General features: G+C 66.4%; 116 protein-coding genes (2 of these 116 cut by a window edge). 36 read left to right on the top strand and 80 right to left on the bottom strand.

Going from position 1 to position 113,603, the window contains the following annotated elements; genetic code table 11:
• The 5 genes in view from resB to hemL are tightly spaced (each overlapping or abutting the next) and all read right to left on the bottom strand, a layout consistent with a single transcriptional unit that may run on beyond the window.
• Nucleotides 1–501: the 5' portion of a cytochrome c biogenesis protein ResB gene (gene resB, locus BST42_RS08945; protein ID WP_083118215.1), read on the bottom strand. It extends 1,131 nt beyond the left edge of the window; the window shows 501 of its 1,632 coding nt (coding positions 1–501); the start codon lies at nt 499–501; its stop codon lies off the left edge, out of view.
• Nucleotides 498–1,268: a cytochrome c biogenesis CcdA family protein gene (locus BST42_RS08940; RefSeq protein WP_083118214.1), complete on the bottom strand. Its 771-nt coding sequence runs from the start codon at nt 1,266–1,268 to the stop codon at nt 498–500. Before BST42_RS08940 ends, resB begins: the two co-directional genes overlap by 4 nt.
• Nucleotides 1,265–1,861, bottom strand: a complete 597-nt coding sequence (locus BST42_RS08935) for a TlpA disulfide reductase family protein (RefSeq protein ID WP_083118213.1) — start codon at nt 1,859–1,861, stop codon at nt 1,265–1,267. Before BST42_RS08935 ends, BST42_RS08940 begins: the two co-directional genes overlap by 4 nt.
• Complete coding sequence (locus BST42_RS08930; RefSeq protein WP_083118212.1) at nt 1,858–2,466, bottom strand: histidine phosphatase family protein; 609 nt, start codon at nt 2,464–2,466, stop codon at nt 1,858–1,860. The genes BST42_RS08935 and BST42_RS08930 overlap by 4 nt, the downstream gene beginning before the upstream one ends.
• Complete coding sequence (gene hemL / locus BST42_RS08925) at nt 2,463–3,779, bottom strand: glutamate-1-semialdehyde 2,1-aminomutase (RefSeq protein WP_083118211.1); 1,317 nt, start codon at nt 3,777–3,779, stop codon at nt 2,463–2,465. The genes BST42_RS08930 and hemL overlap by 4 nt, the downstream gene beginning before the upstream one ends.
• Before the next feature lie 238 nt (nt 3,780–4,017).
• On the opposite strand from hemL, the gene BST42_RS08920 reads away from it, so the two are divergent.
• Both BST42_RS08920 and BST42_RS30430 read left to right on the top strand, forming a co-directional pair.
• Nucleotides 4,018–4,401: a nitroreductase family deazaflavin-dependent oxidoreductase gene (locus tag BST42_RS08920; RefSeq protein ID WP_083118210.1), complete on the top strand. Its 384-nt coding sequence runs from the start codon at nt 4,018–4,020 to the stop codon at nt 4,399–4,401.
• A gap of 3 nt (nt 4,402–4,404) precedes the next feature.
• Nucleotides 4,405–4,749, top strand: a complete 345-nt coding sequence (locus BST42_RS30430) for a DUF3024 domain-containing protein (RefSeq protein WP_083118209.1) — start codon at nt 4,405–4,407, stop codon at nt 4,747–4,749.
• Here BST42_RS30430 and BST42_RS08910 read toward each other — a convergent pair.
• Genes BST42_RS08910 through BST42_RS08900 form a run of 3 tightly spaced genes read right to left on the bottom strand, consistent with a single transcriptional unit; the run spans nt 4,665 to nt 6,465 of the window.
• On the bottom strand, nt 4,665–5,099 hold the full coding sequence (locus BST42_RS08910) for a hypothetical protein (protein ID WP_083118208.1): 435 nt from the start codon (nt 5,097–5,099) through the stop codon (nt 4,665–4,667). The two genes, BST42_RS30430 and BST42_RS08910, sit on opposite strands and share 85 nt — an antisense overlap.
• Nucleotides 5,096–6,019, bottom strand: coding sequence for a metallophosphoesterase family protein (locus BST42_RS08905; RefSeq protein WP_083118207.1), 924 nt, complete (start codon nt 6,017–6,019; stop codon nt 5,096–5,098). The genes BST42_RS08910 and BST42_RS08905 overlap by 4 nt, the downstream gene beginning before the upstream one ends.
• Nucleotides 6,016–6,465: a cupredoxin domain-containing protein gene (locus tag BST42_RS08900; protein ID WP_083118206.1), complete on the bottom strand. Its 450-nt coding sequence runs from the start codon at nt 6,463–6,465 to the stop codon at nt 6,016–6,018. Before BST42_RS08900 ends, BST42_RS08905 begins: the two co-directional genes overlap by 4 nt.
• 132 nt (nt 6,466–6,597) lie before the next feature.
• Here BST42_RS08900 and BST42_RS08895 point away from each other — a divergent pair, with 132 nt between their 5' ends.
• Genes BST42_RS08895 through BST42_RS08885 form a run of 3 tightly spaced genes read left to right on the top strand, consistent with a single transcriptional unit; the run spans nt 6,598 to nt 8,099 of the window.
• A complete protein-coding gene (locus BST42_RS08895; protein WP_083118386.1) occupies nt 6,598–7,137 on the top strand; it encodes an RNA polymerase sigma factor in 540 nt (179 codons plus the stop codon).
• On the top strand, nt 7,134–7,844 hold the full coding sequence (locus BST42_RS08890; protein ID WP_083118205.1) for a Rieske (2Fe-2S) protein: 711 nt from the start codon (nt 7,134–7,136) through the stop codon (nt 7,842–7,844). Before BST42_RS08895 ends, BST42_RS08890 begins: the two co-directional genes overlap by 4 nt.
• 30 nt (nt 7,845–7,874) lie before the next feature.
• The gene (locus tag BST42_RS08885) at nt 7,875–8,099 is read left to right on the top strand and encodes a hypothetical protein (RefSeq protein WP_083118204.1); all 225 of its coding nucleotides are present in this window, start codon (nt 7,875–7,877) and stop codon (nt 8,097–8,099) included.
• Here the strand turns inward: BST42_RS08885 and BST42_RS08880 are convergent.
• The 5 genes from BST42_RS08880 to BST42_RS08865 form a co-directional block, all read right to left on the bottom strand.
• Entirely contained in the window at nt 8,096–8,683 is a 588-nt protein-coding gene (locus tag BST42_RS08880) for a TetR/AcrR family transcriptional regulator (RefSeq protein WP_083118203.1), read from the bottom strand. The genes BST42_RS08885 and BST42_RS08880 overlap by 4 nt on opposite strands.
• Nucleotides 8,676–9,539 (bottom strand): oxygenase MpaB family protein, encoded by an 864-nt coding sequence (locus BST42_RS08875; protein ID WP_083118202.1) that lies wholly within the window; start codon nt 9,537–9,539, stop codon nt 8,676–8,678. The genes BST42_RS08880 and BST42_RS08875 overlap by 8 nt, the downstream gene beginning before the upstream one ends.
• Before the next feature lie 125 nt (nt 9,540–9,664).
• Nucleotides 9,665–11,785 (bottom strand): heavy metal translocating P-type ATPase, encoded by a 2,121-nt coding sequence (locus tag BST42_RS08870; protein WP_083118201.1) that lies wholly within the window; start codon nt 11,783–11,785, stop codon nt 9,665–9,667.
• A gap of 47 nt (nt 11,786–11,832) precedes the next feature.
• Complete coding sequence (locus BST42_RS30295) at nt 11,833–11,961, bottom strand: hypothetical protein (RefSeq protein WP_264046993.1); 129 nt, start codon at nt 11,959–11,961, stop codon at nt 11,833–11,835.
• The gene (locus tag BST42_RS08865; RefSeq protein ID WP_165760814.1) at nt 11,958–12,647 is read right to left on the bottom strand and encodes a GOLPH3/VPS74 family protein; all 690 of its coding nucleotides are present in this window, start codon (nt 12,645–12,647) and stop codon (nt 11,958–11,960) included. Before BST42_RS08865 ends, BST42_RS30295 begins: the two co-directional genes overlap by 4 nt.
• Nucleotides 12,648–12,786: 139 nt before the next feature.
• Between BST42_RS08865 and BST42_RS08860 the strand changes: the two genes are divergently transcribed.
• Nucleotides 12,787–13,932, top strand: a complete 1,146-nt coding sequence (locus tag BST42_RS08860) for an amidohydrolase family protein (protein WP_083118384.1) — start codon at nt 12,787–12,789, stop codon at nt 13,930–13,932.
• On the opposite strand, the gene BST42_RS08855 is transcribed toward BST42_RS08860, so the two are convergent.
• The 9 genes from BST42_RS08855 to BST42_RS08815 form a co-directional block, all read right to left on the bottom strand.
• Nucleotides 13,889–14,179, bottom strand: a complete 291-nt coding sequence (locus BST42_RS08855; RefSeq protein WP_083118200.1) for a hypothetical protein — start codon at nt 14,177–14,179, stop codon at nt 13,889–13,891. The genes BST42_RS08860 and BST42_RS08855 overlap by 44 nt on opposite strands.
• Nucleotides 14,176–14,682 carry a transport-regulating membrane protein Mce1N gene (mce1N, locus tag BST42_RS08850; protein WP_083118199.1) on the bottom strand — a complete coding sequence of 169 codons (507 nt, stop codon included), beginning with the start codon at nt 14,680–14,682 and terminating at the stop codon, nt 14,176–14,178. Before mce1N ends, BST42_RS08855 begins: the two co-directional genes overlap by 4 nt.
• Nucleotides 14,675–15,058, bottom strand: a complete 384-nt coding sequence (locus BST42_RS08845; protein WP_083118198.1) for a hypothetical protein — start codon at nt 15,056–15,058, stop codon at nt 14,675–14,677. The genes mce1N and BST42_RS08845 overlap by 8 nt, the downstream gene beginning before the upstream one ends.
• A 20-nt stretch (nt 15,059–15,078) precedes the next feature.
• Nucleotides 15,079–15,501, bottom strand: coding sequence for a hypothetical protein (locus BST42_RS08840; RefSeq protein WP_083118197.1), 423 nt, complete (start codon nt 15,499–15,501; stop codon nt 15,079–15,081).
• Nucleotides 15,498–16,487 carry a porphobilinogen synthase gene (gene hemB, locus BST42_RS08835; RefSeq protein ID WP_083118196.1) on the bottom strand — a complete coding sequence of 330 codons (990 nt, stop codon included), beginning with the start codon at nt 16,485–16,487 and terminating at the stop codon, nt 15,498–15,500. Before hemB ends, BST42_RS08840 begins: the two co-directional genes overlap by 4 nt.
• A gap of 13 nt (nt 16,488–16,500) precedes the next feature.
• Nucleotides 16,501–18,162: a bifunctional uroporphyrinogen-III C-methyltransferase/uroporphyrinogen-III synthase gene (locus BST42_RS08830; RefSeq protein WP_237159321.1), complete on the bottom strand. Its 1,662-nt coding sequence runs from the start codon at nt 18,160–18,162 to the stop codon at nt 16,501–16,503.
• Between the two features lie 14 nt (nt 18,163–18,176).
• A complete protein-coding gene (hemC, locus tag BST42_RS08825) occupies nt 18,177–19,139 on the bottom strand; it encodes a hydroxymethylbilane synthase (RefSeq protein ID WP_083118194.1) in 963 nt (320 codons plus the stop codon).
• A 5-nt stretch (nt 19,140–19,144) separates the two neighbouring features.
• Nucleotides 19,145–20,512 carry a glutamyl-tRNA reductase gene (locus BST42_RS08820; RefSeq protein WP_083118193.1) on the bottom strand — a complete coding sequence of 456 codons (1,368 nt, stop codon included), beginning with the start codon at nt 20,510–20,512 and terminating at the stop codon, nt 19,145–19,147.
• A gap of 106 nt (nt 20,513–20,618) precedes the next feature.
• Nucleotides 20,619–20,879 carry a glutaredoxin family protein gene (locus BST42_RS08815; RefSeq protein ID WP_083118192.1) on the bottom strand — a complete coding sequence of 87 codons (261 nt, stop codon included), beginning with the start codon at nt 20,877–20,879 and terminating at the stop codon, nt 20,619–20,621.
• 30 nt (nt 20,880–20,909) lie between these two features.
• On the opposite strand from BST42_RS08815, the gene BST42_RS08810 reads away from it, so the two are divergent.
• Together BST42_RS08810 and BST42_RS08805 are read left to right on the top strand one after the other, a co-directional pair.
• Nucleotides 20,910–21,839 (top strand): HAD family hydrolase, encoded by a 930-nt coding sequence (locus BST42_RS08810; RefSeq protein ID WP_083118191.1) that lies wholly within the window; start codon nt 20,910–20,912, stop codon nt 21,837–21,839.
• 38 nt (nt 21,840–21,877) lie between these two features.
• A complete protein-coding gene (locus BST42_RS08805; protein ID WP_083118190.1) occupies nt 21,878–22,384 on the top strand; it encodes an FAS1-like dehydratase domain-containing protein in 507 nt (168 codons plus the stop codon).
• Between the two features lie 16 nt (nt 22,385–22,400).
• Here the strand turns inward: BST42_RS08805 and BST42_RS08800 are convergent, their stop codons facing one another.
• The 9 genes from BST42_RS08800 to BST42_RS08760 all read right to left on the bottom strand — a co-directional run bounded on the left by BST42_RS08800 (nt 22,401) and on the right by BST42_RS08760 (nt 29,951).
• Nucleotides 22,401–23,465 (bottom strand): lysophospholipid acyltransferase family protein, encoded by a 1,065-nt coding sequence (locus tag BST42_RS08800; RefSeq protein ID WP_083118189.1) that lies wholly within the window; start codon nt 23,463–23,465, stop codon nt 22,401–22,403.
• A 29-nt stretch (nt 23,466–23,494) separates the two neighbouring features.
• Nucleotides 23,495–24,568 (bottom strand): SDR family oxidoreductase, encoded by a 1,074-nt coding sequence (locus tag BST42_RS08795; RefSeq protein ID WP_083118188.1) that lies wholly within the window; start codon nt 24,566–24,568, stop codon nt 23,495–23,497.
• A gap of 73 nt (nt 24,569–24,641) precedes the next feature.
• Entirely contained in the window at nt 24,642–24,743 is a 102-nt protein-coding gene (locus BST42_RS08790) for a 30S ribosomal protein bS22 (protein ID WP_003402602.1), read from the bottom strand.
• A 116-nt stretch (nt 24,744–24,859) separates the two neighbouring features.
• On the bottom strand, nt 24,860–25,120 hold the full coding sequence (locus BST42_RS08785; protein WP_036343205.1) for a helix-turn-helix domain-containing protein: 261 nt from the start codon (nt 25,118–25,120) through the stop codon (nt 24,860–24,862).
• Between the two features lie 139 nt (nt 25,121–25,259).
• On the bottom strand, nt 25,260–26,123 hold the full coding sequence (gene proC / locus BST42_RS08780; RefSeq protein ID WP_083118187.1) for a pyrroline-5-carboxylate reductase: 864 nt from the start codon (nt 26,121–26,123) through the stop codon (nt 25,260–25,262).
• Between the two features lie 140 nt (nt 26,124–26,263).
• A complete protein-coding gene (locus tag BST42_RS08775; RefSeq protein ID WP_083118186.1) occupies nt 26,264–27,061 on the bottom strand; it encodes a thioesterase family protein in 798 nt (265 codons plus the stop codon).
• Nucleotides 27,062–27,101: 40 nt separating this feature from the next.
• Nucleotides 27,102–27,947 carry a sugar phosphate isomerase/epimerase family protein gene (locus BST42_RS08770; protein WP_083118185.1) on the bottom strand — a complete coding sequence of 282 codons (846 nt, stop codon included), beginning with the start codon at nt 27,945–27,947 and terminating at the stop codon, nt 27,102–27,104.
• A 7-nt stretch (nt 27,948–27,954) separates the two neighbouring features.
• Entirely contained in the window at nt 27,955–28,941 is a 987-nt protein-coding gene (locus BST42_RS08765) for an Rv0497 family membrane protein (protein ID WP_083118184.1), read from the bottom strand.
• Nucleotides 28,938–29,951, bottom strand: a complete 1,014-nt coding sequence (locus tag BST42_RS08760) for a Ppx/GppA family phosphatase (RefSeq protein ID WP_083118183.1) — start codon at nt 29,949–29,951, stop codon at nt 28,938–28,940. The genes BST42_RS08765 and BST42_RS08760 overlap by 4 nt, the downstream gene beginning before the upstream one ends.
• Nucleotides 29,952–30,002: 51 nt before the next feature.
• Here BST42_RS08760 and BST42_RS08755 point away from each other — a divergent pair, with 51 nt between their 5' ends.
• Nucleotides 30,003–30,824 carry a DUF3109 family protein gene (locus BST42_RS08755; RefSeq protein WP_083118182.1) on the top strand — a complete coding sequence of 274 codons (822 nt, stop codon included), beginning with the start codon at nt 30,003–30,005 and terminating at the stop codon, nt 30,822–30,824.
• Nucleotides 30,825–31,180: 356 nt separating this feature from the next.
• On the top strand, nt 31,181–32,554 hold the full coding sequence (locus BST42_RS08750; protein WP_237159319.1) for a sugar transferase: 1,374 nt from the start codon (nt 31,181–31,183) through the stop codon (nt 32,552–32,554).
• 17 nt (nt 32,555–32,571) lie between these two features.
• Here BST42_RS08750 and BST42_RS08745 read toward each other — a convergent pair whose 3' ends face one another.
• The 6 genes from BST42_RS08745 to BST42_RS08720 all read right to left on the bottom strand — a co-directional run bounded on the left by BST42_RS08745 (nt 32,572) and on the right by BST42_RS08720 (nt 38,514).
• Nucleotides 32,572–33,258 carry a winged helix-turn-helix domain-containing protein gene (locus tag BST42_RS08745; RefSeq protein WP_083118180.1) on the bottom strand — a complete coding sequence of 229 codons (687 nt, stop codon included), beginning with the start codon at nt 33,256–33,258 and terminating at the stop codon, nt 32,572–32,574.
• Complete coding sequence (locus BST42_RS08740; RefSeq protein ID WP_083118179.1) at nt 33,255–34,460, bottom strand: sensor histidine kinase; 1,206 nt, start codon at nt 34,458–34,460, stop codon at nt 33,255–33,257. Before BST42_RS08740 ends, BST42_RS08745 begins: the two co-directional genes overlap by 4 nt.
• Nucleotides 34,461–34,593: 133 nt before the next feature.
• Complete coding sequence (locus tag BST42_RS08735) at nt 34,594–35,340, bottom strand: phosphoglyceromutase (RefSeq protein ID WP_083118178.1); 747 nt, start codon at nt 35,338–35,340, stop codon at nt 34,594–34,596.
• A gap of 12 nt (nt 35,341–35,352) precedes the next feature.
• A complete protein-coding gene (locus BST42_RS08730; protein WP_083118177.1) occupies nt 35,353–35,874 on the bottom strand; it encodes a type III secretion system chaperone family protein in 522 nt (173 codons plus the stop codon).
• Nucleotides 35,871–37,208 carry a D-inositol-3-phosphate glycosyltransferase gene (gene mshA, locus BST42_RS08725; RefSeq protein WP_308207487.1) on the bottom strand — a complete coding sequence of 446 codons (1,338 nt, stop codon included), beginning with the start codon at nt 37,206–37,208 and terminating at the stop codon, nt 35,871–35,873. Before mshA ends, BST42_RS08730 begins: the two co-directional genes overlap by 4 nt.
• A 10-nt stretch (nt 37,209–37,218) precedes the next feature.
• Nucleotides 37,219–38,514 (bottom strand): ROK family protein, encoded by a 1,296-nt coding sequence (locus tag BST42_RS08720; protein ID WP_083118176.1) that lies wholly within the window; start codon nt 38,512–38,514, stop codon nt 37,219–37,221.
• 195 nt (nt 38,515–38,709) lie between these two features.
• On the opposite strand from BST42_RS08720, the gene BST42_RS08715 reads away from it, so the two are divergent.
• A complete protein-coding gene (locus BST42_RS08715) occupies nt 38,710–39,459 on the top strand; it encodes an SDR family NAD(P)-dependent oxidoreductase (protein ID WP_083118175.1) in 750 nt (249 codons plus the stop codon).
• On the opposite strand, the gene BST42_RS08710 is transcribed toward BST42_RS08715, so the two are convergent.
• The 3 genes from BST42_RS08710 to BST42_RS08700 form a co-directional block, all read right to left on the bottom strand.
• Nucleotides 39,443–40,834 (bottom strand): L,D-transpeptidase, encoded by a 1,392-nt coding sequence (locus tag BST42_RS08710; RefSeq protein WP_083118174.1) that lies wholly within the window; start codon nt 40,832–40,834, stop codon nt 39,443–39,445. The two genes, BST42_RS08715 and BST42_RS08710, sit on opposite strands and share 17 nt — an antisense overlap.
• Nucleotides 40,835–40,909: 75 nt before the next feature.
• Entirely contained in the window at nt 40,910–41,872 is a 963-nt protein-coding gene (locus tag BST42_RS08705; RefSeq protein WP_083118173.1) for a hypothetical protein, read from the bottom strand.
• A gap of 118 nt (nt 41,873–41,990) precedes the next feature.
• A complete protein-coding gene (locus BST42_RS08700; RefSeq protein ID WP_110918519.1) occupies nt 41,991–43,058 on the bottom strand; it encodes a UDP-N-acetylmuramate dehydrogenase in 1,068 nt (355 codons plus the stop codon).
• Nucleotides 43,059–43,084: 26 nt separating this feature from the next.
• On the opposite strand from BST42_RS08700, the gene BST42_RS08695 reads away from it, so the two are divergent.
• Genes BST42_RS08695 through BST42_RS08675 form a run of 5 tightly spaced genes read left to right on the top strand, consistent with a single transcriptional unit; the run spans nt 43,085 to nt 46,671 of the window.
• Nucleotides 43,085–43,591 (top strand): DUF2505 domain-containing protein, encoded by a 507-nt coding sequence (locus BST42_RS08695; protein ID WP_083118171.1) that lies wholly within the window; start codon nt 43,085–43,087, stop codon nt 43,589–43,591.
• Between the two features lie 22 nt (nt 43,592–43,613).
• Nucleotides 43,614–44,126 carry a DUF2505 domain-containing protein gene (locus BST42_RS08690; protein WP_083118170.1) on the top strand — a complete coding sequence of 171 codons (513 nt, stop codon included), beginning with the start codon at nt 43,614–43,616 and terminating at the stop codon, nt 44,124–44,126.
• Nucleotides 44,119–44,904 (top strand): class I SAM-dependent methyltransferase, encoded by a 786-nt coding sequence (locus BST42_RS08685; RefSeq protein WP_083118169.1) that lies wholly within the window; start codon nt 44,119–44,121, stop codon nt 44,902–44,904. Before BST42_RS08690 ends, BST42_RS08685 begins: the two co-directional genes overlap by 8 nt.
• 4 nt (nt 44,905–44,908) lie before the next feature.
• On the top strand, nt 44,909–45,730 hold the full coding sequence (locus BST42_RS08680; protein WP_083118168.1) for a carbon-nitrogen hydrolase family protein: 822 nt from the start codon (nt 44,909–44,911) through the stop codon (nt 45,728–45,730).
• Nucleotides 45,727–46,671 (top strand): LmeA family phospholipid-binding protein, encoded by a 945-nt coding sequence (locus BST42_RS08675; RefSeq protein ID WP_083118167.1) that lies wholly within the window; start codon nt 45,727–45,729, stop codon nt 46,669–46,671. Before BST42_RS08680 ends, BST42_RS08675 begins: the two co-directional genes overlap by 4 nt.
• Here BST42_RS08675 and deoC read toward each other — a convergent pair.
• From deoC to BST42_RS08645, 6 genes are all read right to left on the bottom strand, one after another.
• Complete coding sequence (gene deoC / locus BST42_RS08670) at nt 46,668–47,348, bottom strand: deoxyribose-phosphate aldolase (protein ID WP_083118166.1); 681 nt, start codon at nt 47,346–47,348, stop codon at nt 46,668–46,670. The genes BST42_RS08675 and deoC overlap by 4 nt on opposite strands.
• Nucleotides 47,348–47,773 carry a DUF2599 domain-containing protein gene (locus BST42_RS08665; protein ID WP_110918518.1) on the bottom strand — a complete coding sequence of 142 codons (426 nt, stop codon included), beginning with the start codon at nt 47,771–47,773 and terminating at the stop codon, nt 47,348–47,350. Before BST42_RS08665 ends, deoC begins: the two co-directional genes overlap by 1 nt.
• Nucleotides 47,764–48,039, bottom strand: coding sequence for a DUF2516 family protein (locus BST42_RS08660; RefSeq protein ID WP_207569475.1), 276 nt, complete (start codon nt 48,037–48,039; stop codon nt 47,764–47,766). The genes BST42_RS08665 and BST42_RS08660 overlap by 10 nt, the downstream gene beginning before the upstream one ends.
• Before the next feature lie 53 nt (nt 48,040–48,092).
• On the bottom strand, nt 48,093–48,710 hold the full coding sequence (locus tag BST42_RS08655) for a heparin-binding hemagglutinin (protein ID WP_083118163.1): 618 nt from the start codon (nt 48,708–48,710) through the stop codon (nt 48,093–48,095).
• Nucleotides 48,711–48,774: 64 nt separating this feature from the next.
• Nucleotides 48,775–49,167: a helix-turn-helix domain-containing protein gene (locus BST42_RS08650; RefSeq protein WP_036343176.1), complete on the bottom strand. Its 393-nt coding sequence runs from the start codon at nt 49,165–49,167 to the stop codon at nt 48,775–48,777.
• 92 nt (nt 49,168–49,259) lie between these two features.
• A complete protein-coding gene (locus BST42_RS08645) occupies nt 49,260–50,594 on the bottom strand; it encodes a DUF445 domain-containing protein (RefSeq protein ID WP_083118162.1) in 1,335 nt (444 codons plus the stop codon).
• Between the two features lie 110 nt (nt 50,595–50,704).
• Between BST42_RS08645 and BST42_RS08640 the strand changes: the two genes are divergently transcribed.
• Nucleotides 50,705–51,403: a TetR/AcrR family transcriptional regulator gene (locus BST42_RS08640; protein WP_083118382.1), complete on the top strand. Its 699-nt coding sequence runs from the start codon at nt 50,705–50,707 to the stop codon at nt 51,401–51,403.
• On the opposite strand, the gene BST42_RS08635 is transcribed toward BST42_RS08640, so the two are convergent.
• The gene (locus BST42_RS08635; RefSeq protein ID WP_276009692.1) at nt 51,396–52,310 is read right to left on the bottom strand and encodes a DUF4344 domain-containing metallopeptidase; all 915 of its coding nucleotides are present in this window, start codon (nt 52,308–52,310) and stop codon (nt 51,396–51,398) included. The genes BST42_RS08640 and BST42_RS08635 overlap by 8 nt on opposite strands.
• 193 nt (nt 52,311–52,503) lie before the next feature.
• Here BST42_RS08635 and BST42_RS08630 point away from each other — a divergent pair, with 193 nt between their 5' ends.
• Entirely contained in the window at nt 52,504–53,865 is a 1,362-nt protein-coding gene (locus BST42_RS08630; protein ID WP_083118160.1) for an ICP22 family protein, read from the top strand.
• Between the two features lie 22 nt (nt 53,866–53,887).
• Complete coding sequence (locus BST42_RS08625) at nt 53,888–54,745, top strand: polyphosphate kinase 2 family protein (RefSeq protein ID WP_083118159.1); 858 nt, start codon at nt 53,888–53,890, stop codon at nt 54,743–54,745.
• Here the strand turns inward: BST42_RS08625 and BST42_RS08620 are convergent.
• The 4 genes from BST42_RS08620 to BST42_RS08605 form a co-directional block, all read right to left on the bottom strand.
• Nucleotides 54,742–55,617, bottom strand: coding sequence for a cyclopropane mycolic acid synthase family methyltransferase (locus BST42_RS08620; protein ID WP_083118158.1), 876 nt, complete (start codon nt 55,615–55,617; stop codon nt 54,742–54,744). The genes BST42_RS08625 and BST42_RS08620 overlap by 4 nt on opposite strands.
• 137 nt (nt 55,618–55,754) lie before the next feature.
• Nucleotides 55,755–56,621: a 3-hydroxybutyryl-CoA dehydrogenase gene (locus tag BST42_RS08615; protein ID WP_083118157.1), complete on the bottom strand. Its 867-nt coding sequence runs from the start codon at nt 56,619–56,621 to the stop codon at nt 55,755–55,757.
• Nucleotides 56,622–56,710: 89 nt separating this feature from the next.
• Nucleotides 56,711–57,997: an isocitrate lyase gene (gene aceA, locus BST42_RS08610; RefSeq protein WP_083118381.1), complete on the bottom strand. Its 1,287-nt coding sequence runs from the start codon at nt 57,995–57,997 to the stop codon at nt 56,711–56,713.
• A 272-nt stretch (nt 57,998–58,269) separates the two neighbouring features.
• Entirely contained in the window at nt 58,270–59,085 is an 816-nt protein-coding gene (locus tag BST42_RS08605) for an acyl-[acyl-carrier-protein] thioesterase (RefSeq protein WP_083118156.1), read from the bottom strand.
• A gap of 123 nt (nt 59,086–59,208) precedes the next feature.
• Here BST42_RS08605 and ramB point away from each other — a divergent pair, with 123 nt between their 5' ends.
• Together ramB and BST42_RS08595 are read left to right on the top strand one after the other, a co-directional pair.
• Nucleotides 59,209–60,633: an acetate metabolism transcriptional regulator RamB gene (gene ramB / locus BST42_RS08600; RefSeq protein WP_083118155.1), complete on the top strand. Its 1,425-nt coding sequence runs from the start codon at nt 59,209–59,211 to the stop codon at nt 60,631–60,633.
• Nucleotides 60,633–61,169, top strand: a complete 537-nt coding sequence (locus BST42_RS08595) for a carboxymuconolactone decarboxylase family protein (protein WP_083118154.1) — start codon at nt 60,633–60,635, stop codon at nt 61,167–61,169. The genes ramB and BST42_RS08595 overlap by 1 nt, the downstream gene beginning before the upstream one ends.
• Nucleotides 61,170–61,176: 7 nt before the next feature.
• Here BST42_RS08595 and BST42_RS08590 read toward each other — a convergent pair whose 3' ends face one another.
• The 10 genes from BST42_RS08590 to BST42_RS08545 all read right to left on the bottom strand — a co-directional run bounded on the left by BST42_RS08590 (nt 61,177) and on the right by BST42_RS08545 (nt 69,230).
• The gene (locus tag BST42_RS08590) at nt 61,177–61,428 is read right to left on the bottom strand and encodes a hypothetical protein (RefSeq protein ID WP_083118153.1); all 252 of its coding nucleotides are present in this window, start codon (nt 61,426–61,428) and stop codon (nt 61,177–61,179) included.
• Nucleotides 61,429–61,540: 112 nt separating this feature from the next.
• Nucleotides 61,541–61,810, bottom strand: coding sequence for a hypothetical protein (locus BST42_RS08585; RefSeq protein ID WP_083118152.1), 270 nt, complete (start codon nt 61,808–61,810; stop codon nt 61,541–61,543).
• Nucleotides 61,807–63,201 carry a dihydrolipoyl dehydrogenase gene (lpdA, locus tag BST42_RS08580; protein ID WP_083118151.1) on the bottom strand — a complete coding sequence of 465 codons (1,395 nt, stop codon included), beginning with the start codon at nt 63,199–63,201 and terminating at the stop codon, nt 61,807–61,809. The genes BST42_RS08585 and lpdA overlap by 4 nt, the downstream gene beginning before the upstream one ends.
• Before the next feature lie 4 nt (nt 63,202–63,205).
• Entirely contained in the window at nt 63,206–63,760 is a 555-nt protein-coding gene (locus tag BST42_RS08575; RefSeq protein ID WP_083118150.1) for a hypothetical protein, read from the bottom strand.
• Nucleotides 63,753–64,031: a putative holin gene (locus tag BST42_RS08570; RefSeq protein WP_083118149.1), complete on the bottom strand. Its 279-nt coding sequence runs from the start codon at nt 64,029–64,031 to the stop codon at nt 63,753–63,755. The genes BST42_RS08575 and BST42_RS08570 overlap by 8 nt, the downstream gene beginning before the upstream one ends.
• Before the next feature lie 29 nt (nt 64,032–64,060).
• Nucleotides 64,061–64,555 carry a DUF779 domain-containing protein gene (locus tag BST42_RS08565; protein WP_083118148.1) on the bottom strand — a complete coding sequence of 165 codons (495 nt, stop codon included), beginning with the start codon at nt 64,553–64,555 and terminating at the stop codon, nt 64,061–64,063.
• Nucleotides 64,555–66,078, bottom strand: a complete 1,524-nt coding sequence (adh, locus tag BST42_RS08560; protein WP_083118147.1) for an aldehyde dehydrogenase — start codon at nt 66,076–66,078, stop codon at nt 64,555–64,557. Before adh ends, BST42_RS08565 begins: the two co-directional genes overlap by 1 nt.
• Nucleotides 66,079–66,088: 10 nt before the next feature.
• Complete coding sequence (locus BST42_RS08555) at nt 66,089–67,378, bottom strand: GAF domain-containing protein (RefSeq protein ID WP_083118146.1); 1,290 nt, start codon at nt 67,376–67,378, stop codon at nt 66,089–66,091.
• A 23-nt stretch (nt 67,379–67,401) separates the two neighbouring features.
• Complete coding sequence (locus BST42_RS08550) at nt 67,402–68,181, bottom strand: acetoin reductase (protein ID WP_083118145.1); 780 nt, start codon at nt 68,179–68,181, stop codon at nt 67,402–67,404.
• On the bottom strand, nt 68,178–69,230 hold the full coding sequence (locus BST42_RS08545; protein ID WP_083118144.1) for a 2,3-butanediol dehydrogenase: 1,053 nt from the start codon (nt 69,228–69,230) through the stop codon (nt 68,178–68,180). The genes BST42_RS08550 and BST42_RS08545 overlap by 4 nt, the downstream gene beginning before the upstream one ends.
• 94 nt (nt 69,231–69,324) lie before the next feature.
• Here BST42_RS08545 and BST42_RS08540 point away from each other — a divergent pair, with 94 nt between their 5' ends.
• The 7 genes from BST42_RS08540 (at nt 69,325) to BST42_RS08510 (ending at nt 77,792) form a co-directional block, all read left to right on the top strand.
• Nucleotides 69,325–70,623 (top strand): NAD(P)/FAD-dependent oxidoreductase, encoded by a 1,299-nt coding sequence (locus tag BST42_RS08540; protein ID WP_165760813.1) that lies wholly within the window; start codon nt 69,325–69,327, stop codon nt 70,621–70,623.
• Nucleotides 70,624–70,679: 56 nt separating this feature from the next.
• Nucleotides 70,680–72,500 (top strand): flavin-containing monooxygenase, encoded by a 1,821-nt coding sequence (locus BST42_RS08535; protein WP_165760812.1) that lies wholly within the window; start codon nt 70,680–70,682, stop codon nt 72,498–72,500.
• Between the two features lie 24 nt (nt 72,501–72,524).
• Entirely contained in the window at nt 72,525–74,519 is a 1,995-nt protein-coding gene (locus BST42_RS08530; protein WP_083118141.1) for a prolyl oligopeptidase family serine peptidase, read from the top strand.
• Nucleotides 74,520–74,589: 70 nt separating this feature from the next.
• Nucleotides 74,590–74,907 carry a DUF2563 family protein gene (locus tag BST42_RS08525; protein ID WP_083118140.1) on the top strand — a complete coding sequence of 106 codons (318 nt, stop codon included), beginning with the start codon at nt 74,590–74,592 and terminating at the stop codon, nt 74,905–74,907.
• Entirely contained in the window at nt 74,886–76,388 is a 1,503-nt protein-coding gene (locus BST42_RS08520) for a putative alpha/beta hydrolase (RefSeq protein WP_083118139.1), read from the top strand. The genes BST42_RS08525 and BST42_RS08520 overlap by 22 nt, the downstream gene beginning before the upstream one ends.
• 28 nt (nt 76,389–76,416) lie before the next feature.
• Entirely contained in the window at nt 76,417–77,085 is a 669-nt protein-coding gene (locus BST42_RS08515; protein ID WP_133057434.1) for a hypothetical protein, read from the top strand.
• On the top strand, nt 77,082–77,792 hold the full coding sequence (locus BST42_RS08510; protein ID WP_083118137.1) for a hypothetical protein: 711 nt from the start codon (nt 77,082–77,084) through the stop codon (nt 77,790–77,792). Before BST42_RS08515 ends, BST42_RS08510 begins: the two co-directional genes overlap by 4 nt.
• Here BST42_RS08510 and BST42_RS08505 read toward each other — a convergent pair.
• Genes BST42_RS08505 through BST42_RS08485 form a run of 5 tightly spaced genes read right to left on the bottom strand, consistent with a single transcriptional unit; the run spans nt 77,789 to nt 81,042 of the window.
• Complete coding sequence (locus BST42_RS08505; RefSeq protein WP_083118136.1) at nt 77,789–78,628, bottom strand: hypothetical protein; 840 nt, start codon at nt 78,626–78,628, stop codon at nt 77,789–77,791. The two genes, BST42_RS08510 and BST42_RS08505, sit on opposite strands and share 4 nt — an antisense overlap.
• A gap of 28 nt (nt 78,629–78,656) precedes the next feature.
• A complete protein-coding gene (gene ppk2, locus BST42_RS08500) occupies nt 78,657–79,514 on the bottom strand; it encodes a polyphosphate kinase 2 (protein WP_083118135.1) in 858 nt (285 codons plus the stop codon).
• 9 nt (nt 79,515–79,523) lie between these two features.
• Nucleotides 79,524–80,051 carry a phosphatase PAP2 family protein gene (locus tag BST42_RS08495; RefSeq protein ID WP_083118134.1) on the bottom strand — a complete coding sequence of 176 codons (528 nt, stop codon included), beginning with the start codon at nt 80,049–80,051 and terminating at the stop codon, nt 79,524–79,526.
• A 44-nt stretch (nt 80,052–80,095) separates the two neighbouring features.
• A complete protein-coding gene (locus tag BST42_RS08490; RefSeq protein ID WP_083118133.1) occupies nt 80,096–80,620 on the bottom strand; it encodes a mycothiol transferase in 525 nt (174 codons plus the stop codon).
• 11 nt (nt 80,621–80,631) lie between these two features.
• Nucleotides 80,632–81,042: a VOC family protein gene (locus tag BST42_RS08485; RefSeq protein WP_083118132.1), complete on the bottom strand. Its 411-nt coding sequence runs from the start codon at nt 81,040–81,042 to the stop codon at nt 80,632–80,634.
• A 41-nt stretch (nt 81,043–81,083) separates the two neighbouring features.
• Between BST42_RS08485 and BST42_RS08480 the strand changes: the two genes are divergently transcribed.
• Nucleotides 81,084–82,808, top strand: coding sequence for an N-acyl-D-amino-acid deacylase family protein (locus tag BST42_RS08480; RefSeq protein ID WP_083118131.1), 1,725 nt, complete (start codon nt 81,084–81,086; stop codon nt 82,806–82,808).
• Complete coding sequence (locus BST42_RS08475) at nt 82,805–83,368, top strand: carboxymuconolactone decarboxylase family protein (protein ID WP_083118130.1); 564 nt, start codon at nt 82,805–82,807, stop codon at nt 83,366–83,368. The genes BST42_RS08480 and BST42_RS08475 overlap by 4 nt, the downstream gene beginning before the upstream one ends.
• Here the strand turns inward: BST42_RS08475 and BST42_RS08470 are convergent.
• Nucleotides 83,361–84,935 (bottom strand): hypothetical protein, encoded by a 1,575-nt coding sequence (locus BST42_RS08470; protein ID WP_133057433.1) that lies wholly within the window; start codon nt 84,933–84,935, stop codon nt 83,361–83,363. The genes BST42_RS08475 and BST42_RS08470 overlap by 8 nt on opposite strands.
• 463 nt (nt 84,936–85,398) lie before the next feature.
• Nucleotides 85,399–86,223, bottom strand: coding sequence for an SDR family NAD(P)-dependent oxidoreductase (locus BST42_RS08465; protein ID WP_083118128.1), 825 nt, complete (start codon nt 86,221–86,223; stop codon nt 85,399–85,401).
• Nucleotides 86,224–86,287: 64 nt separating this feature from the next.
• On the opposite strand from BST42_RS08465, the gene BST42_RS08460 reads away from it, so the two are divergent.
• Nucleotides 86,288–86,656: a hypothetical protein gene (locus BST42_RS08460; protein ID WP_083118127.1), complete on the top strand. Its 369-nt coding sequence runs from the start codon at nt 86,288–86,290 to the stop codon at nt 86,654–86,656.
• Nucleotides 86,657–86,726: 70 nt separating this feature from the next.
• Here BST42_RS08460 and BST42_RS08455 read toward each other — a convergent pair whose 3' ends face one another.
• From BST42_RS08455 to BST42_RS08440, 4 genes are all read right to left on the bottom strand, one after another.
• Nucleotides 86,727–87,560 (bottom strand): DUF559 domain-containing protein, encoded by an 834-nt coding sequence (locus BST42_RS08455; protein ID WP_083118126.1) that lies wholly within the window; start codon nt 87,558–87,560, stop codon nt 86,727–86,729.
• Between the two features lie 145 nt (nt 87,561–87,705).
• A complete protein-coding gene (gene groL / locus BST42_RS08450; protein ID WP_083118125.1) occupies nt 87,706–89,331 on the bottom strand; it encodes a chaperonin GroEL in 1,626 nt (541 codons plus the stop codon).
• A 224-nt stretch (nt 89,332–89,555) separates the two neighbouring features.
• A complete protein-coding gene (locus tag BST42_RS08445; protein WP_165760811.1) occupies nt 89,556–94,280 on the bottom strand; it encodes a cadherin-like domain-containing protein in 4,725 nt (1,574 codons plus the stop codon).
• A 146-nt stretch (nt 94,281–94,426) separates the two neighbouring features.
• On the bottom strand, nt 94,427–94,984 hold the full coding sequence (locus BST42_RS08440; protein WP_083118123.1) for an SbtR family transcriptional regulator: 558 nt from the start codon (nt 94,982–94,984) through the stop codon (nt 94,427–94,429).
• A 102-nt stretch (nt 94,985–95,086) separates the two neighbouring features.
• Here BST42_RS08440 and BST42_RS08435 point away from each other — a divergent pair, with 102 nt between their 5' ends.
• Together BST42_RS08435 and BST42_RS08430 are read left to right on the top strand one after the other, a co-directional pair.
• On the top strand, nt 95,087–95,983 hold the full coding sequence (locus BST42_RS08435; RefSeq protein WP_083118122.1) for an SDR family NAD(P)-dependent oxidoreductase: 897 nt from the start codon (nt 95,087–95,089) through the stop codon (nt 95,981–95,983).
• 16 nt (nt 95,984–95,999) lie between these two features.
• Nucleotides 96,000–96,488: a cupin domain-containing protein gene (locus tag BST42_RS08430; protein ID WP_083118121.1), complete on the top strand. Its 489-nt coding sequence runs from the start codon at nt 96,000–96,002 to the stop codon at nt 96,486–96,488.
• A 23-nt stretch (nt 96,489–96,511) separates the two neighbouring features.
• On the opposite strand, the gene BST42_RS08425 is transcribed toward BST42_RS08430, so the two are convergent.
• Nucleotides 96,512–99,304, bottom strand: coding sequence for an AAA family ATPase (locus BST42_RS08425; RefSeq protein ID WP_165760810.1), 2,793 nt, complete (start codon nt 99,302–99,304; stop codon nt 96,512–96,514).
• A gap of 127 nt (nt 99,305–99,431) precedes the next feature.
• Between BST42_RS08425 and BST42_RS08415 the strand changes: the two genes are divergently transcribed.
• The 3 genes from BST42_RS08415 to BST42_RS08405 all read left to right on the top strand — a co-directional run bounded on the left by BST42_RS08415 (nt 99,432) and on the right by BST42_RS08405 (nt 105,567).
• The gene (locus BST42_RS08415) at nt 99,432–102,212 is read left to right on the top strand and encodes an AAA family ATPase (protein ID WP_165760809.1); all 2,781 of its coding nucleotides are present in this window, start codon (nt 99,432–99,434) and stop codon (nt 102,210–102,212) included.
• A 304-nt stretch (nt 102,213–102,516) separates the two neighbouring features.
• Entirely contained in the window at nt 102,517–104,211 is a 1,695-nt protein-coding gene (locus BST42_RS08410) for a DEAD/DEAH box helicase (protein WP_083118119.1), read from the top strand.
• Nucleotides 104,212–104,229: 18 nt separating this feature from the next.
• A complete protein-coding gene (locus BST42_RS08405; protein WP_083118118.1) occupies nt 104,230–105,567 on the top strand; it encodes a cytochrome P450 in 1,338 nt (445 codons plus the stop codon).
• Here the strand turns inward: BST42_RS08405 and BST42_RS08400 are convergent.
• The 7 genes in view from BST42_RS08400 to BST42_RS08370 are tightly spaced (at most 14 nt apart) and all read right to left on the bottom strand, a layout consistent with a single transcriptional unit that may run on beyond the window.
• Nucleotides 105,564–106,847: a glycosyltransferase gene (locus BST42_RS08400; protein WP_083118117.1), complete on the bottom strand. Its 1,284-nt coding sequence runs from the start codon at nt 106,845–106,847 to the stop codon at nt 105,564–105,566. The genes BST42_RS08405 and BST42_RS08400 overlap by 4 nt on opposite strands.
• Nucleotides 106,848–106,861: 14 nt before the next feature.
• Entirely contained in the window at nt 106,862–107,773 is a 912-nt protein-coding gene (locus tag BST42_RS08395) for a UbiA family prenyltransferase (protein ID WP_083118116.1), read from the bottom strand.
• Nucleotides 107,770–108,687, bottom strand: a complete 918-nt coding sequence (locus tag BST42_RS08390; RefSeq protein ID WP_083118115.1) for an AfsA-related hotdog domain-containing protein — start codon at nt 108,685–108,687, stop codon at nt 107,770–107,772. Before BST42_RS08390 ends, BST42_RS08395 begins: the two co-directional genes overlap by 4 nt.
• Nucleotides 108,684–109,508 (bottom strand): nucleoside-diphosphate kinase, encoded by an 825-nt coding sequence (locus BST42_RS08385; RefSeq protein ID WP_083118114.1) that lies wholly within the window; start codon nt 109,506–109,508, stop codon nt 108,684–108,686. Before BST42_RS08385 ends, BST42_RS08390 begins: the two co-directional genes overlap by 4 nt.
• Nucleotides 109,505–110,554 carry an SDR family oxidoreductase gene (locus BST42_RS08380; protein ID WP_083118113.1) on the bottom strand — a complete coding sequence of 350 codons (1,050 nt, stop codon included), beginning with the start codon at nt 110,552–110,554 and terminating at the stop codon, nt 109,505–109,507. Before BST42_RS08380 ends, BST42_RS08385 begins: the two co-directional genes overlap by 4 nt.
• Nucleotides 110,551–110,796 carry an acyl carrier protein gene (locus tag BST42_RS08375; RefSeq protein ID WP_083118112.1) on the bottom strand — a complete coding sequence of 82 codons (246 nt, stop codon included), beginning with the start codon at nt 110,794–110,796 and terminating at the stop codon, nt 110,551–110,553. Before BST42_RS08375 ends, BST42_RS08380 begins: the two co-directional genes overlap by 4 nt.
• Nucleotides 110,793–113,603, bottom strand: partial view of an AMP-binding protein gene (locus tag BST42_RS08370; RefSeq protein ID WP_083118111.1) — the 3' portion only. The gene runs 513 nt beyond the window's last position; 2,811 of the gene's 3,324 nt are visible here — the last part of the coding sequence; its start codon lies beyond the right edge, outside the window; its stop codon occupies nt 110,793–110,795. Before BST42_RS08370 ends, BST42_RS08375 begins: the two co-directional genes overlap by 4 nt.

The following is a 113,603-nucleotide window of genomic DNA, read 5'->3' as shown; positions in this document are numbered from 1 at the left end:
GGTGACCCGTCGCCAGCCCTTGAGCCGCCGGGCTATGCCGGCAGCGACGGTCTGCTGCGTCCCCGTCACCTCGGCGGTGGCGTGCTTGGGCAGCCGGGACAGGTTGCGCGGGGCCGGAACCGGCACGGCGCGCATGCTCTTGACGTGTTCGACCATCCGTGGGGTCAGGCAACCCACCAGCGAGATGAACAGCAGCGCGTAGATCGCCGTGAACCAGAAACTGGAGAACACTTCGAAGAACTGCAGGCGGTTGAGCCATGGCCCGATGATGTTGTGCTCGGCGATGTACTGCTCGACCTTGGCGTCATTCAGGCTGCGCTGCGGCAGCAGCGCCCCGGGGACGGCGGCGAGCGCGAGCAGGAACAGCAGCACCAACGCGGTGCCCATGGAGGTCAGCGCCCGCCAGAGGGTGCGGGCTGACCTGCCGAGCAGACGCAAAATCGCCCCAAAACCCCCGGTTTTGGGCGATTTTGTGTCTGCTCGCGGCGGGGCGGTGGTCATATCGGCAGCCTCACGTCGGAGACGAAGGCGTCGCGCACCCAGGAGATGAAGTCGTTCCACGCCCCGGTGACCAGGGCCAACCCGACGGCGATCAGCAGCACACCGCCGACGATCTGGATGGTCCGGGTGTGCCTGCGCAGCCAGCCCAATCCGTTGGTCGCCCAACTCGATCCCAGCGCCAGCACCACGAACGGGATGCCCAGGCCCAGGCAGTAGGCGATCACCAGGGCGACGCCGCGAGCCACGCTGGCGCCATCGGTGGCCGAGGCGACGGTGATCACTCCGGTCAGCGTCGGACCGAGGCACGGAGTCCAGCCCAGCCCGAACACCGCACCCAGCAGCGGGGCACCTGCCACCCCGGCGAGCCGGCGCGGGGTGAAACGCGCCTGGCGCTGCAGGGCCGGGATGAAGCCGATGAACGCAAGACCCATGACGATGGTCAGCACGCCACCGACGCGTTGCAGCACAAGCTGATTGGTGATGAGCGTGGTGGTCATACCCAGCACAGCCACCGTGCCGAGCACGAAAACCACGGTGAACCCGGCGACGAACAGCAACGCCGACCCTGCCACCCGCAGGCGCTGCCTCCGCACGGCCACCGGACCGGACGTGTCGTCCACACCGACAACCGCCGCGAGGTAGGACAGGTAACCGGGAACCAGCGGAACCACACACGGCGAGGCGAACGACACCAAGCCGGCAAGCACGCAGACGCCCAAGGCCAGCAGCAGCGGGCCCGCGGCGGCGGTCTGCGCGAAACCGGTCATGGTGTGCCCGGTTTCGGCTCGGCAGCCAGCCGCTGCACCACCGGCAGCAGGTCCTCGGCCAGCAGTTCGCGAAGGAACACCGCGGCTACCCGGTGCTGCCGGTCGAGCACGACCGTCGACGGGATCACGGTGGCGGGGTACTTGCCGCCGAAGGCGATCATGGTGCGCATCGCCGGGTCGTAGATCGAGGGGTAGGTGACCTTGCGGTCGGTTACGAAGTCCTGCGGTGCGCTGATGTCGTTGTCACGCACGTCGATTCCGAGGAACGCCACCCCCTGATCACGGGTCTGGGCGTAGACCTGCTCCAACTGGGTGATCTCGGACCGGCACGGCCCGCACCATTGACCCCACACGTTGATCACGACGACTTTGCCCTCGAAGTCCTTCAGCGACACGGTCTTCGAGGTGTCCATCAGCTCAGGACCGGACAGCGGTCCGAGGGTGCCGCGACTGTTGGGCGGGTCGTAGAAGATGTCGGTCTTGCCGCCGGGAGCAACGAACTCGAAAGTGCCACCCTGGGCCACAGCGTCGTCACCGGTGGAGCAGCCGACCAACACCGCCGCCGCCACCAGGAAGACCAACAGCCACTTCACTGCCCGGCGAGCTCCGAGTATCCCCAGCCGACGTACTGATCCCCATCGAAGTAGAACGACGTCAACGATGCCAGGTTGCACAGCCGTCGCGTCGGAAAGTGGTGCAGCTGGGCACCGGTCATCGACCGGCGCAGCGTCTCGACCGGCAGCTGATGGCTGACGCACACCGCTTCGTGCCCGGCACCTTTGACCCGGGCCCGCTGCACCGCGCGCCGCATCCGTTCGGCGATCTCCCGGTAAGGCTCCCCCCAGGTCGGTGTGCGCGGATTGCGCAGATGCCACCAATTGCGCGGGTCGCGCAGCGCCCCGTCACCCGGGGAGACCTTCTCGCCCTGGAAGACGTTGTGGGACTCGATGAGTTCGTCGTCGGTGTCGATGGCCAAGCCGTGGTGCGCGGCGATCGGCGCGGCCGTCTCCTGAGCGCGCTCCAGGGGCGAGGCGACCACATAGACGACGTCCCGGGCAGCAAGCCAACTGGCCACCGCGGCGGCTTGCGCACGTCCACGGTCTGACAAGTGAAAATCAGGAAGCCGCCCGTAGAGGATGCCCTCGGGGTTGTGAACCTCGCCGTGGCGCATGACGTGCACGACGGTTCGTTCACTCATTGCTTGGCTCCCGCGGCCGCGCGGGCCGCCGCCGGGAGGGCGCCTGCGATTCGGTCGAAGGCGGCGTCATCGAGTGCGGCTGAGACGAACCAGGTTTCGAATGCGCTCGGTGGCGCGTACACCCCGGCGTCGAGCAGAGCGTGGAAGAACGCCGGGAAACGCCACGTCTCGCTGGCCTTCGCCTCGGCGAAGTTGGTGACCGGCGTGTCGGTGAAGAATACCGACAGGAAGTTGCCGGCCCGCGGAACCTGATGGGCCACACCAGCTTCGGTGAGAGCATCGGCGAGAAGGCTGGCCAGCCGGTCGGCGTTGGCGTCGAGGGCGGCGTAGACCGCGTCGTCGGCGTTGCGCAGGGTGGCCAGCCCGGCGGCCACCGCCACCGGATTCCCGGACAGCGTGCCGGCTTGGTACACCGGGCCGAGCGGGGCCAGGCGTTCCATCACGTCTTTGCGGCCGCCGAATGCCGCGGCAGGCAGCCCACCGCTCATCACCTTGCCGAAGGTGAACAGGTCCGCATCCACGGGATCGAGCCCGTACCAACCACTTCGGCTCATCCGGAACCCGGTCATCACCTCGTCGACGATCAGCAGTGCGCCGTGCTCGGCGGTGATGCGCCGCAGCGCAGCGTTGTAGCCGGGCAGCGGCGGCACCGCACCCATGTTGCCCGGACAGGCCTCGGTGATGACCGCCGCGATGGTGTCACCGAACTTGGCGAACGACTCCTCCACAGCTGCGACGTCGTTGTAAGGCAACACGATCGTGTCGGCGGCCGTGGCGCCGGTGACCCCGGGCGACGACGGCAGACCGAGCGTGGCGACACCCGAACCGGCGTCGGCAAGCAGCGCGTCGACGTGGCCGTGATAGCAGCCGGAGAACTTGATGACCTTGGAACGGCCGGTGAAGCCGCGGGCCAGGCGCACCGCGCTCATCGTGGCCTCGGTGCCGGAGTTGACCAGGCGCACCCGTTCGACCGGTTTCACCCGGGCGATGATCTCGGCGGCCAACTCGGTCTCACCGGGGGTGGGCGCCCCGAACGACAGGCCGTCGGCGGCGGCGCGCTGCACCGCCTCGACGACCGCCGGGTGCGCGTGCCCCAGGATCATCGGGCCCCACGAGCACACCAGGTCGATATAGCGGTTGCTGTCGGCGTCGGTCAGCCAGTAGCCCTTGGCGGAGGTGATGTAGCGAGGCGTGCCGCCGACGGAGTTGAAGGCCCGGACCGGCGAGTTCACTCCGCCGGGGATGACTGCGCAGGCGTCGGCGAACAGCTTGGCCGATGCCGCGGTCGAGGCGGCCTGATCCGTACTGCTCATGGCCACCAGTGTCCCAGACTGCGGGCATGCCCAACTACAGGGTGTAGGAGCGGGCTGGACCAGCGGAGAGTGCGCAGGACAGCGGTGAAATTGAACTCATGCAGCGAACGTGCGAGTGGACCTCTGCGTGGCGTCAATCTCGCGCGGACTTGTGTCCAAGATCACGACCCGCGGCGTTCGTCGCCCGCGATGGACACGGGGCCTTGAGGTACGCCATGGGTCGGAGTTTGATCGGGGGATGCAACTGCCGCAATGGCTGGCCAGGTTCAACCGGTACGTCACCAATCCGGTGCAGCGGATGTGGGCCGGCTTCGTTCCGACGATGGGGATCCTCGAACACGTCGGACGCCGCTCCGGCGCGCATTACCGCACCCCGTTGACCGTGTTCACGACCGACGACGGCATCGCGATCCTGCTGACCTACGGGCCCAACCGTGACTGGCTCAAGAACATCACCACAGCCGGCGGCGGACGGCTCAAACGCTACGGGCGGACCTTCGCGGTCAGCAATCCTCGGGTGATGCCCAAAGCCGAAGCCGCCCCTCACGTTTCGGCAGCGTGGCGTCCATTGTTCACGGTGCTGCCGTTCGAGAACGCGGTACTGCTGACTCGGGGCAGCTGATCCATGCCGATTCCGGACCCTGACCTCTTGCACATTGCCCGTTGGACCGACGGACTGAACTCGGACCTGCCCGCGCACGTGCTAACCCAGCTCCGGTACGAAACCGAGGTGTACCGAAATGCGGTCACCCTGGTCGAGTGCCGCCTTGTTGATCTCGATCGACCCGACGGGGAATGGTTCCGCATACCCTTTGCCCGGCTACGCTTCACCCGTTCCCGAGGGTGGGAGTTGTACTGGTCGGACCGCAACTCGCGATTTCACGCCTACGAGTCCCTAGACCCGACAGATGAGGTCGACGTGTTACTTCGTGAAATTTCCGAGGATCCAACCTGCATCTTCTTCGGCTGAATGACCAGCGACCACCCGCACAGTCCCACGGTGATCGCCTCGGCCAGCACGCTTATCACCGCATGCGGCGCCGGTTGCCAGCCGTGTTCGACGAACCCCTGCAGCCCGACCGTGCGCGACATCGCGAAGGCCCCCAGCGAACCGAGCGCGGCCACCAACGCCACCGCACGCAACCACGCCGGGCCGCCGAGCGCGATCAGGATCGCCAACGCGACGAAGACACTCGTCAGCACCAGGAACCCCGGCCCAATGGCCGGGATGTACGAATATCCGTGCAGGTAGAGATAGCCGTGACTGGCCGCACTGACCAGCAGGCTCGCGGCGATTGCCAGATTCACCAGACGGGTCATTGCAGGGTCTCCTCCTTCAGGGCGAGCACGCTCTGGCCGCGGGTGTAGCTGACCTCGCGGATGCCGAGGGCGTCACGCAGCTGACCGGCAGGCAGGGTGAGCGGCTTGGGGGCGGGCCCGTCGCCGGGATGCGGCAGCGGATAGGCCGTGGTGGTGCCGCTGTAGAACGTGACGTTGTCCTCGGTCTTGGAAAACAGTTGATGGACATGACCATTCAGACACGTCACCGACGAGAACCGACGGAGGTAGCCGAGCGCCTGGGTGGCGTCGTCGGTGCCCCAGCCCCAGTCGGGATACATCGCGAACAGCGGGATGTGACTGAACACGATGATGGGGGTGTCCGGCGACAGCGTCGCCACGTCCTTCTCGATGAACTCCAGCTGCTCGGTGCCGAGATGCCCGAGCTTCTTCAGGTTCAACGTGTTGACCAACCCGATGACGTGCACGCCCGCGATGTCGAAGCTGTACCAGCCGTCACCGCGGGTGCCCGCACCGAACACCGACCGGTACTTCTGCCCGGCGTCGTCCACCGAGTCGTGCTCACCCGGCACGGTGAAGACGTGCGGGGTATTGAGGGCGCCCAGCATCTGCTTGACCTGGTCGAACTGGGCGGGGGTGGCCAGGTGGGTCAGGTCACCGGTGTGAATGACGAAGTCAGGTGTGTACCCGAGACCGTTGACCTGCCGAATGGCCCGCTCGAAGGATCCCGTCACGTCGGTATTGGCGGCGCCGGTGAACCCGATGTGACTATCGCTGATCTGAGCGAACCGAAGAGTGGGCCGGGCGTCGATGGCGGCAGGCGCGCTCGCGACGTGGGACAGCACCTCGCCGCCGACCACGGCCAGTCCGACGGCCGCGCCGAACCAGGCTCCGTGCCTGATCAGTTGGCGCCTGCTCATCTGCTGCGGGTCGCCGCTCATGCGCTCACCACCACGGTGCCGCGCATGAACGGATGGATGCTGCAGATGTAGTCGAAGCTGCCTGCCTTGGTGAACGTGAAGCTGTAGGTGGCGTTGGCGTCCAGGCCCGGCGAGTGGAACGAGCCGTCGTTTGCGACGACGGTGTGCGGCTCCTCGTCCGTGTTCGTCCAGGTGACGGTGTCGCCGACGTTGACGCTCAGGGTCGCCGGTGCGAACGCGAAATTGGTGATGTTCACCGCCGTTCCGGCGACGGGCGGGGCGGGCGCGGCCGTCGTGGCCTGTGGCATCGGCATACCGGGCCTGCTCGACATCCCTGGCATGCCAACCGATGTGCCGCCGTTGGGCCCGAAGTCGACCGTCGGCGGCGGAGCCTTCGCCGGGGTGGAACACGCGGCGGCGCCGGCAACGACCGCCAGGCACGCCAGCGCGATACGGGTGTGGTGCATGAAACCTGCCTCCTCGGCTGAACCAAGTCCGCGGCGCGGACCGTCTCATCAAGAGGTAGGGCAGCGGTTACACGCGGACCATCGGGTAACCCCGCCGCCTATCTCTTATCGATGAGCGGAAGGCACACGATGATGGCGGCGGAGGACGATCCACGCCCGCGACCAGAGCTACGCCTGGTCGCCGAGGCGCGTTATCCCGATTGGGAAGCCGTCTACGACGACAACGTCACGTGGGTCTACCGGCTGATCTTCGGCAGGGTGGGAAACCGCGCCGACGCCGAGGACCTGACCTCGGAGGTGTTCCTGGCCGCGATGCGCCCGCTGCGGTTGACCGCCAGCATCGCCGAAGTGCGGGCCTACCTGCGGGCCACCGCCCGCACCGTGTTGGCCGCGCACTGGCGGGCCACCCTGGGCACCGAGATCACCACCATCGAGGACGTGCCGGCCACCGTGTTCGGGCCCGCCGCGCCGAGCACCGCCCCGCAGCGCGTCGCCACCCTGCTCGGCGCCTTACCCGACAACTATCGCCGGGTGTTGGAACTGCGTTTCCTGCAGGGCTGTTCGGTGCGGGAGGCGGCCAGTACGCTCGGCATCAGCGTCGCGAACGCGAAAGTGTTGCAGCATCGGGCGTTGCGGCTGGCCGCACAGATCAGCGAGGGGGCTCTGCCATGACCCGCCGCGATCTTCGCCACTACATCGACGACATGCTCGCAGGCCGGCAGCCAAAGGGCTTCACACCAGACGAGTTCGAGGCTGCCCAGCTGCGCACCGCCATCGACCTCACCGCCGCTCGCGAGGACGCCGGCGAACCCCGACCGGAATTCGTCGACGGACTCAAAGCCCGGCTGGCCGCCGAAATGTCCTCGGAGTCATCGCCTTTGACCAATGCTCCGCCGCCGAAGCGGGCGATGTCAGCCACCCGCCGACAGGTGATCGTCGGAACCTCCGCGGCAGCAACGGCCGCGGTGGCCGGGGTGTCGGTCGATCGGCTGGTGATTCGACCACACACCGACGAGCAGCAAGTCGCCGAAGCGGAATTGGTGCCCACCGACGGGGCGTGGCAGACCGTCTCGTCGAGCGCCGAACTCTCCGAAGGGGCGGTGCGCGCATTCGATCTGGGCGCGGTCAACGGATTCGTCCGCCGGGTCAACGGCCGGGTCGACGCCGTGTCCGGGGTGTGTACCCATCAGGGCTGCAAGCTGTGGTTCGACAAGGGCGACGACCAGCTGCACTGCCCGTGCCATTCGACGTCGTTCTCCCCGGCCGGCACCGTCGTCACGCATGCTCTGCCGATAGCCCCGAAACCGTTGCCGCACTTCGAGGTCCGCGAGCGCAACGGCGTCGTGGAGGTGCTCGCGCCACCACCGCAGACTACCTGAGAGCTGTAACCCGCCTACCTATCTACAGGTATGTACAGCAACCTCATTGCAGCAGCACTCGTCAGCGTCGCACATATCGTGTCCTCGTCGGGAACCGGTTCGGCACCCGACATCATCAGCCAACTACAGAGCCAAGGCTACGAGGTTCAACTCAACGGCCAGCCGACCGGCGGGCTGTCCCAGTGCACCGTCACCGGTGTGCATCAGGCGGCGCCAACGGCGTACGTCGACATCGACTGTCCAGCAGGTAACTAGACCGGTACGACGCGCAGCGCTTCGGGCAGGCTCGGCAGAAAGTGCTTGGTGGCGAAAGCCCGTATTTGGTCGGCGGTTTCGAGTGGAGCCGGGCTGGGCAACAGCATCGCCATCATCGCGTAACGCCAGATGTTGTCGGCCAGCTCATGCACGGCCTGCGGTCCGATCTTGTCGGCGAAGCCGGGCGGGAAGATCACCTGCAGCGCCGCCTCGACGCGTTCGACCGCGGCACCGTAGTGCAGTCGGGCCAGCTCCAGCGTCAGCGCCGGCTCGTCGACGATCATGCGGTTGAGTACCCGGTGCCGCCGGGTTCGCAGGATGGCCTGCGTGAACGCTTCGACGTAGTAATTCGACTGGGGGCGAGCGTTTTTCACGTCCTCGGCGATATCGTGGAACAACCGTAGGTTCTCCCGATCCATCACCGCGGCCACCAGGTCGTCCTTGTTGGCGAATCGCCGGTAGATCGTCGTCCGGCTCACCCCGGCCCGGCGGGCGACGTCATCGAGGGCAACCCGGCGGATGCCATGCTGATCGAACTCGACGAGCGCGGCGTCGAGGATCGCTTCGGTCGACTGGTCAGGCATGCCCTGCCTGCGCGAAACCCTGTGCAGCGTAGCGGTTGTAGCGGACATTCATCGGGAGATGGTCCCACACCCAGTTCACCGGACGCGAGCGCCAGAACGCCGCGAAGCGCTGGTAATTGCGCTCCTTGCGGTCACTCCACGGCAGGCCGAGAATCTCGCGGGTACGTGGCGGCATCCCACCGGTCGTCAGGAACGCCGCGACGGGATTGAAGACCGGCGCCACCAGCCGCCAGACGATCGGGTTGACGGCCTTGGGCTTCGGAAATCCCTTGGTGACGTAGCCAACTCCGTAGGCTGCGGTCCGATGCGCGACCAGAACCTCGTTGATCATCCGGTCCCAGTAGCGCTCGAATTCGGCGTAGTCGGCGGGCATCGGGCGGTCGCTGACCCCATAGCGGCGATACCAGGTCTTGGACTCCAGATACATCTGCTCCTTCTCCTCGCGCGAGAGCCGCTTGACGAAGGTGTCGGCGAAATACAGCGCCTGATCGAAGAAGGTGGCATGTGCCCAGAAGTAGGTGTCGGGATCCAGCGCGTGGTAGCGGCTCCCGTCGGGCATGTCGCCCTTGATGGTGTGGTGGAAGTCGCGGACCCGCGTGCCTGCGTTGTCGTCTTCGGTGCCGTAGACGGTCATGAAGATCGGCGGCAACGAGCGTTTGATCCGGGCCGCGGTATCGGCGAACCACACCGAGTGGTCGAGCACGCCTTGGCCGAGTTCGGCGAGCATGTTCTGCAGCACCGCCGGGCGCGGGCCGATGAGGAACATCCGGTTGTCGCCGAAGTAGCGCCAGACCAGTGACTGCGGGCCCAGCGGCAGGGCGTCGGTGGCCGAGCGTGATTCGGCAAGATCCGTCATGAGCAACAGTGTTACAGATTTCGCACTTTGTACCAACGCCTTCGTGACGAGCGTCACGGGCCGCCGAGATCGACGTTCTGCATGGATCTACTCGCACTTCTCCTGCGAGGTGTCTTTGGGCGCAGTTAGCTGAACCGCTTGAGGCGCAGGCTATTGGTCACCACCAGAACCGAGGAGAACGCCATGGCCGCGCCGGCGATCATCGGGTTCAGCAAGCCCAGCGCCGCCAGCGGGATGGCCGCCACGTTGTAGCCGAATGCCCAGAACAGGTTCTGCTTGATGATCCGCAGCGTGCGCGACGACAACCGCAGTGCGGTCGGGACGGTGCGCAGGTCCCCACGAACCAGCGTGACGTCGCCGGCCTCGATCGCGGCGTCGGTCCCGGTGCCCATGGCCATGCCCACGTCGGCGGTCGCCAACGCCACCGAGTCGTTCACTCCGTCTCCGACCATCGCGACCTTGTGCCCCTGCGCCTGCAGTCGGGTGATCGCGTCGGCCTTCTCCGAGGGCAGCACGCCCGCGATGACGTTCTCGGCGGCGATGCCGACCTCGGCGGCCACCCGGGCGGCAACCGCGGCGTTGTCGCCGGTCAGCAGGATCGGCGTGATGCCCATCGCCTTCAACTCGGCGATGGCCTCCGCGCTGGTCGGCTTGACCGCGTCGACCAACCGGATCACCCCTCGGCGGCTACCGTCGGCACGCACCTCGACGCTGGTGCGCCCATCGTCGACTAACTGCTCGGCGGCGCGGGACACCTGCACCCGCACGCCGTCGACGACGCCGCTGACGCCGGTCCCGGGGTCGTTGGCGAAGTCGCGCACCGCGGGCACGGTCAGGCCGCGCTCCCGGGCAGCGGCCACGATTGCGGCGGCCACCGGGTGCTCGGAGGCCGATTCGACCGCCGCCGCCTGCGCGAGCACCGCGTCGGCGTCGACGCCGGCTTCGCTCTCGACGGCCGCCACGGCCATCGAGCCGGTGGTCACCGTGCCGGTCTTGTCGAGCACGACGGCGTCGATGCCGGTGACCGTTTCGAGAACCTGCGGATCCTTGATCAACACCCCGAGCTGAGCGCCGCGACCGGTGCCGACCAGGATCGCCGTCGGTGTCGCAAGGCCGAGCGCACACGGGCAAGCGATGATCAGCACGGCGACCGCCGCGGTGAACGCCGCCGTGGCCGACCCGCCGGCCACCAGCCAGGCACCCAGGGTGACCGCCGCGATGGCCAACACCACCGGCACGAAGATCGCCGACACCCGATCGGCCAGCCGCTGAATGGACGCCTTCCCGCTTTGTGCGTCCGAGACCATCCGGGCCATCCGCGCGAGTTGGGTGTCACCTCCAACTCGCTTGGCGCTCACCAGAATCCGGCCAAAGGTGTTGACCGCACCGCCGAGTACCTCATCGCCAGGGCCGACGTCGGCGGGCACCGACTCCCCGGTCATCGCCGAGGTGTCCAGCGCCGACGCACCGTCGAGGATCACGCCGTCGGTGGCCACCCGCTCGCCGGGCCGCACGACGATGACGTCACCAACGTGCAAGTCCTGCACCGGGATTCGAACCTCAGCGGCGTCGCACAACACAGTGGCGTCCTTCGCGCCCAGCGACAGCAGCGCCTGCAACGCCGCGCCGGCCGACCGCTTGGCTTTGGCCTCGGCATACCGGCCGGCCAGCAGGAACACCGTCACCGCGGCCGCGACCTCGAAGTAGACGTGGCCGTGACCGTGCGCAGCGGCCCCGGTCACCACCGCGTACAGCGACCACAGGTAGGCGGCCAGCGTGCCCAGCGACACCAGGGTGTCCATCGTCGACGCCCCGTGCCGCGCACTGTTGAGCGCGGCCTTGTGGAATGGATAGCCACCCCAGAACACGATCGGGGTCGTCAGCGCCAGCACAACCCAGAGCCATCCCGAGAACTGCCAGGCCATCACCATCGACAGCGCCACCACCGGGACCGCCAACACCGCCGAGCCGATCAGCCGGGGGCGCAGCTGTTCGCTGGGGACGTCGTGGTTCATGTGGTCGTCGCCGTGGCCGGAGTGGTCCAGCACCGACGCGTGGTAGCCGGTGGATTCCACCGCGTGGATCAGATCGTGCTCCGACACCTGAGGGCCGTGCTCGACGTGTGCACGCTCGACGGCGAAGTTCACCGTGGCCTGCACGCCGTCCAGGTCGTTGAGGCCACGCTCGATACGGGCCGCGCAGGACGCGCAGCTCATGCCGGTCAATTGGAGGTCGGTCGTCGCCATAGTCGCGATGATACCCCTAGGGGGTATCTTGTCCAGTGCCTACCCGATCACCACAACAGCACACCGGTTTCGTCTTCGGGCGGTTCGGGATCTTCGTGGTTCGGCGGGTCGAGATCATCGTCCGGGTTGTCCGGAGCAGGCACCGACCACAGGTGCGGAGGCCGGCCGCCGGTCACGATGCCCCGCCCATAAGCCCCGGACGGCCGTACCCGCGACGGTCGCGGATCGCTTCGATCAGCCCCGAAACAGGCACCAGGCGGCCGGCCGCCACTGCGTCGAGGCGGCCCCAACCCTGGACGTCGGCGGAGAACTCGTCCATGACCGGCAGTTCGGCGGTCGCGGCGAGCAAACCGCACGCCACGGGCCAGGGCTCCGCGGGCAGCCCGACAAGCGCGTTCCGCAGCGCACCGCGCGCCACATCGGCCAAGGCGCGGACCCGGCTGGGGTCGAACGGCTCGAGACCCGCGTCGCACACCGGGAGGCCGGGCTGCCGCCGCGTGCGCAACCAACCCTCGGTGACCAACTGTTCCCGGACCGCGGTGATCGCTTCGTGCTGGTTGCCGGCGACCAACTGCGCCCAGGTCGACCGATTGTGGACGCCCACCTGGGCGAATTCGGCACGCAGAATCGGATCGTCGGGACTGGCCGCCCGGGCCGGGACCGGCTTGCCTGCACGTTCCACCAGGAAGCCGCGCAGATACAGATCCGTCAGCATCGCGGCCCGCAGCGCAAAGCCGAAGAGCCCAGGATCGTGGCCGTCGAACCGACCGCTCCGCGGGTCGAACGCGAGCAGGAAAAGCTGCCCGTGCAGGGTCGAGGGCACCTGCGAGAACTCAGACGACGGATCGCCGATGCGCCCCATGCCCCCTCCTCGCTCCCCGTTTCCAACTGTGGGCCACCGACCGCGCGAGGACATGCGTAGCGGACTACTCAATTTTCGTACCGATTTGGGTGGCCTGGAGTGGGACACTGGACACACCGACGACGAAGAGATGACCCGGATGACTCTGACCCACATCGCGGCGCGGTCAGCACCGACCGAACACATCGACGTGCGGTGCGTGGATTCCGACGTCCACCCGGTACCGCGCCGCGGGGTGTTGATCGACTACATCCCCGAGCCCTGGCGGACCAAGTACTTCCTCTCGCACCCCATCGGGGAGCAGATCTACTACGACGCCCCCGACTACGCGCATGCCTATGCGATGCGCACAGACACCTTCCCGCCTGACGGCGAGTTCGCCGGTACGGACCCTGATCTGGCATTTCGCCAACTCGTCATGGACGCAGGCGCCGACATCTGCATCCTGGAACCGCTGGCTCCCGGGGCGCGGCTCGCCGACGCGGCGCAGGCGTCGGCCATCGCGACCAACCGCTGGCTCGACGAACACTGGCTGGACAGCCGCAACAACTGGCACCAGCGCTGGCGCGGCTCGATCTCGGTGGCGATCGAAGATCCCGCCGGGGCGGCGCGCGAGATCGAGCAGTGGGCCGGCCACCCGTATATGTCGCAGATCCTGATCAAGGCCGAACCGCGGCCGTCGTGGGGCGACCCCAAATACGACCCGATCTGGGCGGCCGCCACTAAGCACGACATCACCGTCAGCTGCCACCTGGGCCGAGGCATGTTCGAAACCCTGCCGATCCCGCCGGTCGGCTTCCCCAGCTACAACCACGACTTCATGGTCAGCTACTCACTGCTGGCCGCCAACCAGGTGATGAGCCTGATCTTCGACGGCGTGTTCGACCGCTACCCCACGTTGCGGATCGTGTTCGTCGAGCACGCCTTCAACTGGATCCTGCCGCTGATGTGGCGGATGGACGCCATCTACGAAGCGCGCAAATCGTGGGTCGACATCACGCGCAAGCCGAGCGAATACGTCAAGGACCACATCAAATTCACCACCCAGCCACTGGACTATCCCGAGGACAAGACCGAACTGCTGCGGGCCTTCGAATGGATGGAATGCGAGAAGATCCTGCTGTTCTCCTCGGACTACCCGCACTGGACGTTCGACGATCCACGCTGGCTGGTCAAGCACCTGCCCGAGCATGCGCGCGACGCCGTGATGTGGCGCAACGGGGTGCAGACCTACAAGCTGCCTACGACGGTTCCAGTGCTGGAGGGACAGACTCGGGTGTTCTGAGCTGCACCGCAGTACGGGCCCGCCGGGCCCGGACCAGACCGGCCACACCCAGCACTGCGAGTACCCCGGCCAGGGTGACCAGCAACCAGGTCAGCATCATCAGCGGCGGGTCGAAGACCGCCGACGTCGTCGAGGGCTGCCCGTCGGTAACCGGCGCCACGACCGCCACGCTGCGCGCAGCCAAACCGGTCACCACGGCGCCGGACAGCGCCAGCGCAGCCAGAACGACCTGGACGACGTGCCTCACGAGGCGTCCACCGTCTCGCCCTCGACCAGTGCGGTCAGCGCGGCACGAAGGGCGCGATGGTTGCGGGCCCAGGCTTGCGCGGTGCGCTTGCCGGTGAGCTCGACGCCGATCGCGGTCCGGCCCCGGGGCACCCCGGACAACTCCCCGAGGGCCCGCGACGTCTGCCACTTCTCCAGGGGCTCACGCGATTTCACCGAATGCTCGGCCGGCGGGAACACCCGCACGATGTGGCTCAGCTTGGTGACCTCGGTGCCTTGGCGCAGTGCCTCACGGGTCAGTTCCACACTGGTGTGGATGCGCGCGGCCTTGACCTGGATGTAGAGGAAGCCGGTGACGAGTACCAGGAAAATCAGCGGTACGACCGGTTGGAAGCCCACCCCGCCCTTGAACTGGATCAGCAGCATCGCGATCGCCGACGCCGGGCCGGCGACCAGCCAGTACCAACTGGCACCGGTTTCGAAGAACAGCCGCTCCGGCCGCTCCTGCAGCTGACCGTCAGACATCGGACTCCGGGGTGTACCACTGCTGGGCACCGGGCCGCATGATCAGCACCGCGGGAACGATCACCAGCACCAGGGCGAACAGCCACACCAGGCCACCGGTCATCACCGAGAACAGCGCCAAGAGGATCGCGAGCGCGATCGAGAGCGCCACCGCGGCCCGCCGGAAGCGGGTGTCGCCGCCGCGGGTTCGGCCCGCGATGTAGCTCAACAGCGCGCCGGCCACAATCCAGAGCACACCGGCGCCCCGGAAGAACACCGGAACCGGGCCGTTGGAGAACACGAGCAGTAGGCCGCCCAACATCAGCACGATGGCCCCGGCCAGCCAGCACCAGAACGCGATCGAGACAAGGCGCGGTCGGGGTTGGGTTGCGGTCATGGTCGGGCCAGCCTATCGGGTCACTTGCTGAAGAACCCGTGCGCGTCCGGCCGGTGCAGCAGGTAGGCGCCGCCCATGATCAAGACCGAGCCGACGATGCCGGTGACCGCGAAGACCACCGCTTGCACGGTCTCCCGCTCGGTGCTGAACAGGCTGGCCGCGGTGTAGATGACGCTGGCCACGCCCCCACCGGTCAGCACCGTTCGGGTCCAGCGATAGCCGGATCGCATCAAGAACAGGAACGTGACGACCACCGCCGACACCGTCACCGCGAACAACACCGTGATCCCGATGACGAAGAACGACGAATGCTTGCTCGCGGTGAAGTACGCGTCGACGAGGTAGCCGATGACCATCAGCGGCAGGGCGATGAGCCACAGCCAGAAGCCGGTGTCGACGTCGGCGGGACGCGCGGGAGCCGTGGGCGGCGGTTGATGCGTCATGCCAGCCACCCCGCGACGTCGGCGGCCCAGTAGGTCAGCACGATGTCGGCGCCGGCGCGCCGGATGCTGGTCAGCGACTCCAGCGCGGCTGCCCGCCCGTCGATCCATCCGTTGGCCGCGGCCGCGCTGATCATCGCGTACTCCCCCGATACTTGATAGGCGGCGACCGGAACCCGCGAGACGTCGGCGGCCGCTCGCACCACGTCCAGGTAGGCCATCGCCGGCTTGACCATGATGATGTCGGCGCCCTCGTCGAGGTCGAGAACGATCTCGCGCAACGCTTCCCGCGCGTTGCCGCTCTCCTGCTGATAGGTGCGCCGATCGCCCTGCAGGCTGGAGGCCACCGCATCGCGGAACGGGCCGTAGAACGCGGAGGCGAACTTCGCGGCGTAGGCAAGGATCAGCACGTCGGTGAACCCGGCCGAATCGAGCCCGTCGCGGATGGCCGCCACCTGGCCGTCCATCATGCCGCTGGGCCCCACCACGTGGGCCCCTGATTCCGCTTGCGCCACAGCCAGTTTGACGTACTGCATGTTGGTGGCGTCGTTATCGACCCGGCCGCGGGCATCCAGCACACCGCAGTGCCCGTGGTCGGTGAACTCGTCGAGGCAGGTGTCGGCCATCAGCACTGTGTCGGTGCCCAGGTCCTTGGCGAGGTCGCGCAGCGCCACGTTGAGGATGCCGTCGGGATCCACCCCGCACGAACCCAGAGCGTCCTTGTCCGACTCACGCGGAACGCCGAACAGCATCACACCGCCGACGCCTGCCGCCACCGCCTGTTCGGCTGCGCGGCGCAGCGAGTCGCGGGTGTGTTGATGGACCCCCGGCATGGAGGCGATCTCCCGCGGCTCGTCGATCCCGTCGGCGACGAACATCGGGAGTACCAAATGCCGTGGCTCCACAGTGGTTTCGGCCACCAACCGGCGCAGCGCCGGAGTTGAGCGCAATCGGCGCGGGCGCTGCCTCGGATAGCCGGGCACAGACATGCCTTCTTCCCGTTTAGCGGCGTCGGCTCTTCTTGCGCGGCGGCGGCAACGCGCCCTCGGCACGAAGCCGGGCGGCATGCTCGGCCAGCGCGTCGACCAAGGGACCGACGGCGGCGGTCTCCGGCTGCACGTCGACGCGCAGACCGAACTCCGCGGCCGTCTCCGCGGTCTTCGGCCCGATGCACGCCACGATGGTGCGGGCGTGCGGCTTGCCGGCGATGCCGACCAGGTTGCGCACGGTCGAGCTCGAGGTGAAGCACACCGCGTCGAACCCGCCGGTCTTGATCATCTCCCGCGTCTCGGCCGGCGGCGGCGCCGCACGCACGGTGCGGTAGGCGGTGACGTCTTCGATCTCCCAGCCACGGTCGCGCAGGCCTTCGGCCAACGTTTCGGTGGCGATGTCGGCGCGCGGCAGCAGCACCCGGTTCACCGGATCGAAAATGCTGTCGTACTCCGGGAATTCGTCGAGCAGACCGAGCGAGGACTGCTCACCGGCGGGCACCAGCTCGGGGCTGACGCCGAAGGCGCGGACCCGGTCGGCGGTCGCCTCACCTACGCAGGCGATCTTCACGCCGGAGAAGGCGCGGGCATCCAGACCGAACTCGCCGAACTTCTCCCACACCGCACGCACCGCGTTGGTGGAGGTGAACACCACCCACTGGTAGCGGCCGTCCACCAAACCCTTGACGGCCCTTTCCATTTGGGCCGGGCTGCGCGGCGGCTCGACGGCGATCGTGGGTACCTCGATGGGCAGCGCGCCGTGGCCGACCAGCCGGTCGCTCATCTCGCCGGCCTGATCCTTGGTGCGCGGCACCAGCACGGTCCAGCCGTACAGCGCCCGGCTCTCCCACCAGTTCAACTTCGCGCGGTGCGCCACCGTCTTGCCGATGGTGACCACCAGCGTCCCGGTCAGCGGACCGGCCGGATCGCTGTTGCAGGCCAGGGTGGCGCGGTCGGTCAGGCCCTGCAGGGTGGTCTCGACCGAACGCTGGCCGCAGGTGGTGCCGTTGGAGGTCACCACGCACGGGGTGGCCTCGGCCAGGCCGTACTCGATCAGGGTGCGCGCGGCCTCGGGAAGGTGCGAGGCGCTCGCGGTGAGGATCAGCGGGCCGGGTGCGGCCGCCAGGGCCGCCCAGTCGACCTCGCCGCGCACGTCGGCGACGGTGTGCGCCGACCCCAGCGGCAGGCCTGCGTAGGTCGGGACCGCGCTGGTGGCGGGCAGGCCGGGAACGATCTCGAACTCGGCATGGGCCCGGGCGACGGCGTTGACCTCGGTGATGACCGAATCGATCGACAACGGATCCCCGGCGACCAGGCGCACCACGTCGAAACCGGCCTTGGCCTCGTGGACCAGCGTCTTGGCCACCTCGGCCGGGTCGCCGAGGGCGGGCCGGATGTCCGGGCCGACGGAGACCACGGGCGGCGCGGTCTCGTCATGGCCGTCGGCAGGGGGACCGTCCGGTGCCGGCGCGGGGCCGGACGCCGGTGGCAGGTCGGTGCCGACCACACTCAGGACGGCCGGTGGCACGTCGGGATCGGTGAACACCAGCGCGGCGTTGGCCAACACGGTGCGGGCTCGCGTCGTCAACAGGTTGGGGTCACCCGGACCCGAGCCGACGAACGTGATGTTTCCCGGCTTCGCCTTGCGTCCCCGACCGCTCACATGACCAGTCATCGCTTCACTCCCGCCTACCGCTCTACGTGCGGAGTCTGTACCGACATGACCTCACGCGCACCGAGCTCGAACAACTCCGCGGCGACCGAGAGCCCCAGCTCTGCGGACCGGCCGGGCGTGCCGATACCGGACGCACGAATCACGTCGGATCCGTCTGCTGCCGCCACGCATGCGCGCAGTGACAGCTCGTCGAAGACGCGGCCGTCGTCATCGATGGACTCGACCACTTCAGCGATCGCGCCCACCGGTGCGGAACAACCCGCCTCCAGTTCGGCCAGCAGGGTTCGCTCCGCGGTGACCGCGACGCGGGTGTCGGGATCATCGAGTGATCCCAACAGCGCCACCAGCTCGGTGTCGCCCGCGCGGCACTCGACCGCAAGCGCACCTTGGGCCGGCGCTGGCAACATCTGCACCGGCTCCAGCGTCTCGGTGACATCGCCGAGTCGTCCAAGACGGGCCAGGCCCGCCCGGGCAACCACGATGGCGTCGAGATCACCACTGCTTACCCTGTTCAACCTGGTATCTAGGTTGCCTCGTAGGGGGCGGATTTCCAAACCGAGACCCAGTGCTCTAAGCTGCGCGGCCCGTCGCACCGAGCTCGTGCCGATCACCGAGCCCGCCGGCAACTCCCCCAACACCATGCCGTCGCGGGCCACCAGGGCGTCGCGAGCGTCCTCCCGGGGCGGGATCGCGGCGATGGTGAACCGGTCGTCGGAGGCCGTCGGCAAATCCTTGTACGAGTGCACCGCCATGTCGACGCGGCCGTCGGCGATGGCTTCCCGAAGAGCGGCGGTGAACACCCCGACCCCGATTTCGGCGATCGGCGCATTCGATCGGTCGCCGGCAGTGCTGATGATGATCAGCTCGGCGCGGTGCCCGCGCTCGATCAGCTGGTCTCTGATGGTCCCCGCCTGCGTGGTCGCCAGCAGGCTGCCCCGGGTACCTATCCGGATCACCGCGTCGTTACTGCCGGCCAACCGCGCTACCCGGTGCCGTCGGTTCGGCCCTGATCGAATTCCGGTGCCAGCAGGGGCAATTCACCTGCGGCCACGGCATCGACGGCCTGCGGATCGAGTTCGAAGAGTTCTCGCAACGCCTCGGCGTAGCTGTCGCCACCGGGCGCGCTGGCCAGCTGCTTGACGCGCACCGTCGGGGCGTGCAGCAGCTTGTCGACCACCCGCCGCACGGTGCGGGCGACCTCGTCGCGCTGGGCGTCGTCCAGGCCCGGCAACCGGTTGTCCAGCCGCAGCAATTCCGATTCGACGACATCGGCGGCGCGTTGACGCAGCGCGGTGACCGTGGGCGTGACTTCCGACATCCGCTGACCGGTCAGGTAGCTGGCAACCTCGGCGGCGACGATCTGCCGGGCCGCTTCGGCGTCGGTGGCCGCGGCCCTGGCCGACGGCTCACGCTGCACCCGGTCCATGTCGATGACCGCCACCCCGGGCAGACCGGCGACGGCGGGGTCGACATCGCGGGGCATACCGAGGTCGCAGAGCACCAGCGGAGGGGCGGTTTCGTCGCGACGGACGCTGGCCAGCGCGTGGTGCACATCGGCCAGCGAGACCACCGGACGGACCGCGCCGGTACAGCTGACCACCACGTCGGCGGCGGCCAGCGCGACAGGAAGCTCCTCGAGGCTGAGCGCCTGTGCGGTGGCGCCCTGCTGGCGGATGCTCTCCGCGAGGCGCTTGGCGCGTGGCAACGACCGGTTGACGACGTCGATGTGGGTGATGCCGGCGCGCAGCAGATGCGCGACCGACAGCCCGCCCATCGATCCGGCGCCGACGACGGCAGCGGTGCGCCCGGCCAGCCCGTCCATGCGGGAGGCGGCGATATCGAGTGCGACCGACACCACACTGGCACCGGCGGTGTCGATCGCGGTTTCGGAGTGCACCCGCTTGCCCACCGACAGTGCGCGCTGGGACAGGTCGTGCAGGATCCGTCCCACGGTCTTGTTGGCTTCGGCGGTGGCGTAGGCACGCCGGACCTGGCCGAGCACCTGCTGCTCGCCGATCACGGCGCTGTCCAGGCCGCTGGCGACCGCGAACAGATGCTCGACGGCGGCCTCGGCGTAGCGGACGTAGGCGTATTTGGTCAGATCGCCCATCGGCATGCCGGAGTGCTCGGCGAGGACCTGGCCGATCGCCGACAGGCCGCCGTGGAAGGCGTCGACCACCGCGTAGACCTCGACGCGGTTGCAGGTGGACAGCACCATCGCCTCGGTCACCAGCGGCGACTGCAGGAGCTGATCGATGATTTTGAGCTGGTCCGACTCATCGGTGGACAGTTGCTCGAGAACGGAAACCGGAGCGCTGCGATGCGAAACTCCGAACAGCAGCACGCTCACGGCACGATCACCTGGCCCGCTCCCTCGCTGTGACGGAATGCTCCGTTAGTGAAACTTAGTTCCACGGTAAACGCTGCGCAGGCAGCTGGCCAAATTCCGCCGATGTTCACCGCAGCGACAGGTCGGCGCGCAGCCTCTCGACATCGACATCCCAGTAACTGTGCTCGCGCCCGTCGAGCAGCACGACCGGCAGCCGGTCGCCGAATTCGGCTCGTAAGGCGTTGTCCCCCGCGGCCGCAGCGGCGTCGACGTCTGTGACCGACAACTCGAAATCGAGTTCGTCGGACAGCTCGGTGAGGCGCCCGTAGACCTGCTGGCAGATGGTGCACCCGGCCCGGGTCAACAGCTCGACGTGTGCGCGGCTCACCTGACCCAGTGTCGCAGTTAGGGTTGACCCATGGGTTCTGGGGACCACGACCAGGAGCTTGCGGGTGAAGCCAGCGCCGAGCTGGCCGTCGACGAGTTGGTCGCCGAGCAAGCCAGCGCGGTGGCGCGCGACGCCAGCATCGCCGCGGTTCGCGAGCCGGGGCCGGCGGCCGCCGAGCCGGCCGTGCCGCCGCCTGCCGACCTCACCGCTGCCGCGTTCTTCGACGTGGACAACACCCTGGTGCAGGGCTCGTCGCTGGTGCACTTCGGCCGCGGGCTGGCCGCCCGCAAGTACTTCACCTACGGCGACATGGCCAAATTCATTTACGCGCAGGCCAAGTTTCAGCTCACCGGCCGGGAGAACAGCGACGACGTCGCCGAGGGCAGGCGCAAGGCGCTGGCGTTCATCGAGGGACGGTCGACGGCCGAGCTGATCGCGGTCGGCGAGGAGATCTACGACGAGATCATCGCCGACAAGATCTGGCCGGGTACCAGGGCGCTGGCGCAGATGCACCTCGACGCAGGCCAGCAGGTGTGGCTGGTCACCGCGACGCCGTACGAGCTGGCCGACACGATCGCCCGCCGGCTTGGCTTCACCGGCGCGCTGGGGACGGTCGCGGAGTCGGAGAACGGGGTCTTCACCGGCAGGCTGGTCGGCGACATCCTGCACGGCGTCGGCAAGGCACACGCAGTGCGGCAGCTGGCCGTTCGCGAAGGGCTGAACCTGCGGCGCTGCACCGCGTACTCCGACAGCTACAACGACGTGCCGATGCTTTCACTGGTGGGCACCGCCGTCGCCATCAACCCCGATGCCGACCTGCGCGAGCTGGCCCGCGAGCGGGGCTGGGAGATCCGCGACTTCCGCACCGCGCGCAAGGCCGCACGCATCGGGGTGCCGTCGGCGCTGGCGCTGGGCGCGGTCGGCGGCGCGCTCGCGGCAGCGGTGTCACGACGGCGCTGATTCACAGCGTCCGCAATACCCGCTGATAGGCTCCCCGGGTGTCAATCGCCAGCGACATCATCGGAACCCACTACCGCTATCCGGACTACTACCTCGTCGGTCGCGAGAAGATCCGCGAGTACGCCAAGGCGATCCAGTCCGACGATCCTCTGCACTACAGCGAGGAGGCGGCCAAGGCCGCCGGTTACCCCGACGTGGTGGCGCCGCTGACGTTCATCGCTATCCCGGGCCGCCAGGTGCAGCTCGACATCTTCCGCAACTTCGATGTCGGCATCAATATCGCCCGCGTCATTCATCGCGACCAGAAGATCAAATTCCACCGCCGGATCGTGGCGGGCGACAAATTGTTCTTCGATTCGTGGCTGGACTCGGTTGTCGAATCGCACGGCACGGTGATCAGTGAATTGCGCAGCGAAGTCACCGACGAAGAAGGCAAACCGGTGATGACGACCGTCGTGACAATGATCGGTGAAGCCGGCGGCGACGAGGAAACCAATGCTCAGGTCGCGGCCATCGCCGCGGCGGCAATGGGCAGGCAAACCTAGCGCGTAGCGACCGGGCTCAGCCCAGGAACATGTTGCGACGTTTCGTCAGCAACTGATACAGCGTCTGCTGGATGGTCTCGCGCACCTGGTCGGTGAGATCGAACGTGATCATCGGGTCGTCGGCGGCGGACTCGTCATAGCCGGCGGTTTCGATGGGTGTGCCGAAGGCGATGTGCCACTTCGACGGAAGCGGGATGAGTCCGGCCGGGCCGGCCAACGGAAAGAGCGGTGTGATCGGGAAGTAGGGCAGCCCGAGCACCCGCGCCAGGAGCTTGACGTCGGTGATCATCGGATAGATCTCCTCGGACCCGACGATCGAGCACGGAATGATCGGCGCCTTCGTGCGCAGCGCCGCCGAGACGAAGCCGCCGCGGCCGAATCGCTGCAACTTGTAGCGGTCCCGAAACGGTTTGCCCAAACCCTTGTAGCCCTCGGGGAAGACAGCGGTGAGTTCACCGCCCGCGAGCAGACGATGGGCGTCGGTGGTGCACGCCATGGTGTGGCCGGCCTTGCGGGCGATCGGGCCGAGCATCGGCATATCGAAGACCATGTCGGCCGCCAGCAACCGGACGTCCCGATTCGCCGGGTGATGATCGTGCACCGCCACCGACAACATCAGCCCATCCATCGGCAACGTTCCGGCATGGTTGGCGACCACCAGTCCGGCGCCCTCTTTCGGCAGATTCTCGATGCCGCTGACCTCGACCCGGAACCAATTCTGGAAAAGCGGCCGGAGCAAAGGCAATACGATCGCATTGTTGAACATCGGGTCGAACCCGAATTCGTCGACCGAATAGTCACCGGTGAGTCGTTTGGTGACATACTCCGCGACAGCCGAAATGCGTTGCGCCAGTTCGTTGGGCGCGTCTTCGGCGAGCCCGATTCCACTTGCACCGCGCCGCGCGTCTATTTCCCGGACGACGGCGGCGATCTCCTCCGCCGAGGCACGGGTGCCCGAGTCCGACAGCAGCGAGGGATGCCGGCGCGCGGCATCGGCGCGCTGCGCAGCACGACGGGCCGCCGCAACTCGACTCGTATTCGAGTGCAGCGGAATCACTTTCGCCTTTGACTCACCCGCCACTTCGGTACCTTCTCCCCGCCATCGGCCTGTCAGCCGCCCCACCGCTGCGCCACGGCGACCGCGCGACTCTCCACAGATCGTACCCATTTCGGATCGATGATCGGCGTCAAACCTCGGCCGCGCACATAGTCGTCGAACGCCTCCATCGTCGTCCATTTCGGCATGAAGCCCAACTCGGAGCGCATTCGGGTGGTGTCCATGACCCGGCCGTAATTCAGCCAATCCATCTGGTCACGGTTGAGGTCGGAAGCGCGGCCCGCCCTTCGCAACGAATACAGTGCCCAAACCGCGGAATTCGGCAACGGAATCGCAACGCGTCCTGACCGCCGGACCGCTTGCGACATCATGATCACGCCGTCCGCACCGATGTTGAAGGTGCCCGATTTGCCGGCCATCGTGGCCCGCTCCAGCGCCCCGAGAGCGTCCTGCTCGTGTAGCAGCTGCAGCCGGGCATCGTGGCCGAGCATCGTGGTCACCAGCGGGCCGGCCAGATACCGCGACAGCGCGGTGTCCATGCCCGGGCCGATCATGTTGGCCAGCCGAAGAATCGTGACCGCGATGTCGGGCCTGCGCCTGCCGAGTCCGCGGGCATAGCCCTCGATGTCGATGCTGTCGCGGGCGAACCCTTCCGCGGGCGGACGGCGGCTACTGCTGTCCTCGGTGAACGCCACCGGATCGTGCGGATGGGAGCCGTAGACCTCGGAGGTCGACTTGAGGATCACCCGCCGCACCGAGGGCGCCTTCTGGCACGCTGCGAACAACTGCATGGCGCCCATCACGTTGATTTCCTTCAACGTGGCGCGCCCACCCGAGCGCGGGGCGTAGGACGCCGCGGCGGCATGCACCACGGTGTCGACTTCGCCGTTGCGAATCACCTTGGCGATGAACGGGTTTCGAATGTCAGCGCGCACGAACTCGGCGCGGCCCATCCGGCGCAGCAAGTCCTTGCTTGGCGCGACGGCGTCCACAGCGATGACCTTGTTGATCAGCGGGTTCTGCGCCAGACGCGCGGTGAGGTATCCACCGAGGAAGCGGCACGCTCCGGTGACCAGCACGACCTTCGGGTAATGCGGGGTTTCGTTGTCGATACCGCCGGAAGACATCAGGACAGCCTATCGGCCTGCGCGAGACCCGGCACGGCTCGACAACGATGGCCGAGCCAGCCGGGTGCGACGACTACTTGCCGAGTTTTCTGCGCTGGACCCGGGTACGACGCAGCAGCTTGCGGTGCTTCTTCTTCGACATGCGCTTACGCCGCTTCTTGATGACTGAACCCATGAAAATCCGTTACCTAAATCCTCGCAGTGCCTGCACAAGAGCAAGCTTCTTATGTCCCGAACACCCTACCTAAGCAGGCATGCGGAACGGAAAACGACCTGTTGCCGACGAGCTGGCTAACCCGCGTCGAAGTACGACGTCTCCAGCAGATCGTGGACGGCCTTGGCGTGCACCCGGAACGACCGGCCCACCCGCACCGCGGGCAGCTCGCCGTTGTGCACAAGGCGGTAGACCGTCATCTTGCTGACGCGCATCAGCGCGGCGACCTCGGCGACGGTGAGAAATTGAGCTCGAGCGGCGGGCGGGTTGTCGGCGCCGGCATCACGCGCCGATTTTCCAGCCGAATCCCGCGCTGATGGCCCGTTCATAGACGTCATCGCAACCCAATCCGTCAGGCACGGGCAGTTCCAGCGGCTTCCCCACCGCTGGCACCCAGCCGTGCATACACGAGGAGAATAGCGTGGCGGATGGGGTTACTGCGACGGGTGTGGGTCAATCCATCAGAAATTCTTTGAACTACTCTGATGTAATTCCTAGCTGCTCAGAGCGGGTTTTTGCGGCATCGATGGCAGCTGCGAGGGCCGCCCGCAGCCCACCGTTCTCGAGTTCCCGCAGGCCAGCGGCCGTCGTCCCGCCGGGCGACGTCACCATCGCCCGCAGCCGAGCCGGCGACGTGTCCAGGCCGACGTCTTCGCCAGCAGCACGCTGGCTGTCGAGGCGTTCCAGCAGCATCGCCGCGGATCCGGCCATGGTCTGGACGGCAAGGTCCGTGGCGACGGCCCTCCCGAGCCCGTTGGCGACCGCCGCGTCGACCAATGCTTCGACGAACAGAAAGAAGTAGGCGGGCCCCGAACCGGAGACGGCCGTGACGGCGTCCAGCTGGCTCTCCGGGACCGTCAACACGTCGCCGACGCAGCGGAACACCGCCGCGACGTCAGCGAGCTGCTCAGCGGTGGCGAACCGCCCCGGCGCCATGGCGCTGACGCCCGCACCGACCAGAGCCGGTGCGTTGGGCATCACCCGGACCACCGGTGATCCCGCGGGCAGTCGCGATTCGTAGAAGCCGATCGTCACCCCTGCGGCGACGGTGACGAACACCTGCTCGACGGTGTCGCTCTCGGCCCGCGCTGCGGACTCCGCGATCTCGGCGACGACGGACTCGGCATCACCGGGCTTGACCGCCACGATGACGAATGTCGCGGTCTCCACTGCCTCCGACACCGACGCCAGCTGGATCGAATACTTCTCGCCCAGAAAGCGGGCACGCTCCGGCATGCGCTCGGAGACGACGATGTCCTTCACCTGCCGGCCCGCCCGAAGCAGCCCCGCAAGGATCGCCTCGCCCATACTGCCGCCGCCGATGATCGCGATTCTGGCCATGCCGGAGACCCTATCGGCCGACCGATGCGGGCCGCCTGCGGCACGAGGAGGAGGCCGATGATTTGGCCTGAGCGGCCGACCGAGATCCCCACGCTTTCGGCGCGCTCTCGTTCGCTTCAGCGGCGGTTAGCGCACCGCCATCACTGGGCGGGCACCAGTGCGAGCTGGCGAGTCTGCACGATGATGCGCCCGGCGCTGTCGACCACGGTGTGGTCCTCGTCGAACCAGTCCTGGCCGATCTGGGTCGTCGTGCACGCCACCCGCAGCCAACCCTGGTCGGGCAGGCCCCGCAGATACGCCGTCATCTGTACGGTCGGCGCCCAGCCGCGGCGGCCCACCGCATAGCAGGCAGGCACCGAGATGTCGCCGCACATCAGCGCGAACAACACGTCCACCGGCCCGTCCTTGGGCCGCACCCAGATCTTGAACACCGGCGCACCGGACTCGGTGCGGGTCTCGTCCAGGTCGGGGCGGATATCGCAACCGCGCGCCAGATTGTTGATCGCTGCCGCCGGATGGCCCGGACCGATCGGTTCGATGTGCTCCGGCGGCTCGACGCTCATCAGCGGTGTCACCGGATTGGCCGACAGCAGGGGCTCGACGTGATGTTCGGGATCGCCAAGGGTGACGACGCTGCGCACGCACGTGCGCCCACCCTGGGTGAGGGCCACATCGACCAAACCGATTCGGCGGCCACGCTTCTGCACACTTGTGACGAGCTGCACCGAACCGGGGTCCGGCGCCGACAGGAAGTCCGCCGATACGGCAACCGGTTCAAAGCCTTCCTGCTCGTAGGCCGCTCTAGCAGCATTGGCGCACAGGGCCAACATCACGCCGCCGTGGATCTTGGGTCCAATTGTCCAGTGCTCGTTGAGGTTTGCCTCAAAGCCATCCTCGGCAGGGGTCAACTTCATCGCGTCGGCGAACCGGGGGTGCATCAATGCCTTTCTCACACAACAATTCCGCGCGCCGCGGCACTCACCGCAGCAGGTGGGTGCGCGCGAACTGCAGCGATTCGACCAGCAGCGCTTCGCGCTCGGCCTTGGTACGCGCACCCGAGGTGGTGACCTCCAGGATCACATGCCCGGTGAAGTCGCTCGCGGCCAGCATCTGGCACACCTCGGCGGTCGGCTGAGTTCCCCGGCCGGGCACCAGGTGTTCGTCGGTGGAGGCACCGTTGCCGTCACAGAGATGCAGGTGCACCAGACCCTCACCCATCCGGTCGGCCATCTCCAGGGCGTCGGTGCCCGCTGTCGCGGTGTGGGACAGGTCCAGCGTGTAGTGGGCGTGATTGCCGTCCAGCGGGTCGTACGAGGGCGCGAACGCCGAAATGCCCACCCCGGGACGGCCGCCGCGCTTGCGCATGCGCTCGATCGACGGGTCGCCGGAACCGAAGAACCTGTCGGCACGGAACGGAAACATGTTCTCCACTGCAACGAGAACGTCACTGCGACTTTCCAACTCGGCGACCTGCTCGCTGAAACCCTCGGCGTAGCGACGCTGCCATCGGAACGGCGGATGGACCACGACGGTCTGCGCACCGAGTCGCTCGGCGGCCTGCACGCTGCGGGTCAGCTTCGGGATGGGATTGGCGCCCCACACCCGCTGGGAGATCAGCAGGCACGGCGCGTGCACCGACAACACCGGCACGTTGTACCGCCGGGACAGCGTGGCGATGGCGCCGATGTCTTGGCTCACGGTTTCGGCCCACACCATGAGTTCGACTCCGTCGTAACCCAATTCGGCCGCGTACTCGAATGCGGCCTCGGTCCTCAGCGGATAGACCGAGGCCGTCGACAGACCGACCTTGATGGCTGGGCGCACTGACGAATCAGGTCGATTGCAGCAGCGCCAGCGGGCCGAGCGTCACCAGCGCACCGACCGCCACGGCGATCAGCGTGCTGGCGATGTCCTCGGTTTTACGGACGATTCGGACGGCCACCACCAAGCCGAGGATGACCAACACCGAAAGCACCAGCGCGACGATGTTGTTCCACCGCCACAGCTGGTCGAACGCGATGAACAGCCCGGCCCCGAACGCGACGGCGAGGATCGACTGCCCGGCCACCAGCAGCCCACGCCAGAGTGCGGTGAGCTTGCCCTCGCGCGGGTGGTCCTCGGCGTGGTCCGCCTGGGCGTCGAGGTCTTCCGCCGCGTCGCCGTCGAGTTCGTCGACGGCCACACCGCGGCGGGCGAGGTCGTCGGCGACGGTCTGGCCGCTGAACAAAGCACCGGCGGAGGACCGCAGATAGGACTGCAGCTCGGCGGCCTCGTCGACCTGTTCCTCAGCGGTCAGGTCGAGGACGGGCGCCGCCTCATCGACCGGGTCGAACGCCATCTGCTCGGCGTCGGAGTCCGATTCGTCGGCCGGGGCCGGTTCGGGCCGGCGCAGCGGGCGCGGGTCATACGCGCGTTCCGGGCCCGGCTCGCGCCGCGGCAGTGGGCTGTCCGAGCGCGGTGGCGGTCCGTCGAACGGGCGCTCCGGCGCTTCGTCCTCGTGTTCCTCGTGGTGTTTGTCTGCCTCGTCGTCGACCACCTCGGTGGCGGCGGCCGCCCCGTTGGTGGCGGCGGTCCCCTGGGCGGGCGGCTCCTGCTCGGCCGGCTCCTCGGCGACCTCGTCCGCACGCACGACGGGCATCTCGCCGGTCCGAAAAATCGGGATCTCGCCGGTCAGTTCGGCGACAGTCACGGCGTCACTGTTGCCGCGGCGACGACGGCGGCGCCCCCCGACCGGCGGTGAGCCGATCGTTCCATTCTTGGCGAGCAGCTCGGCCACCGAGATGGGCCGGCTGTTCTCGCTGTCATCTGGTGCTGTCATCGTGTGCCTCTCGATCGGGCAGTCGACCGATCAAAATTCTTGCTTCCAGCATCCCCCACGGCGGTTTCCACCAGGGCAGTTCCGTCAGCTTCACTGTCGAGTCGGCGCAGGATGAGACCCTCGCGCAGCGCCCACGGGCAGATGTCCACGGATTCCAATGACAGTGCTCGCATGCTCGCCTCCGCCACCAGAGCACCGGCCACTATCTGTGGCGCCCGCTCGGCACTGACTCCCTCCAACTCGGCACGATCTGTCGTGGTCATCCTAGAGATGAAAGATATGAGCTGCCTCAGGCCGTTGAGGGTCAGCGTTCGTTTGACCCTCGGGCCGGCACCTGACGGGGCGGCGCCGGTGAGTCGCGCCAGCGACCGGAAGGTCTTCGACGTCGCGACCGCGAGGTCGGGGAGGCCGGCGTCCAGGACGAATGCACTGGCCTCGGCCAGCTCATTGTCGAGCCAATCGCGCAGCATCGCGACGCGGCGGCGGCCCGGCGGGTCGTCCGGGAGCCATTCGCGAGTGAGCCGGCCTGCGCCCAACGGCAGGGACAGCGCCACCTCGGGCGCCTCGTCGACGCCGTTGGACAGCTCCAGTGAGCCGCCGCCGATGTCGAGGTTGATGATGCGGCCCGCGCTCCAGCCGTACCAGCGGCGCACCGCCAGGAACGTCAGGCGCGACTCGTTCGAACCGGACAGGACCTGCAGGTTCACCCCGGTCTCGGCGAGCACGCGCGCCAGGACGTCCTCGGAGTTCTTGGCGTCCCGCACCGCCGAGGTGGCGAAGGCCATCAAGTCGGCGCAGCCCGAGCTGGCCGCGATCTTGGCGAATTCGTCGATCGTCTCGATCAGCTTGTCGGCGCCCCGGCGGGTCAGCTTGCCCGAGTCGTCGATCGCCTCCGCGAGCCGCAGCGCGGCTTTGGTCGAGCTCATCGGAGTCGGATGGCCGCCGCGGTGGGCATCGACCACCAGTAGATGAACTGTGTTGCTGCCCACGTCGAGCACGCCTAATCGCACGTGAACAAAACTAGCCTGCGTTCCCTGCGCGGCACCTGCGACATGGGGCAAATGCCAGCGCGAAGGTGGCGCGCACTTGGACTACGGTTGGGCGCTGTGACAGATGCGCACGTGCACGAAGTCGACCTGGACTTCCCCCGCGAGTGGGTGGAGTTCTACGACCCGGACAATCCGGAACATCTGATCGCCGCGGATTTGACTTGGCTGCTGTCGAATTGGACGTGCGTGTTCGGCACGCCGGCCTGCAAGGGCACCGTCGAGGGCCGCCCGGACGACGGTTGCTGTTCGCACGGGGCTTTCCTGTCCGACGACGACGACCGCGCCAACCTCGACGACGCCGTCAAGCACCTGACCGACGAGGATTGGCAGTTCCGGGACAAGGGACTGGGCCGCAAGGGCTACCTCGAGATGGACGAGTTCGACGACAAACCGAGCCTGCGCACCCGCAAATACAAGGGCGCCTGCATCTTCCTCAACCGGCCGGGTTTCCCGACTGGCATCGGCTGCGCGCTGCACACCAAGGCGCTCAAGCTCGGGGTCGAGCCGCTGACCATGAAGCCTGAGGTGTGTTGGCAGCTCCCCATCCGGCGCGTCCAGGAGTGGATCACCCGGCCGGACGGTTCGGAGATCCTGAAATCCACGATCACCGAATACGACCGCCGCGGCTGGGGTGAAGGTGGGGCCGACCTGCACTGGTACTGCACCGGTGACCCGGGCGCCCACGTCGGCGCCAAGCAGGTGTGGCAGTCCTACGCCCCGGAATTGACCGAGTTGCTCGGCGCGAAGGCGTACTCGGAGTTGGCGGCGATGTGCCGGCGCCGTAGCGGCTTCCCCCTGATCGCCATCCATCCGGCCACTCGCGCCGCGCAGTAGCGCAGATCTACAGCCCCGGCGTTCCGACCACGCCGTGTAGTAGAAGCGTTATTTGCTAGTTCTGCACCACTCTGCACAAAACTCGTGATCTTCGTCATGGGTCTCCAAGGTTGCCTTGCGCCCTAAGTAGAGTTACGGTGCAGTTAATAGCAGTTCGGTGACTATGGGAGCGGATCTTCGCTGTGTTGGCTGAACAGTCTGATAATCAGATATCAGTCGGTAACAACTGCCCAAATAATCTTCGCCAAATCTCTACCTCAGCGTTATTTGACGAGAGCAGCATCCCGCCGCTCTGGCAGCAGGCGCAGGCCTCGCGGCGCGAGACCCGGCGCTTCCGCCACTCCAAGCGACTGATCTTGACTGACGCCATCGTCATTTGCCTGGCTTCGGCCGTCGCGACCGTGACGGTGTTCGCCGGCGATCCCACGGCCCTGCTGACCTACGCCGTCGGCTCAGCCGCCCTGGCCGCGTTGTGGATGGCCGCGCTGGGCCTCACCGGATACCGCGCCCGCCGGGTGGTGGGCCGCGACGTCGGCGAGTACATGAGCGTCATCCTCGCCACACTCCAGCTTTTCGGACTGATCGCGATCGGTGCCCTGCTCCTTGACGTCGACGTGTCGCGAACCTATCTCGGGATCGCCTTCGTGGTCGGCCTGCTCGGCCTCCTGACCGGACGGATGTGCTGGCGCCGGGTGGCAGCCGCCGAACTACGCCGCGCCGAGCACCAGATCTCCGTGCTCGTCGTGGGCAGCGCGCGGACCGCTACCGACGTTGCCACCAACTTCGTGCGAGATCCCGGCGCCGGTTACCGCGTCGTGGGCATCTGCACACCCACCGGACCAATCCGGCAAGACGACGGCATCGAGGTCGACGGACACCACATCCCGATCGTGGGCATCGACCAGGCCATTGCCGACGCCGTCCGCCGCACGGATGCCCACACCGTCGCACTGGCCGCCACCGATCATCTGCATCCGACCGAGATCCGCCGGCTGATCTGGGAACTCGACTCGCTGGGTGTAGACCTGATGATCGCCCCCGGACTGGTGGATATCGCCGAAGATCGGCTGCACAGCCGACCCGTCGCCGGCATGGCGATGTTCGAAGTGACCAAGCCGCAGTACGACGGCGCCAACTCTGCGGCCAAGCGGTTGTTCGACGTCGTGTTCACCCTGGCCGCGATGGCGGTCATGGCGCCGGTGTTCTTACTCGCCGCGCTGGCGGTGCGACTGTCCGGACCCGGGCCGGTGTTCTACGCCTCCGAGCGAATCGGATTCAAGGGCACCACATTCAAGATGCTGAAGTTCCGCAGCATGGTCGACGGCGCAGACACAGAAGCGCCGGCGATGATCGCCGCCGCCGGTGGCGACCCGGTGTTCTGGAAAGACAAGAACGACCCGCGGATCACCCAGGTGGGCAAGGTCATTCGCAAATACAGCATCGATGAACTTCCGCAGTTCATCAACGTGCTGCGCGGCGATATGAGCGTGGTGGGGCCGCGCCCGCAGGTGCGCCGCGAGGTCGACTCATACGACGACCTGGTCCGTAGGCGCCTGACGGTGAAGCCCGGCCTGACCGGGCTCTGGCAGGTCAGCGGACGGTCGGACCTTCCGCTCGAGGATGCCGTCCGCCTCGATCTCAGTTACATCGAAAACTGGTCGCCCATCCGCGATCTGGTAATCATCGCCAAGACCATCAAGACCGTCCTGAGCGGCGAAGGGGCCTACTAGGCCCACCCGCCCGGCAACTAGCCTTCCAGCTTGTAGCCCAAACCGCGCACGGTGACCAGATGCACCGGGTTGGCGGGGTCGCCTTCGATCTTCGAGCGCAGACGCTTGACGTGGACGTCGAGGGTCTTGGTATCCCCCACGTAGTCCGCACCCCAGACCCGGTCGATCAGCTGACCGCGGGTGAGGACCCGTCCGCTGTTACGCATCAGGTACTCGAGAAGGTCGAATTCCTTGAGCGGCAAGGTGATCGGTTCGCCGGCGACGGTCACGACGTGGCGTTCGACATCCATCCGGACCGGGCCGGCCTCCAGGATCGCATCGCCGATGCCGGAATCCTCGGTGTCGCTGCCGCGGCGCAGCACCGCCCGGATGCGGGCGATCAGTTCGCGGGCCGAGTACGGCTTGGTCACGTAATCGTCGGCGCCAAGTTCCAGGCCGACGACCTTGTCGATCTCGCTGTCGCGCGCGGTCACCATGATCACCGGCACGCTGGAGCGGGCCCGCAGCTGCTTACACACATCGGTGCCGGTCATGCCCGGCAGCATCAGATCGAGCAGCACGATGTCGGCCCCCGACCGGTCGAATTCGGCCAGCGCGGACGGGCCGTCGCCGACCACGGTGGCCTCGAACCCTTCCTTGCGCAGCAGGAAAGCCAGCGGGTCGGCCAGCGATTCTTCGTCCTCCACGATCAACACGTTGGTCATTGGCGTAGTGCCTCCTCGTCAATGGCCGACAGGTCGGCCGGTTCGTCGTCATCGGTATGTGGATAGGCGGGAATGGACAGGGTGAACGTCGAGCCGGTGCCCGGCTGGCTCCACAGCCGGATGCTGCCGTTGTGATTGGCCGCCACGTGTTTGACGATGGCCAGCCCGAGGCCGGTTCCGCCGGTGGCCCGCGAGCGGGCCTTATCGACCCGGAAGAAGCGTTCGAACACCCGCTCCTGATCGGCGCGGGCGATCCCGATACCCCGGTCGGTGACGGCGATCTCGATGTTGTCGCCGCGACGGCGGCGACTGATCGACACCTTCGATCCGTCCGGTGAGTAGGCGATCGCATTGGAGATCAGGTTGGCCAGTGCGGTGACCAACAGCGACTGGTCGCCCAACACCCGGAACCCACTCGGCGCGTCGGTTGTCACCGAGATGTCGGCATTGTCAGCGGCTACCTTGTGCCGCGAAATCGCTTCGCTGACAACCGAATCCACGTCAACGCTGTCAAGGTCGGGAAGCGGCTCGGCACCCTGCAGTCGGGACAGTTCGATCAGCTCGCGGACCATGTTGGCCAGCCGCTGAGACTCGGTGAGGATCTTCTGGCCGAAATGGCGCACGGTCTCGGCGTCGTCGCCCGACTCCAGCAGCGCCTCGGCCAGCACACCCATCGCGGCCACCGGGGTCTTGAGTTCGTGGCTGACGTTGGCCACGAAGTCACGCCGACTGGCCTCCATGCGGGCCTGCTCGGACTGGTCGTCGACGTAGACCACGACGAAGCGGGGATCCTGCTTGCTCAACAGCCGAACGTGCCCGCGTACCGACAGCCCCGAGCGGCCGGCTGACGCACGCTGCGGCTGGGACAGGTCGACCTCGACGCCCTCACCGGTCGCCAACACGCTTTGGGCGGCCGTCCAGGCCCGCTCGTCGAGCTGGCGGTCCCGCACGATGCCGAGTTCGGTGGCGCGGTCGTTGATGAACACCACGTCGCGATGGGAGTCGACGACCACCATCCCGATCGGCGCCAGCGATACGACGTGCTGCAGCATCTGCGACACCGTGATGCCGGCCTCGGTGATCGCGCGGCGCTGCCGGCGCTCCATGATCCGTGGGGTGAGTGCGGCCCCGATCCCGAGTCCGCAAGCAAGCGCTACCAGCGCCGCGGCGGTGGCCAGTACTACCACCGAGCCAACACTCACAGGAAAATCGTACGCATCCGGTGAACGTCATCCCAGCAGCGTGCAGCCAAATCGGTGCACGTCACACTCTCAGCGCGCATGTATTCCGCCCCCGTTTACCCGGCGTTTGCCAAACCCGGGGTGAACACCGGAGTTACTTGGCGCCCTGGCTGGCGACCGCGGCTGCACCGGCGGCGGCCGCGTCGGGATCCAGGTAGGTGCCGCCCGGCACCCGCGGCTTCAGATCGGCGTCCAGGTCGTAGCGCAGCGGAATGCCGGTCGGGATGTTCAGGCCAACGACGTCGGCGTCGGACATGTTGTCCAGGTACTTCACCAGGGCCCGCAGCGAGTTGCCGTGCGCCACCATCAGCACCGTCTTGCCTGCTTGCAGATCCGGAACGATCGTCTCGGTGAAGTACGGGACGAAGCGGGCCACGACGTCGGCAAGGCATTCGGTCAGCGGGCCGCCGTCGATGTCGGCGTAGCGCGGGTCGGCGTCCTGGCTGTACTTGCTGCCCTTCTCGATGGGCGGCGGCGGGGTGTCGTAGCTGCGCCGCCACAGCATGAACTGTTCCTCGCCGTATTTTTCCTTGGTCTCGGCCTTGTCGAGCCCTTGCAGCGCCCCGTAATGCCGCTCGTTGAGCCGCCAGTTGCGGGTCACCGGGATCCACAACCGGTCGGCGGCATCCAGCGCCAGGTGGGCGGTGGTGATCGCGCGGCGCAGCAGCGAGGTGTACAGCACGTCGGGCAACAGCCCCTGCTCGGCCATCAACTTGCCGCCGCGCACCGCCTCAGCGCGGCCCTTGTCGGTGAGATCGACGTCCACCCAGCCGGTGAACAGGTTCAGCGCGTTCCATTCGCTTTCGCCGTGCCGCAGCAGGATCAGTGTGGAGTCAGCCATGCCGGAATCCTCTCATGACGCCGATGAGTCGTCCTCGTCGATGAGGTGCTCGAAGGCCGCGAGATTCTTCAGCGATTCGCCGCGCGACACCCGCCACGCCCACTCCTTCTGGATCGACGACTTGAAGCCCAGTTCCAGCAACGTGTTGAAGTCGGTGTCGACGGCTTCGAGCACCTGGCCGAGCACCCGGTCCAGCTCGTCGGCGGTCACCGACTCCAGCGCCATCCGCCCGATCAGATAGATGTCGCCGGTGTTGTCCAGTGTGTAGGCCACCCCGTAGAGCCGGCGGTTGCGCTTCAGCAGGAACCGGTAGACGCCCTGGTGGTTTTCATCGGGCTGACGGCAGACGAACGCCTCGACGCGCACCGAATGCTCACCGACGCTCAGCAGGGTGTTGGTCTTGAGCTTGCGCTCCCCCGGCAGTTCGACGATCAGTCCCGGCAGCCCGCCGTGGGCACCTTCGTGGCGGGTGTAGACCAGCCCGTGCTCATCCAGCGCCTTTTCGATGATCTGATGGACGTCGGCTTGACTCATAACCGCACACCGCGCCGCATCGACCAGCGCCGCCCGTTGCGCTTGGCCAGCGCGTCACCGGCCGCACGGCGGTGCCGGGCGCTGGCGTAGTCGTCGATCGCATGGCCGTAGCTGGTCAGCAGCCCGTCGACGGTGTGCGCCCAGGAGAACCCCTGCGCATGCGCGACGGCCGCTCGGCTCAGGTCGTCGGAGTCGCGGGCCAGCAGCGCGGCGATGGCGTCGGCCCACTGGCCGGGCTCGTGGCCGTTGACCAGCGCGCCGCTGACTCCGTCCGCCACCGCCACCGGCAACCCGCCGACCGCGGCGGCGACCACCGGAGTACCGCACGCCTGCGCCTCCACGGCGACCAGGCCGAAGGACTCGGAATAGCTCGGCACGGCGACCAGATCGGCGGCGCGGTAGACGTTCACCAGTTGCTCGCGCGACTGGGGCGGAAGGAAGGTCACCCGGTCTGCGATACCCAGTTCGGCGGCAAGACCCACCAACACATCGGGTGCGGCCAGGCCGCTGCCGGACGGGCCGCCGGCCACCAGCACCCGCACGCCGGGGAGTCGGGCGGCGGCCCGCAGCAGCACATCGGGTGCCTTGAGCGGCTGGATGCGCCCGACGAAGGCGACCACGCGCTCGCCGTCGGGCAGGCCGAGCGCTGCCCGCGCGGTGCGCCGGTCCCCGGGAGTGAAGGTGTCCAGGTCGACGCCCGGGTACACCACATCGATCCGCCGGGGATCGGCATTGTGCAGCGAAATGAGTTGGTGCGCTTCATCTTCGGTGTTGACGACCAGCCGGTCGGCCTCGTCGACCACTTGTTGTTCACCCACCGCGCGCAGCGGTGGCTCGGGCGCGTCACCGTCGGCCAATGCGGCGTTCTTCACCGCGGCCAGCGTGTGGGCGGTATGTACCAGCGGCACCGCCCACCGGTCGCGGGCCAGCCAGCCGACCTGGCCGGAGAGCCAGTAATGCGAATGCACGATGTCGTAGTAGCCGGGCTCGTGGTTGGCTTCGGCGCGCAGCACTCCGGCGGTGAACGCACACAGCTGAGTGGGCAGGTCGTACTTGTCGAGCCCCTCGAAGGGCCCCGCCACGACATTGCGCACCAGAACCCCGGGCGCCACCCGGACCAGCGGCTGATCCGACGACGAGGTCGCCCGGGTGAAGATCTCCACCTCCACCCCACGCCGGGCCATCTGCAGCGCGGTCTGCAGCACGTAGACGTTCATCCCGCCGGCGTCCCCGGTCCCAGGCTGTGCCAGTGGGGAGGTGTGCACCGACAACACCGCGACGCGCCGCGGCAACGAATCGGTCGAACTGTCGCTCAGTTCCCGGGCGTGCCGCACGCCTCCATCTTTACACCGCTGCTTCGCGACGGTTCTGCGCCCGTCTCAGCGCACCGATCGGGTCGGCGTACAGCCCGCCCAGTGAGACGATCCCGGCGCCGGCGTCCTGCACCCGGTTGCCGAACGCGGTCACCCGGATACCGCGGCCCGGCAGCACCGACCGCTCGGCGAACGCGGCCTCGACCAGCGCCATGCCCTCGGGGTATTCGGTGAAGGCCTGGCCGCCGACCACCAGGTCGTCGGGGTTGAGCATGTCGCGCAGCAACGCCACCGCCCCGCCCAGAACGCGGGCCCGCTCGGCCAGCAGTTCCCGGGCGCCGATCGCGGCCGGTGTGTCGCCCTGGCGGGCGGTGCGCAACAGCGTGGTCATCGACGCGACCGGTCCGGAGCCCGGCAGGATGCCACGCTTACGGGCCGCGGCCAGCACCGCCTCGTCGCTGACCGTTGATTCCAATTGTCCACTGCCGCCAAGCGATTCGGAGGTCACCGGCAGGGCGGCAATGGTGCCTGGACCGCTGATCGGGCTGTGCACCCGGCCGCCGATCACCAGCGCGAAGCCGACCGTCTCACGGGCGTAGACGTACAGGCTGCTCGACGCCGGAGCAGGCTGACGACGCAGCCCGAGCAGGAGTTCGGCACCTGCCATCGCATCCACATGGGATGCCACCGACACCGGCAGACCCAATGCCTCGGCCAGCACCGGTCCGACGGGGGCTTGTGTCCAACCCAGTCGGCCGTGGTCGACGTGGCCCGTTCCGCTGTCGACCACACCACCGATCGCCACGCCGATCCACAGCGGACGCCGGCGATGCCAGCGGCTCAGATAGCGACGGGCGCTGCCGGCCAACGACGCCAGCGCGGCGGCCTGACCGCCGCGCGGCGTCGGTGTCTCAACCGCGTCGAGGGTGCGGCCGAGCAAGTCGGTCGCGACGATGTTCGTGGTTCGCGCGCCGATGTGGATGCCGAGGGTCAGGAACGGCTCGTGGTGGACCTCGACCGGAACCCGCGGGCGGCCGATCGCGCCCGACACGGCCAAATCGGCCCGCTCACGCAGGATCCCGGCATCCAGCAGGGCGGTGACCTGGCGGTTCACCGTGGCGATCGACAGGTTGGTGACCTGGGCGATCACATCGCGGCCGACGGCGCCACGCTGGCGGACGGCCGCGAAGACCGACGCGGCAGCCCCGTCGGGGATCCGCAGCGACGGGGCCACGATGTGGTGGCGGGTCCGTAGCGGATGCAGGCGGGCCGCGTCATGCGCAGAAGTGCGGAGCGGATCGCGGGACGAAAGGGCGACGGTACGCATCGGGGTGTCCTTCTCGAGTCGGAGGCGGGGGCCTATGCCACACCTGGCGACGTGAGCGGGACGAGAGAAGAAAGTCCGGTCGAGTCAGGCGCAGCGGGTCGCGTGACAACAACACGCGGTGTGCGCGACCAGACAACTGGTCAGACCGATCCGGATCACGTTGGGGAACCTAGCACAGTTACTAGAGTTGGTTCGATGATCACTCCAGACGCCCATTCCCGTGTAGCGGTAGTGACCGGCGCGAGCTCCGGCATCGGCGAGGCGACCTCCAAAACTCTTGCCGCCCTTGGCTTTCACGTGGTCGCGGTAGCGCGCCGGGCCGATCGCATCGAACGGCTGGCCGACGAGATCGGCGGCACGGCGATTGTGGCCGACGTCACAGACGATGCCGCCGTCGCCGCGTTGGCCGACAGCGTGCCGCGGGTGGATGTCCTGGTCAACAATGCCGGCGGCGCCAAAGGCTTGGAACCGATCGCCGAGGCGAATTTGGACAACTGGCGCTGGATGTGGGAGACCAACGTCCTCGGGACACTGCGGGTGACGCGGGCGCTACTGCCCAAGCTCGTCGACTCCGGCGACGGACTGATCGTCACCGTCACCTCGATCGCCGCACTCGAGGTCTACGACAACGGCGGCGGATACACCGCCGCCAAGCACGCCCAAGGCGCTCTGCACCGGACTCTGCGCGGCGAACTTCTCGGAAAACCGGTGCGGCTCACCGAGATTGCACCCGGGGCGGTGGAGACGGAGTTCTCGCTGGTGCGCTTCGGCGGCGACGAACAGCGCGCCGACGCGGTCTATTCGGGAATCACCCCGCTGGTCGCCGCCGACGTCGCCGAGGTGATCGGCTTCGTCGCGTCGCGGCCGTCGCACGTCAACCTGGACCAGATCGTGCTGCGGCCCCGCGATCAGGCCAGCGCCAGCCGGTTCAACCGCCGGACGTAGCCGAACCGGTCGTCGTCGCCGTCGCCGTCGACGTGGAACTCGTCGTCGAGGTGGTCGAACTCGTCGAGGACGAACTCGTCGTTGTCGGCGTCGTCGTCGTGGGCGTGCCCGACAGGGTCGGGGCGTCGGACGGGGTGGCCGGTGCGCTGCTCGGGATGCTGGTCTCGGGCTGCGTATCGGACAGCGCCGACATGGACTTCCATTCGTTCCAGTCCACGGCCCAGTCCCAGATGTCGCCGTCGGCGTAGGACAACTGGATCGACGTGCCGGTCACCTCGACCGGGTCGCCGTACACGGCGGTACCGAAGTACTGCTCGGCGTCGCCGGTGGACAGGTTGATGCAGCCGTTGGTGACGTTGGTGTTGCCCTGCGCCCCGGAGCTGGCCGGGTTGGCGTGGATGAACTCGCCGTTGTTGGAGATCCGAACCGCCCATCGCTCATGGACATTCGAATATCCAGCTGCCAGGTTGGTCATGTAGAAGTCGGCGTATTTCTCGCTGACGACGTGGATGCCGCTGCGGGTCACGTTGCGGGGCTGGTCGGCTTCGCCGTAGCTGCACGGGAAGTCCATGATCACGCCCTCGTCGGTGATGACCTGGATGCGGTGCGAGGTGGCGTCGGCCTTGACCACCTGACGACGGCCGATCTCGAAGTCCAGCGTGGAGTCCGTCGCGCCGAAGGAGTCGTCGCCGAACTTCACCCCGTAGAGCCGCGCGTCGACGTGGACCTTGGTGCCCGGTTGGTAGTACTCCTTGGTGCGCCAGTGCACCCGCGAGCCACCCACCTCGTCGGGCAGCCAGGCCCAACTGCCCTCATTGGGAGGCGTGGTGGTGACGGTCAGCGCTTTCTCGACATCCGGTTTGTGTTCGTCGTCGATCGCGGCGTCGAACTGCAGGATGATCGGCGCGGCAACGCCGACGGTCTGCCCGTCGGACAGCTGGAACTGCCCGTTGACCTGCTTGGTGGGGTTGATCGTGGTGAACGCGGCAGCGATCGGCACAGCCTGCCCATCGCGTCCGACCGCCGAACCGGTCCAGGTGTAGGACGCGCCGTAACCCAGCGGTTCGGTGACGGTGAAGGCGGTGCGGTCGCGGTTGAGCGTGCCGGCCACGGGCTTGCCGTCGACGTTGGTCAGCGCGACGTGCTGCAGCCAGCCGTCTTTGACCTCGAGGCTCACCGGAGTCGTGGGCAGCACATCCTTGGCAGCATCGGCCGGAGTGAAGTTCAGCGACGCCTTGGGCGGGGGTCCCTGCTTCGCAGCCTGTTTGCCAGGCGTGCTCATGCAGGCCGCGAGCGCGCTGGGCGCGGCAACGCCGACCGCCAGCGCTGTCAAAGCGCGTCGCCGGTTGATCGGCGGTCGGTCGGCTGGGCTCACGTCAATCCAAGATACGGAACCCAGCCGCCCGGCTGCCAATCGGCGCAGTGTGGGCTTCGCCCCACCCCGCCGAGATCAGAGCCCGAAGATCGCCAGGAACGCCGGTGCGGCGCCGCCGAACTTCGATCCCGCAAACACGATGTCACCGGCGGCCAGCGTGATCGTCACGCCGGACTGGTCGGTGCTGAACTCGTCCCACGTCACCGACAGCGACCGAGCCGGCGAGAAGAACCCGCCGACGGGGATGTGCGCCACGATGGCCGGACCGGTTCCACCGGTCGGGATCGGCAGGTCGAGGGTGCTGGTGCCGAACAGCAGCGCGTTCGTGAACTTCGGCGCGGCTGCCGCCCAGGCGACGAACGCCCCCACGATGTTCCCGCTGCGTGCCGCGTTGACGAAGGTGTTCAGGCTGTCGGCCGCGCTGAGCCCGGCGCCGACGAACGCCCCGGCCGCGCTGGCGGCGAACGCCACCGCGGGCGGCAGTTGGAGGGTCCCGTCGGTCAACGCCGTCGTGCTGGTCGGCGTGGGCGTTGCCGTGAACGTCGACGTTCCGCCGATCGAGAACTTGGCGCCGCCGAGCGGAGTCTTCGCGGTCACGTCGATCGCCACCGCCCCGCTGTCGGGCGGGGTTGGGGCGGTTACGTTCGCGACGAACGAGATCGGACCGAACGGAGTGTCGATGGTCTGGTTGATCGGCGGCAGGCTCGCATTGGCGGTGGCGGTCTTGCTTCTGGCGGCCGGCTTGGCGCTGGCGGCCGGCTTCGAGACCGCCGCGCTCGACGGAGCCGTCGTCACCTTGGCGACCGTGCGGGCCGAGGCGGCCACGGTGCGCTTGGGCCCCGCGTCAGATTTGGTGGACGAGCTCGAGGAGGCCGAACTCGAGGCCGAATGGCCGCCGGTGTCGGCCGAAGCGACAGCAGTCGCGCCGGCCAGCGCGGCGCCGACGCCGAGGGTCAGTGCCCCGGCGCCCAACCACGTTTTGACGCCCAGTGTGCGATTGCGTCCGCGATTGACAGTTTTGGTGCTGGCAGTGGCCATTTCACATCCCCCGTAGATGATCTAAGCAAACCCGTTGACGGGCTGACACCCACCATTCTCCGCATTTTTCGTCGCGCGGGTTAATTATCGAAATATTGGCGGCCGGCGGCGGGCGTGGCTACAGCGAACAGCCGACCAGCACCGGTTCCGGCACCAGGGTGATGCCGAAGCTGTCACGCACACCGTCTCGGACGGTTCGCGCCAGCGCCAGCACGTCGGCGGTCGTCGCACCGCCGCGGTTGGTCAACGCCAGCGCGTGCTTGGTCGACAGCCGGCACGGCGCGTCGTCGCGGCCGGGGTAGCCCTTGCCGAAACCGGCGTTTTCGACCAGCCAGGCGGCCGCCAGCTTCACCCCGTCGTCGGCCGGGTAGTGCGGAACCGGACCGTCCCAACGGCCCTGCAGTTCCTCGAATTGCTCGGCGGAGACAACGGGATTGGTGAAGAACGATCCGACACTCCAGGTGTCGTGGTCGTCGGCGTCGAGCACCATGCCTTTGCGCGCGCGCAACGCCAGCACGGCCCGGCGCACGTCGGCTGGTGCGGCCCGCTCCCCCGCGGAAACGCCGAGCGCCGCCGTGAGCTCGGCATACCGCAGCGGCGCCGAACGACCGTCCGTGTTCAGGCCGAACTCCACCTCCAGCACCACCGCGTCGGAGGAGTTCTTCAGATCGCTGTGCCGGTAGCCGAGACCGAGGTCCGCGGCGGCCACCCACCGGACCAGCGAGCTTCTCCGGTCCAGCAGCCGAACACGGGTCAGATAGTCGGCCACCTCCACGCCGTAGGCACCGACGTTCTGCACCGGGGTGGCTCCGGCCGACCCGGGGATCCCCGACAGGCACTCCAGTCCGCCCAGGCCGGCCGCGACGGCGGCAATGACCACGTCGTCCCAGACCGCGCCGGCGTCGGCGCGAAGCAGCCCGCCCTCGACGCTGATGGTGCGGCTGGCCAGCAGCACGACGGTCACATCGGTGAGGTCGTCGGCGATCACCACGTTGGAACCGCCGGCCAGCACCAGAACCTGCCCGTCGGAGTCGGCATCGAGGCTGCGCAACGCCGCCACGATCTGCTCGCTGGTGGTGCAGGTGATGAGGCGACGAGCGACCGGACCGACCCGCAGGGTGGTCAGCGGAGCCAGCGACACGTTCTCGGCAACCGCCGCGCCACCGTATGAGTTCCCAGCTGCCACGGCCCGTAACGGTAGCCTCACCAGCTATGCCGCGCTCATTCGACATGGCCACCGCCTACGAGGGCAGCGTCGAACAAGTGCACCAGGCTTTGCGCGACGAGCGGTACTGGTTGGCGCGCTTGGCCGATTCCGGCGCCGACCACGCGTCGCTCGACTCAATCCGCTTGACGGCCAACGGGGGCGTGGACGTGGCAACCACCCAGGTGCTGAGAGTTGACCGGCTGCCTGCCGTGGTCACCCAGTTCCACCACGGCGATCTGGAAATTCGCCGGGTGGAGAGCTGGACCGGACTGGTCGACGGCACCGCCGAAGCCAGCGTCAGCGGCTCCATCCCGGGAGCGCCGGTGTCGTTGACCGGAAGCGCTCAGCTGACACCGGCAGAGTTGCAGGCGCACTTGGCTTTTCGCGCGACCGTCGAGGTTCGCATCCCCCTGGTCGGCGGCAAGGTGGAGAACTTCATCGGCCACCAACTCGTCGACCTGTTGATTGCCGAGCAGCAGTTCACCACCAGGTGGATCGCCGAGAACAGCTGACGTCACAGGTACCGTTGGGCACATGTCCCGCCGCATGGACTACGTCATCGGGCTCGACAAGCCCGTCGCTGAGCTCTACCAGAGCTTCACCAGCCGCGAGTACTGGGAAGACCTGGTCGCCGAACATCAGCAGCACACGGATTCAGAGATGACGCATTTCCACTCGGACGCGGGCGGCACCGACATCGTGTTCACCCACACCGTGTCGCGCCGCGATATGCCGTCGATGATCGCCGCCGTGGTTCCGTTGCGGCTCACCATCACCCGCGAACAACATTTCGCCCCCTTCGACCCCGCGAAGAACTCCGCCGACGGGCACTACCGGGCATTGGTACCCGCAGCCCCGATGAACTTCGACGGCACCTACGTGCTGCAACAGACCGCCGCGGGAAGCGAACTGCGATTGAGCAGTCTCTGCAAGGTCAACGTGCCACTCGTGGGCGGCAAGATCGAGAAATGGGTGCTGGACGGTCTGCGCGGATTGTTCGACAACGAACGCGATTTCACCCGCGACTGGATCGCCAGCCATCACTAGACCACCACGGCCGGTGGGCGTTCCCACCCGCGGCACCACCAACGCCAACCGGTTGCGGCGCGCCGATCGCTGGATGGTCAACTCCCCCCGGGTGCGCGCGGCGCTGGAGTCGGCCATCGCCCCGGTGATCGTCGACCTGGGGTACGGCCGATTGCCGGTCACCACACTGGAATTGGCCGCACGGCTTCGTGCGGTCCGTCCCGATGTGCGGGTCGTCGGGTTGGAGATCGACCCGCAACGGGTGGTGCCCGACGTCGACGGGGTCGAGTTCAAGGTGGGCGGATTCGAACTCGCGGGCCTGCATCCGGTTCTGGTGCGGGCGTTCAACGTGCTGCGGCAATACCCCGAAGATGCGGTGGACCAGGCGTGGGCGCAGATGCGAGCCCAACTCGCGCCGGGCGGACTGATCCTCGACGGCACCTGCGACGAGCTCGGGCGGCGCTGTTGCTGGGTGCTGCTGGACCGCGACGGTCCGGTGAGCCTGACCCTGGCGTGCGACCCCCGGCATATCGACCGCCCGTCAGACTTGGCCGAGCGATTGCCGAAAGTGCTTATCCACCACAATGTTCCGGGACAACCGATCCACGATCTGCTGTCGTCGGCGGACCGCGCGTGGGCGAGCGCAGCCGGGCATTCGGTGTTCGGTCCGCGTGATCGCTGGCGTGCGATGCTCGCGGAGCTTCGGGCGGCCGGTGCCCCCATCGAGGCGCAACGGCGCAGCGTCCGCGATGCGGTGCTCACCGTCGGATGGTCGACGGTCGCACCGGACGTAGGCTGACCGCATGCGGATTGCGCTGGCCCAGCTGCTGTCGGACACCGACCCGGCCGTGAACCTGAAACTGGTCGAGGACTACACCCGTCGCGCCGCCGACGCCGGTGCCCGGCTGGTGGCCTTTCCCGAAGGCACGATGTGCCGCTTCGGTGTGCCGCTTGCTCCGGTGGCCGAACCGCTCGACGGCCCCTGGGCCGACGAGGTACGCCGCATCGCGCACAGCGCGGGCATCACCGTGCTGGTCGGCATGTTCACTCCCGCTCCCGACGGCCGGGTCACCAACACGATCCTGGCGACGGGACCAGACGTCGACGCGCACTATCACAAGATCCACATGTACGACGCGTTCGGATTTGCTGAATCCGACGCGGTGGCCCCCGGCCGGGAGCCGGTGGTCATCTCCGTCGACGGTGTCGGCGTCGGACTCACCCTCTGTTACGACGTCCGGTTCCCCGCGCTCTACACCGAGCTCGCCGATCGTGGCGCGCAGCTGATCACCGTGCACGCCTCGTGGGGCGCCGGTCCTGGCAAATTGGACCAATGGACCCTGCTGGCCCGCGCTCGCGCGCTGGACTCGCAGTCTTTTGTCGCCGCCGTCGACCAGGGTTACCCGGGCGACGAACTGGCGACGTCGACGAAGGCGCCGACCGGCGTCGGGGGCAGTGTGGTGGCCTCTCCGCTCGGTGAGGTGGTCGCCGCGGCAGGCGACGATCCGCAGCTCCTGGTGACCGACATCGACATCGATCGGGTCGCGCCGACCCGGGAAACACTCGCGGTGCTGCGTAACCGCTCAGAGTTCGCTCAGATTGATAAGGCAGAATCGCCCAGGTGACGAATCCGCCACAGGGCCCCAATCATCCCGTCGGCCCCGGCGACCCGACCACGCCGGCATGGGCCGCCGCCCCGGGTCAAGGCACACCCACTGAGTACATCCCCCGACCAGGCGGCCCCGCTGACGCGCCGACTCAGCACATCCCGCATGTGCCCCCGCCGTCGCAGACACCGCCGCCGCCGCCCGGCGAGGAGCCGGACGAGGGTAAGCGGGGCTTCCTGCGCGACCCGCTGTCGATCGTGCTGGTGCTGGTCATCGTCGTGGCCGTGGTGATCGCCGGCCTGCTGGGCACCGAACTCTACGTGCGCCACGAGGCCGACACCGTGGTGTCGCGGGCCGTCTCCTGTGTGGTGCAGGACCAGGCCGATGTCTCGTTCGGGGCCCGGCCCTTCCTGCTCCAGCACCTGTCGAAGCACTACAGCGACATCCACGTGCAAACCGCGGGCAATCAGATTCGCGGGGCCAAGGGCATGAAGCTCGATCTGTGGCTCGATGACATCCGGATCAACCAGACCGCGAACTCGGCCGGCACGATGGGTTCGCTGGACGCCACGATCGCCTGGACCAAGGACGGCATCAAGGAGACCGTGCAGAACGCCATCCCGTTCTTCGGCAGCCTGGTCAGCGGCGTGAGCACCAGCCCGTCGAACGGCACGATCGAGCTGCAGAGCGCGATGGGCTCCATCACCACCAAACCCGCGATCGCCAACGGCGGCCTCACCCTTCAGGTGGTGAATCTGACCGGCCTGGGCTTCACGCTGCCGCGGGAAACCGTGCAGCCGGCGTTGGACGCCTTCATGTCGACGCTGACGAAGAACCTGCCGATGGGCATTCACGCGGACAGCGTCGCGGTCACCGACGAGGGTGTCACGGCCAAGTTCGTCACCCAGAACGCGACCATCCCCAACGGCCAGCAGGATCCCTGCTTCGCCGGGGTCTAGCCCGCCAACCCGTCGAGCACGGCACGCGTCCCGGACAAGCCCAGCCTGGTCGCGCCCGCATCGAGCATCGCGATCGCATGCTCGGCCGTGCGGATACCACCGCTGGCTTTGACGCCGAGCCGACCTTCGACGGTCGCCGCCATGATCTCGATCGCGACCACGGATGCACCGCCGGCGGGATGAAAGCCCGTCGAGGTCTTGACGAAGTCGGCTCCGGACTCTTCGGCGGCCCGGCACACCGCGACAAGCGTGTTCTCGTCCCCGAGGCTCAGCAGCGCGGCCGATTCGACGATGACCTTCAGGACGGCACCGGGCACCGCGGAGCGGACGGTCGCGATGTCGGCCGCCACCTGCGCGATGTCACCGGCCAGGGCAGCCCCGACGTCGATGACCATGTCGATCTCGGTGGCGCCGTCGTCGACGGCCACGCGAGCCTCCTGCGCCTTGATCGCAGGCAGGTGCTTGCCTGATGGGAACCCGGCGACAGCGGCGATGACAAGGCTCTCCGGGTGCGTGCTCGCGGCCTTTGCGGCGTCGGACACCATCGACGGGGACACACAGACCGCCAGCACGCCCAGGTCCACGGCCTCGTCGACCAGCGCAATCACATCGGCGTCGGTGGCCTCGGGCTTGAGCAGTGTGTGGTCGACCAGTGCGGCGACCTGCGATCGCCGCATCAGAACGGCTCCTCCAGGCCGCCCGGATTGCAGCCGGCTTCGGTCATCGTCTGGTCGTCGACCACCGGCCGCCATGGCTCCAGATTCCAGCTGCTCTTGCCGGGCTGACCGAGCTCCGCGAACCGGAAGTGGCAGACGAACTGGGCCCGCATCCCGGGTAGGTCGGCCTCGGGTGCCAGGGCCAGCACCTCGCCCCAGGCTTCGTCGATATCGGTCTGCGGCTTGAGCAACATACCGGCCACCGAACGGCCGGCCGGGGTGGGATACACCCGAAGGCTCTTCAGATCGCCCCAGTCAACCCAGGTGACATGGTCGATGTACGGCGGAGCGGGGATGGGGGTGGCAGCGGCCGGAGCGGCGAGGCTCAGCCCCGCCGGGACGGCCAGCAGTACGGCGGCCAGGCAGCGTCGAGCGCTCAGCGCGATTTCCCCTGGACCTCGAGCAGCTTGGGCCGTACGTCCACCAGGTAGACACCGGTGGCCACGGCGGCGATCGCCACGCCCATGACTCCCAGGAACAGCGACAGCAGACCCGCGACACCGAGGATCACCAGCCAGACCGGCTTGGTGAGCTTCTCGGCTGCGGTGTAGGCATCAGGTCGCTGCATCGCGGCATTGACGAACGCATAGATGGTCACCGCGGTGACCGCCCAGAAGACGACCTGAAGAACAAGACCCGCCACACCTTGCAGCATCACGGCTACAAGCGTAGGCGGGTCTTGTCCCTACAGCGAATTACTTCTGCTTACTTCTGGGTGACCTTCTTGGCCGGCGCCTTCTTGGCGGGAGCCTTCTTGGCCGCAGCCTTGGCCGGAGCGGCCTTCTTGGCGGGGGCGGCCTTCTTGGCAGGAGCAGCCTTCTTGGCCGGGGCGGCCTTGGCGGGCAGTTCGACGCCGACCAGCTTGGCGGCGCGCTCACCGACTGCGCGGGTCTGCGACGACACGTTGCCCAGGGCCTCCTGGGTCAGCTCGACGGCCTGGTCGACGTAGCCCTCGGCGCGAGCGGCGACGTCCTTGAGGTCGGACTGGCTGCGCAGGCGCTCCAGGGCGGCCTCGCCGCGCTCGACGAGGCTGTTGTAGGTCGCGGTGGCGGACTCGACGTAGCCCTCCGCAGCCTTGCGCAGCTCCTCGCTGGACAGCCGGCCGCGCAGCTCCTCGGCGCGCTGCGGCAGGTCTTCCTGCAGCTTGGTCAGCGCGGCGCGGCGCTCTTCGACGCGGGTGCTGGCCTCGCTGCGGGCCTCTTCGGCACGATCGCGCAGGGTCGCGAGGATTTCGTTGACGGTGGCCAGGGCCAGATCGGCAGCGCCGACCGCAGCGAGCAGCGGGGCCTTCAGGTCTTCGACATTGGGGTTGTTCTCAGCCATCGTAGTGGCTCCTTTCGAATTGAATGTTGTTGTCAGTTAAGAGTTTTCGTCAGTTGCTGGTCTGTTACTCAGGGATGAGCTCCTCACGGGCAGCTTCGTTCTGCTGACAGAACGAGGTGTAGATATCGAGCAGTACCTGCTTCTGACGCTCGGTGATCACGGTGTCGCCGATGATCGCGTCGTGCACCATGCTCGCCTCCCCGGGCTCGAGAATTCCCGCCCGGATATAGAGCACCTCGGCCGATAGCCGCAGCGCCTTGGCGATCTGGCTCAGCACCTCCGCAGACGGCTTCCGCAGTCCCCGTTCGATCTGACTGAGGTACGGGTTGCTGACACCGGCCTTCTCGGCCAACTGCCGCACCGAGACCTGAGCGGCTTCACGCTGCGCCCTGATGAAGCCACCGATGTCATGCGCGGCATTGGACACCACGGCCTGAAGATCGCCGTCTTGCGCCATGAGTTCCCTCCCGTCGCGATGGGTGTCCGGTGCGTACGAACGCCACCCTACGCGGGGGTGCTAACTTTTGCAAGCACTCCTGCTAGCGCAGGTCAGAAGAGTATTTGCGCCACGGTGTAGATGATCAAGCCGGCAAGCGAGCCGACCACGGTGCCGTTGATCCGGATGAATTGCAGGTCGCGTCCGACATGCAATTCGATGCGGCGGCTGGCCTCGTCGGCATCCCAGCGCTCGATGGTGTCGGTGATGATCGTGGTGATCTCCGCCCCGTACTGGGCGACCAGGTGCTGCGCCCCGCGCACGATCCAGTTGTCCACCTTGTCGCGCAGCTCGGCATCGTCGCGCAGCGACTCCCCGATCCGCATCACCGACTCGGTGACCCGGGTTCGCAGGGTGCTCGACGGGTCATCCACACCCTCAAGTACCAAGCGTTTCAACGTCTTCCACGCTGTCTCAGCCGCACGCGCGACCTCGTCGCGTTCCATCAGCTGTTCTTTGACCGCCTCGGCGCGCGCGATGGTCGCGTCGTCGTTCTGCAGATCGCTGGCGAACTCGAACAGGAATCGGTTGGCCGATTGGCGCAGTTCGTGATTCGGGTCCCGCCGTACTTTGTCGGTGAAATCCATGAGTTCGCGGTGGATCCGGTCCCCCACCAGCTGGTCGACGAATTTCGGTGACCAACTCGGTGAGTCACGGGTGACCACCCGCTCGATCGTGTCGCCGGCATTGAGTGCCCACTGAAAAGCACGGTCGCACAGCAGCTGGATCAGGGCCTCCTGGCGGTTCTCCGCCAGGAGTTGCCCCAGCACCCGGCCCACCGGCGGCCCCCATTGGGGTTCGGCGAGACGACGGACAATGGTTCGGTCGATGACCTGCTGGATGTCGTCGTCGTTGAGCAGTTCCACCACGACACGCAACACGGTGCCGGCCTCGGTGGCGACCCGCTCGGCGTGTGACGGCTCGGACAGCCACTTACCAAGGCGCCCAGCCACTTCGGCGTCGCGCAACTTGGTCTCCACAACGGCGGGCGACAGGAAGTTCTCCCGCACGAAGGTCCCAAGGCCCTCGCCCAGCTGATCCTTCTTGCGCTTGATGATCGCGGTGTGCGGGATCTTGAGCCCCAGCGGGTGACGGAACAGCGCGGTAACCGCGAACCAATCGGCCAGCGCACCGACCATCCCGGCCTCGGCGGCGGCACCGACATACCCGATCCAGGCCGGGCCGCCCTGCGACTGGCCCCAGCGGCAGGCCAAGAAGATCACCGTGGCACCGATCAGGAAGCTCAGCGCCACCGCCTTCATCCGGCGCAGGGCACGTGCCCGTTGCGCGTCGGCCTCCGGGTCGGCTCCGGCGAATGTTTCCGCGAGCGAGGTACCTGTGCGGACTGCCTCCGCCGGCAACCCCGGGAGGCGATGTTTGGCTGCCACTCCACCATCATCCGCTATCCCGCCACCCAGTTAATGTGACCCTGCCCTCTGATCAGACCGTAGAATCGTTGCGAACGAGGGGAACGGACTCCGCGATAGTGGCACAGAATATGAGCCATGGCCTGGACAGCACCCGGGCCAAGACCGATGGTCGCAAGCGACGCTGGCATCAGCACAAGGTCGAGCGCCGCACTGAATTGGTGGACGGCGCACTCGAGGCCGTCCGCCAGCGCGGCCGCGACGTGAGCATGGATGAGATAGCTGCGGAAATCGGCGTGTCGAAGACCGTGCTGTACCGCTATTTCGTCGACAAGAACGACCTCACCACCGCGGTCATGATGCGCTTCGCGCAAACCACGCTGATCCCCAACATGGCCGCCGCACTGTCGTCGAACATGGACGGTTTCGATCTCACCCGCGAGATCATCCGGGTGTACGTGGACACCGTCGCAGCTGAGCCCGCAACCTATCAATTCGTGATGGCAAACAGTTCCGCCAGCAAAACCAAAGTCATCGCCGACTCGGAGCAGATCATCGCCAGGATGCTCGCGGTGGTGCTGCGCAGGCGCATGCAGCGAGCCGGGATGGACACCGGCGGTGTCGAGCCCTGGGCCTATCTGATCGTCGGCGGCGTGCAGTTGGCGACGCACTCGTGGATGTCGAGCCCGCGGATGAGCAGCGACGAGTTGATCGACTACCTGACGATGCTGTGCTGGAACGCCCTGTGCGGCATCGTCGAGGCGGGCGGATCGCTGAACCGGTTCAACTCCGGTCCGCATCCGTCACCGTCGCTGCCACCGCTCACTTGAGATACGGGCCGAGCAGGGTGTCCCACGAGCTGCTCAGCTTGGTGTACTCGTCCTCGCAGCCGTCGGCGCGGTCCTGAGGCAGCGCGCCACTGCTCACCAGATCGGCGTTGCCCGTGGGATCGGCGCCGTAGACCCAACATTCGAGGTTGTACATCCGGGCCAGATCCAGCGTATGGACGTCGGCGAGCTGACCTTCGTCGATCTCGCCGCCCCGCTGGTCGCTGTATCCCTTGAACTCCCGGGCGAAGTCCTTGACCGCCTGGACCGATTCGGGGTCGATCTTTCCGTCGGGGCCGGGTGCCAGCAGGATGTAGGCGGCCAGCTGATCGGCGACGTCCTCTTCGCGCCCGGTCGCCGGCAGGTCGTAGATGTCGATGACCATGTGCCCGGTCTCGTGATAGAACGTCGCGATCTCGGAGTTGATCGCCGAGGCCTTCGGGTCGGGGTCACCGGCCTTGGTGTAGATGCTCAACGCGTCGGCGGCGTCTTCGTAGCAGATGGTGACCGACTTGGCGTCGGGGCTCCAGTACGCGTTGGCCGTGCCGCACTGCTTGCCGATCAGTGGGATGTCGAACGGCAGCTTCAGCGACTCGGTGATTCCGTCGGCCAGGTCCTCCAGCAGGTGGTCGTTTTTGATGAGGTCGCGGCCGGTGACGGCCTCCGGCGAGGTGGCGTCCTCGTAGGTCACCGTCATCTTGCCCGGCCAATCCTTGTCGTCACCCGAGTTGTCCGGCACGCCGTTGTCGTTGACATCCGGTTGCCCTGAGGGCTGGGGTGACGCCTGGGCCGTCGCGGGCGTAGCCGCCGACTCCGACGGCGGTGTGGCCGACTTGTCGTGTCCACAACCGGCAGCGGTGATCGCGAACGTGAGCGCCGCGACGCTGATTGCAGTTCGTGCCCGCACCAATCCCCCCGAGGTTCATCCGCACGTAAGCGAGATGATGTTAACTGCCCCGGCGCGAAAATGGACGCGCACGAGGCCACGAGCCTCAACCTCCCATGAAAGCGCCGCGGATCATGTAAAACAATCCCTCGGGGCTGCCTGTGAGATTTGCCCTCGGGCGGAATGATTTCGCGTCATATGGGTCTAGGAGGCCGGGGTGGACAACGACAACGCCGCAAAGTTTCGTAAGCCGGTGGGAGTGATCGCCGCCGTCGCGATTTCGACGTCGGCGCTGTTTGCTGGCACCGCGGTCAGCGCGGCGGACCCGTTCGGCGACGACGATGGTGGTGGCAGCAGCTACAGCGGTGGCGACGACGGCGGCAGCGCGCCCGAGGCCCCGTCCGGCGGCGGCATGGAGGAGCCCTCGGACGGCGGCATGCATCAGGACCCTGCCGCCCCCGAACCGCCCGCCGGAGCTCCTCACGACGAGCCGGGCGGCATCGACATGCCGGGCGGTGGAATGCACGACGAGCCCGGCGGAGCCGAACCGCCGGCCGGTGCCACGCATGACGAACCCGGCGGCACCCACGAAGAACCGGGCGGCGCCGAAGCCCCCGGCGGCAGCGGGACGAACGAGGCGCCCGGCACCCAGGCACCTGCGCCCAGCGGCGGAACGCAGGAACCCACGAACGCCGGCGGACTCGCCGAACCGGCAGAGCCGCAGGTATCCCAGGAGGACGTCGCCACGGCGCTGGCCTCCGAGGTGGAGACCACCACGTCCACCGAGGTGACGTCCGAGGAGGTCACCACCTACCAGGAGTCGGTTTCGTCCACGGTGAGCACCTCGACCATGACCACCGGTATGACCCTGACTAGCCCGGTGACACTGTGGAATTCGAGCTGGATCAGCTATGACCGCTTCTACCGTCCGGTGTTCACCAATCCGTACCGCACGCCACTGAGCGTGCTGTACGACTACGGCGGCCGCACCCAGGTCTTCACGGTGCCTCCGCTGCAGCGGGCCGCGCTGAACGTGCCCAATACCGGCACCTACAACTTCACCGCGATGACGCGTCCGGCGTCCGGGCCTGCCACCAACCTGTCCGTGGGCAGCTTCTCGGGCGGCGGCTATCAGCCGGCTCCGGGCCAGCCGCCGCCGCAGAAGCCGGCGCCGGTGAACACCCAGAAGAACGTGCTGGTTCAGGTCAAGTTCGACCGGGGACAGTCCGAACCCTTCCGGGTGACGTCGCTGACCGACCTGGGCAAGGATCCGGCCGTCAACAACACCACCAAGGTGCTGCTCGACGAGGAGGTCCCGGCCTGGGGCGAATGGTCGAAGACCGACAAGGGCGAAGCGTTGTTCGTCATCAATCAGACGCAGCTGCTGCCCGGCATCCAGCGTCCTGCCCAGGAACCCCTGCCCGGGTACAACGTGAAGCTGGCCGCCGTCTCGCACTCCACGTCGTGGATCGACAAGAACCGGACCGTCCTTATCAGCGTGGCCGTCGCGGCCGGCGTACTGGCCCTGGCCGTGGTCGGGTTCATGGTGGTTTCGCGGCGCCGCGGCGCAGGCGGGTGATCGAGGGTTAGTCTCGTCGGCTATGAGTGATCTGCCGGCGCAATGGACCCATGAGCCCCGCAAGGTCCTGCGATTCAATCCGGGTGACAAGGTGGCCGACATCGACACCGATTCGAGCCCGGGTTACTCCGACGGCAAGGACGGGTCGGAGGAACTGCAGGACGAACGCAACGAGCGGTTCGCCGGCCTGCAGGAGATGCTCTACGCCAACGGCCGCGCCGGCGACCGCCGCTCACTGCTGCTCGTCCTGCAGGGCATGGACACCGCAGGCAAGGGCGGCACCGTCAAACACGTTGTCGGAGCCGGCAATCCGCAGGGCATCCACTACACGAGCTTCGGCGTGCCGACCGAGGAGGAACGCGCCCACCACTACCTGTGGCGCATTCGCAAAGCGCTGCCCGCGGCAGGCGACATCGGGGTATTCGACCGGTCCCACTACGAAGACGTCCTGGTCGTGCGGGTGCACGAGCTGGTTCCGCGCGACGTCTGGGAGCCGCGCTACGACGAGATCAACGCGTTCGAAAAGGAACTCGTCGACTCCGGGACCACCATCGTCAAATGTGCGATGTTCGTCTCCCTAGACGAGCAGAAGAGACGGCTCTCCGAACGCCTCGAACGTCCGGACAAGTATTGGAAGTACAACCCGGGCGATGTTGCCGAGCGCAAGCTGTGGCCGGCGTATCAAGAGGCCTATCAGGCGATGCTGGATCGGACCTCGACCGACTACGCCCCGTGGTTCGTCATCCCCTGCGACAAGAAGTGGTACTCGCGGCTGGCCATCAACGAGCTGCTGATCGAGGCGCTCAAAGGTATGAAGCTGGAGTGGCCACCGGCCGACTTCGACGTCGAGGCGGAGAAGAAGAAACTGGCGGAGGCTTAACCCTTCACGAGGGTGAACTGACCGATGTTCGTGATGCCGCGGCGGAAGAAGTCCGCGCAGCCGGTCAGATATTTCATGTAGCGGTCGTAGATTTCCGTCGACGTGATCGCGATGGCCTCGTCACGGTTGGCGACCAGCTTGGCCGCCCACATGTCCAGCGTGCGGGCATAGTGATGCTGCAACAGGTGAATGCGCTCGAGGGCGAAGCCCGAGTCGACGGCAAGCTGCTCGATGTCCTCCACAGCGGGCAGCCGTCCACCCGGGAAGATCTCCTGCTCGATGAACTTCATGAACTTCAGGTCGCTGATGGTGACCTTGATCCCGTTGTCCCGGAAGAACTTCTGGGTGTGCGCCAGAATCGTGTGCAGCAACATGCGGCCGTCGTCGGGAAGCAGTTCGTAGGCCTTCTCGAAGAACAGCGGGTAGCGCTCCACCTTGAACGCCTCGAAGGCGCCGATGCTCACGATGCGGTCGACCGGCTCGTCGAACTCTTCCCAGCCCTGCAGCCGCACCTCGATTGAGCGGTTGGTGTCGAGTTTGGCCAGGCGCTTACGGGCGAACTCCGACTGGTTTTTGCTCAGCGTTATCCCGATGACGTTCACGTCGTACTTCTGCACGGCCATCTCGAGCGCCCCGCCCCAACCGCAACCGACATCGAGCAGTGTCATGCCGGGCTCCAGGTTGAGCTTGCCCAACGCCAGGTCGAACTTCGCGGCCTGGGACTCGTCGAGCGTCATGTCTTCGCGCTCGTAATAGCCGCAGGTGTAGCCCATGGTCGGGCCCAGGAACAGAGCGAAGAAGTCGTCGGAGACGTCGTAGATGGACTGTGATTCCTCGTAGTAGGGAGTCAGATCCGTGTCTACATCGACCATCGACAGCTACCTCCAACGCAATTGTGTGCACGGTCGGATGCCGCGAAATGCGATGTTGCTGCGCGGCCCCCCGACCAAACCCCAGGAGCCTAGCCAATCGGCGAAGGAAATGCACAAGCGGCGGCGCGGCGGCGCGCTCAGTAGCTGTAAAACCCCTGGCCGGATTTCTTGCCCAGCTGTCCCGCTTCGACCATACGCAGCAGCAACGGCGGCGGTGCGTAGTGCGCATCCTTGAGTTCGTCGTACATCGAGTCAGCGATGAGCTTCATCGTGTCCAGGCCGATCAAGTCCGAAAGACGCAGCGGACCCATCGGGTGCGACAGGCCCGCGACGATTGCCGTGTCGACGTCCTCGATGCTCGCCACACCGGCCTCGACCATGCGGATGGCGGACAGCAGGTAAGGCACCAGCAGGGCGTTGACGACGAACCCGGAGCGATCGCCGCAGCGCACCACCTTCTTGCCGAGCACCTCACCGGCGAACTGCTCCACCCTGGCGATGGCGTCCTCGGAGGTGACCAATGTGTTGACCAATTCGACCAGCGGCAGAACCGGGACCGGGTTGAAGAAGTGCAGGCCCAGCACCCGGCTCGGATTCTTGGTCGCCGCAGCGATTTTCATGATCGGGATGCTCGAGGTGTTCGATGCGAGGACGGCGTCGGGGTCGGTGATGAGCTCGTCCAGTTGGGCGAAGATCTTGCCCTTGACGGCCTCGTCTTCGACGACGGCCTCGATCACCAGCTGGCGATCGGACAGATCCGCGAGATCGGTGGTGAACGTCAGTCGGGCGACCGTCGCGTCGCGATCGGCTTCCGAGAGCTTGCCCTTGCTCGTCGCGCGTTCGAGCGAGGAGGTGACGCGGTCCCGTCCGGAGTTGATCAATGCGTCGGTGGGCTCGTAGACGACGACGTTCGCGCCCGCCTTGGCGCACACCTCGACGATGCCCGAGCCCATCTGCCCGGCTCCGACCACACCTACTCGTTCAATGCTTTTCTGGCTGCTCACGAAGTCACTTTCTACTAGACACGCCGGCAGACGCAAAAGTCCCCAACACACCGCGGTGAAGGGGACCTTTGCGTCTGCTCGGTAGGGATTTAGTGGAACTGACCCTCTTCGGTCGAACCCGCGAGCGCGGTGGTCGAGCTGGTCGGGTCGACGGTGGTGGCGATCCGGTCGAAGTAGCCGGCGCCGACCTCGCGCTGGTGCTTGGTGGCGGTGTAGCCGCGCTCCTCGGCGTCGAACTCGCGCTCCTGCAGCTCGACGTAGGCGCTCATCTGGTTGCGGGCGTAGCCGTACGCCAGATCGAACATCGAGTAGTTCAGGGCGTGGAAGCCGGCCAGCGTGATGAACTGGAACTTGAACCCCATCGCGCCGAGTTCCTTCTGGAACTTCGCGATAGTGGCGTCATCCAGGTGCTTGCGCCAGTTGAACGACGGCGAGCAGTTGTAGGCCAGCATCTGGTCCGGGAACTCGCTCTTGACGCCCTCGGCGAACTTGGCTGCCAGCTCCAGGTCCGGGGTGCCGGTCTCCATCCAGATCAGGTCGGAGTACGGCGCGTAAGCCTTGGCGCGCGCGATGCACGGCTCCAGGCCGTTCTTCACCCGGTAGAAGCCCTCAGCGGTGCGCTCACCGGTGATGAACGGCTGGTCGCGCTCGTCCACATCGGAGGTGATCAGCGTGGCGGCCTCGGCATCGGTGCGGGCGATGACGACCGTGGGGACGTCGGCGACGTCGGCCGCGAGACGGGCCGAGGTCAGGGTGCGGATGTGCTGCTGGGTCGGGATCAGCACCTTGCCACCGAGGTGGCCGCACTTCTTCTCCGAGGCAAGCTGGTCTTCCCAGTGCGAACCGGCGACACCGGCGGCGATCATCGCCTTCTGCAGCTCGTAGACGTTCAGCGCGCCACCGAAGCCGGCCTCGCCGTCGGCGACGATCGGAGCGAGCCAGTTCTCGATAGAGGTGTCACCCTCGACCTTGGCGATCTCGTCGGCACGCATGAGCGCGTTGTTGATGCGACGCACGACCTGCGGCACCGAGTTGGCCGGGTAGAGGCTCTGGTCGGGGTAGGTGTGGCCGGACAGGTTCGCGTCGCCGGCGACCTGCCAACCCGACAGGTAGATGGCCTTCAGGCCCGCGCGGACCTGCTGAACGGCCATGTTGCCGGTCAGGGCGCCCAGGGCGTTGACGAACTCCATGTCGTGGAGCTGGTTCCACAGCACCTCGGCGCCGCGACGGGCCAGGGTGGCCTCCTCGACGACGCTGCCCTGCAGCGCGACGACGTCGGCCGGGGTGTAGGTACGGGTGATTCCCTTCCAGCGGGGGTTGGTGTCCCAGTCCTTCTGGATTTCTTCCGGGCTCTTCGGCTGGCCAACGTTGGACAGTGTCATGGGCGCCTGCGCTCCTTCTTTGCATCGGTGGGCCACCTTGACAGGGAGTGAACTGTTAACGTCAACGCGGCTTGGCTGGTGTGCTGACACGAGCATGCCTCGCACCATTAGCGCAGTTCAAGCCATTAAGAGTGCCAATTTTCGCCAAGCGGGTCGGTAACTCTGCGAAGGTTGCGAAGACAGCCAACACCTGAACCGGTTCAGAAGTTACCGTCCAGTAGCAGATAAGCGCTGGTCAGTACGCCCGTACTGTTAAACCGCGACGCTCAGAGCGCGAAGATCGACGCGACGGCTTTGACCTCATCGCCGACGACGTATGTGAGCGTTCTAACAGTCCGATCCGTCAGCTCGGAACCGAACTTGTCGGTCGTTCCGGGCGGATACACGTGCAGAAGTATTTCGAGCTTGTCGCCGAATGCCACCGGCGCATCGTGCTCGATGGCGACCCGTAGCGGCGATTCGAAGAGCTCCGGCAGCGCCGCGAGAAACTCTTCGACGACTTTCCAATAGACGGAGTTGTTGACGTGGTCGAAGAGGTCGATATCGCTGACGCGGATCGGAAAGTCGCGGATCTCGTTGGCGTCGTGCCGGGAACCGGCAGTCAGATAGGCCTTCCAGCGAAGCCGATTCACATCGGTGGTGCGCTGCAAGCCCTCCAGAAAGTCGTCGGCGATGCGGGCCGGGCCCTGTGTCTCGCGGTTGATGTTGATCCAGAAGGCCTCGGATTCGATGAGACCGCCCTTGCGGCCGTCGATTCGGACCCGCATCTCACACCAACGGTTCGAGGTACCCGAGCACCAGCGCCGCAGCCGCAACATCTCCGGGTATTCGATCGGGCAGATCAAGTCGACCATGGTGCGCCGGACGATCCACAGCGGATGCGTTTCCTCGTGGCCCATCTCGCGGAGCTGGTCTTGGCCGATGTCCTGGATGTGACGGCAGGCGGCGTCCAGGCGCAGCCGGCCGACACGGTCGATGTCGCCGACGCGCAGCGGCCATTCGCGGTCGAAAACATCGGGATGCGGATCGGGAACCGGCATCAACACCTTCGCCAAGCCGGTATTGGTGGTGTTGGTGGTCATGTGGTCTGTCGTCCTCTCCCATCCCGTCCCAGCGCGATCATGCCAAAGGCCTTCCGGGATGCCAACCAGCCTCGGTTGCCAACGCTGCGAAGCCTCCTTCGCAGCCGTGAGTAGGCTGGGCGCGTGGCCAAGACGTTCGTCGGCTCCCGGATACGACAACTCCGCAGCGAACGCGGATTCAGTCAGGCCGCACTGGCCCAGATGCTGGAGATCTCGCCGAGCTATCTCAACCAGATCGAGCACGATGTCCGGCCGCTGACCGTTGCGGTGCTGCTGCGCATCACCGAGGTCTTCGGGGTCGATGCCACGTTCTTCTCGTCGGAGGACGACACCCGACTGGTGGCCGAACTGCGTGAAGTGACGATGGATCGCGACCTAGACCTTGATGTCGACATGACCGAGGTCGCCGACATCGTCGGCACTCACCCGGCGATCGCCCGCGCGATCGTGAACCTGCATCGCCGCTACCGGATCACCACCGCCCAGCTGGCGGCGGCCACCGAGGATCGGTTCAACCTCAACACCGGCGGCAGTGGCTCGGCATCGATATCCATGCCGCACGAGGAAGTCCGCGACTACTTCTATCAACGACAGAACTATCTGCACGAACTCGATACCGCCGCTGAGGATCTCACCATCCGAATGCGGATGCACCGTGCCGAGCTGTCGCGGGAGTTGGCCGACCGCCTCACCATGGTGCACGGTGTACACATCATCCGGCGTATCGACATGGGCGATACGGTGCTGCACCGTTACGACCCGGTCGCGCGCACCCTCGAGATCAGCAACCACCTGTCGTCGGGCCAGCAGGTGTTCAAGATGGCCACCGAGTTGGCGTACCTCGAGTGTGGTGACCTGATCGACAAGTTGGTCGACGAGGGCAAATTCACCAGCGATGAGTCGCGAAAACTCGCCCGCCTGGGCTTGGCCAGTTACTTCGCTGCCGCAACGGTGTTGCCGTACGGGCAGTTTCACAATATGGCCGAGAACTTCCGCTACGACATCGAACGCCTCTCGGCCTTCTACCAGGTCAGCTACGAGACGATCTGCCATCGGCTCTCGACGTTACAGCGGCCGTCGATGCGCGGCGTCCCATTCTCGTTCGTCCGGGTGGATAAGGCCGGCAATATGTCGAAACGCCAGTCCGCCACGGGTTTTCATTTCTCCTCAGCCGGCGGTACCTGCCCGCTGTGGAACGTCTACGAGACGTTCTCGAACCCGGGCAAGATCCTGGTGCAGATCGCCCAGATGCCCGATGGACAGAACTACATGTGGGTGGCGCGCACGGTTGAACGGCGGGCGTCACGCTACGGCCAGCCGGTCAAGACCTTCGCGATCGGACTGGGCTGCGAGATGCGGCATGCCAGTCGGTTGGTTTACTCGAAGGGTCTTGATCTGTCGTCAGACAGCGCGACACCGATCGGCGCGGGCTGCCGGGTGTGCGAACGGGACAATTGCCCGCAGCGGGCCTTCCCGGCATTGGGCCGGGCGCTGGATCTCGATGAGCACCGCAGCACGGTGTCGCCTTATCTGGTCAAGGAGTCTTGATGGGTCAACGTATTCCGCCCGGTGGCCGACGTGAGCTCGGCTTGCTCAACTGGGGCATCTCTCGGTTGGGCGCACGATCGATTCGCGCTCCGCACATGCACCTGTTCGAAGTCCTGGGGCAGCACAAGCTGCTGTTCCTGTCGTTTCTGCCGTATTCGGGCGTGCTGCTGAACTGGGGCAAGCTACCCAAGCGGGACAAGGAACTGGTGATCCTGCGCGTCGGTCACCTGCGCGGGTCGGAGTACGAGCTGCAGCAGCATCGCAGGCTGGCCCGCAGCCGTGGCGTCGATGCGGCCTTGCAGGACAAGATCTTTGCCGGCCCGACGGCCGAGGGATTGACTGACCGTCAGCGCGCGCTGCTGACGGCGGTGGACGAGTTCATTCTGCATCGCGATCTGTCCGATGACACGTTCGCAACCCTGTCGACGCACTTGAGCCGCGAGCAGGTGATCGAATTCTGCGCCCTGGCAGGGCATTACGACGCGATCGCAGGAATTCTGGCCACGCTGCGGGTGCCGATGGACTTCCCCGACTAGGGCCGAACTATCCCTTGTAGGGCTGGGCCTTGTGCGTGACGACGGCCTTCTCCGTGTCCAAAACTGTCGGCGGAATCGTGGTGGTCACCGTCTCGCCCTGCGTCATCGGGCCCGGCAGGATCGGTGCCGCCACAGGCGACGAATCCCCGGGGACGCCATCGTCGAACGCAACAGTCACTGCCCCCATCGCGACCACGGCGCTCCCGCCGATCATTGCCATCAGCACTTTGGTGCTCACAGCACCCCGCCACTCCGCCATGACACAACCCCCCGTTCACAGCCGGATTCTGTCGGAACCGGCTGTTAGGCAGTTGACACCGCGATGCTTGCAGCAGCCTGGAACGGACCTGCCGAAGAGCTGACAGAAGGCGCTACAGGTAAGTGACGCCGAGGACGATCAGCGTGAAGATCACCGGCGAGACCGGCATGCAGCCCAGGAACGCCGCCCACACCATGCGCTTGCGCTGATACTCCCGCCACGCCAGATAGCCGACCGCCGCGGCGAGCACGAGGATGACCGCCGAGAGGATCAGCACCCAGAAGCTGACATCCTGCCCGCTGGTCGCCAACGAGATACCGATCAGCCACAGGATGTGGCCCAGCACGATTCCGCCGATACCGGCGATCAGCGTCGGTCTCAAAAGTTGATCATGTGGCCGGCGAGACCGTGGAAGCATTCCTGGAGTGCCTCCGACAGCGTCGGATGGGTGTGCACGTTACGGGTCAGCTCGTTGACGGTCAGATCCCACTTCTGCGCAAGGGTCAGCTCCGGCAGGAGTTCCGAAACGTCCGGACCGATCAGGTGGCCGCCGAGGAGTTCGCCGTATTTGGCGTCGGCGATCACCTTGACGAACCCGGTCGGGTCAGCCAGCCCGTGCGCCTTGCCGTTGGCGGTGAACGGGAACTTGGCCACCTTCACGTCGTAGCCCTCATCGCGGGCCTGCTGCTCGGTGAGGCCGAAGCTGGCGACCTGCGGCTGGCAGAACGTCGCGCGCGGCAGCATCCGATAGTCACCGAGCGCCAGCGTCTCGGCGCCGGCGATGGTTTCGGCGGCCACCACGCCCATTGCCTCGGCGACGTGGGCAAGCTGCAGCTTGGCCGTGACGTCGCCGATGGCGTAGATGTGCGGCACGCTGGTGCGCATGTAGTCGTCGATGCCGATCGCCTTGCGGTCGGTCAGCTCCACACCGGTCGACTCCAGCCCGAAGCCTTCGACGTTCGGGGCGAAACCGATGGCCTGCAACACCTTGTCGGCCTTGAGCTCCTCGGTCTTGCCGTCCTTGCTGACCACGACGGTCACAGTCGACCCGTCGTCGTCAATGGACTCCACCTTGGTGCCGGTGAGGATCTTCACGCCGAGCTTCTTGTACTGCTTCTCGATCTCCTTGGAGACCTCGGCGTCTTCGTTGGGCAGCGCGCGCGGCAGGAACTCGACGATGGTGACGTCGACGCCGTAGTTCTTCATGACGTAGGCGAACTCCATGCCGATCGCGCCGGCGCCGGCGATGACGATCGACTTGGGCAGCTCCCGGGACAGGATCTGCTCCTCGTAGGTGACGACGTTCTTCGACAGCGAGGTCCCCGGAACCAGACGGGTACTCGAACCGGTCGCGATGATCGCGTTGTCGAACTCGACCTTCTCGGTTCCACCCTCGTTGAGGTCGACCTCGATGCTGTTCGGGCCGGTGAACTTCCCGTACCCGTGGATCTCGGTGATCTTGTTCTTCTTCATCAGGAAGTGCACGCCGGCGACGCGCCCCTCAGCTACCTTCCGGCTGCGGTCGAAGGCGACTCCGTAATCGAAGGTGGCCTCTCCGCTGATGCCGAATGTCTTGGCGTCCTTGGAGAAGATGTGGGCCAACTCGGCGTTGCGCAGCAACGCTTTCGACGGGATGCAGCCCACATTGAGGCAGACTCCGCCCCAATACTTGGGTTCGATGATGGCGGTGTTCAGTCCGAGCTGTGCCGCGCGGATCGCCGCGACGTATCCGCCGGGACCGGCTCCGACAACGACGACGTCATAGTGAGTCACGACCTCAGCCTATCGTCGGACGGGCGATCCATTCGAAGTAGTAGGCGCCATGCAGCAGCGCGGCGGTGGTCACCGAGGCCAACGGCGCCGACATCAGCGCGATGGCCAGCGCTGTTACCGGTGGCCGGTTCTGCACCATCGAGACCAGCATGCTGGCGACCGAGCAGACGATCAGGTAGATCAGCACGCAGAACACCGCGGGGGTTTTCTGCAGCGAGGTGTACCACCAGAAGTAGAAGCCCAGGCCGGCGGCTGCGGCCAGGACCCAGACCGCGGCGACGATGAACACGAACTGCCACCGCTTCACGTACTGGTAGGTGCCTGCGGCGGCCGTCGACGCGGGCGGCACGACCACCGGTTCCGCGTGGAGCGAACCCTCGACCCGGTGCAGGAACGCATCGGTGTCGAAGTTCTCCAACTCGCTGAAGGCGATGGATTCCTCGGAGACTTCCGCCTCGGGTTCGTCGGTCAGTGAGCGGAGCGCGTGGGGATGCGGGCCGGTGTCGAAGATCGGCGCGTGGTGGGGCTCGGTCGACGGGAGGGACGTTTTTTCAGCCATGAGACACCACCTGAACCAGAACCAATGCCCCCAGCCAACCTGGCGCCATCGCCAGAATGAACGCCCCCGCTGTCGTCATCCAGCGGCGCCTCGAGAACAGGATCAGGAGCATGCCGATGACGCTCGGAACAGCAACCACCAAGCCCACCACCAGGTCGGGGCGAACGGGTGTCTTGACCAGCAGGGTGGCCACGACCGCCGCAATGAGTCCGGTCACGGTGCCCACCAGCAATGCACTTGTGAGCAGCCATGCCCGAGGCAGGGGTATCACGCTTACGAGGGTACGTGCAGTGACGCGGTCTATTGCTGAACGACTCCGGCGCGCCGACCAGGGATTGCACATGCGTCTGCCGCTTCGGCAACCACCAGATCGGTCCGTTCGGCCGGACGCTCGCCGCGCTCGTAATCGGCTCCGCTCAGCGGAGAATCGCTGGCCAGCAACCGGTTTTCGGCATCGCTGAACGCCCGTCCGCGACTCAGGAAGCGCATCCCTTCCGGGGCCTCGAGGCTGAAGCCGCCGCCTCGACCGGGGACGACGTCGATGATGAGTTGGGTGTGTTTCCACGTCTCGAACTGCGGGCCGGAAATCCAGACCGGGGTGCCTTCGAGCACCCCGAGCAGCACGTCACGGTCGCCGACGATGAAGTCGCCGTCGGGGTAACACATCGGCGACGACCCGTCGCAGCAGCCGCCGGACTGGTGGAACATCAGCGGCCCGTGCCGCTGCTGCAAGCGGTGCAGAAGTTCGGCGGCTGCTGCGGTGATCAGTGCCCGCGGCGGCGCCTGCTCCGTCACTAGAAGAACCCCTGCGCCTTGTTGGAGTACGAGACGAGCAGATTCTTGGTCTGCTGATAGTGGTCGAGCATCATCTTGTGGTTTTCCCGGCCGATGCCGGACTGCTTGTAGCCACCGAACGCCGCGTGCGCGGGATAAGCGTGGTAGCAGTTCGTCCACACCCGCCCGGCCTTGATGTCGCGCCCGGCGCGGTAGGCAGTGTTGCCATCACGGCTCCACACCCCGGCCCCCAACCCGTAGAGGGTGTCGTTCGCGATCCGGATGGCGTCGTCGTAATCGGTGAACGACGTCACCGACACCACGGGTCCGAAGATCTCCTCCTGGAAAATCCGCATCGCGTTGTCGCCGGTGAAAATGGTGGGCTGCACGTAGTAGCCGCCGTTGAGGTCACCACCCAACTCGGCACGCTCACCGCCGGTCAGGATTTGAGCGCCTTCACTCTTGCCGATCTCGATGTAGGACAAGATCTTTTCGAGCTGGTCGTTGGACGCCTGCGCGCCGATCATGGTTTCGGTGTCGAGGGGATCCCCTTGCCGGACCGCTTTGGTGCGGATCGCCGCCATGGCAAGGAAGTCGTCGTAGATATCGGACTGAATCAGCGACCGCGACGGACACGTGCACACCTCACCCTGGTTGAGGGCGAACATGGTGAACCCTTCCAACGCCTTGTCCTGATAGTCGTCGTTGGCGGCCATCACATCGGAGAAGAAGATATTCGGGCTCTTCCCGCCCAGCTCCAGCGTGACCGGGATCAGGTTCTGGGAGGCGTACTGCATGATCAGCCGACCGGTGGTGGTCTCCCCGGTGAACGCGATCTTGGCGATCCGATTGCTCGACGCCAGCGGTTTGCCGGCCTCCACACCAAATCCGTTGACCACGTTGAGGACTCCGGCGGGCAGCAGGTCGGCGATCAACGAGATCAGATACAGCACCGACGCCGGGGTCTGCTCGGCAGGCTTCAGCACGATCGCGTTACCGGCGGCCAACGCCGGCGCCAGCTTCCACACCGCCATCAGGATCGGGAAGTTCCACGGAATGATCTGCCCCACCACCCCCAACGGCTCGTGGAAGTGATAGGCCACGGTGTCCTCATCGATCTGCGACAGCGCGCCTTCCTGAGCGCGTATCGCGGCGGCGAAATAGCGAAAATGGTCCACCGCCAACGGAATATCGGCGTTCAGCGTTTCCCGGATCGGCTTGCCGTTATCCCACGACTCGGCCAGCGCGATCGACTCCAGATTCGCCTCAATCCGGTCAGCGATCTTGTTCAAGATCACCGCCCGCTCCCCCGCCGACGTCTTACCCCATGCCGGCGCCGCGGCGTGCGCGGCATCCAACGCCTTCTCGATATCGGCATCGGTCGAGCGTGCGACTTCGCAGAACACCTCACCGGTCACCGGCGTCGGATTCTCGAAATACTGACCGCCCACCGGCGCAGTCCACTCACCACCGATGAAGTTCTCGTAGCGGGACTGAAAAGACATGGCAGATCCCGACGTTCCGGGGCGGGCGAACACTGGCATAGGTACTCCTCTACGAGACACTTGCATTGATACGAACGGCGCGAACCGCGGGTGCGGTCGACGCGGGCAACACCATCGAGAGGTCCGCGGGATAGCGCACCGTCACCTCGATTCCGCCGGCGAAGCGATAGGGCTGGGCGGCAAGCAGACCGGCGAACTGCTTGCGCAGCCGGGACAATTCGGCGCGGACCGTGACGACCCGGGAACGATCACCATAGAGGTCGGCTGCCAACTCGGGCGCCGATCGGCCGCGCGGGTCCCGCGCCAGGATCAGCAGGATCTCGGCGTGGCGCAGCGAGACGTCATGGCGCCAACGCCCGAACTGTCCCGTCATGTCCAACGCCGGTGCGCCTGCGACGGTCAAGTCCAACGAGGCCTGCGCCAACGCGGGCGCATCGTCGTCGTCAGCCGGCCGAACCAGCCAACCGCCGGGCAACACGTCGATATCGCAGATACCGAAGCTGGGGATCCACGAGCGGCCTGCCGCGACGTCCTCGGGCAACAGGATGCGATGGTGCAACGGCAGCGAATCGACGGCCGCCACCCAACCCTCGGCGTCGACCGCCAACGCGGGCTTGCCGATCCGGGCCAAAATCGGGGCCGCGACCATGCGCAGCCGGTTCAGGGTGCGGTCGTGTTGTTCGCGCAGGTGTGACTCGGCGAGCCGGGCGACAGCGTCGACCAGAGCCACGGTCGTCGGGTGCACGGTCGCGGCGGGGCCGGAAACGTCGACCACACCGATCACCTGCCCGGTTCGCGGATCGCGGATGGGTGCGCCCGCACACGTCCACGAGTGGTGGGTCCGTAGAAAGTGCTCGGCGGAGAACACCTGCACGGCGCGATTGGACACCAGCGCGGTGCCGATGGCATTGGTACCGACCTCTCCTTCGCCCCAGTGCGCACCTTCGATGAAGCCCAACCGGTCGGCGTTGGTGAGAACCGCGGACGATCCCGACCGCCACAGCACCCGGCCCTGCGCGTCGGCGACGACCAGGATGTTGGTGCCATCAGCGACCAGCGATTCCAGCCCGCGGGAAACGTCGTCGAGGACCGCCATCAAGCCCGAGGCTCGACGGAGCGCCTCCAGGCCGCCGGCTTCCACGACGGGCTGGGCGCGGCGGTCAGGGTCCACACCGGCCGACATCAGCCGCTGCCACGATTCGCCGATGACGTCTCGCGGGCGGGCCGGGGCGCGATGGCCCGCCATCGTCGCGTCGTAGACAGCCGACATCAGCCGCGCATAGTTGCGCGGATCCTCGCCGAGCGCGACTGCGGGCTCAGGCACGTAGACCCCTTGCATTACTGCCGATTGTGCTCCGCATCTCAGCGGTAAACCAGGCCGCCGTCGATCAGGCCCGACTGACCGGTCATGTAGTCGGCGTCCGGGCCGGCCAGATACGAGACGAAGCCCGCCACGTCGTCGGGGGTTTCTGCGCGACCCAGGGCGATACCACCGACGAACTTCTTGTAGGTCTCGCCTTCGGCGGCGCCGGTCAGTTCGGCGAACCGTTTGTCGATCTCCACCCACATGTCGGTGCCGACCACACCCGGGCAGTAGGCGTTCACCGTGATCCCATCGGCGGCGTGTTCCTTGGCGGCGGCCTGAGTGAGTGCACGCACGGCGAACTTGGAGGCGCTGTAGGGGCCGAGCATGGCGAAGCCGTCGTGGCCGGCAATCGACGACGCATTGATGATCTTTCCCTTGGTGCCGTTCTCCCTGAACTTGGCAACAGCGGCTTGAGTGCCCCACAGCACGCCGTTGACGTTGATCGCCCAGAGCTTCTCGATCTGTTGGGGCGTGACGCCGACGATCGGACCGACGAGGGCGATTCCGGCGTTGTTGACCATGATGTCGAAGCCGCCGAGCGACGAGGCGGCATGGTCGACAGCGGCGAAGACCTGTTCGCGTTCGCTGACGTCAGCGACGAAAGTGGTTGCGTTGCAACCGATCTCTTTGATCTCTTCGGCGACGGCGTCAATGCCGTCTGGTCGCACATCCACGAGAGCGAGATCGGCCCCGTCACGGGCGAGTCGCAGCGCGATGCCGCGTCCGATACCTCGCGCCGCTCCGGTGACCAGTGCGACCTTGCCATGCAACCTCATGATTCTCCGTTCGGGTCGACCAGAACCTTCATCTTGGTGCCGGCGTGCAGCGCCTCGAATCCTTCGTCGACCACATCGTCGATCGGAATCCGGGTCACCCAACCGGTGGTGTCGTACCTGCCGTCGGCCATCAGCGCGATGACCGCGTCGAAATCGGCGCCGGTATAACACAGCGATCCCTGGATGCGGGACTCGTTCATCACCAAGTTGAGAAGTGGTGTTTCCAAGGGCTTTTCGTAGATCGCGACACTGACCATGGGTTTGCGCGAACCCACGCAGGCCAGCGCCGTCGCCACCGCGGGGGTGACGCCGGCGGCATCGAACACCGCATCGGCCCCGCGTCCTCCGGTGTGCTCTGCGATGAAGCCCGCGACGTCGAGGGCGGTTGGATCCAGCGTCGTCGCGCCGAGTGCTTCGATGGCGGCGCGCCGGGTCGGAGAAGGTTCGACCACGAGGACGTCGTCAAGGCCCTTGCCGCGCAACGCAAACCACAGTCCTATCCCGATCGGGCCGGCACCGAACACCATCGCGGTGTCGCCGGGGTGTGCGTCGCCCAGGGTGGCGGCGTGGTACGCCACCGACATCGGCTCGACGAGCGCCCCGAGTTCCAGCGAGACGTTGCCGGGGAGCTTGTGCAGCATGCCGGTCGGCACCACGGTGTACTCGGCCATCCCACCGTCGGACATCAGCCCGTGGAAGCCGATCTGCTGGCAGACGTTGTAGTTGCCCGCCCGGCACGGTGCGCAGTGGTCGCATCTGTAGATGGGTTCGACGGCGACGCGGTCGCCTTCCGCCCAGCCCGTGACCCCGTCCCCGACCGCGGTGATGGTGCCCGAGAATTCATGCCCGATGGTGAGCGGCAGTTCGGCGCCGGTCAGCGGATGCGGCTGGGTCGGGATGAAGATCGGCCCAGCGTAGTACTCGTGCAGGTCGGTGCCGCAGATCCCGTTGAAGCCGACTTTGAGTTTGACGGTGCCCGGCCGCGGCTCGGGTTCGGCGACGTCATCGATCTCGATCTTGTTCGGTCCGTAGTACACAGCTGCCTTCATGCCGCAGTTCTATGTGACGACGACCACATCGGAAAGAGTTGCAGGGGGTTGCAGCCGACGTTGGTACGTTGCGTACGGGGGAGGACGGTTCTGCATGAAGGTGTTCGACGTCGTCATCGTTGGGGCTCGATGCGCCGGATCGCCGCTGGCCGCAAGGCTGGCGCGGCGCGGGCTGGACGTCTGCCTGCTGGACAAGGCGCAGTTCCCGTCCGAGACGCCATCGACCCACATCATCCAGCCGCGCGGCGCGCAGGCCCTCGAGCGGATCGGAGCGCTCGACGCAGTCCTGTCGGCCGGAGCCGCGACCATCAACAGCTTCACGATGGTCAACGACGACGTGCGCATCGAAGGCGAGTTCGACGAGTCGACGTTTCCCCTACCGGGGTTGTGCGTACGGCGCGTCACGCTCGACGCGGTCCTGGTCGACACCGCCGCGAACGCCGGCGCGGACGTGCGCACCGGCGTCAAGGCCACCGGCCTCATCACCGTCGGCGAGCGGGTCGCAGGCGTCGAGACCGATCACGGACCGATTCGCGCGCGGTTGGTGGTCGGGGCCGATGGTCGGCATTCGCAGGTGGCCAAAGATGTTGGTGCGAAGGAGTATTCGATCACCCCCATGGGAAGGGTTCCGGTGTGGGGGTACTTCGAGGGCGTCGCCGATCGCGAAGGGCGCCTGCGGCTCGCACGTCTTGGAGAGAACGCCTACCTGGCCAGCCCCACCGATGACGGTCTGTACATGGTTTGTGTTGCGGCGGGCACCGACAGCGGCGCCCACCGGGAGGAGGCGTTCGCTGCCGCGCTGGAAGGTTGGCCTGAGCTCGCCGATACCCTCTCCGGCGGCCGCCGGATCGGACCGCTGAGGGTCATGGCCAAGTGGCACGGCTATCTCCGCCAGGCGGCCGGACCAGGCTGGGTGCTGATCGGTGACGCCGGTCATTTCAAGGACTTCACACCGGGCCAAGGCATCGCAGATGCGCTGTGCCAGGTGGAGCTGCTCGACCAGACCCTGCCCGCCGACTTCGGCAACGCGTCCAACCTCGACGCCGCGAACCAGCGGTGGTGGCGGTGGCGTGACCGCGACGCCTACGCGATGCATTGGTTCGCCTCCGACCTGGGCGCGCCCGGTGCGCCGACCCCCGTGATCACCGAGGTGCTCCGCGACATCTCCGGCGACCCGGAGGCGCGCAGAACCCTGATGCGTGTCCTCAACCACGAGGTCGCACCGAGAGAACTTCTCGCGCCACGCCGTCTCGCCGTCGCCGTGGGACGCGCCGTCCGCACCCGACCTCGTGAGATCCGTACGACCGGGCGGGAGGTCGCGGTGGCAATCCGCAACGAGGTCCGTCGTGCCCGAATGACCCGAACGGTCCCACCCGGATTGCACGCGCCCTAGTTGCAACGGCTCGCAACTCTTGCCAGGTCTTGCGCATCGGGTGTGGTGTGGCTCACATGACTTCAACTCTCGAACCCCAGACCACCAGCGCCGTGACGCCGCAGCAGCGCGTCGATGCCTGGCTCGCCGACTTCGAAGCTGCCTTGCGCAGCCGCGACGTCGCGCGCGTCGTCGGCATGTTCGCCGTCGACAGCTTTTGGCGTGACCTGGTGTCGTTCACCTGGAACATCAAGACGATGGAGGGCCGTGATCGGATCGCCGAGATGCTCGGCGCGCGGCTGTCCGACACCGACCCGTCCGGCTTCCGCACTCGTGAGGAACCCACCGTCGACGGCGATGTCACGTCCGCCTTCATCGAGTTCGAGACCGGCGCGGGACGCGGCACCGGACACCTGCGTCTCAAGGGGAATGAGGCGTGGACGCTGCTGACCGCGCTGCAGGAACTCAAGGGACACGAGGAGCGCAAGGGCGCCTCCCGGGTGCTGGGTGCGGTTCACGGCGACGACCCCGATACCCGGTCGTGGGCGGAGAAGCGCGCCGAGGAAGAAGCCCAGCTGGGTCGCACGGTGCAGCCCTACACACTGGTCATCGGAGGCGGTCAGGGTGGAATCGCCCTGGGTGCGCGGCTGCGCCAGCTCGGGGTGCCCGCCATCGTGGTCGACCGTCACGAGCGGCCCGGGGACCAGTGGCGCAAGCGGTACAAGTCGCTCTGCCTGCACGACCCCGTCTGGTACGACCACCTGCCGTACCTGCCGTTCCCGCAGAACTGGCCGGTGTTCGCGCCCAAGGACAAGATCGGCGACTGGCTGGAGTTCTACACCCGGGTGATGGAGGTGCCGTACTGGTCGAAGACCACCTGCCTGTCGGCGACTTTCGACGAGGCCGCCCAGCAGTGGACCGTCGAGGTCGACCGCGACGGTGAGCGGCTGACCCTGCATCCCACTCACTTGGTGCTCGCGACGGGCATGTCAGGCAAGCCGCACGTGCCGGCGCTGCCGGGTCAGGACATCTTCCGCGGCGATCAGCATCACTCCAGTGCCCACCCCGGCCCCGACCCGTACGTGGGCAAGAAGGCGGTGGTGATCGGCTCGAACAACTCCGCCCACGACATCTGCAAGGCGCTCTACGAAAACGGTGTCGACGTGACCATGGTGCAGCGATCGTCGACGCACATCGTCAAGTCGGACACCCTGATGGACATCGGTTTGGGTGACCTGTATTCCGAACGCGCGCTGGCGGCGGGAATGACCACCGAAAAGGCCGACCTCACGTTCGCGTCGCTGCCGTACCGGATCATGCACGAGTTCCAGATTCCGCTCTACGACCAGATGCGGGAGCGCGACAAGGAGTTCTACGCCCGGCTCGAAGCAGCGGGGTTCGAATTGGACTGGGGTGCAGACGGATCCGGGTTGTTCATGAAGTACCTCCGTCGCGGTTCCGGCTACTACATCGACGTCGGCGCCTGCGACCTGGTGGCCGACGGCAGGATCAAGCTGGCTCACGGCCAGGTCGATCGGCTCACCGAGGATTCGGTGGTCCTCGCCGACGGCACCGAACTACCTGCCGACGTGGTGGTCTACGCCACCGGGTACGGGTCGATGAACGGCTGGGCGGCCGACCTGATCGGCCAGGAGGTGGCCGACAAGGTCGGCAAGGTGTGGGGGTTGGGCTCGGACACCCCGAAGGACCCCGGCCCCTGGGAGGGCGAGCAGCGCAACATGTGGAAGCCCACCCAGCAGCAGAACCTCTGGTTCCACGGGGGCAATCTGCACCAGTCGCGGCATTATTCGCTGTATTTGGCGTTGCAGCTCAAGGCTCGCTACGAAGGAATTCCCACACCGGTGTACGGGCTGCAGGAGGTGCATCACCTGAGCTGAGGCCCCGCCCGCAGAATAGAGGGCATGGCCGAAGACGACCCTTACCTCTGGCTCGAAGAAGTTGCTGGTGACGAGCAGCTCGCCTGGGTGCGTAAGCACAACGATCCGACTGTCGCCGAATTCAGCGACGAAAGGTTCGAGCAGATGCGCGCCGAGGCGCTGGAGGTTCTCGACACCGACGCGCGGATTCCGTATGTGCGCCGGCGCGGCGAGTATCTCTACAACTTCTGGCGCGACGCGGCCAACCCGAGGGGGTTGTGGCAGCGAACCACGCTGGAGAGCTACCTCACCGAGGACCCCGACTGGGATGTGGTCATCGACGTCGACGCTCTCGCCGCCGCCGACGGCGAGAAGTGGGTGTGGGCGGGCGCCGATGTCATCGAGCCGGACTACACACGGGCGCTGGTCAGCCTGTCACCAGGCGGCTCGGATGCGGCGATCGTGCGCGAATTCGACATGATCACACGAGAATTCGTCGCTGACGGGTTCGAACTCCCGGAAGCGAAGTCGCAGGTGTCGTGGGAAGACCACGACACGGTCTTGGTGGGAACCGACTTCGGACCCGACTCGATGACGGAGTCCGGTTATCCGCGGGTGGTCAAGCGGTGGCGACGCGGGCAGCCGCTGACCGAGGCGGAGACAGTCTTCACCGGACCGGTCACCGACGTGATCGTCGGAGCATCGGTGGACCGCACACCCGGCTACGAGCGCACGATGCTGCACCGCGCGATCGACTTCTTCAACGACGAGGTTTACGAGCTGCGCGCCGGCGAGCTGATCCGCATCGACGCCCCGACCGATGCCAGCGTGTCGGTGCACCGCGACTGGCTACTGATCGAACTGCGCAGCGACTGGGAGACCGGCACCGCGTCATATCGCGCCGGGTCGCTCCTGGCTGCCGACTACGACGAATTTCTCTCGGGGACAGCCGAATTAGCGGTGGTCTTCGAACCTGACGAGCATTCCAGTCTGCACCAATACTCGTGGACGCTCGATCGCCTGCTGCTGGTGAGTCTGGTCGACGTCGCCAGTCGGGTCGAGATCGTGACACCGGGTTCCTGGACCCGTGAACCCGTCGCGGGCGTCGGGGACAACACCATCATCGTTGCCACCGATCCAGACGGTGACGAAATCTTCTTGGATAGCAGCGATTTCATCACGCCGTCACGACTGCTGCATGGAAGGGCGGGCGGCGAGCTCACGGAGATCAAGCGGGCGCCATCGTTCTTCGACGCCGCCGACCTGGAGGTGTCCCAGCACTTCGCCACCTCCGACGACGGCACGGCCATCCCCTACTTCGTCGTCGGTCACAAGCACGATGGGGCGCCGGGCCCGACGCTGCTGGGTGGTTACGGCGGATTCGAGGTGTCACGGACTCCGGGGTACGACGGGGTGCTGGGCCGGCTGTGGCTATCGCGGGGCGGGACCTACGTGTTGGCGAATATCCGCGGCGGCGGAGAGTACGGACCGGGCTGGCACACCCAGGCCATGCGGGATGGTCGGCACAAGGTGGCGGAGGACTTCGCCGCGGTCGCAGGCGATCTCGTCAACCGAGGTATCACCACCGTCGAGCAGTTGGGCGCACAGGGCGGCAGCAACGGCGGCCTGCTGATGGGCATCATGCTGACCAAGTACCCGCATCTTTTCGGCGCGCTGGTGTGCCAGGTGCCGCTGCTGGACATGAAACGGTTCCATCTGCTTCTGGCCGGCGCGTCGTGGGTGGCCGAGTACGGCGACCCGGACGAGCCCGAGGACTGGGCGTTCATCTCGGAGTACTCGCCCTACCAGAACATTTCGCCCGACAAACGGTATCCCCCGGTGCTGATCACCACGTCGACGCGTGACGATCGGGTGCACCCCGGCCATGCCCGCAAGATGACGGCGGCGCTGGAGGCGGCCGGGCATCCGGTCTGGTACTACGAGAACATCGAGGGCGGTCACGCCGGGGCGGCCGACAACGCGCAGACGGCGTTCAAGTCTGCCCTGAGCTACTCGTTCCTGCACCGGATGCTGGGCTGATCGGGTGAGTTGACCAGGGCGGACGACGTAGTACCCTCTAGCTAACAGCTAACTCGCTTGGGGGTGTTTCATGCAGGTCGACCTCGGTGAAATGCGGTCGGGCGCAAACCGCTCGTACAACGCCGCTGATCGAGCTCAAGAAGGTGCCAGTGCGCTTTCTCGCACGGCAGTCGCGCCAGGGATTTTTGGCGCATTCGAGACCGCGGAAGCGTTTCACTCTTCACTGAGCCAGAAGCACACCCACCATGTGACTCGCATGGCGGACCACTCTGTTGGGCTCGGAGCGCTCGGCGATAAGGCCCACCGCGCTGCCTCTGGGTTCAGCGATATGGAGGAGCTCAACACCGAAGCAGTGCGTGAGGTGCTGTGGCCGAGTACCCAAGCCTGAGATACATCAGCATTGCGGAACTCATCGCTGGCGCAGGTGGGGATCCCTGGCGCACTGACGCGACGCTTGCAAGCGGCGAGCCGAAGCAGATAGCAGATCTCGCGACCGCCTTCTACAAAGCGGGTGTGTGCATGACCGAGACATCAGAAGCATTCACAGATGCGCGCATCAGGTTCGAATCGTCTTGGAACCGAGAGAACGGCAACCACCCGATAAACGACTCCGCAGAGGTCCAGCAGAGGACGTTGGCACTTCATCTCGACAAGCAACAGCTCACCAAAATCGGAGTCGATTTGGAGAAAGTCGCCGCTTCGCTCGCAGAGGCACAACGTTCGTCACGAAACGCGATTGCGGCACTGGATTCCAGCCTCAAAGAGATCGATGACGCCATCGACAGGGCACTTAAACAAGGCGCCAAGCTGACTGAGGCCGACCTCGAGCCGTTGGAAAACATTGCCGTCCTAGACACCAGGGAAGCGCTCGCGCAGATCGAGACAAGCCGCGATTCGTACAGCGGCGAACTGACCCGCGCGATGGCAGAGATGGAGTCTGAGGGATACACACCTGATGTCATTGATGGAGTTGATGGTGACGGGGCGAACGCCGCAGGAGACGCCCAGTCGACGGCCAACACGTACGGCGAAGGCCAACGAGCTCAGGATGAAGCTCTACTGGACTCTGCTGGCCCGATGACGCCTGAGAAAGCAGAAGCAGCTGCACGCCTACGTGACTACGCCACAATCACCGAACCTGGAGCTAGTCCCGATGCTGTGCGGCTGGCTGGTGAACGGCTTGATGACTACGTTAAGAGCACCCGTTCGGGGCCTTGGGCGCCCGACCCGATCTTGGGAGTTCCACCATCGCGACGTGCTCTTGTGCGAAGGGAATGGCAAAAGCAGCTCGAACAGGGACAACCTTGGATGCCCCCCATGACACCCGACGAGGCAACGCGGTGGATGGACCAGCAAGAGGCCGAGGCGCGGCTGGCCACCATGAATTCGACGCAGAAGGCTCTTGAAGATTCCGGAATGCCCACGGAGAGAGCAAAATCCGTCGTCTCCGCCCTGGCCTCTGGGCTAACTTGGCAGGATCTGCAGCAATACGCCAATGTGACCGGCGATGCCGCGACAGACATCGACGGTCGGGCTCCGGTCGGGCGCCACGCTCTCGATGGTTTCAACCCTGACACGATCCGAGCGATCGGCAACGTTGGCAAGGGCCTCAAAGGAGCAGGCTCGCTGCTGGAAATCGGTTTGGCGATTGACGCTTGGCGGCACGGTGCACCCGCCGACGAGACGTTTGCAGGACTTGGAGGAAGCTTGCTCGGTGGCGCTGGCGGAGGTGCAGCACTCGGCTTCCTCGGCGGGTGGGCCCTCGGTCCTGGCGGCGCCTTCGTCGGCACAATGGTGGGGGGCTTGGCGGGGGGAACTTGGGGAGAACAAACGAGCCGTTGGGTCGTCCGGGAGATGAAGCATGGTTGAGTCGGGTCAGGGACTCTACCCGTCAGCGATGTCGGCTCTGGCACTATCACATTGGAGCCAGGCCTTCTTTGTGTCTGGTCTCGCCGTGGGTTTCTTGGCGGTTGCCAGTGCTGCTTTGCCGATCAGCATCAAGCGGAAGCGCTGGACATTCTGGACGTGCTGGATCGCAGCGGCCATCTTGCTGGCGCTAAGCGGCGTAGGACGCGGCATCGCGGAAGCTGGGATTGCCGCTCTAGTAGCTGTCGTGGGCGGCGGTTTGTTTGCCTTTTACTTCACACCTTTTATTAAAATCGGCGGTCGAGTTCGCACGTTCTGGATCAGCGACGCTCGCGAGGACCCGGACACCCCGCCTTCTCCGCCAGACAGTTACTTAGAGCGCGTCACAGCTCCCAGCATGTGGTGGAACTTAGCCCTAGTTGGCGTCATCACAGGCGGGTTCGCTTTGTCGATGGGATGGCTTGCCCCAGTTGGCATCATGGGCGGTGCGCTCCTCGCTGCTCCGCTCGCCTTAATCGGTTACCTAGACAGAAAGGACCGGTATCCAGTAGCTCGAGGGCGCTATGTCCCATTTGCCATCGTGGTCCTGTCATCAATACCGACGCTGCTGTGGCCGACGCTGGTGTACTTCGTCGCCTACTACATGACCACGCCGACGCCGCGTGAGGAACTCACGCACGAACCCTTCCGCCGACCATGACTCTTGAAACCTGGTCGCACTGGCTGTTTATCGGCGGCGCAGCACTGCTCATCTGCGCCTGGCTCGGCACCGCGTTCGTCAAAGACCGTCAATACGAGCGTTGGCTGTACTGGTTCGGCTCATTGCTCGGCGGCGCCTTCATCTCCCTGAGCTTGGCAGGCCGGGGATGGAAGGTTGTGGTGGCCGCGGCAGTCTGCATCGCTTTTGTCGCTGTGCTGCAGGCCTATTTCAAGACCCCCTACATCAGGATTCGAGGACGCAACCATGCCTTCTCGATGCAGGACAGCGCGCCTGATCCAACCGACGCCATCGACGATGATCAGCCATCGATGCCACCACGCGACAGCTACCCCGGTCGCGTCACCGCGTCCAAGACGTGGTGGTTGTTCGTCGCATGCGTCGGGTTGTTCGGCTTCGGTGGCGCCCTGACGGAGTGGAATGCAAAGACCCTCCCCGCAGCATTAATAGTTTGTCTGGGAGCCCTCGTGTCGGGTATCGACGATGCGACACGCAAACTCCCGAAGGCGCGCGGGCAGAACACCCAGGCCATCATTGCTGCGGCACTGTCGGTTTCGATGGCGTTCCTGCCGCCGATCCTCTATCTCATCGGCTATCGAATCGGCACGATCCGACCGATGGGCTACGGCCTACGAGACCCGGTCGCCCGGCACTACGCCCGTGAAGACGACGAAGAGTCGTCCGCCTAGTTCGTCCTGGCCAGACTCACCAGCAGCGACACGATGACCCCGATGATCACCAGCCCGCCCCCGGCAATCAGAGTGATGTTCAACCACTGATGCATGCTGTCCTGCGCGGTGCCGACCATCACCTCGGCGATCCGCCGGATATCCCCGGACGAATTGTTCAACACCGCATCCAGGCGTCGGCGGCCGAATTCGATTGCCGCCCAACCAGCCGCGCCCACCAGCAGAGCCGACACGCCCAGTCCTATGAGCATCTTGCCCCGACTGCGTGCCACGAAAAGGGTCAGCAGGGCGAACAGCCCGGCCACCACCGCGGCGCCCACACTGACCCACGGGCCGAACGTCGCAACCGGACGTAACGCGCCGGGCCGCAATGCCGCAGGAGCGTTGTCGGTCAACGGGATTGGTATCGACGACGGCAACGTGACGTTGTAGTCGCTGAGCGTCTCTTTGAACGCGGCGTCCGAGAGCATCGGCGCTGCATCGATCACCCACCGGCCTTGCGAATCGACACTCGAGCGCACCCGGTCGGTGAACAACCAGCGGTGTGCGAAGCGATTCGCCTGCGCGAACTGTCCCGGGAACGTCGAACTCGCGGTGTAGGCGGCCGCGACCAGACTTACGGTTCCAGTGTTCACGCTGGTACCCAGCCGACCCACCTGCGAGGTCAACTCCGAGGCCATTGCCGACTGCAGCCCGGGATCGGCCGCGGCCTTCTGCGCCAGTGCCGCGTAGCCGTCCTCGTCGACCAGGTGTTGCTGCACCCAGGCCGCCGGCAGCGCGACCGCCAACAAGAGCGTCGTGACGAGCCACATCAGTAGCGTCGTCGCGAACCGCACGCGTCCTCCTCTGCGGGGACGCGACGCCTCAGTCGGAGTGAGTTGCGCGGCCCACGATCAACGGGTCGGGCTGGCCGACCACCTCATGGTCTTTGTTGTCGTAGTTGAACTTACTCAGCACGTGGCGCATCGCGTTGATCCGCGCGCGTTTCTTGTCGTTGCTTTTGATGACCGTCCACGGCGCGATCTCGGTGTCCGTCCAGGCGAACATGTCTTCCTTGGCGGAGGTGTAGTCGTGCCACTTGTCCAGCGACGCCAGGTCCGTCGGGGACAGTTTCCACTGCCGCACGGGGTCGACCTGGCGAATGGTGAACCGGGTGCGCTGCTCGCTCGAGGACACCGAGAACCACAGCTTGGTCAGGCTGATGCCGTCGTTGACCAGCATCTGCTCGAACAACGGCGCCTGCCGGATGAACTCGGCGTGCTGCTTGGGCGTGCAGTACCCCATCACCCGCTCCACCCCGGCGCGGTTGTACCAGGACCGGTCGAACATCACGATTTCACCTGCCGCAGGCAGGTGGTTGACGTAGCGCTGGAAGTACCACTGAGTGCGTTCCTTCTCGGTGGGCTTCTCCAGCGCCACCACCCGCGCGCCCCTCGGGTTGAGATGCTCCATGAAGCGTTTGATGGTGCCGCCCTTGCCGGCCGCGTCGCGCCCTTCGAACACCAGGACGTGCCGCAGGCCGTGCGTCTGGCTCCACTTCTGCAGCTTCAGCAGCTCGATCTGCAGCAGCCGCTTCTGCTCCTCGTACTCGTTGCGCGACATCCGATGGTCGTACGGGTAGTTCTCCCGCCAGGTGTCGACGGCCAAGCCGGCGGCGTCGAGCAGCACCGGGTCGTCGTCGTCGTCATCGAAAACCGTGTAGCCGTGGCTGTCTAGTGACACGCGCGGAAATTAGCAGCGTGAAGGAAACCGAGGGTGACGCTGCGGTGAACGACCGGTCCCGCCGAGGATCGCGGCGGCCAGGCAGACAATCGCGCTGCCCAGCAGCAGCCCGCCGACGGCGTCGGTGAAGTAGTGATAGGTCACGGCCTGACCTAGCATCCCGAGCAGCACCCAGACGGTGGCGACCACCCCGACGTACAACCGCGCACCCACCACCAGAAGCAGCATGCCGATCACCACCCCCATCAGCGTAGTGTGGCCGCTGGGGTAGGCGACCGCGCCACCCTTCTGCCGGCCGAACATCTCCTTGAACAGGCGCGAAAGGATCACGGCAGCAACAGGACTCACTGCGACCGCGACGACCAGCGGCCAGCGCCGCCGATAGGCGGCCAGCGCCAGGACGCCGACCAGGATCACCGCCATCGTGCGCTGATCGGTGAAGAACAGCAGGCGTCCCAACCCGCTGCCGTTGGCGAGCTGGAACCAATCGTCGAGCGCGGTCGAGCCCTTCCCCACCGCCCAACCGAGCAGCATCATCGCAACCAACCCGACCGGCGGCCACCAGCGGACCGCGGAGGTGGTCAGCGAGCGATGCCCCGTACGTACGCGGCCTGACCAAGGTGCTGGGCGCAGTCGTCGATGATGCTGACCAACCGCATGCTTGCCGTCACCGGCGGATTCCAATTCTCGTCGACCACGCGCGCGAGTTCCTCGGTGGTGACACTGGCGACATACTCCAGGGTGACTTTGTGCACGGCGTGGTAGTAGCCGGCCAGCAGGTCGGCGGGCGCCCGAACCTTGCCGACCTCTTCAGGGGTGTGGCCGTAACCGTGGGCGTCGCGGGGCAGGTCCAGATCAAAGCGGTCCACCCACCCGCCGCTGAACCACACCTGCTCGGTCCCGGCGATATCGGCGAGTTGCGCATCCTGAATCCGAGCGCTGTGCCACACCAGCCACGCGATGCTGTTGGCCGTCGCGGTCGGCCGGAAGAACGAGAGCTCCTCGGTCAGATCGTCGGTGATTTCCTGGACGTGCTCGATGATGCGGGTGAACGAATCCCGCAGGAGTTCGCGGGCGGCGTCTGCGTCGGACAATGAGTCGGCCATAACGTCAGACGCTACGCGGAGTTCGTCGGGGTCTGGGCTTCAGGCTGGGCGCCGTGGAAGACCGCTTCGACGTTGTTGCCCTCCGGGTCGCGGACGAAGGCGCCGTAATAGCCCGGGTGGTATTCGGGCCACAGTCGCGGCTCGTGCAGCGGCTCGACACCGAGCGCCAGGGCGGTATGGAAGAACGCCTGTACCGATTCGGCGTCCTTGGCCGCGAACGCGATGTGCACCTCCCGGTTCGGTCCGTCGGCGTCGCCGGCCGATGCATCGGCGATCCAGAACGTCGGCTTGCCGTCGGTGCCATAACCGATGGCTTCACCGAAGTCCATCACCCGGTGGTAGCCCAAGACGTGCAGGACCTTGTCGTAGAACTCCTGGGATTCGGCGTACTTGTCACAGTTGATTCCGAAGTGATCGATCACACCTCCATCGTGACAGGGGGTGGCGACGTAATGTCGTCGGTATGAGCTATGACCTGGTCATCCGCAACGGAACGATCGTCGACGGGCTGGGCGGCGAGCCCTACCCCGGTGATGTCGCGGTGTCCGACGGCGTCATCGCCGCGGTGGGCACCGTCACCGAAAAAGGTGGGCGGGAGATCGACGCCACCGGCCTTCTCGTCACCCCCGGCTTCGTCGACCTGCACACCCATTACGACGGGCAGGCGATCTGGTCGGATCGGATGACGCCGTCGTCGGCTCACGGAGTGACCACGGCAGTCATGGGCAATTGCGGCGTCGGCTTCGCACCGTGCCGCCCGGAGGACCACGACACGCTCGTCGACGTCATGGCCGGTGTCGAGGACATCCCCGGCGTCGTGATGGTCGACGGATTGCCGTGGACCTGGGAGACGTTCCCCGAATTCCTTGACGCGCTGGATTCGCGACAGCGCGACATCGACGTCGCGGCGTTCCTGCCGCACTCCCCGCTGCGGGTGTACGTGATGGGTGAGCGCGGCGTCAACCGCGAGCTGCCCACTCCCGAGGATCTGGCATTGATGCGCAAGCTGGCCGAGGAAGCGATCCGCGCCGGTGCGCTGGGCTTTGCCTCGTCCCGGCTCACCCTGCATAAAACCTCAGGCGGACAACCGATTCCGAGTTATGAGGCGCAGTACGAGGAGATCGAGGCGATCGCTCGGGGTGTCGACGACGCCGGCGGCGGACTGCTGCAGTTCGTGCCGGATCTGATGGCCGGTGACTACGAGGGTGCGCTGAGCGCGGTGTTCGACGTCGCCTCCGACGTGGGGCTGCCGGTGACGTTCACGCTGGCGATCGGCAACGCGGGACCGCCGATTCACCTCGACGCACTGCGGATGGTCGAGAAGGCCAACGCCAACGGCGGCGACGTCACGGGGCAGATCTTCCCGCGACCGATCGGCCTGGTTCTCGGCCTGGACCTGTCCGGCAACCCGTTCGTCATGTACCCGGCATACCGGGAGATCGCCGACTTGCCGCTGGCCGAGCGGGTCGCCGAGATGCGCAAACCCGAAGTGCGTGAACGTATTTTGAAGGACCAGCCCGCCAGCGACGGGCACCCGCTGATGTTCGCCGCACAGGCCTGGAACTACATGTTCCCGCTCGGCGACCCGCCGAATTACGAACCGTCGCCTGAGGATTCGATCGGCGCGCGGGCCGCCGCGCGCGGCGTCAGCCCGCTCGAGGAGGCCTACGACCGGCTGCTCGACGATGACGGTCACGCCATGCTGCTGGTGACGCTGGCCAACTTCCGGGACAACTCGTTGGACACGGTGGCCGAACTCATCCAGCGCGACGACGTGGTTCTGGGCTTGGGCGATGGCGGCGCGCATTACGGAATGATCTGCGACGCAAGCTTTCCCACCTACATGCTGACGCACTGGGTGCGGGACAGGCCGTCTGGCCGGCTGTCGGTGCAACGGGTGGTCCAGGAGCTGACCTCGGTGCCCGCCCGCATCGCCGGGCTGGCCGACCGCGGCCGGCTCGCGGTGGGCTACAAAGCCGACGTCAATGTGATCGATGCCGATGCGCTGCGGCTCCACCAGCCGACCGTCAAGGCCGACCTGCCCGCGGGCGGGCGGCGGCTCGACCAGACCGCCGACGGCTATGTCGCAACGATCGTCGCCGGTGAGGTCATCTCGGAGAACGGAGTGCCGACGTCGGCGCTGCCGGGCAAGCTGATCCGCGGACGGCAACCGGCGCCTTCCCTGTGAGCCGGGTGGCGCCGCTGGCACAGCCGTGGAGTGACGCCGACGCCGCCGACATAGGCAGCTGGGGACACCCCGATCGCACCTATGAGCCGTTGCTGCTGGTGCGGTGTCTGCAGCGCCACCCCGACATGGCCCGCAAGCTACGCAAGATGGGCGAGTCTCTTTACGTCGACACCCGGCTGCCACCGCGCGTCCGCACGATCGCGATCCTGCGCATCTGCGGGCTGGTGCGCTGTGCCTACGAGTGGGGCGGGCAGGCCGCGTTCTGGGGACCGATCGCCGGGGTGTCCGGTGCGGAGGCCGATGCACTGGCGGTCGGTTCTGCTGACGACGCGCGGTGGACTGCTGCGGAGCGGGTGCTCATCGAGGCCGTCGACGAGTTGGAGCGCACCGGCTCATGGTCGGCGTCCACCTGGGCCGCGCTGGGTGACAGCTTCGACGACGAGCAGCGGATGGAGCTGTTGATCGCCGTCGGCTGGTACCGGACCGTGTGCACGTTGTGCAACGGTCTCGCCCTGCCGGTCGAAGGCTGGATGCGGCCGTGGCCGTCAGCAGTTACCTGATCGCGCTCGTCTTCACGACCGTCACCCGATAGGGAAACGACAGCGAGAGCAACGGCGAGGATCCGTTGTTGGTGTCGTAGATCTTCGTGCCGTCGGGCGTGATCAGCGCGCTGTTCACAGTGCCGCCAACGCTGACCGGGACGCTTGAGCCGGCGGCAGTCACGGCATCAAGCGCGAAGATCTGGATATGGGAGCCGACGGCGGTGAGTTGATACACCCGCGAGCCTCCGGGGCTCGCCAAGAGCGCGATCGGCGGAGAGAAGAGTGGCCGAGACGTACCGGTGGTGACGCCGTCGCTGTCGACCACACTGACCTCAGTTCCGGTAGGCGTCGACCCGCCAAACCCCGCGGACACGTACACACTGTTGCCGCCGGGTGCCGACACCAGTGTGCCGTAGCCGGTCACCAGCGGCGTTCCGACGACCGTGCCGTCGGAGGTATCCACGACGGTGATGACCATCGAGTCGTAGGTCTGGGTGATCCCGGAGGCGACGAACAGGTGGCTGTCCGCCGGGTCGGGAACCTGTACCGCCATGAAGCGAGTGTCGTTGCCGGGCAGAGCGATTGGGGCACCGACGAGGTTGCCGGTACTGCTGTCGATGATGGTCAGGACGGTCGAGCTGGTCTTGGTGTTCTGGTCGTAGGCCCCGGTGATTTGATTGAGCCGCGCGCCGCCGTCGCTGAATATCGGAATCCCGGCTGCGGTGCTATTGGTGAAACCCTCGATGACCGTGGGTGTTCCGATCACGGATCCGCTGGCGAGGTCGACGAGTGTGACGACGACGGTGTTGTCGGGAAAGTTGCCACGGTCGGTCGTCACAACAGCTCGGGTGCCGTCTGGGCTCGCCACGACGCCGCCGTTCGGGGAGCCGTCAACAGCGATCGGCGGAGCTACGAGCGACATGTCCGAGGTGTCGATCACGGCAACCTCGTCGGTGGTAGTCAGACAGAGCCGAGTGGCGTCGAGGTTGCGCACCATCGACCCCCGAATCCAGCCCTGCACACTCACTGGGTCGCCCACGGTAGCGACCTTTTTGGTGTCGATGGCGCTCACCGCGGTGGTGAAGACGCTCCCGACACTGATGGTGGTCGCCTGGTAGGCGTAGTGGCCGTCGGCGCTGAGCACCACGCTGCCGGCCGACCAGCCGTCCAGCCGGATCGGTTTCCCGACGACGTTGCCGCTCGCGGTGTCGATCACCGTCACATACGTCGTGTTCACCCCGCCCGCCACCGACGAGCTCTGGTAGGCGCGGGTACCGTCCGCGCTGATCACTGGGGCCCCGATGGGGACGCCGCGGACGTTGACGGGCACTCCCACGACCGTGTTCGTCGCCGTGTTGATCACGGTCAGCGTGGAGTACGTCGGGGGAACGTAGAAGATGCCCCCGAGGGGATTCGGCGGCACGGTGAGCTCGAACAGCAGATTGCCGGTGGGGCTCAACACCGCGCTGGACGGTGTCCCGGCCAGCCGGATCACCGTGGCCCCCGGCGTTCCCGGCGGATCGACGATGTTGAGCAGGTCGCGTACCGGGGTGTTGTTGATCAACGGCACCAACACGTTGAACAATCGCGGGAGGATCGCCCCGAGCGGCGGTGGCGCTGGAAGCGCAGACGCCGAGGGCTGCACTGCCGCTCGGCTGGCGGTTGCGGTGCGGACACGCGGCGAATGCCCAACGGAGGCAACCGTTATCGCGATATCCGCCTTCGATGCGCGCGCCGAGACGGGGGTACGCGCAGCACTGGGGGACGCGACAGACGGGTGCGTGCCGCGCAGATGCGGAGTGCCGGCAGTAGCGCGCGGCTTCGCGGGACCAGAGGCGGGCGAGGACTCGGTGGTGTCAGCATGGGCAAACGCCGCGCCACCGGTCACCGCTGCGCCCACGCCGAAGGACATCACGCCTGCGGCCAACCACAGACGTCGCTGATGACACTTCATGGCACTCCCCCAACACTCACCGACACCCCCGAAGGAGCATTCAAACTGTAGTCGCCACGAGTGCCCGGCGGACTCAGTAGTTAACTACTGAACGTCAGTGTCGGCTTGTGTCGCGCTTGAGCGCGGGATGGCTCTTGGACAGCAGGGGCAGCAGCACGCGATGCGGAAGTGCCTGGAAGATCCGGGTACTGATCACGTTCTGAATACCTGCGATCACGTCGCCGCGGTCGCCTGCCAGCGCGTCGATGCCGATCTTCGCGACGGTCCGCGACGGCATCCACATGAATTTCGGAAACGCGGAGGCGAATTCGCGTTCGTCCATTCCGGCGGCGGCGAGGAACTCGGTGCGCACCGGCCCGGGGTGCAGGACCGCTGCGGTCACCCCGGTGCCGGCGAGCTCGCCGCGCAGCCCGGCGGTGAAGCTGCGGACGAATGCTTTGGTGGCGGCGTAGCCGGCCTGGCCGGGGAACGGCTGGAAGCCCGCGGTCGATCCGACGTTGAGGATCGCGCCCCGACCGCGCGGCACCATCTGCTGGACAGCGCGTGAGGTGAGGTCGATGACCGCTTCGACGTTGACGCGCACCTGAGCGATCTCGTCGGCGACCGGTGCGGTGGCGACCGATCCGACCACACCGATGCCTGCGTTGTTGATCAGGATGTCGACGGTGAGGCCGCGTCGCTCGACCTCGTCGAACAGGGCGGCACGGGCGTCAGCGTCGGCGACGTCGCAGGCGATGACCTCGACGCGGACTTGGTCGCCGAGTTCGGCAGCGAGCTCTCTGAGCTTGTCCTCGCGGCGGGCGACGAGAGTGACCCCGTGCCCGCGGGCGGCGAGTTCGCGGGCGAGATCTGCGCCGATGCCCGACGAGGCCCCGGTGACGACGGCAGTGGACGTGGGAGACGGCGTAGGCAGCGGCATTTGGTTGGCAACCCTAGGGCACAGCGGCGGTATTCCCTAGATGGCTTGGGGTTATCGTCGGCCCATGAGCGTCAAGGTGGATCTCGATCAGCTCGCCGGCACGCTGGCCGATTATCCGTTCGGCTATCTGATCACCGTGAGCGACGAGCACCGCGCGCACACGGTCGCGGTAGACCCTCGGCTCGTCGGCGGCGTACTCGACGTCGGCTCGGTGGGCAACAGCACCCGCCGCAACACGCTCGCGCACCCCGACGTCACGATGGTCTGGCCGCCGCGTGAGCCCGGTGGGTACAGCTTGATCGTCGACGGCCGCGGCGAGCTGACCGACGACCGACTGCATGTCATCCCGCAGCGAGCGGTGCTGCACCGGCCTGCCGTCCCGGGTGTGGCCACGGCATCTGGCTGCGGCGACGACTGCGTTCCGCTGGGGTGACCCTCGCCTCGACTGTGGGCCCTATGCACGCAAATCGCCGAAAAACCGTGTACAAGGCCCACACTCGGCGCTAAATCGCGCATCCCGCCGCGCGCAATTTCGTTGCCACCCGTTCGACGATGACATTCGGTCGCTTCATCATTTCGGCGCTGATTCGCACGACCACCCAACCCGCAGCTTCCAATTGCGCAATCCGCTCCAGGTCCCACGCCCGCTGCCGGCCATCAGTCCAATGTTGAACACCGTCGTATTCGACGGCGACCTTCCATTCCCGCCAGCCCATGTCCACGCGAATATGTAGATCTCGGAATTCGATCTGTGTCTCCGGCCGCGGCAGGCCGGCCTGGACCAGCAGCAGTCGCAACCTGCTCTCTTGCGGCGATTCGGCGGCGCCGTCCACCAACGGCAGTGTCGAGCGCAGTCGGGACACGCCTCTGGCGCGAGGGTGCCTTTCGGCAATCGCCTCCACCGCGGCGTGCTTCAGCCCAGTAGCGTTCATCAGTGCGTCGAGGACGGGAATGGTCTGGACTAACTGACCGCGACGGCCGATATCGAAGGCGGTGCGCGCCGCCGTCGTCACCGGCATGCTTGCGGTCAGGCACGTCTCGTCGGACTCGAGGTCCCACGTGTGCACGACGATGCCGCGGGCGGCATGCCGGTCGGCACGAATGATTTCCTCTGGGGCCAAGGGATCTATCCACTTCGTGCCGAATGCAGCTGCAGCCGACAGCCCGCACAACGTAGCCCCGGTAGCCAGATGTGCAGCCCGCGCTCGCAATTGAGCGGTCAGTTCGACGTCGCGGGGTAGGTAGACATCGCGGTAGACCGCTTTGTATCCACGCGCCAGCGCACGTCTGGTGATCTCACCGCGGCGCACCGCAGCACTTCCGACAAATGGTTGCACCTCGACACGATCACTGCCTCCCTCTCGACTGTGGGTGCTGTGCACGCGATTTCGTTAAATTCTGTGCATAAAGCCCACACTGGGGACAGACAAACGAAAAAGCCCCGGCTCGCCAAGCGGGCCGGGGCTTTTCTCGTACTGGGACTTAGAAGTCCATACCGCCCATGCCACCGGTCGGGTCGCCCGCAGGTGCGGCGGCCTTCTCCGGCTTGTCGGCGACGACGGCCTCGGTGGTGAGGAACAGCGCCGCAATGGACGCCGCGTTCTGCAGCGCCGAGCGGGTGACCTTCACCGGGTCGGCGACGCCGGCCTTGAGCAGGTCCTCGTACTCACCGGACGCGGCATTGAGGCCGGTCCCCTGAGGCGAGTTGGTGACCTTCTCGGCGACAACGCCGGGCTCCAGGCCCGCGTTGAAGGCGATCTGCTTCAGCGGAGCCGACAGCGCGACGCGCACGATGTTGGCACCGGTGGCCTCGTCACCGGAGAGCGACAGCTCGTCCAGAGCCGGAGCCGACTGCAGCAGAGCCACGCCGCCACCGGCGACGATGCCCTCTTCGACAGCAGCCTTGGCGTTGCGCACGGCATCTTCGATGCGGTGCTTGCGCTCCTTGAGCTCCACCTCGGTGGCAGCGCCGGCCTTGATCACCGCAACACCGCCGGCCAGCTTGGCCAGGCGCTCCTGCAGCTTCTCGCGGTCGTAGTCGGAGTCGCTGTTCTCGATCTCGGCACGGATCTGAGCCACCCGGCCGGCGATGGCGTCGGAATCACCGGCACCCTCGACGATCGTGGTCTCGTCCTTGGTGACGACGATCTTGCGGGCCTGACCCAGCAGCGAGACATCGGCGGTCTCGAGCGAGAGGCCGACCTCCTCGCTGACAACCTGGCCACCGGTCAGGATCGCGATGTCCTGCAGCATGGCCTTGCGGCGGTCACCGAAGCCCGGGGCCTTGACGGCGACGGACTTGAAGGTGCCACGGATCTTGTTGACCACCAGGGTCGACAGGGCTTCGCCCTCGACGTCCTCGGCGATGATCAGCAGCGGCTTGCCCGACTGAATGACCTTCTCCAGCAAGGGAAGCAGGTCCTTGACGGTCGAGACCTTCGACGACACCAGCAGGATGTACGGATCCTCGAGGACCGCTTCCTGGCGCTCGGCGTCGGTCACGAAGTAGCCCGAGATGTAGCCCTTGTCGAAGCGCATACCCTCGGTGAGCTCCAGCTGCAGGCCGAAGGTGTTCGACTCCTCGACGGTGATGACACCCTCGTTGCCGACCTTGTCCATGGCCTCGGCGATCAGGTCACCGATGGTCTGGTCGCCCGCGGAGATCCCGGCGGTGGCTGCGATCTGATCCTTGGTCTCGACCTCCTTGGCGCTCTTGAGGAGCGTCTCGGTGATCTTCTCGACGGCCTTCTCGATGCCGCGCTTCAGGCCGAGCGGGTTGGCGCCGGCAGCGACGTTGCGCAGGCCTTCGCGAACCAGAGCCTGAGCCAGGACGGTGGCGGTGGTGGTGCCGTCGCCCGCGACGTCGTCGGTCTTCTTGGCGACCTCTTTGACCAGTTCAGCGCCGATCTTCTCGTACGGGTCCTCGAGCTCGATCTCCTTGGCGATGGACACACCATCGTTGGTGATCGTGGGGGCGCCCCACTTCTTCTCCAGGACGACGTTGCGACCCTTGGGGCCCAGCGTCACCTTTACCGCGTCGGCGAGGGCGTTCAGGCCCCGCTCGAGGCCGCGGCGGGCCTCTTCGTCGTAAGCAATGATCTTGGACATTGCGAAGTGAATCCTCCGGTTGGGGGTTACACGTCTCTTGGCCGGACGCAGTGCCCGCGACGGACGACCGTAGGTGTGTACGACTTCGGTCTCACCGTCCCGACCTAGCACTCACTGGTCGTGAGTGCCAACCACCTTTTTAGCACTCGCCCCAGTCGAGTGCAAGGAATCTGTTTACGCCGTCAGCGTGCTGCTCTGGTCGGTCACCGGCCCGTTATCGAGCGTCAGTCCGGGATGCCGACACTGGGCACTGATCCGACCTCCGGCCCCTCAGCGAGGAACATCGCCGAATTCAAGAATGCTTCGGGGTCTTTGATGTCTTCGAGGTGCAAACCGACAGTTTTGACGACTTTGAGAGCCAGCTTCACCTTTTTGCCCCCCTCCACCGCGGTAAAGACACCGGTCTCAGGATCAACGACCATCGAACCGAAAATGGACGCGAGGTTTCCACCGATTTCGAGACCGTTGTGAATGCTCTGATAATAGTCAAGAATCTGCCCAACACCCTCGGTGTATTGCTTCTCCTCCTCAGGCTTCAAAGCGTCACTGGGCAATTCGTTGTCGAAGATGAATCCGCCCACGTCACCCGGGTCGCGCTGGTAGAACCAATCTTCGGGGAAGGTGCCGGGCACGACCTCGATGGCTTCATAGTCGACGAAGGCCTGCTTCACGACACCGGTGCCGCCGTCGACTCTGGCCTGATTCGCGCTGTCGGATTTGACGTAGATGAAGTCACCTTTTTCCATCTTGCGGTAGCCGATCACATAGGCCTCGTAATACTTCATACCGGGCACGTGCAGAAGACTGACGACATACACCTCGGCGTTGATCGGAGTGCCGTCGGCGGTCTGGGTGAGGTCGGGATGCCCTGTGTAGGAGATCTTGACTTCGGAGTAGTCCCAATCCCACTCACCTTTGCCGCTGCAGGGGTTGCATTCTGCGAAATCCCGGCCGTCGGTCAGAATGTCGTGGATGGTGGTCCACTCCAACGCGGGCTCGCCGAACCAGGAGCTGACGACGCCGTCCTGACCCAGCAGAGAGTCGGGGTCGTTGCTGAATGTCGTACCTGCGCCGTTGAAAGTGTGCAGCGGGTATAGCTGTGACGTCGACGGCGTCACGGGGTAATTGGTTGGCAGCAGGGGCACGTTGAACGGGATGGTGTAGACCTGACCCGCACTGTTGGTGGCGGTGAACGACCCGATGACGTTGTACACCTTGCCCGATTCCTGGGCATACGCACGCGCGGCCTCGCTGGGCGTGAACGTGAACGTTCCGTCAGACCCCACCACGAGGCTTCCCAGCGCGGTCGTGGTCGAACCGGACCAGGTGACGCCCTCGCCGAGCTTGGAGCCCGCGGTCACTTGCCCGGTGACGACACCCGTAGCGTTGTTCACGGTCTTGGCAACGGTCGTCGCCGGCACGACAGTGTTGGGAACCGCTGGCAGTGAGACCAAGTGGGTATTCCCGAAGGTGCCCTCTCCAGTGATCGACGCGGCGAACGCGTACAAACCGTGGTATGTAGCAGCAAGCTGGATCGCGAGTCCGCTGACCGTCGGTCCCGTAGTGGCTCCAGCGGAGGTGACAGTGACGATGGTCGTGCCGAAGCTGCCGTCGTCGCCTTTTTGGAGCACGCCGACGTAGGCGGTGCCGTCAGGGCCGAACGTGATCCCGCCCGAACTGACACCGTTGACCGGAGAACTGATGACGGTCGCCCCGTCGGGAGTGTAGGTGAGGATCTGCACGGGATGGGAGTCGGTGGCGGAGCCCGCCGGAACGAACACGGCGGTGCCGTCCGGTCCGAGCGCCAACGTTCCTATGCCAGAAGTGCTGTCGGACTTGGCCAGCGGGTCGCTGCTCGCGCCGGTGGCCAGGTTTTTGATGACATAGCTCGAGCCGGTGTCGACCGCCGCGAACGGTGTCCCTTCCGGCCCGAACACCAGCGGTGACGCACCGATTCCGCCGATCTCGATATCGGAGGTTGCGCCGCCGGTGGTTACGACGGTGACGTGGCCGGCGGTGGGTGCGTAACCCTTTCCGTCCGGCCCCAGCACGAACTGAGTGGCATCGATCGACAGGGTGGTGTGGGCCCCGCCTGGACTGATCGCCAGGACCTGGCCCAACGAGATCATCTGGAAGGCCCCGCCGTCGGGTGCGACCAACAACGGTGTCTCCAGCGGAACGGGGATGTCGATAGTGTTCCCGCCGATTCGGGTGATGTGGCTGGCGATGATGTCGCCTTCTGTGGAGGACGAAGTTGTGACCAGGTACGCGGAACCGTCGGCACCAACGACTAAGGGCGGGACCTCCCGTGCGGGAGCGCCCACGATATTGCGATAGAAGGTGGTGGTGTGACCCGACAGCTTCATCACCATCGTCGACTCGTCGTTCTCGAGGAACGCCGCATACGCGGTGCCGTCGGGAGCGACCGCCATCGGGCTGGCCAGAAAGTTGTTCGACACCACATCCGACAGATAGGCCGAGCCGTGGGCCGGGATAACCATGATCCCCGCTGCGTAGGAATAGCCGGCCGTGTTCAACTTCGCTCCGCCAAAAGCCACGTATCCATTGCCTTGGGCATCCGTGACGACATTGCCTGTGGGGAGCCCGTACACGGTGCCCCCGGGCACTGTGGGGAGGGTTTGAATACTGACCGTGCCGCCAGGGTCGACCCGCAGGACGACCATCGTCCTGGCAGTCACCGGCGTGCCGTCAGCCACGATCCCGGTATCGACCGCCGTCGTCACGATCTGGTAGGCGGTGCCGTCGGCCGCGACGACGGGCGCGCTCTTGGCCAAACCGGTGATTTCGGTAGTGGAGATGGTGCCGTTGGGTCGCACCACCGATACAAGCGTGCGATAGGAGCTGTCGTCGAACTCGTCCTCGCCGACCTGACTCAAGGTCGTGATGATGACATCCCCGCCCGGCCTGGCGAACAGGCCAGATGTGCGAGATCCCGGGAGCGCCACCACCGTGGTGGAGCCGTTGTTGCCGATGATCGCGACGCTGCCGGTCCCGCCGCCGAGGTCAGAGAGCAGTTGATAGACCGTACCGTCTCGTGTGGTCACCGGCGCGCCAAGCGGTAGCCCGCCGACCGGAACGCCGGTCAGCGGCGGTGCGTCGACCGGTGCCACGGTGACCCTGACCGTGCCGCTGGCCGTGCCGCCGTGGCCATCACTGACGGTGTAGGTGAAGCTGTCGGCGCCGTGGTAATCGGTGTTCGGGGTGTACGTGACACCGCTATCGCTATGAGTGACGCTGCCGTGCAACGGAGTTGCCGCGTCAGTGACGACCAGCGCGTCACTGTCAGCGTCCGAATCGTTGGCCAGAACAGAGATTGACACCGGGACGTTTTCGTTGGTGGTCGCGGAATCGTCATTGGCCACCGGTGCGTGGTTGACCGGCGCTGACGGCGCCACCGTCACACTGACGTCGGTCGTGGTCGTACCGCCGTGCCCGTCAGCGACGGTGACCGCGAACGAGTCTGTCGTCGACCCACCACTAGATGCCGCGTGCCGCGCGTCGTCAGTTGGCTTGTAGGTGAAAGCGCCTGTGCTGCTGTCGAAATCGAACTGCTGCGCATGACCGGGTTGCGTCGACACCGTGTACGTCAGCGTGTCCTGATCGGCATCCGTAGCGTGAACCGCACCGGTTACGAGCCCCGTGACGGCATCCGGACTGCCGGAATCAACCGAGATCCCGCTTGGTGCGGAGTTCTTCGCACTGACAATCACGGACACCGGCACCGCCAGTGTGCCACCGTTGCCGTCGCTGACGGTCACCGTGAAGCCGTCACGCACCACACCCGCCGCATTGGCCGACGCATCGTGGCGCGCCTCGGTTGTCGGTGTGTACGTGAAGCTTCCGTCCTCATTGACGACCACGGCGCCCTTGCCCGGTGACGTGCCTCGCGCGTATTTGAGCGTGTCACCGTCTGGGTCCGTGGCCGTGACGGTCCCGGTCACCTTGCCGTCGCCATCCGGATCGTGCACGTCGGCAACACCATTGACCGGCGCGTGATTGACCGGTCCCACTGGCGCAGCCACTGTGACCTTGACCGTCGCCATGGCCGGACCGCTCAGGCCGAGCAGCCCCGCCAAGCCATGAGTGGCACCGTCGTCGATCTTGATCGTGAAGCTGTCCGTGCCGCCGGTGGCGACGATCTCGTCACCTGGTTTGTAGGTAAAGCTGCCGTCCGAATCCACCGAAACGTCGCCCTTGGTCGCCGGCTTGGACACCGAATAACTCAGCGGGTCGCCGTCGAAGTCCGTGGCGTTCACATTGCCGCGAATCGTGCCGTCGGGATCCGGCTCGAGCAGGGTGGGGTGGGCGGCGGGCCGTTGGTTGTTGACTGTGCGCTGGAATCCGCGCACGGCGAGCCAGAGGCCTTCAAAGAATGGCGGTACCGGCACATCGGGCACCGGCAGGGAAGGTGCAAGACCGCGCAATCCAACCCAGGTGAGCGCGTCGGTGACGATGCTCTTGAGCGTGATCGGAGGGGACGCAGGTCCGCCGGGATCACTGGGCCGCGCCGCCGCGGAGACGCTGACGGTCACCGACGACAACGACCCCTCAGCGCCCCCATCGGTGTCGTCCGAGACGGCCGGACGAATGTCTTGAACCTGCTTCGGCGACGCGGTCTCGGACTTCGGTGACACGCTGGATGCGGCACGGGGTGTGCTGGTGTGACGCTCCGACTGCTGCACCGCGCTGCCGGACTTCGAGGCACCGCGACTCGGCTTGTGAAGGTGCACCCCTTGTCGACCGCTGTTCCCCGTGCCGCTTCCAGTGCGGCCACTCGATGCTCCCCCGTCGGCGCTCGAGCCCGCGTCAGGCCCCGTGGCATTGGCGACGCCACAGGCAAGCGGAGCGCCGAGGCCGAAACCGACGCCCAACGCCACGGCCAGCGCACCGATCCGGCCGATCGACTTCTCGAACCGAGGCTGCGCCACTGTCGGCTTCCGCCTCGTTGGATCGTTGAATGAGCTCATGCCCTGGCCCCCGCCCTGTCAGCACTGCGCGCCGTGCGCGCGCAACTACAGGTATAGGGATTGAGCCCCCAGCAGCGATACAGGGATTTCCCTGGTATCTCGCAGACTCACCCGGCGCGTAGACCGGCCACGATGACGTTGGTAATCCGGTCGGCGACGTCTTCTCCGTAGGACTGCCCGCTCTTGCAGACCACCATCAGCGCCTTGAGTTCCGCGACGCCGACGTCGGCACGGGCGGTCCCCGCCTTCTGGGCCGCCGCCAGCATCTCGCCAAGAATGCCGAGGAATTCCGCTTCGGCGCCGGGCGCCGCAGTGTCGAGGTCGATTCCGTAGCTGGCCAGCGCCTCGACCATGCCATGGTCGGCCGCGCCCTCGCGCACCATCTCGCGGAGGAATTCATACAGCGCGCCAGACGGATCAGCGGCCAACAACTCCCGTGCTCGCCCCACGACGAACCGCATCCGCTCACCGATAACGGCTTCGAACAACGCTTCTTTGGTCGGGAAGTGCCGGTAGACGGTGCCGGCGCCGACGCCCGCTCGCCGGGCGATCTCGTCGATCGGCACGGCCAGCCCCTGCTCGGCGAACACCTCATAGGCAACCTGCAGCACGCGGGCACGGTTGCGCGCGGCATCCGCCCGTAGTGGCCGGCAGCTCAGACCCACCTCACACCTCTCCTGCGTTGACAAAGCGGGGCGCGCGTTCCGTATAGTCGAACAAAACCGGGGCGCACGCTCCGGTTAGCCAGTCTAACCGAGGAGAACTGCATGGCACCCTGGACTTCCGCCGACATCCCGGACCAGACCGGACGGACGGCCGTGATCACCGGAGCCAACACCGGACTGGGCTACGAAACCGCCCGCGCGCTCGCCGCCAAGGGCGCGCACGTTGTTCTCGCGGTCCGCAACCTCGACAAGGGCAAGGCCGCCGCTGACCTCATCGTGCGGCGATACCCCGGGGCCGACGTCAGCGTCCAAGAACTCGACCTCACGTCGCTGACGTCCATCCGCGCCGCCGCCGACGAGCTGCGCGCCCGCCACGACCGCATCGACCTGCTGATCAACAACGCCGGCGTGATGATGACGCCGAAGCAGACCACCCAGGACGGGTTCGAGTTGCAGTTCGGCACCAACCACCTCGGCCATTTCGCGCTCACCGGCCTGCTGCTGGACCGCGTGCTCGCCGCACCCGGCTCGCGGGTCGTCACGATCAGCAGCAACGGCCACCGCTTCGGCAGCATCCGCTTCGACGATCTGCAGTCCGAACGCAGCTACGACCGCACCCGCGCCTACGGCCAGTCGAAACTGGCCAACCTGCTGTTCACCTACGAACTCCAGAACCGCCTGGCCGCGACCGACACCATCGCTGTCGCTGCCCACCCGGGAAGCTCGGCCACCGAGCTGGGCCGCAATCTCCCCAAGGTCGTCGAGTGGGGTTTCGGCCTGACGGTGCAGCGTTCGGAGATGGGCGCGCTCCCGCAGCTGCGCGCGGCCACCGACCCGACGGTGCGCGGTGGCCAGTACTACGGACCCGGCGGACTTCTGCAGATGCGGGGCTATCCGAAGCTCGTCTCCTCGAATCGGCGGTCGCACGATGTCGCGGCGCAGAAGCGATTGTGGGCGGTGTCCGAAGAACTGACAGGCGTGACCTACCCGCTCGGCTGAGCGGCACAATGTAGCCATGTCGCTGCATGTGCCGCCCTATCCCCCGCCGCGGTACGACGGGGACGGCGACGTCAGCGCCACCCTGCGCAAGGCTGACACCCCGGCCGACTTCGAAGTCGGCCCGGTCAGCTACACCTACCTGGCCACCGAGAAATCGACCGGCGGCGACTTCGGTCTGTACCGCGTCGACCTCGGCCCCAGGGCAGGTGGACCCGGCCCGCATTTCCACAAGGCCATGTCGGAGTCCTTCTTCGTGCTGTCCGGCCGGATCCAGTTGTTCGACGGCCGCGACTGGACCGTCGGCGAGCAGAGCGACTATCTCTACGTCCCGCCCGGCGGCATCCACGGCTTCGGGAACCAGTCCGACGAGCCCGCCTCGATCCTGATGCTGTTCGCTCCCGGCGCGCCGCGCGAGTTCTATTTCGAAGGGTTGCCCAAGCTCGGCGAGCTGACCGACGACGAACGCCGCGAGTTCTTCATTCGCAACGACAACTTCTTGGTCTGACCTACCCCACTCTCGGACCAGCTCTACGGCGCCGATGATGGGGTGGGCTCATCACCGGGCTCCTCGGTGTCCAATTGCCGCAACCGATGAGCGAGTTGTGCGCGCGACCGGATGCCGAGTTTGCGGTAAGCGGTAGAGAGATGCATCTCTACGGTCTTCGGTGATAAGTAAAGTTCGGTGGCGATCTGTTTGTTCGACAGGCCCACCGCGGCTTTCTCGGCGGTTTGCCGTTCGCTGTCAGTCAGCGTGCCGCCTGCCGAACGGCTCGAGAGTCGGCCCAATTCACGATGCGCACGAGCAGCCCATAGGGAACTGCCCAACCCCTCCAGCACGTCCGCGGCCTGGCGCAGAGTGTCGTACGCGGCGCTCAGGCGGCGCCGGCGGCGCTGCAATTGACCGAGAACCAGCTGCGTTCGAGCACGCTCGAACGGCATGGGCAGCCGATCGTGGTGGTCCATCGCCTGCTCGGCGTGGCGAGTTGCACGCTCGAGGTCGCCCTCGGCAGCGGCCAGGAGTGCTCGGCACCGCGCTCCAGCCGCGAGCATCCACGGCCGATCAAGACGAGATCCGTTGCTTTCCAGGGCAGCAACCAATGGCTCGGCTTCCTCGAGCCGACCCAGCGCGACGAGCGCTTCCACCGCGTCGGGCAAGTACCTGCCGGTGGCGATCTCGGCGTCATGGGCCGGATCGAAGGTGTCGAGCAGGGGCCGCAACGTGCTCAGTGCTGCCGCATATTCACCGGCGGACACCTCGACAAACGCCTGACTCATGACGGGGATGCGAACGAGGTAGGTCAGGTTCGCGGCGGTGGCCCGCTCGATTGCCTGCCGAGCAGCTTCGTAGGTGTCGTCAACGCGGCCTTGATGGGCGGCGACCAAGGACAACGATGTCCAGGCCCTGATCAACGGCAATCCGGCCCGGAGCTGGCGGGCATGTCCAAGTGCGCCGTCGGCAGTATGTCGGGCCGCTGCATACCGCCCGAGCCAGATTTCGATCGTGGTGAGTTGCTCTGCAGCCCATACTGCGTCGGCGTCATGGCCGCTTTCGCCGCATCTGCGGGCCACCTCGAGCATGGCGGACCTGGCCTCCTCGAGTCGGCCGGTCCACGCGCAGATCAGGGCGTACACGGCAGACGGCTGCAGGTGGGCGGGGGCTGGTCCGCCGGCGTCTTCGATCTCGAGGGCGGTTTGCAACGCCTCGGTGTCTGTGTCGAGTCCGTGCATGAAACTGACGAGCACCCACAGGGACAGCGCCTGGCTACGAAGATGCGCAATGCCGGTGTGGTCCGCCTCCTCGCGCGCACGGCGGGCGAGCGCGACGCAGGACGGCATGTCCCCACCGAGGCCGGTCGCAAGCGCCAACCACACGAGCGCTTGGATGCCCGTCACCGAGTCATCGGCTGCTTCGATCGACGCTCGTTGCAGCAACTCGCCCGCACTGGCCCACCCATCGCGTTGACCACGCACCCCGCCAAGCAGCAACAGTCCCGATGCCCGGGCGGACCCCGCGGGCAGACTGTCAACGATCGGAGCGACCAACACCTCGGCTTCACTGAGTGCGCCGGTGCGGAAGTTGTAGTCGGCTGCGCGCAGCCGCCGAAGCGGCGTGTCCCCGCCCGTCCGTATCGCGATCGCGAGGAGGTCAGCAGCTTCGCTGAACGCGCCGCGCTCGGCGGCACCTTCAGCGGCCCTGTCCAGAGCGGCCCACGTGTTCGAGTCCCCGTGGGGTGCGCTCAGTGCGAGGTGGCGGGCACGGAATTCTGGATGATCGACGACACCCGCCAGGCGGCTGTGTGCGCGACGGCGACTGCCCGGGTCGGCGGCGTCGACAACTGCAGCCGCCATCAAGGGGTGGATGAATCGGATCTGGTTGCCCTCGAAGACGAGCACCCCACGCGATTCGAGAGGCTGCAGGAGGTCGACCAGCTCGGCGGAGCTACGTCCGGTCGCTGCGGCAATCAACTCGACGGTCGGTTCAACGGCGGCGGCAGCGGTGACGATCGCCTCAGTTGTCTCCGAATCGAGCTCGCCGATGCGTCCAAGCATTCCGGCGGCCAGTCTCGGGGGCAGTACCACCGACTCGGCGCTGCTTCCCCGTTGCTGATTCCAGGCAAGGGACAGTTCCAATGCATAGGACGGGTTGCCGCCCGACAAAGTGTGGAGGCGCTGCAGGACAGGGGGCGGCGGTGTGGATCCATCGCGGTCGGCGATGAGGGCCCGCAGGTCGCCCGGACTCATCGGATTCAGTGTGAGCCGGGTAAGGACTTTGGGGTCACGCGGCGCCACCCACGAATCGTCTCGAGGGTCAGGCGTACCGCTGCGAAAAGTGGCCAGCACTCCGATCGGTCCGGTGAGGCGGCGGATCGCGAACCCCAACGCCGTCGTGCTGGCGTTATCGAGCCAGTGGGCGTCATCGATGGCTACCAGCACCGGTTGGTGGCGGGAGAGCGCATCGAGGGCGCCGCGCAGCGCGGTCGCCACCAAACGCTGATCCGCGCCGGTGTGAAGCCGGCCGACACTCACTGATTCCAGAACACGACGTTGTGGAAGCGGTAACCCTGCCAGTACCACTTCATCGATGCCGGCCAAGAGGTCGGCCAGCCCAGCCCAGGCCATCGACATTTCGATGGCCGCACCGGTGGCCGTCAAAACCACGAACCCGATCGTCCTCGCCCATTGGCCGGCCGCGCGCCACAACGTGGTTTTGCCGATGCCGGCCTCTCCGTCGAGGACCAGCGCCGCAGGCCCATGCCGGGCTTGCTGAATGATGCCCTGGATCGTTTGCAGCTCACCGATACGGCCGACAATCCCCCCCACAGTCAGCATCTTCGCAGGTATTTCCCATGCCGGGCAATATTTAGTCTCCGACCGCTCGCGTTTGCTCGTCGCCCGATTTGCAGCACGGCTGGTGTCAAAATGCCTCGGAGGCCGCAGCGGTGCGAGGATGAGCAACGTGTGGGAGGGCATCGCCCGCGGCGCCGAGGGACATGCAGTAGCGGAGCTGCTGTCCTGCGCACAGCACGGGCCTGCGGTCCTGCTCGTCGAGGGCGAGGCCGGCATCGGCAAGACCACGCTGCTCCTGGAAGCAGCCGATCGTGCCAGAGCGCTGGGATTCGCCGTGTTGACCGCGCATGGGTCGCCGGCGGAACTGGGTTATGCGTACGCGGCGGTGGCAGACCTGCTCTCCGGTATCGACGACGCATTGACGGACGTGCTTCCGCTGCGGCAACGGCTGGCGTTGGAGCGAGTCCGATGGGACCAGCACGTCGTCGAGGGTCCGGCAACCGACGAACGCACCACCGCCGCCGCGTTTCTCCATGTGCTTGAACACCTCAGCAACCGGGCACCGGTCTTGCTGGCCGTCGACGATGGGCAGTGGTTGGATCCTTCGAGTCGGCTGGTTCTCGGGCTCGTGAGACAGCGTCTGGCAGGCAGCGTCGCCCTCTTGCTGACGCTGCGCATCGACGAACATGATCCAGACGGTGCGGCCCGGAAGTTCTTCTCCGAGCTGGCCGCCGCGGGTCCCCGTGTGCGCATGCGTCCTCTCGACGTGGGCGGCGTCAATGACGTTATCGCCGCCCGATTGGGTCGCCCGCTTCCACGGCCGGTCGTGACCCGGATTCATCGAGTCTCGGGTGGGAATCCGCTCTTTGCCCTGGAATTGGCTCGCGCCGAATTGCACACCTCTCGTTGGACGACGGGCGTGCCAGATGGCTTGGCGGCTTTGGTCCGCGATCGCCTGAGAGACATCGGCGATGAGGAGCAACGGGTGCTGCTGGCTGTGGCCTGCGCTGCCGAGCCCACGGTCGAGATGGTGAGCCGGACCGTTGACCTCCCCGCGGATCGCGTCCTGGCTGTACTCGACTCGGTGGCGGATCTCGGCGTCGTCGCTCTAGCCGGGAACCGAATCCGGTTCAGTCATCCATTATTTGCGACCGGCGTGGCCGCCAACGCGCTTCCTGCGCATCGCCGTGCCATACACCGCGCCCTGGCCGAGACCGTCCATGAACCTGAACTACGCGCTCGCCATCTCGCCCTCGCCGCGACAACCAACGACGAGACCACCCTGACCGCGATCGACCTAGGCGCTGACGTTCTAGCAGCACGCGGCGCGCTGGCCGCCGCGGCCGATCTGATCGAGCTTGCGCTGACACGCGGAGGCGACACCCCGATGCGACGCATCCGCGCGGCCGAGCTGCACTTTCGCTCGGGGTCGATCCCGCCCGCACGGGCACATCTGTTGTCCACTCTCGACGGCCTGCAGCCGGGCGTAGTCCGCGGATTGGCGCTGGCGCATTTGGGCGCGGTGATGGCCTACGCCGACGACTTGACCGGCGCGATCAACGCACTGTCCGAGGCCGCCGACGAGGCTGCCGACGCCCCGGCGCTGCGCCTGGTCTGCGAAATACGTCTGGCGCTGGCACTCGCGATCGCCGGCCGGATGACCGAAACAGTGGAGCGCGCTCAGCGCGCCATCACACTCGCCGAGGGCCTCGAGGCTCCCGGCCTGCACAGCCAGGCCTTGGCGTTGTGGGTGACTGCGGCGTTCATCCAAGGACAAGGTGTGCACGACCACGCGCTGCGCGAAGCTGTGCAGCTCGAAGATCCCAACAGTGGTGCGACCACGTTCCTGCGTGCCGGTGCTGTGCAAGCGGTGATGTCCGCCTACATCGGTGACCTCGAGACGGCCGAGGCGCAGCTGCAGGCGGTCAAGCACAGCATGAGCACGGTCGGCAATGAGATCGATCTGGTGTGGGTCGACAACCGTCTCGCCGCGGTCGCGATCTGGTCGGGTCGCTATGACGCCGCCGAGGAATGGGCGCGCGCCGCGGTGCAGCGCGCCGAGCAACTTGATGCCCGACTATCGTTGGCGACCGCGTGGACCAAGCGCGCCACTGTAGCGGCGTATCGCGGACGTGACCGCGAAGCTCGAACCGACGCCATGGCGGCGATCGACACCGCGCGCGCCATCGGAGCGCTACGCCAGGTGAAGGAACCGACCCGGGTGCTGGCCTTCCTGGAGGTGTCCCGCGGAAACTATGCCGCCGCACTGACCCTGCTGACCCCGCTGCTCGAGGAATTCGATCCGCCCCGTGAATTAGAAATCGAAGGAGGCGAACATCTTCCGGACGCGGTGGAAGCACTCATCGCACTGCGAGACCTCACACAGGCACAGAAGGTGGTCGATGCACTTGAGCAGCACGGCTTAGAGCGTGACCGGCCCTGGATGAGGTCTGTCGGGGCACGAGGCCGGGGCGCACTACTCGCGGCACGCGGTGACCTCGCCGCCGCACACGAGGCCCTGGATGAAGCGATGGTGCATCACCAGCGATTGGCCATGCCGTTCGAACGGGCGCGCACCCAGTTGCTTCTTGGTCAGCTTCAGCGTCGGCGACGTCGACGCCGCGATGCTGCCGCCACTCTCACCTCCGCGCTCGAGACGTTCGACGAACTTGGCACGCCAATATGGGTCGAACGGGCACGGACCGAATTGAAGCGCCTGGAGGCTACCCGCAGCCACGGCCAGCAACTTACTCCCGCGGAGCGCCGAATAGCCGGGCTCGCCGCCAGGGGATTGTCGAATCGCGAGATTGCCGCCGAGTTGTTTCTCGCCGAGAAAACAATCGACAGCACCCTCACCAGCGTCTACCGAAAACTGGCCATCCGTTCCCGCGCCGGGCTGGCCGCTGCGTTGAATAGGATTGCCGAACAACCGAATTCGTGAGTCCGCGCGGCTAACGTGGCCGCAACGACGCCCACGGAGCGACCATTCCTCAAAGCGCGCACCTTGCCATTCGTGCTTGCGATGTCCCCTTCCCCACCTCGAACTGCGCGAATTCTGTGTCTTTGCGAATACCTGTACGGTGTTTGCACCACTCGACGTCGGGAAGTTCCGCCCGGTGTTGGTCAGGCCACCGCTGGGCCTCCGAAACAATCCATCCGTGCTTGGTCCGACGACACGCCGGATCGAAGTGCGCAGGCGGATATGCTTGCGCTAGAGTCCATCTCGACCGAGAGGAGTCCCAGGGGTGCGGGCAGTTGATGCGCCCAGCACCCAGGCGTTACGGGGCTGGCAGCGACGGGCGTTGGTCAAGTATCTGGCCGCCAAGCCGCGCGATTTTCTCGCTGTCGCGACCCCCGGCGCCGGTAAGACCACCTTCGCCCTGCGGATCGTCGCCGAGCTCCTCGCCGAGGGCACAGTCGAAGCGGTCACCATCGTCGTCCCGACCGAGCACCTCAAGATCCAGTGGGCGCAGGCCGCGGCACGGCACGGCATTGCTCTCGACCCCAAGTTCTCCAACTCGAATTCGCAGACCTCCGCGGAGTATCACGGCGTCGTGGTCACCTACGCCCAGGTTGCCAGCCACCCCACCCGGCACCGGGTGCGCACCGAGAATCGCAAGACGCTCGTCGTGTTCGACGAGATCCACCACGGCGGTGACGCCAAAACCTGGGGCGACGCCATCCGGGAGGCGTTCGACGACGCGACGCGGCGACTGTCGCTGACCGGGACCCCGTTCCGCAGCGACGACAGCCCCATCCCGTTCATCAACTACGAAGTCGGACCCGACGGCTTCGCCCGCTCGTCCGCCGACCACACCTATGGCTACTCCGATGCGCTGGCCGACGGCGTCGTGCGCCCGGTCATGTTCATGGCGTACTCCGGTGAGGCCCGCTGGCGGGACAGTGCCGGCGAGGAGCACGCGGCGCGCCTCGGCGAGCCGCTGACCGCCGAGCAGACCGCGCGGGCGTGGAAGACCGCGCTCAACCCGGCCGGCGAATGGATGCCCGCGGTGATCGCCGCTGCCGACACCCGGCTGCGCGGGCTTCGCGAACACGTGCCCGACGCGGGCGGCATGATCATCGCCTCCGATCAGACCGCCGCGCGCGCGTACGCCGATTTGTTGCTCAAGATCACCGGTGAAGCGCCCACCGTCGTCCTCTCCGACGACAAGGGTGCCTCGGATCGCATCTCCCAGTTCTCGGCGAGCACATCGCGTTGGCTGGTCGCGGTGCGCATGGTGTCCGAAGGGGTCGACGTGCCGCGCCTGGCGGTCGGCGTGTACGCCACCAGCGCCTCGACTCCGCTGTTCTTCGCCCAGGCGATCGGCCGGTTCGTGCGGTCCCGGCGCCCCGGTGAAACCGCGTGCATCTTCTTGCCGTCAGTGCCCAACTTGCTGCTGCTCGCCAGCGAGATGGAAGCGCAGCGCAATCACGTGCTGGGCAAGCCGCACCGGGAGAACCTCGAGGACGATCCGCTCGAGGCGGAGTTGGCCAAGCAGAACCGCGACGAGCCAGACGAGGGCGAGAACAAGATCGAGTATCTGGGCGCCGACGCCGAGCTCGATCAGGTCATCTTCGACGGGTCGTCGTTCGGGACCGCGACGCCGGCAGGTAGCGACGAGGAGGCGGACTACCTCGGCATTCCTGGCCTTCTCGACGCCGAGTCGATGCGAGATCTGTTGCGGCGCAGGCAAGAAGAGCAGATCGAGAAGCGAACCGCCAGTGGCGAGGTGCCCCGGCTGACCACGCACGGTCAGCTGCGGGATCTGCGCCGCGAACTCAACGCCCTGGTGTCGCTGGCGCATCACCGCACCGGTAAGACGCACGGTCAGATTCACAACGAATTGCGCCGGGTCTGCGGCGGACCACCGGTGGCCGCCGCCACCACCGATCAGCTCAAGGCCCGCATCGAAGCCGTTCGTAGCCTGACCTCGTCGTAAACCCGCTACGCTGCCGCCATGACGCCAGCCGGCCTCTCTGGAATCCCCACGGCGCCAGGGCGTCTGCCGTTGATCGGCCACGCCCATATGGTCACCGGTGATCCCCGCGAGTTGCTGCTGCGCGCCGCCGGCATCGGTCCGATCGTCCGGGTGTATCTGGGCCCGCGGGCCTCCTACCTGCTCACCACCCCGGAGCTGATCCGCGACGTCAGCCTCGGCAGGGCGGGGGCGTTCCACCGCGAGCCGATGCGCGAGGCCATCCACGAATTGGTCAGCGGCGCGACCAATGTGCTCAGCGGGCCGGAACACGACCTGCGGCGCCGGCTGATCGCCCCGGTCTTTCGGCAACGCCGCCTCAACGAGTACGGCCTCACGGTCGCTGCGATCGCCGACGAATGGTCGGGCTCACTTGTCGGCGGCGCCCAGACCGACTTGCGGGCCAGCGTGCATCAGCTGGTGATGCGCACCATGCTGGCAACTCTGCTCCGCGCCCAATCCGACGCCGAGGAAATCGACGTCATCCGCGAGCGAACCCCCTGGCTGCTCAGCGAAGTCATCATCCGCGGCGCCCTGCCCAAGACCGCAAGGCAGTTGCGGGTGCTGGCCAACCGCCGATTCATCTCCGATTCGAGGCGGGTGCGCCGCGCGCTGCGCTCGCTCATCGAGCGCAGGCGCCAGGCACCCGACGAGGGCGACATGCTCTCGGCGCTTCTGCATCACGTCGACGAGGAGACCGGGGCAACGCTCTCCGATGACGACCTCGTCGACGAACTGCTGCTGGCACTGGCGGCGAGCATCGGATCCCAGTCGTCGATGTTCTCCTGGCTCATCTACGAGACAAGTCGCGCGCCCGACATCGCCGCGAAGATCCGCGACGAACTGGACTGTGTAGTCGGTTCTCGCCCTGTGGAAGTCGGCGATGTGCCCGCATTGCGCTACCTGCGCAACGTTCTCACCGAGACACTGCGATTGTGGGCACCGTGGATCAGCATCCTCACCGCCGACGGGCCGGTCCGCATCGGCTCGGCGGAGTTCGAAGATGGCACCAACATCTTGTTCAGCCCGTTGATGATTCATCTGCAGGACCGGTATTTCCCCCATGCCTCGACCTTCGACCCCGACCGCTGGGAATCCGACTCGGTGGATCGCGACGTCATGATGGCGTTCGGCCTGGGCCAACGACATTGCCCCGGAAGCCAATTCGCGCTGTTGTCGATCACCCTGCAGGCCGCGGCACTGTTCTCGCGCTGGGACATCCGGCTGCCTTCCGGTTTCCAGGTCAAGCCACAAGCCAAGGATTTCGTCCTGTCGCCGGCGTCGCTGCCGGTGGTCTTCTCGCCTCGAAAGCCCGGCTAACGGGCCGCCGTCTTCTCCACGATGTCGCAGACCCGCGGCACACCATCGCCGGTCGCTTGCAGGCGAGCGCCGAACGCCTCAGCGCGCAGGCGCATCTGCGGATCCAGAATCGTGTCGATGCCTGACCCGAGGGTGTCGGCCCGCAACTTGGTGAACGGCACATGCGCGCCGACACCGAGCTTTTCGACCTGGTGTCCCCATACCGGCTGATCGAACGACACCGAGCACACCAGCGTCGGCAGCCCCGCCCGCAGGCTCTCGAAGAGGGTGCCGATCCCGCCGTGGTGTACCGCGGCTCGGCAGTGCGGGAAGACGAGATCGTGTGCCAGCGTGTCGACGACCTTCACGTTGTCGGAGGTGTTGCGCAGCGCGGGGTCCAAGTGAGCGCCGCCGACGCTGACCAGCGCCCGCTCGCCGGTTCTGTCGCAGATGTGCTCGATCATGCCCAGCACCGACCCGAAATCCAGAATCGGCATGCTGCCGAACCCGAAGAAGATCGGTGGTGTGCCACCGTCCACCCACTGGAGCACCTCGGCATGATCTTCGGCCGATTCACCGATCGCCGCCCGGGCCGACTGCGGCAACCACAGAAACCCGACCATGGGCCGCGACGAGCCCCACTCCTGCGCCAAGCCCGGCACGAACGCGGGGTCGTACATCTGCAGTTCGGGGACATTGCGCCCCGCGAGAGTCGATTCCGTGCTGGCCCACGATCGCGGTAGATCGAGCTTGCCGCGAAGGTTGTTGAGGTACTTGCCGAACACCACCGTCCGCAGTCGTTCGATCGCGGACCAAGCCACGCGGTTGAAGACGCCCGGCACCGTCCAGTTGGCCGGCACCGATCCGGGCGGCGCGTACAGACTGTTCTTGCGGCACGGGTAGGTGTGCAGTGTCACCATTGGGATACCCAGGGCCTCCGACACGATCGCCGACCGGTCCTCACTGAAGGTGGTGCAGACGATCATCTCCGCGCCCTTGGAGATGTCGATCAACTCGTCGTCCATTCGGTCGGCGTATTCCGACATCTGCTTCGACACCATCGACATCAGCTTGAACGTGCTACCGGCCGCCAATGCCCTCTGCCCCTCCGGTGAGGAATACAACGCATGGACGTCGGGGCCGAATTGGCGCGCGGTCAGACCTGCTCTGGCGACGAAGTCGACGAAATTCGGTGGTGCACCGATCATCACGTCGTGGCCGCGACGCTCGAGTTCCAGTCCGAGCGCCACCCCGGGCTGAACGTCCCCGCGACTACCGACCAGCGGTATGAGGATCCGCACTCTAGGGCCCCTTTCTAGTGGTAGACCAAACCCTGGCCGATGATGGCGAGGTAGAACACGATGACGAAAGCTGTTGGCAGACCACCAGGATGACTGTCGGGACGCCGGACGAAGAAGATCCACGCGGATATGCACGGCAACACCCCCGCCGCGACGGGCGACCAGGCAATCGGCCACCAGTGCCCCGCCCAGCTCCACGGCGACGTGAGCAGCACTTCCACCAGCACGGCCGACAACCCGAGGACCAACACCGCGAGTCCGCTTGCGGTGGACCCGATGACCCGCGAATACGACCGCAGGTCATCGGCCGCTGCCGCCCGAGTGGTCTTGCGCGCCAACTCAACATGCAGGAATGCGCTGGTGAACACCAGCAGGACGGCGGCCAGCTGTACCCAGGATGCATCTCCGACACCCGGCAGGCCCGTCATCGCGAAACCCGTTGCCAGGAACTGCGCGGGGCATGCCGCCGCCAGGTTCACCAACGGGTTGTCGCGCACCACCGGAACCCGCGACTCCAACCACCACAGGACAAGGCTGTAGCCGAGGACGAGCGCCACGAGCACGGACGTCCAGAACGAGACTGTCGCCCCCAGCAGCAATGCCAGCACTGCCGCCGGGATCATCGCGATCCGCAACTCACGGGTGCTGATACGACCCTGAACCAGTGGCCGGTCCGGGTTGTACACCCTGTCGTAATCCAGATCCTTCTGATCGTCGACCATGCGCAGGAAGGCGCCGGCGGCGTTGAGCGCCACGATCTTCAGCGCGGTATCCCAGGACGGCCGCCACGGTCCGGGCGACTGCCCGACCATCACGACCATGCCCTCGACGGCGATCACCCATAGCGCCAGATAGACGGGATAGACCGGCAGGCATCGTTCGATCAGGAACGCGCCGATACCGCCCGTCCGCCGCAGGACCGTCATTCCATGAATGCCAGTTCGACGGTGGCCCTGGTCTGCCCCGACTGCGTGATGTCACCTCGGAACGTCAGCGGGTCGGCACCATCGCGTGTCATCGACACCACGCTCACCGAATCCATTTCGGCGAACGACTGGAACCCGATCTTCAGCCACGACGGACCCACGAGATCCTCCGCCCGCGAATCGGCGATCACCAGGGAAAGCTGTCGAGCAGCCTCGATGATGAGTCCGCCGGGGAGATGGTCGAGGGGATGGTCGAAGAGTATCGCGTGACTGATGTCCACAACGAGCGGCGCGCTCGCCGCGCCACTCGCCGCCGCGTGGACGGGAGCACCGATCACCACGTTCGCCATCCGCGTCCGGCCGACCGACCGAGGATCGGCCGGAGCCGGCTGCGGGCCCGGGTCCCAACTCGCGCCGGCCCGCAGCCGGTCCCACTTTTCCAGCGGCATCCAGTTGAACGCTGCCGACAGTTCCATCGTCTTGGTGCCCTCATGGGCCACGACGGAACGGACTTCCAGACCATGCACCGCATCATGGCCGTCGCGACGAAACTCCTTCTGCACCGCCATGTTCAGCTCCAGATCCAGCACCTCGGCACCGCACACCAGATGGTCGAAGTCGACAACGGCCAGTTCGTACAGCCGTACGGTATGCCGGGCGTCCGGCGGTGCGTCATAGAACAGATGACTGCCCGCGATGCATCCCTGCCGAAACGCCTCCAGGACGAGGAGCGGATCGTAGTACGACCCCTGCCGCCCCAGTCCGTCGGAGTGAAAGCTGTGCAGGCGGGGCAGTTGGGCATGCGCCGTCCAGGTGTCCCCCCGTCCACCCATCGAGGTGATCAGCACTTCGGAGACAGCGCGCTTGTGCACCAACTCCCGCCGAATCGTCTGAGAATAGTTCTCCCCGTTCATATCCCGTCACTTCCCTGTCGGTGCATCGGCAGATACGAGGACTCGATCACGATCCGGAACCACGGATCGACGTCGATGCCCCGCTTTTCTGCATCCGCCAATGCAGCCAGCCATTCCTCACCGGTTCGGGGCCGGTCCCACCCGCCGACCCCACCAAGGCCCTGCCAGACGGCATCCTGTGCGGCGGCGAGGTCACCGCTCCTGCGGTCAAGGCCGGACTCGATGCCGTCAACGATCCGAGCGGCATCTGCTGTCGCGTCGGCGCCTTGGACGCAAGCGGAAATCACGGCGCTCAGTTGCGGATCCGGAAAGTAGATACTCATTTCCCGCAGCACGTCGTCGGGATCATCGGGGGTATGAACCTTGTTCAGCAGGTAAGTTCCGGCCGCCAGCGCATGCCGGAGATGATGAGGCTGCCGCTGCGCGGGGTCGGCAGGTCCCTTGTCCGCCGTGAGCCGGACCGACACCGGCTGCTCACCGTCGGGATGGCCGACGACGAGAACCAGCGACGGCGACAACCCGGCGAGACGGTCCGCAACCCGGCGGCGCTCGGCGGTCGCGCGGTGCCAGTTGAAATACCACAACGCCCGTAGATGCAGATACGTCAGCTGCACCGGATACGCCCCGACGATGCGATAGCCGTGATCGAGCAGCCAGGTGATGGCCGATCCCATCGCTGCGGTGACGGCCGCATCGGGCTTGAGCAGCATCAGTGCATGCTCGTGAGCGAACGTGTCACGGTCGACGTTCATTGCGGCGAGCGCATCGCACGTCTCGATGAAGTAGGTGTCCGAGTCATACCTGCTGCCGATACTGATCATGCGGAACTCCTCTTGGCCTGCAGGCGGGCCAAAACCTCGGCCACTGACGGCTCCGGCCGTCCCAAATAGCCAGTGCGTAAGCAGGAGTCGAGAAGGCGCCGGAAGTAGCCCGGTCCGATGGCGGGCGGCGTGATACCGAGCCGCTCGCGAGTGTTGGTGCTGTCGAACTCCAGGTGTCGCCTCAGGTAGCTCGTATAGAGGATCCCGACCTTGTCGAAATAGCGTCGCTCGATCTCGTCGAGATAAGACTCGCTGAACGTACTGGGCGGAACGAAATCAGGGATGCAGAAGGACGGATATTCGGCGAGGACGTCGGAGACGGTGCGCAGCGAGAGGGCGTTGGCGCCCACCGCATGGAATGTTCGTCCGATGTTGTCGTCGAAGCTCTCCACCGCGGCCGCGACGACGTCGGCGACGTGGCCGATCGGGACCAGTCCCAGTGTCGCAGAATAGTTTCCGGGCAGCGTCCGCAATCTGCCCTCGACGATCACCTTGAGCAACTGGTAGATGTGTTTGTAGACCCCGGTGTTCCCGGTGCGGTACTCGCCGGTGACGATGCCCGGCCGGACGACCACCGATCGGACTCCGGCCGCGGCGACCAGTTGTTCGGCCCGATACTTGCTCTGTTCGTAGGCGTTGCTGAACCGTTGACCGATATCGAGCTGGTCCTCGTAGAAAACCCCTTCGGTCTCGCCGCAGACGTAGATGGTGCTCACATAGACCAAACCGGCATCGAAGCAGCGTGCCAAGGCAAGCGCATTGGCCGTTCCGTCGACGTTGATCTCGGTATAGCGCTGCTCCGGCAGCCCGAAGTCGGTCACCGCAGCGGAATGCACCACCACGTCGACCTCGTTCGCAAGTTTCGCCACGGTCTGCCGGTCGAGACCGAAGTCTTCACTGCGCACATCACCGGTCAGCATTCGCGCGGCGACGACCGGCCGATCGTGTGTCAGCGCGATGACGGTGTACCCGCGCCGGGACAGGCGGGCGACGACTCCGGCACCGACGTGTCCGGCGGCACCTGTGACCAGCACGGTCCCGCTCATGTCGGTTCCTTGTGGGCGTTAACGAGATTCACCAGATCACCGACGGTTGCGACGCCGGCGAGCATCTCCTGATCGAGCTGCGGCAGTTCGAAGGCTCGCTCGACGGCGATCGACAGCTCGAGCAGCCGCAGTGAGGTATATCCGAGATCGCCGATCAGTGCGCTGCTCAGGTCGGGCTCGCGGGCCGTATCGGGGGCCATCGCCGCGACCAGCGCCAGAACCTCATCACCGATGTCGGTCATGGCGTCGGCCTCGCGCAGGGTTGGGCTCCGCCGGTGGTCAGCAGATCGCGGGCCTCGTCCAGTTCGACGTAAGCACCGAAGTATCCGCCCATCCGCAGCCAGTGGTATCCGTACCTGATGGTGCGCTGCCACTCGTCTCGCGACGCGAACGACGACGGGAAGTTCTCACCGCGGGTGACTTTGCGCACCTCGGCGACGAACGCATCGAGTTCCTGATGTAGCGACCCAGCGTCGTCCTCATCGGCGATGGAACGCTCGCTGAGGGTGCGGGCGGTCTGGGCCAACCGGGGATGCTCAGGTACCAGCATCTCCAGCCTGCTCACCAGTACCGGGTCGGCAGGCAGCGGCGTGATTCCCCAGGCGCTGGCCAGGATTCGGACTGCCATGGTCACAATCCGTCGCCCGCACAGTGACGCGACCTGCCATTGCCCGTCCTTGACCGCACCGCTGAAATCTTCGCGAGCGTTCTCGAGCACCATGTTGGCCAACAGCAGCGCTCCAGCGCATTCCGCGAATGCCTTTGCGCCCAGCGGGGATCGGGCGATGTCCCGGTCGGTGATGGCACCATCGATCGTGACCACCGGGCGCTGGTTGGACGGCAGCGGTGTGAGCGGCCGGCCCGGTGTGCACATCGCCGCCACCGGTGTGATCGCCGTCCCGCCGCGCCAGGCCAACCCGACGAGCCCGTAGTCGACGAATAGAGCGATGTGGTTCACGGCAGCCTGTGTGGTGGCGATCGACTCACCGAAGATCACCTTCCGCCACGATTGCGCGCAGTCGGCGGACAGGACGAACACGTCGGCCTTATCGCGCACGACATGGGTGGCGGTTCCGATGGGCCAGGTCGTGACTCCGGGCACCCGCCGTAAGACGACGTTCGTGGGATCGAGAGTGATTCTCGGGCCGCCCAATCGCATGGCCAGCGCCAGCGCCCGCTCGAAGACGTCCCGGCTCGAATCCGGTGTGGCGGGTGTCGCGTCGAGGGCTTGGTAGTCATCCAGGAGCGCCGCGACGGTCGCGTCGGCGTCGCGCGAGAGCCGAATGATCTGCTCCGGCAGCCACTTGATCTCGATGTACCCCTCACCGCGCGCGGCGAGGAATGCTTTCATCTGCTGCGCCACGCCTTCCCGTGCCCACCGCACCGCCTCGTGCTCGTCACCGAGCAGGGCCAGCGCGACGGCATGTCGCAGGCATCCGCAGGCCCGCCTGCGCCACCAGGCGCTGAGCAGCATGGTGAACTCGGCGTAGGAGACGATGTCGAGGAGCTGCGCGTAGTCGGATCCGACGTACAGCGGGATGCCGCGCAGGAACCGCTGAACCCGGTTGAGGAGGTCCTCGGACACCCCGGCCACCGAACCCGTGTCGATCGCCCGTCTGACCTTCAGCAGCCGTTCGCGGATCTGCTCGTGCGATTGGGCCCGAACCTCCACTCGGCGACCGTCGACGAAAAGAACTGTGGGCATCACCGCCTGTTTGGTCGCGCCGGGCACCAGCAGCAGGAAGTCGATGTCCGAGCCTTCATTGCCGAAGCCCTCGGCGAGCGATCCCTCGAAATGCACTGTCGCGTCATCGGGAATCACGGCGAGCTCGCGGGCCTTCTCGAACAGTGCGCGGACCCGTTGCAGCCCCTGCACTTCTCGATTGGCGCCACCGATCGCGAGCAGTCGCGACCTGGTGAATCGACCAGCGCGCCACTGTTGCCACATGTGCGCCCGACGCGGCTTACCGCTCGACGTCCGGGACAGCGTTCCGCGCGGCGTGCTGATCAGCCACAGCGGGGCTTCCTCACCGATGTTCGCCTGCAGGGATCGGATTGCGGCGGCGACCATCTCGGGCGTCACCTTCATGTGTTCGATGAACACCGCGACACCGGGCCGCTCGGCCTCGTTGACCGCCACGGCGACCACCCGACTCGGGGCGATGCCGAGCGCCTCGGCGGTGGTCACGTCCAGGTCTTCGGTGAAGACACTGCGCCCGTTGATCTTCAGGCTGGTCCCCATCCGGCCCAGTACGTGCAGTTGGCCGTCCAGTAGGAATCCGGCGTCGCCGGTGCGCAGCTCGTCGCCGACGAATCGGGTGGTGCTGTCGACATCCCCGTGGTATCCCTGCCCCACCGACGGCCCCGACAGGACGATCTCGCCCAACGTCCCGTCGGGCAGCCGGTCACCGGACTCGTCGGCGATCCAGACCGCATGTCCCGGCGCGGCCTTGCCGACCGACACCACCCAATCGCTACCGGTGTCGGCGGTGATATCGCCTGTCACGCGCGCGAGCACCCGGACCGGATGGCCGTGACGCAACGCGGTCCGGTCCACCCGAACCATCCGGTGCGGTTCGCCCAGACGATGTGAGGTGGCGAACAACGTGTGCTCGGCAAGACCGTACGACGGCATGAAGGCATCGGGGGAAAAGCCGTGGCCCGCAGTGAGTTCGGTGAACGCCCGCAGATGTGCCGGGTTGATGGGCTCGGCCCCGACGACCAGCGTCGCAAGCCCCGACAGATCAATGTCGCCGAGGTCGTCCGGCGTGAGCCTGGTGCTGGTGTACACCAGCCCGAACGACGGGGAGGCGGTGTGTTGCGAGGTGGCCGCGGCTCTCAGCCACCGCAGTGGGTCACGGATGAACTGGTCGGGACGCATCAGTTGCAGATGGCGCTGACGCGTCATGGCTTGAAACAGCACGCCGATCAGCCCCATGTCGTGATACAGCGGAAGCCAGGAGACCCCGACCTGGCCATCGGCCATGCCGCAGAGTTCCTCCATCACATTGAGATTGGTGGCCAGGCTGTGCCAACTGATGGCGGCGCC

This window comes from Mycolicibacterium rhodesiae, assembly GCF_002086695.1.
GTDB classification, from domain to species: domain Bacteria; phylum Actinomycetota; class Actinomycetes; order Mycobacteriales; family Mycobacteriaceae; genus Mycobacterium; species Mycobacterium rhodesiae.
Note: the sequence above shows the minus strand (reverse complement) of the source record. Positions and strands in the feature narration are given on the sequence as shown.

Coding starts and splice junctions, on each gene's coding strand:
- BST42_RS08940 (WP_083118214.1), bottom strand. CDS start 1,268: ATGACCGGTTTCGCGCAGACCGCCGCCGCGGGCCCGCTGCTGCTGGCC.
- BST42_RS08930 (WP_083118212.1), bottom strand. CDS start 2,466: ATGAGTGAACGAACCGTCGTGCACGTCATGCGCCACGGCGAGGTTCAC.
- hemL (WP_083118211.1), bottom strand. CDS start 3,779: ATGAGCAGTACGGATCAGGCCGCCTCGACCGCGGCATCGGCCAAGCTG.
- BST42_RS08920 (WP_083118210.1), top strand. CDS start 4,018: ATGCAACTGCCGCAATGGCTGGCCAGGTTCAACCGGTACGTCACCAAT.
- BST42_RS30430 (WP_083118209.1), top strand. CDS start 4,405: ATGCCGATTCCGGACCCTGACCTCTTGCACATTGCCCGTTGGACCGAC.
- BST42_RS08910 (WP_083118208.1), bottom strand. CDS start 5,099: ATGACCCGTCTGGTGAATCTGGCAATCGCCGCGAGCCTGCTGGTCAGT.
- BST42_RS08905 (WP_083118207.1), bottom strand. CDS start 6,019: ATGAGCGGCGACCCGCAGCAGATGAGCAGGCGCCAACTGATCAGGCAC.
- BST42_RS08900 (WP_083118206.1), bottom strand. CDS start 6,465: ATGCACCACACCCGTATCGCGCTGGCGTGCCTGGCGGTCGTTGCCGGC.
- BST42_RS08895 (WP_083118386.1), top strand. CDS start 6,598: ATGGCGGCGGAGGACGATCCACGCCCGCGACCAGAGCTACGCCTGGTC.
- BST42_RS08890 (WP_083118205.1), top strand. CDS start 7,134: ATGACCCGCCGCGATCTTCGCCACTACATCGACGACATGCTCGCAGGC.
- BST42_RS08885 (WP_083118204.1), top strand. CDS start 7,875: ATGTACAGCAACCTCATTGCAGCAGCACTCGTCAGCGTCGCACATATC.
- BST42_RS08880 (WP_083118203.1), bottom strand. CDS start 8,683: ATGCCTGACCAGTCGACCGAAGCGATCCTCGACGCCGCGCTCGTCGAG.
- BST42_RS08875 (WP_083118202.1), bottom strand. CDS start 9,539: ATGACGGATCTTGCCGAATCACGCTCGGCCACCGACGCCCTGCCGCTG.
- BST42_RS08870 (WP_083118201.1), bottom strand. CDS start 11,785: ATGGCGACGACCGACCTCCAATTGACCGGCATGAGCTGCGCGTCCTGC.
- BST42_RS08865 (WP_165760814.1), bottom strand. CDS start 12,647: ATGGGGCGCATCGGCGATCCGTCGTCTGAGTTCTCGCAGGTGCCCTCG.
- BST42_RS08860 (WP_083118384.1), top strand. CDS start 12,787: ATGACTCTGACCCACATCGCGGCGCGGTCAGCACCGACCGAACACATC.
- mce1N (WP_083118199.1), bottom strand. CDS start 14,682: ATGTCTGACGGTCAGCTGCAGGAGCGGCCGGAGCGGCTGTTCTTCGAA.
- BST42_RS08845 (WP_083118198.1), bottom strand. CDS start 15,058: ATGACCGCAACCCAACCCCGACCGCGCCTTGTCTCGATCGCGTTCTGG.
- BST42_RS08840 (WP_083118197.1), bottom strand. CDS start 15,501: ATGACGCATCAACCGCCGCCCACGGCTCCCGCGCGTCCCGCCGACGTC.
- hemB (WP_083118196.1), bottom strand. CDS start 16,487: ATGTCTGTGCCCGGCTATCCGAGGCAGCGCCCGCGCCGATTGCGCTCA.
- BST42_RS08830 (WP_237159321.1), bottom strand. CDS start 18,162: ATGACTGGTCATGTGAGCGGTCGGGGACGCAAGGCGAAGCCGGGAAAC.
- BST42_RS08810 (WP_083118191.1), top strand. CDS start 20,910: ATGGGTTCTGGGGACCACGACCAGGAGCTTGCGGGTGAAGCCAGCGCC.
- BST42_RS08795 (WP_083118188.1), bottom strand. CDS start 24,568: ATGTCTTCCGGCGGTATCGACAACGAAACCCCGCATTACCCGAAGGTC.
- BST42_RS08790 (WP_003402602.1), bottom strand. CDS start 24,743: ATGGGTTCAGTCATCAAGAAGCGGCGTAAGCGCATGTCGAAGAAGAAG.
- BST42_RS08785 (WP_036343205.1), bottom strand. CDS start 25,120: ATGACGTCTATGAACGGGCCATCAGCGCGGGATTCGGCTGGAAAATCG.
- proC (WP_083118187.1), bottom strand. CDS start 26,123: ATGGCCAGAATCGCGATCATCGGCGGCGGCAGTATGGGCGAGGCGATC.
- BST42_RS08775 (WP_083118186.1), bottom strand. CDS start 27,061: ATGCACCCCCGGTTCGCCGACGCGATGAAGTTGACCCCTGCCGAGGAT.
- BST42_RS08765 (WP_083118184.1), bottom strand. CDS start 28,941: ATGACAGCACCAGATGACAGCGAGAACAGCCGGCCCATCTCGGTGGCC.
- BST42_RS08755 (WP_083118182.1), top strand. CDS start 30,003: ATGCCAGCGCGAAGGTGGCGCGCACTTGGACTACGGTTGGGCGCTGTG.
- BST42_RS08745 (WP_083118180.1), bottom strand. CDS start 33,258: ATGACCAACGTGTTGATCGTGGAGGACGAAGAATCGCTGGCCGACCCG.
- BST42_RS08735 (WP_083118178.1), bottom strand. CDS start 35,340: ATGGCTGACTCCACACTGATCCTGCTGCGGCACGGCGAAAGCGAATGG.
- BST42_RS08730 (WP_083118177.1), bottom strand. CDS start 35,874: ATGAGTCAAGCCGACGTCCATCAGATCATCGAAAAGGCGCTGGATGAG.
- BST42_RS08720 (WP_083118176.1), bottom strand. CDS start 38,514: ATGCGTACCGTCGCCCTTTCGTCCCGCGATCCGCTCCGCACTTCTGCG.
- BST42_RS08715 (WP_083118175.1), top strand. CDS start 38,710: ATGATCACTCCAGACGCCCATTCCCGTGTAGCGGTAGTGACCGGCGCG.
- BST42_RS08705 (WP_083118173.1), bottom strand. CDS start 41,872: ATGGCCACTGCCAGCACCAAAACTGTCAATCGCGGACGCAATCGCACA.
- BST42_RS08695 (WP_083118171.1), top strand. CDS start 43,085: ATGCCGCGCTCATTCGACATGGCCACCGCCTACGAGGGCAGCGTCGAA.
- BST42_RS08690 (WP_083118170.1), top strand. CDS start 43,614: ATGTCCCGCCGCATGGACTACGTCATCGGGCTCGACAAGCCCGTCGCT.
- BST42_RS08680 (WP_083118168.1), top strand. CDS start 44,909: ATGCGGATTGCGCTGGCCCAGCTGCTGTCGGACACCGACCCGGCCGTG.
- deoC (WP_083118166.1), bottom strand. CDS start 47,348: ATGCGGCGATCGCAGGTCGCCGCACTGGTCGACCACACACTGCTCAAG.
- BST42_RS08655 (WP_083118163.1), bottom strand. CDS start 48,710: ATGGCTGAGAACAACCCCAATGTCGAAGACCTGAAGGCCCCGCTGCTC.
- BST42_RS08650 (WP_036343176.1), bottom strand. CDS start 49,167: ATGGCGCAAGACGGCGATCTTCAGGCCGTGGTGTCCAATGCCGCGCAT.
- BST42_RS08640 (WP_083118382.1), top strand. CDS start 50,705: ATGAGCCATGGCCTGGACAGCACCCGGGCCAAGACCGATGGTCGCAAG.
- BST42_RS08625 (WP_083118159.1), top strand. CDS start 53,888: ATGAGTGATCTGCCGGCGCAATGGACCCATGAGCCCCGCAAGGTCCTG.
- BST42_RS08620 (WP_083118158.1), bottom strand. CDS start 55,617: ATGGTCGATGTAGACACGGATCTGACTCCCTACTACGAGGAATCACAG.
- BST42_RS08605 (WP_083118156.1), bottom strand. CDS start 59,085: ATGACCACCAACACCACCAATACCGGCTTGGCGAAGGTGTTGATGCCG.
- BST42_RS08595 (WP_083118154.1), top strand. CDS start 60,633: ATGGGTCAACGTATTCCGCCCGGTGGCCGACGTGAGCTCGGCTTGCTC.
- BST42_RS08590 (WP_083118153.1), bottom strand. CDS start 61,428: ATGGCGGAGTGGCGGGGTGCTGTGAGCACCAAAGTGCTGATGGCAATG.
- BST42_RS08575 (WP_083118150.1), bottom strand. CDS start 63,760: ATGGCTGAAAAAACGTCCCTCCCGTCGACCGAGCCCCACCACGCGCCG.
- adh (WP_083118147.1), bottom strand. CDS start 66,078: ATGCCAGTGTTCGCCCGCCCCGGAACGTCGGGATCTGCCATGTCTTTT.
- BST42_RS08555 (WP_083118146.1), bottom strand. CDS start 67,378: ATGCAAGGGGTCTACGTGCCTGAGCCCGCAGTCGCGCTCGGCGAGGAT.
- BST42_RS08550 (WP_083118145.1), bottom strand. CDS start 68,181: ATGAGGTTGCATGGCAAGGTCGCACTGGTCACCGGAGCGGCGCGAGGT.
- BST42_RS08545 (WP_083118144.1), bottom strand. CDS start 69,230: ATGAAGGCAGCTGTGTACTACGGACCGAACAAGATCGAGATCGATGAC.
- BST42_RS08540 (WP_165760813.1), top strand. CDS start 69,325: ATGAAGGTGTTCGACGTCGTCATCGTTGGGGCTCGATGCGCCGGATCG.
- BST42_RS08535 (WP_165760812.1), top strand. CDS start 70,680: ATGACTTCAACTCTCGAACCCCAGACCACCAGCGCCGTGACGCCGCAG.
- BST42_RS08530 (WP_083118141.1), top strand. CDS start 72,525: ATGGCCGAAGACGACCCTTACCTCTGGCTCGAAGAAGTTGCTGGTGAC.
- BST42_RS08525 (WP_083118140.1), top strand. CDS start 74,590: ATGCAGGTCGACCTCGGTGAAATGCGGTCGGGCGCAAACCGCTCGTAC.
- BST42_RS08515 (WP_133057434.1), top strand. CDS start 76,417: ATGTCGGCTCTGGCACTATCACATTGGAGCCAGGCCTTCTTTGTGTCT.
- BST42_RS08510 (WP_083118137.1), top strand. CDS start 77,082: ATGACTCTTGAAACCTGGTCGCACTGGCTGTTTATCGGCGGCGCAGCA.
- BST42_RS08495 (WP_083118134.1), bottom strand. CDS start 80,051: ATGATGCTGCTCGGTTGGGCGGTGGGGAAGGGCTCGACCGCGCTCGAC.
- BST42_RS08490 (WP_083118133.1), bottom strand. CDS start 80,620: ATGGCCGACTCATTGTCCGACGCAGACGCCGCCCGCGAACTCCTGCGG.
- BST42_RS08480 (WP_083118131.1), top strand. CDS start 81,084: ATGAGCTATGACCTGGTCATCCGCAACGGAACGATCGTCGACGGGCTG.
- BST42_RS08465 (WP_083118128.1), bottom strand. CDS start 86,223: ATGCCGCTGCCTACGCCGTCTCCCACGTCCACTGCCGTCGTCACCGGG.
- BST42_RS08460 (WP_083118127.1), top strand. CDS start 86,288: ATGAGCGTCAAGGTGGATCTCGATCAGCTCGCCGGCACGCTGGCCGAT.
- groL (WP_083118125.1), bottom strand. CDS start 89,331: ATGTCCAAGATCATTGCTTACGACGAAGAGGCCCGCCGCGGCCTCGAG.
- BST42_RS08435 (WP_083118122.1), top strand. CDS start 95,087: ATGGCACCCTGGACTTCCGCCGACATCCCGGACCAGACCGGACGGACG.
- BST42_RS08430 (WP_083118121.1), top strand. CDS start 96,000: ATGTCGCTGCATGTGCCGCCCTATCCCCCGCCGCGGTACGACGGGGAC.
- BST42_RS08415 (WP_165760809.1), top strand. CDS start 99,432: ATGAGCAACGTGTGGGAGGGCATCGCCCGCGGCGCCGAGGGACATGCA.
- BST42_RS08405 (WP_083118118.1), top strand. CDS start 104,230: ATGACGCCAGCCGGCCTCTCTGGAATCCCCACGGCGCCAGGGCGTCTG.
- BST42_RS08395 (WP_083118116.1), bottom strand. CDS start 107,773: ATGACGGTCCTGCGGCGGACGGGCGGTATCGGCGCGTTCCTGATCGAA.
- BST42_RS08390 (WP_083118115.1), bottom strand. CDS start 108,687: ATGAACGGGGAGAACTATTCTCAGACGATTCGGCGGGAGTTGGTGCAC.
- BST42_RS08385 (WP_083118114.1), bottom strand. CDS start 109,508: ATGATCAGTATCGGCAGCAGGTATGACTCGGACACCTACTTCATCGAG.
- BST42_RS08380 (WP_083118113.1), bottom strand. CDS start 110,554: ATGAGCGGGACCGTGCTGGTCACAGGTGCCGCCGGACACGTCGGTGCC.
- BST42_RS08375 (WP_083118112.1), bottom strand. CDS start 110,796: ATGACCGACATCGGTGATGAGGTTCTGGCGCTGGTCGCGGCGATGGCC.